The sequence below is a fragment of the Glaciimonas immobilis genome (assembly GCF_011947285.1).
GTDB classification, from domain to species: domain Bacteria; phylum Pseudomonadota; class Gammaproteobacteria; order Burkholderiales; family Burkholderiaceae_D; genus Glaciimonas; species Glaciimonas immobilis.
In genome coordinates, this window is record NZ_JAAOZT010000012.1 from 57,672 (window position 1) to 173,014 (window position 115,343).

General features: G+C 52.1%; 105 protein-coding genes (2 of these 105 cut by a window edge). 17 read left to right on the forward strand and 88 right to left on the reverse strand.

Features of this window, described 5'->3' with window-relative positions; all coding sequences use genetic code 11:
• Positions 1–834: the 5' portion of a histone deacetylase family protein gene (locus HAV38_RS17390; protein ID WP_245182422.1), read on the reverse strand. 123 nt of this gene lie to the left of the window's left edge; the window shows 834 of its 957 coding nt (coding positions 1–834); it begins with the start codon at positions 832–834; its stop codon lies off the left edge, out of view.
• A gap of 326 nt (positions 835–1,160) precedes the next feature.
• On the opposite strand from HAV38_RS17390, the gene phaP reads away from it, so the two are divergent.
• Positions 1,161–1,727, forward strand: coding sequence for a TIGR01841 family phasin (gene phaP / locus HAV38_RS17395; RefSeq protein WP_168056658.1), 567 nt, complete (start codon positions 1,161–1,163; stop codon positions 1,725–1,727).
• A 256-nt stretch (positions 1,728–1,983) separates the two neighbouring features.
• Here phaP and HAV38_RS17400 read toward each other — a convergent pair whose 3' ends face one another.
• The 6 genes from HAV38_RS17400 to HAV38_RS17425 all read right to left on the reverse strand — a co-directional run bounded on the left by HAV38_RS17400 (position 1,984) and on the right by HAV38_RS17425 (position 9,730).
• Positions 1,984–4,770, reverse strand: a complete 2,787-nt coding sequence (locus HAV38_RS17400; protein ID WP_168056659.1) for a DUF349 domain-containing protein — start codon at positions 4,768–4,770, stop codon at positions 1,984–1,986.
• Between the two features lie 245 nt (positions 4,771–5,015).
• Positions 5,016–5,837, reverse strand: a complete 822-nt coding sequence (locus HAV38_RS17405) for a competence/damage-inducible protein A (RefSeq protein ID WP_168056660.1) — start codon at positions 5,835–5,837, stop codon at positions 5,016–5,018.
• A gap of 47 nt (positions 5,838–5,884) precedes the next feature.
• The gene (locus HAV38_RS17410) at positions 5,885–6,802 is read right to left on the reverse strand and encodes an EI24 domain-containing protein (protein WP_168056661.1); all 918 of its coding nucleotides are present in this window, start codon (positions 6,800–6,802) and stop codon (positions 5,885–5,887) included.
• On the reverse strand, positions 6,802–7,788 hold the full coding sequence (locus HAV38_RS17415; RefSeq protein WP_168056662.1) for a sterol desaturase family protein: 987 nt from the start codon (positions 7,786–7,788) through the stop codon (positions 6,802–6,804). Before HAV38_RS17415 ends, HAV38_RS17410 begins: the two co-directional genes overlap by 1 nt.
• Positions 7,785–8,681, reverse strand: a complete 897-nt coding sequence (locus HAV38_RS17420; RefSeq protein ID WP_168056663.1) for a polysaccharide deacetylase family protein — start codon at positions 8,679–8,681, stop codon at positions 7,785–7,787. The genes HAV38_RS17415 and HAV38_RS17420 overlap by 4 nt, the downstream gene beginning before the upstream one ends.
• A complete protein-coding gene (locus HAV38_RS17425) occupies positions 8,681–9,730 on the reverse strand; it encodes a YVTN family beta-propeller repeat protein (RefSeq protein WP_342448182.1) in 1,050 nt (349 codons plus the stop codon). The genes HAV38_RS17420 and HAV38_RS17425 overlap by 1 nt, the downstream gene beginning before the upstream one ends.
• A gap of 209 nt (positions 9,731–9,939) precedes the next feature.
• Between HAV38_RS17425 and HAV38_RS17430 the strand changes: the two genes are divergently transcribed.
• The 3 genes from HAV38_RS17430 to HAV38_RS17440 all read left to right on the forward strand — a co-directional run bounded on the left by HAV38_RS17430 (position 9,940) and on the right by HAV38_RS17440 (position 11,022).
• A complete protein-coding gene (locus HAV38_RS17430; protein ID WP_168056664.1) occupies positions 9,940–10,293 on the forward strand; it encodes an FKBP-type peptidyl-prolyl cis-trans isomerase in 354 nt (117 codons plus the stop codon).
• Between the two features lie 69 nt (positions 10,294–10,362).
• Complete coding sequence (locus HAV38_RS17435) at positions 10,363–10,587, forward strand: hypothetical protein (RefSeq protein ID WP_168056665.1); 225 nt, start codon at positions 10,363–10,365, stop codon at positions 10,585–10,587.
• A gap of 180 nt (positions 10,588–10,767) precedes the next feature.
• On the forward strand, positions 10,768–11,022 hold the full coding sequence (locus tag HAV38_RS17440; protein ID WP_168056666.1) for an acyl-CoA-binding protein: 255 nt from the start codon (positions 10,768–10,770) through the stop codon (positions 11,020–11,022).
• Between the two features lie 209 nt (positions 11,023–11,231).
• Here HAV38_RS17440 and HAV38_RS17445 read toward each other — a convergent pair whose 3' ends face one another.
• Both HAV38_RS17445 and HAV38_RS17450 read right to left on the reverse strand, forming a co-directional pair.
• The gene (locus tag HAV38_RS17445) at positions 11,232–12,227 is read right to left on the reverse strand and encodes a 2-hydroxyacid dehydrogenase (protein ID WP_168056935.1); all 996 of its coding nucleotides are present in this window, start codon (positions 12,225–12,227) and stop codon (positions 11,232–11,234) included.
• Between the two features lie 69 nt (positions 12,228–12,296).
• Positions 12,297–13,718 carry a sodium:proton antiporter gene (locus HAV38_RS17450; RefSeq protein ID WP_168056667.1) on the reverse strand — a complete coding sequence of 474 codons (1,422 nt, stop codon included), beginning with the start codon at positions 13,716–13,718 and terminating at the stop codon, positions 12,297–12,299.
• 321 nt (positions 13,719–14,039) lie between these two features.
• Between HAV38_RS17450 and HAV38_RS17455 the strand changes: the two genes are divergently transcribed.
• From HAV38_RS17455 to HAV38_RS17465, 3 genes are all read left to right on the forward strand, one after another.
• On the forward strand, positions 14,040–14,738 hold the full coding sequence (locus HAV38_RS17455; RefSeq protein ID WP_168056668.1) for a GntR family transcriptional regulator: 699 nt from the start codon (positions 14,040–14,042) through the stop codon (positions 14,736–14,738).
• 32 nt (positions 14,739–14,770) lie between these two features.
• On the forward strand, positions 14,771–15,586 hold the full coding sequence (locus HAV38_RS17460; RefSeq protein WP_168056669.1) for a phytanoyl-CoA dioxygenase family protein: 816 nt from the start codon (positions 14,771–14,773) through the stop codon (positions 15,584–15,586).
• A gap of 136 nt (positions 15,587–15,722) precedes the next feature.
• Complete coding sequence (locus tag HAV38_RS17465) at positions 15,723–16,511, forward strand: SDR family NAD(P)-dependent oxidoreductase (RefSeq protein WP_209216793.1); 789 nt, start codon at positions 15,723–15,725, stop codon at positions 16,509–16,511.
• Between the two features lie 1,010 nt (positions 16,512–17,521).
• Here the strand turns inward: HAV38_RS17465 and HAV38_RS17470 are convergent.
• Positions 17,522–18,646, reverse strand: coding sequence for a zinc-dependent alcohol dehydrogenase family protein (locus HAV38_RS17470; RefSeq protein WP_168056670.1), 1,125 nt, complete (start codon positions 18,644–18,646; stop codon positions 17,522–17,524).
• Between the two features lie 213 nt (positions 18,647–18,859).
• Positions 18,860–19,765, reverse strand: coding sequence for a LysR family transcriptional regulator (locus tag HAV38_RS17475; protein WP_168056671.1), 906 nt, complete (start codon positions 19,763–19,765; stop codon positions 18,860–18,862).
• A gap of 142 nt (positions 19,766–19,907) precedes the next feature.
• Between HAV38_RS17475 and HAV38_RS17480 the strand changes: the two genes are divergently transcribed.
• Positions 19,908–21,290, forward strand: a complete 1,383-nt coding sequence (locus HAV38_RS17480; RefSeq protein WP_168056672.1) for an NAD(P)H-dependent oxidoreductase — start codon at positions 19,908–19,910, stop codon at positions 21,288–21,290.
• Positions 21,291–21,358: 68 nt separating this feature from the next.
• Here HAV38_RS17480 and HAV38_RS17485 read toward each other — a convergent pair whose 3' ends face one another.
• The 38 genes from HAV38_RS17485 to HAV38_RS17670 form a co-directional block, all read right to left on the reverse strand.
• Positions 21,359–23,080: an alkaline phosphatase family protein gene (locus HAV38_RS17485; protein WP_168056673.1), complete on the reverse strand. Its 1,722-nt coding sequence runs from the start codon at positions 23,078–23,080 to the stop codon at positions 21,359–21,361.
• Between the two features lie 77 nt (positions 23,081–23,157).
• Positions 23,158–23,595 (reverse strand): ExbD/TolR family protein, encoded by a 438-nt coding sequence (locus HAV38_RS17490; RefSeq protein WP_184013432.1) that lies wholly within the window; start codon positions 23,593–23,595, stop codon positions 23,158–23,160.
• A gap of 36 nt (positions 23,596–23,631) precedes the next feature.
• Complete coding sequence (locus HAV38_RS17495) at positions 23,632–24,054, reverse strand: ExbD/TolR family protein (protein ID WP_168056674.1); 423 nt, start codon at positions 24,052–24,054, stop codon at positions 23,632–23,634.
• A 2-nt stretch (positions 24,055–24,056) separates the two neighbouring features.
• Entirely contained in the window at positions 24,057–24,962 is a 906-nt protein-coding gene (locus tag HAV38_RS17500; RefSeq protein WP_168056675.1) for a MotA/TolQ/ExbB proton channel family protein, read from the reverse strand.
• Between the two features lie 68 nt (positions 24,963–25,030).
• A complete protein-coding gene (locus tag HAV38_RS17505) occupies positions 25,031–25,696 on the reverse strand; it encodes an energy transducer TonB (RefSeq protein ID WP_168056676.1) in 666 nt (221 codons plus the stop codon).
• A gap of 124 nt (positions 25,697–25,820) precedes the next feature.
• Positions 25,821–28,025, reverse strand: coding sequence for a TonB-dependent receptor (locus tag HAV38_RS17510; protein WP_245182423.1), 2,205 nt, complete (start codon positions 28,023–28,025; stop codon positions 25,821–25,823).
• A gap of 964 nt (positions 28,026–28,989) precedes the next feature.
• Positions 28,990–30,204 carry a CaiB/BaiF CoA transferase family protein gene (locus HAV38_RS17515; protein WP_168056677.1) on the reverse strand — a complete coding sequence of 405 codons (1,215 nt, stop codon included), beginning with the start codon at positions 30,202–30,204 and terminating at the stop codon, positions 28,990–28,992.
• 3 nt (positions 30,205–30,207) lie between these two features.
• Complete coding sequence (locus HAV38_RS17520) at positions 30,208–31,086, reverse strand: cyclase family protein (RefSeq protein WP_209216795.1); 879 nt, start codon at positions 31,084–31,086, stop codon at positions 30,208–30,210.
• Between the two features lie 63 nt (positions 31,087–31,149).
• Positions 31,150–32,250 carry a flavin reductase gene (locus tag HAV38_RS17525; protein ID WP_168056678.1) on the reverse strand — a complete coding sequence of 367 codons (1,101 nt, stop codon included), beginning with the start codon at positions 32,248–32,250 and terminating at the stop codon, positions 31,150–31,152.
• Complete coding sequence (locus tag HAV38_RS17530; RefSeq protein WP_184013438.1) at positions 32,243–33,262, reverse strand: branched-chain amino acid ABC transporter permease; 1,020 nt, start codon at positions 33,260–33,262, stop codon at positions 32,243–32,245. The genes HAV38_RS17525 and HAV38_RS17530 overlap by 8 nt, the downstream gene beginning before the upstream one ends.
• Before the next feature lie 83 nt (positions 33,263–33,345).
• Entirely contained in the window at positions 33,346–34,233 is an 888-nt protein-coding gene (locus HAV38_RS17535) for a branched-chain amino acid ABC transporter permease (protein ID WP_168056680.1), read from the reverse strand.
• 71 nt (positions 34,234–34,304) lie between these two features.
• The gene (locus HAV38_RS17540) at positions 34,305–35,075 is read right to left on the reverse strand and encodes an ABC transporter ATP-binding protein (RefSeq protein ID WP_168056681.1); all 771 of its coding nucleotides are present in this window, start codon (positions 35,073–35,075) and stop codon (positions 34,305–34,307) included.
• Complete coding sequence (locus HAV38_RS17545; RefSeq protein ID WP_168056682.1) at positions 35,068–35,820, reverse strand: ABC transporter ATP-binding protein; 753 nt, start codon at positions 35,818–35,820, stop codon at positions 35,068–35,070. Before HAV38_RS17545 ends, HAV38_RS17540 begins: the two co-directional genes overlap by 8 nt.
• Before the next feature lie 11 nt (positions 35,821–35,831).
• Complete coding sequence (locus tag HAV38_RS17550; protein ID WP_168056683.1) at positions 35,832–37,154, reverse strand: NtaA/DmoA family FMN-dependent monooxygenase; 1,323 nt, start codon at positions 37,152–37,154, stop codon at positions 35,832–35,834.
• Positions 37,155–37,357: 203 nt separating this feature from the next.
• Positions 37,358–37,846, reverse strand: coding sequence for a 2,4'-dihydroxyacetophenone dioxygenase family protein (locus HAV38_RS17555; protein WP_168056684.1), 489 nt, complete (start codon positions 37,844–37,846; stop codon positions 37,358–37,360).
• On the reverse strand, positions 37,846–39,075 hold the full coding sequence (locus HAV38_RS17560; RefSeq protein ID WP_168056685.1) for an ABC transporter substrate-binding protein: 1,230 nt from the start codon (positions 39,073–39,075) through the stop codon (positions 37,846–37,848). Before HAV38_RS17560 ends, HAV38_RS17555 begins: the two co-directional genes overlap by 1 nt.
• A gap of 451 nt (positions 39,076–39,526) precedes the next feature.
• Positions 39,527–40,714 (reverse strand): porin, encoded by a 1,188-nt coding sequence (locus HAV38_RS17565; protein WP_168056686.1) that lies wholly within the window; start codon positions 40,712–40,714, stop codon positions 39,527–39,529.
• A 540-nt stretch (positions 40,715–41,254) separates the two neighbouring features.
• Entirely contained in the window at positions 41,255–41,974 is a 720-nt protein-coding gene (locus tag HAV38_RS17570; RefSeq protein WP_221313838.1) for an ABC transporter ATP-binding protein, read from the reverse strand.
• The gene (locus HAV38_RS17575; protein WP_168056941.1) at positions 41,971–42,711 is read right to left on the reverse strand and encodes an ABC transporter ATP-binding protein; all 741 of its coding nucleotides are present in this window, start codon (positions 42,709–42,711) and stop codon (positions 41,971–41,973) included. Before HAV38_RS17575 ends, HAV38_RS17570 begins: the two co-directional genes overlap by 4 nt.
• Positions 42,711–43,835, reverse strand: a complete 1,125-nt coding sequence (locus HAV38_RS17580; RefSeq protein ID WP_168056687.1) for a branched-chain amino acid ABC transporter permease — start codon at positions 43,833–43,835, stop codon at positions 42,711–42,713. The genes HAV38_RS17575 and HAV38_RS17580 overlap by 1 nt, the downstream gene beginning before the upstream one ends.
• Positions 43,822–44,712, reverse strand: coding sequence for a branched-chain amino acid ABC transporter permease (locus tag HAV38_RS17585; RefSeq protein ID WP_168056688.1), 891 nt, complete (start codon positions 44,710–44,712; stop codon positions 43,822–43,824). The genes HAV38_RS17580 and HAV38_RS17585 overlap by 14 nt, the downstream gene beginning before the upstream one ends.
• 70 nt (positions 44,713–44,782) lie before the next feature.
• Entirely contained in the window at positions 44,783–46,072 is a 1,290-nt protein-coding gene (locus HAV38_RS17590; RefSeq protein WP_168056689.1) for an ABC transporter substrate-binding protein, read from the reverse strand.
• Between the two features lie 83 nt (positions 46,073–46,155).
• The gene (locus tag HAV38_RS17595; RefSeq protein ID WP_168056690.1) at positions 46,156–47,094 is read right to left on the reverse strand and encodes a glutathione S-transferase family protein; all 939 of its coding nucleotides are present in this window, start codon (positions 47,092–47,094) and stop codon (positions 46,156–46,158) included.
• 54 nt (positions 47,095–47,148) lie between these two features.
• Positions 47,149–48,024, reverse strand: coding sequence for an SDR family NAD(P)-dependent oxidoreductase (locus HAV38_RS17600; RefSeq protein WP_168056691.1), 876 nt, complete (start codon positions 48,022–48,024; stop codon positions 47,149–47,151).
• An 81-nt stretch (positions 48,025–48,105) separates the two neighbouring features.
• Entirely contained in the window at positions 48,106–48,828 is a 723-nt protein-coding gene (locus tag HAV38_RS17605; RefSeq protein ID WP_168056692.1) for an ABC transporter ATP-binding protein, read from the reverse strand.
• Positions 48,829–48,835: 7 nt separating this feature from the next.
• Complete coding sequence (locus tag HAV38_RS17610) at positions 48,836–50,689, reverse strand: branched-chain amino acid ABC transporter ATP-binding protein/permease (protein ID WP_245182424.1); 1,854 nt, start codon at positions 50,687–50,689, stop codon at positions 48,836–48,838.
• Entirely contained in the window at positions 50,689–51,609 is a 921-nt protein-coding gene (locus tag HAV38_RS17615; protein ID WP_168056693.1) for a branched-chain amino acid ABC transporter permease, read from the reverse strand. The genes HAV38_RS17610 and HAV38_RS17615 overlap by 1 nt, the downstream gene beginning before the upstream one ends.
• A 39-nt stretch (positions 51,610–51,648) precedes the next feature.
• Positions 51,649–52,851: an ABC transporter substrate-binding protein gene (locus tag HAV38_RS17620; RefSeq protein ID WP_168056694.1), complete on the reverse strand. Its 1,203-nt coding sequence runs from the start codon at positions 52,849–52,851 to the stop codon at positions 51,649–51,651.
• A gap of 154 nt (positions 52,852–53,005) precedes the next feature.
• Positions 53,006–54,673: a flavin-containing monooxygenase gene (locus HAV38_RS17625; RefSeq protein WP_168056695.1), complete on the reverse strand. Its 1,668-nt coding sequence runs from the start codon at positions 54,671–54,673 to the stop codon at positions 53,006–53,008.
• 316 nt (positions 54,674–54,989) lie between these two features.
• A complete protein-coding gene (locus tag HAV38_RS17630; protein WP_168056696.1) occupies positions 54,990–56,021 on the reverse strand; it encodes an amidohydrolase family protein in 1,032 nt (343 codons plus the stop codon).
• 255 nt (positions 56,022–56,276) lie between these two features.
• A complete protein-coding gene (locus HAV38_RS17635) occupies positions 56,277–57,173 on the reverse strand; it encodes a TauD/TfdA dioxygenase family protein (protein ID WP_168056697.1) in 897 nt (298 codons plus the stop codon).
• Positions 57,174–57,401: 228 nt separating this feature from the next.
• Complete coding sequence (locus tag HAV38_RS17640; RefSeq protein WP_168056698.1) at positions 57,402–58,352, reverse strand: cupin domain-containing protein; 951 nt, start codon at positions 58,350–58,352, stop codon at positions 57,402–57,404.
• A gap of 194 nt (positions 58,353–58,546) precedes the next feature.
• Positions 58,547–59,440, reverse strand: coding sequence for a LysR family transcriptional regulator (locus HAV38_RS17645; RefSeq protein WP_168056699.1), 894 nt, complete (start codon positions 59,438–59,440; stop codon positions 58,547–58,549).
• Between the two features lie 27 nt (positions 59,441–59,467).
• Positions 59,468–60,313 (reverse strand): helix-turn-helix domain-containing protein, encoded by an 846-nt coding sequence (locus HAV38_RS17650; protein WP_168056700.1) that lies wholly within the window; start codon positions 60,311–60,313, stop codon positions 59,468–59,470.
• A 101-nt stretch (positions 60,314–60,414) separates the two neighbouring features.
• Complete coding sequence (locus HAV38_RS17655; RefSeq protein ID WP_168056701.1) at positions 60,415–61,941, reverse strand: tripartite tricarboxylate transporter permease; 1,527 nt, start codon at positions 61,939–61,941, stop codon at positions 60,415–60,417.
• Positions 61,942–61,944: 3 nt separating this feature from the next.
• Complete coding sequence (locus HAV38_RS17660; protein ID WP_168056702.1) at positions 61,945–62,415, reverse strand: tripartite tricarboxylate transporter TctB family protein; 471 nt, start codon at positions 62,413–62,415, stop codon at positions 61,945–61,947.
• A gap of 463 nt (positions 62,416–62,878) precedes the next feature.
• The gene (locus HAV38_RS17665; protein WP_168056703.1) at positions 62,879–64,042 is read right to left on the reverse strand and encodes an acyl-CoA dehydrogenase family protein; all 1,164 of its coding nucleotides are present in this window, start codon (positions 64,040–64,042) and stop codon (positions 62,879–62,881) included.
• 203 nt (positions 64,043–64,245) lie between these two features.
• Entirely contained in the window at positions 64,246–65,010 is a 765-nt protein-coding gene (locus HAV38_RS17670; protein WP_168056704.1) for a crotonase/enoyl-CoA hydratase family protein, read from the reverse strand.
• Positions 65,011–65,360: 350 nt separating this feature from the next.
• Here HAV38_RS17670 and HAV38_RS17675 point away from each other — a divergent pair, with 350 nt between their 5' ends.
• On the forward strand, positions 65,361–66,488 hold the full coding sequence (locus HAV38_RS17675; protein WP_168056705.1) for a CaiB/BaiF CoA transferase family protein: 1,128 nt from the start codon (positions 65,361–65,363) through the stop codon (positions 66,486–66,488).
• A 250-nt stretch (positions 66,489–66,738) separates the two neighbouring features.
• Here the strand turns inward: HAV38_RS17675 and HAV38_RS17680 are convergent, their stop codons facing one another.
• The 10 genes from HAV38_RS17680 to HAV38_RS21965 all read right to left on the reverse strand — a co-directional run bounded on the left by HAV38_RS17680 (position 66,739) and on the right by HAV38_RS21965 (position 77,334).
• The gene (locus HAV38_RS17680; RefSeq protein ID WP_168056706.1) at positions 66,739–67,545 is read right to left on the reverse strand and encodes a TetR/AcrR family transcriptional regulator; all 807 of its coding nucleotides are present in this window, start codon (positions 67,543–67,545) and stop codon (positions 66,739–66,741) included.
• Between the two features lie 417 nt (positions 67,546–67,962).
• Positions 67,963–68,364 (reverse strand): Zn-ribbon domain-containing OB-fold protein, encoded by a 402-nt coding sequence (locus HAV38_RS17685; protein ID WP_168056707.1) that lies wholly within the window; start codon positions 68,362–68,364, stop codon positions 67,963–67,965.
• 3 nt (positions 68,365–68,367) lie between these two features.
• The gene (locus tag HAV38_RS17690; protein ID WP_209216800.1) at positions 68,368–69,525 is read right to left on the reverse strand and encodes a thiolase family protein; all 1,158 of its coding nucleotides are present in this window, start codon (positions 69,523–69,525) and stop codon (positions 68,368–68,370) included.
• Positions 69,526–69,529: 4 nt separating this feature from the next.
• Positions 69,530–70,930, reverse strand: coding sequence for a flavin-containing monooxygenase (locus HAV38_RS17695; RefSeq protein WP_168056708.1), 1,401 nt, complete (start codon positions 70,928–70,930; stop codon positions 69,530–69,532).
• On the reverse strand, positions 70,930–71,388 hold the full coding sequence (locus tag HAV38_RS17700; protein ID WP_168056709.1) for a Zn-ribbon domain-containing OB-fold protein: 459 nt from the start codon (positions 71,386–71,388) through the stop codon (positions 70,930–70,932). Before HAV38_RS17700 ends, HAV38_RS17695 begins: the two co-directional genes overlap by 1 nt.
• Before the next feature lie 84 nt (positions 71,389–71,472).
• On the reverse strand, positions 71,473–72,651 hold the full coding sequence (locus HAV38_RS17705) for a thiolase family protein (RefSeq protein WP_168056710.1): 1,179 nt from the start codon (positions 72,649–72,651) through the stop codon (positions 71,473–71,475).
• Positions 72,648–73,799: a thiolase family protein gene (locus HAV38_RS17710; RefSeq protein ID WP_168056711.1), complete on the reverse strand. Its 1,152-nt coding sequence runs from the start codon at positions 73,797–73,799 to the stop codon at positions 72,648–72,650. The genes HAV38_RS17705 and HAV38_RS17710 overlap by 4 nt, the downstream gene beginning before the upstream one ends.
• A gap of 27 nt (positions 73,800–73,826) precedes the next feature.
• Complete coding sequence (locus HAV38_RS17715; RefSeq protein ID WP_168056712.1) at positions 73,827–75,449, reverse strand: class I adenylate-forming enzyme family protein; 1,623 nt, start codon at positions 75,447–75,449, stop codon at positions 73,827–73,829.
• 2 nt (positions 75,450–75,451) lie between these two features.
• Complete coding sequence (locus tag HAV38_RS17720; protein ID WP_168056713.1) at positions 75,452–76,435, reverse strand: Bug family tripartite tricarboxylate transporter substrate binding protein; 984 nt, start codon at positions 76,433–76,435, stop codon at positions 75,452–75,454.
• Between the two features lie 692 nt (positions 76,436–77,127).
• Entirely contained in the window at positions 77,128–77,334 is a 207-nt protein-coding gene (locus tag HAV38_RS21965) for a hypothetical protein (RefSeq protein WP_245182426.1), read from the reverse strand.
• A 10-nt stretch (positions 77,335–77,344) separates the two neighbouring features.
• Between HAV38_RS21965 and HAV38_RS21970 the strand changes: the two genes are divergently transcribed.
• Entirely contained in the window at positions 77,345–77,569 is a 225-nt protein-coding gene (locus HAV38_RS21970) for a CzcE family metal-binding protein (protein ID WP_245182427.1), read from the forward strand.
• 60 nt (positions 77,570–77,629) lie between these two features.
• Here HAV38_RS21970 and HAV38_RS17730 read toward each other — a convergent pair whose 3' ends face one another.
• From HAV38_RS17730 to HAV38_RS17785, 12 genes are all read right to left on the reverse strand, one after another.
• A complete protein-coding gene (locus HAV38_RS17730; RefSeq protein WP_168056714.1) occupies positions 77,630–77,959 on the reverse strand; it encodes a c-type cytochrome in 330 nt (109 codons plus the stop codon).
• Between the two features lie 194 nt (positions 77,960–78,153).
• Positions 78,154–79,845, reverse strand: coding sequence for a PQQ-dependent dehydrogenase, methanol/ethanol family (locus tag HAV38_RS17735; RefSeq protein ID WP_168056945.1), 1,692 nt, complete (start codon positions 79,843–79,845; stop codon positions 78,154–78,156).
• A gap of 153 nt (positions 79,846–79,998) precedes the next feature.
• A complete protein-coding gene (locus HAV38_RS17740) occupies positions 79,999–80,757 on the reverse strand; it encodes an ABC transporter ATP-binding protein (protein ID WP_245182428.1) in 759 nt (252 codons plus the stop codon).
• Complete coding sequence (locus HAV38_RS17745; protein ID WP_168056715.1) at positions 80,754–81,521, reverse strand: ABC transporter ATP-binding protein; 768 nt, start codon at positions 81,519–81,521, stop codon at positions 80,754–80,756. The genes HAV38_RS17740 and HAV38_RS17745 overlap by 4 nt, the downstream gene beginning before the upstream one ends.
• An 85-nt stretch (positions 81,522–81,606) precedes the next feature.
• Complete coding sequence (locus HAV38_RS17750; RefSeq protein WP_245182429.1) at positions 81,607–82,542, reverse strand: branched-chain amino acid ABC transporter permease; 936 nt, start codon at positions 82,540–82,542, stop codon at positions 81,607–81,609.
• 65 nt (positions 82,543–82,607) lie between these two features.
• On the reverse strand, positions 82,608–83,513 hold the full coding sequence (locus HAV38_RS17755) for a branched-chain amino acid ABC transporter permease (RefSeq protein WP_168056717.1): 906 nt from the start codon (positions 83,511–83,513) through the stop codon (positions 82,608–82,610).
• A gap of 48 nt (positions 83,514–83,561) precedes the next feature.
• Positions 83,562–84,827: an ABC transporter substrate-binding protein gene (locus HAV38_RS17760; RefSeq protein ID WP_209216803.1), complete on the reverse strand. Its 1,266-nt coding sequence runs from the start codon at positions 84,825–84,827 to the stop codon at positions 83,562–83,564.
• 383 nt (positions 84,828–85,210) lie between these two features.
• Positions 85,211–86,122, reverse strand: a complete 912-nt coding sequence (locus HAV38_RS17765) for a LysR family transcriptional regulator (RefSeq protein WP_168056718.1) — start codon at positions 86,120–86,122, stop codon at positions 85,211–85,213.
• 8 nt (positions 86,123–86,130) lie between these two features.
• On the reverse strand, positions 86,131–86,697 hold the full coding sequence (locus tag HAV38_RS17770) for a flavin reductase family protein (RefSeq protein WP_168056719.1): 567 nt from the start codon (positions 86,695–86,697) through the stop codon (positions 86,131–86,133).
• Between the two features lie 64 nt (positions 86,698–86,761).
• On the reverse strand, positions 86,762–87,838 hold the full coding sequence (locus tag HAV38_RS17775; RefSeq protein WP_168056720.1) for an LLM class flavin-dependent oxidoreductase: 1,077 nt from the start codon (positions 87,836–87,838) through the stop codon (positions 86,762–86,764).
• Between the two features lie 153 nt (positions 87,839–87,991).
• Positions 87,992–88,768, reverse strand: a complete 777-nt coding sequence (locus HAV38_RS17780) for an IclR family transcriptional regulator (RefSeq protein WP_168056721.1) — start codon at positions 88,766–88,768, stop codon at positions 87,992–87,994.
• Between the two features lie 317 nt (positions 88,769–89,085).
• Positions 89,086–90,363, reverse strand: coding sequence for an ABC transporter substrate-binding protein (locus HAV38_RS17785; protein WP_168056722.1), 1,278 nt, complete (start codon positions 90,361–90,363; stop codon positions 89,086–89,088).
• A 465-nt stretch (positions 90,364–90,828) separates the two neighbouring features.
• Here HAV38_RS17785 and HAV38_RS17790 point away from each other — a divergent pair, with 465 nt between their 5' ends.
• The gene (locus HAV38_RS17790; protein WP_245182430.1) at positions 90,829–91,605 is read left to right on the forward strand and encodes an SDR family NAD(P)-dependent oxidoreductase; all 777 of its coding nucleotides are present in this window, start codon (positions 90,829–90,831) and stop codon (positions 91,603–91,605) included.
• 74 nt (positions 91,606–91,679) lie between these two features.
• Here the strand turns inward: HAV38_RS17790 and HAV38_RS17795 are convergent, their stop codons facing one another.
• The 9 genes from HAV38_RS17795 to HAV38_RS17835 form a co-directional block, all read right to left on the reverse strand.
• Positions 91,680–93,320: a flavin-containing monooxygenase gene (locus tag HAV38_RS17795; RefSeq protein ID WP_168056723.1), complete on the reverse strand. Its 1,641-nt coding sequence runs from the start codon at positions 93,318–93,320 to the stop codon at positions 91,680–91,682.
• Positions 93,321–93,441: 121 nt separating this feature from the next.
• Positions 93,442–94,206, reverse strand: coding sequence for an ABC transporter ATP-binding protein (locus HAV38_RS17800; RefSeq protein WP_168056724.1), 765 nt, complete (start codon positions 94,204–94,206; stop codon positions 93,442–93,444).
• The gene (locus tag HAV38_RS17805) at positions 94,203–94,958 is read right to left on the reverse strand and encodes an ABC transporter ATP-binding protein (RefSeq protein WP_168056725.1); all 756 of its coding nucleotides are present in this window, start codon (positions 94,956–94,958) and stop codon (positions 94,203–94,205) included. The genes HAV38_RS17800 and HAV38_RS17805 overlap by 4 nt, the downstream gene beginning before the upstream one ends.
• Complete coding sequence (locus HAV38_RS17810) at positions 94,949–96,079, reverse strand: branched-chain amino acid ABC transporter permease (protein ID WP_168056726.1); 1,131 nt, start codon at positions 96,077–96,079, stop codon at positions 94,949–94,951. Before HAV38_RS17810 ends, HAV38_RS17805 begins: the two co-directional genes overlap by 10 nt.
• A 4-nt stretch (positions 96,080–96,083) precedes the next feature.
• Positions 96,084–96,950 (reverse strand): branched-chain amino acid ABC transporter permease, encoded by an 867-nt coding sequence (locus HAV38_RS17815; RefSeq protein WP_168056727.1) that lies wholly within the window; start codon positions 96,948–96,950, stop codon positions 96,084–96,086.
• A 1-nt stretch (position 96,951) separates the two neighbouring features.
• Entirely contained in the window at positions 96,952–98,181 is a 1,230-nt protein-coding gene (locus tag HAV38_RS17820; RefSeq protein WP_168056728.1) for an ABC transporter substrate-binding protein, read from the reverse strand.
• 357 nt (positions 98,182–98,538) lie between these two features.
• Positions 98,539–99,270, reverse strand: coding sequence for an SDR family NAD(P)-dependent oxidoreductase (locus tag HAV38_RS17825; protein WP_168056729.1), 732 nt, complete (start codon positions 99,268–99,270; stop codon positions 98,539–98,541).
• A gap of 122 nt (positions 99,271–99,392) precedes the next feature.
• Positions 99,393–101,057: a flavin-containing monooxygenase gene (locus HAV38_RS17830; protein WP_168056730.1), complete on the reverse strand. Its 1,665-nt coding sequence runs from the start codon at positions 101,055–101,057 to the stop codon at positions 99,393–99,395.
• A gap of 12 nt (positions 101,058–101,069) precedes the next feature.
• Positions 101,070–102,047 carry an alpha/beta hydrolase gene (locus HAV38_RS17835; protein ID WP_168056731.1) on the reverse strand — a complete coding sequence of 326 codons (978 nt, stop codon included), beginning with the start codon at positions 102,045–102,047 and terminating at the stop codon, positions 101,070–101,072.
• A 299-nt stretch (positions 102,048–102,346) separates the two neighbouring features.
• Here HAV38_RS17835 and HAV38_RS17840 point away from each other — a divergent pair, with 299 nt between their 5' ends.
• Positions 102,347–103,117 (forward strand): hypothetical protein, encoded by a 771-nt coding sequence (locus HAV38_RS17840; protein ID WP_168056732.1) that lies wholly within the window; start codon positions 102,347–102,349, stop codon positions 103,115–103,117.
• A gap of 51 nt (positions 103,118–103,168) precedes the next feature.
• On the opposite strand, the gene HAV38_RS17845 is transcribed toward HAV38_RS17840, so the two are convergent.
• The 3 genes from HAV38_RS17845 to HAV38_RS17855 form a co-directional block, all read right to left on the reverse strand.
• Entirely contained in the window at positions 103,169–104,305 is a 1,137-nt protein-coding gene (locus HAV38_RS17845) for a nitronate monooxygenase (protein ID WP_168056733.1), read from the reverse strand.
• 105 nt (positions 104,306–104,410) lie between these two features.
• Positions 104,411–105,409, reverse strand: a complete 999-nt coding sequence (locus HAV38_RS17850; protein ID WP_168056734.1) for a Bug family tripartite tricarboxylate transporter substrate binding protein — start codon at positions 105,407–105,409, stop codon at positions 104,411–104,413.
• Positions 105,410–105,907: 498 nt separating this feature from the next.
• The gene (locus HAV38_RS17855) at positions 105,908–106,264 is read right to left on the reverse strand and encodes a CzcE family metal-binding protein (RefSeq protein WP_168056735.1); all 357 of its coding nucleotides are present in this window, start codon (positions 106,262–106,264) and stop codon (positions 105,908–105,910) included.
• Positions 106,265–106,459: 195 nt separating this feature from the next.
• Here HAV38_RS17855 and HAV38_RS17860 point away from each other — a divergent pair, with 195 nt between their 5' ends.
• Positions 106,460–106,939: a MarR family winged helix-turn-helix transcriptional regulator gene (locus tag HAV38_RS17860; RefSeq protein ID WP_245182431.1), complete on the forward strand. Its 480-nt coding sequence runs from the start codon at positions 106,460–106,462 to the stop codon at positions 106,937–106,939.
• A 358-nt stretch (positions 106,940–107,297) separates the two neighbouring features.
• Here the strand turns inward: HAV38_RS17860 and HAV38_RS17865 are convergent, their stop codons facing one another.
• Positions 107,298–108,446 carry an ABC transporter substrate-binding protein gene (locus HAV38_RS17865; protein WP_168056736.1) on the reverse strand — a complete coding sequence of 383 codons (1,149 nt, stop codon included), beginning with the start codon at positions 108,444–108,446 and terminating at the stop codon, positions 107,298–107,300.
• A 578-nt stretch (positions 108,447–109,024) separates the two neighbouring features.
• Positions 109,025–109,189, reverse strand: coding sequence for a hypothetical protein (locus HAV38_RS17870; protein WP_168056737.1), 165 nt, complete (start codon positions 109,187–109,189; stop codon positions 109,025–109,027).
• 219 nt (positions 109,190–109,408) lie between these two features.
• On the opposite strand from HAV38_RS17870, the gene HAV38_RS17875 reads away from it, so the two are divergent.
• The 4 genes from HAV38_RS17875 to HAV38_RS17890 all read left to right on the forward strand — a co-directional run bounded on the left by HAV38_RS17875 (position 109,409) and on the right by HAV38_RS17890 (position 113,318).
• A complete protein-coding gene (locus tag HAV38_RS17875) occupies positions 109,409–110,473 on the forward strand; it encodes a sensor histidine kinase (protein ID WP_168056738.1) in 1,065 nt (354 codons plus the stop codon).
• Entirely contained in the window at positions 110,470–111,870 is a 1,401-nt protein-coding gene (locus tag HAV38_RS17880; RefSeq protein ID WP_245182432.1) for a sigma-54-dependent transcriptional regulator, read from the forward strand. The genes HAV38_RS17875 and HAV38_RS17880 overlap by 4 nt, the downstream gene beginning before the upstream one ends.
• Before the next feature lie 221 nt (positions 111,871–112,091).
• Positions 112,092–112,550, forward strand: a complete 459-nt coding sequence (locus HAV38_RS17885) for a cyclic nucleotide-binding domain-containing protein (protein WP_168056739.1) — start codon at positions 112,092–112,094, stop codon at positions 112,548–112,550.
• 15 nt (positions 112,551–112,565) lie between these two features.
• Positions 112,566–113,318: a sulfite exporter TauE/SafE family protein gene (locus HAV38_RS17890; RefSeq protein ID WP_168056740.1), complete on the forward strand. Its 753-nt coding sequence runs from the start codon at positions 112,566–112,568 to the stop codon at positions 113,316–113,318.
• A gap of 5 nt (positions 113,319–113,323) precedes the next feature.
• Here HAV38_RS17890 and HAV38_RS17895 read toward each other — a convergent pair whose 3' ends face one another.
• The 3 genes from HAV38_RS17895 to HAV38_RS17905 form a co-directional block, all read right to left on the reverse strand.
• A complete protein-coding gene (locus HAV38_RS17895) occupies positions 113,324–114,271 on the reverse strand; it encodes a dimethyl sulfoxide reductase anchor subunit family protein (protein WP_168056741.1) in 948 nt (315 codons plus the stop codon).
• A gap of 167 nt (positions 114,272–114,438) precedes the next feature.
• Positions 114,439–115,170, reverse strand: coding sequence for a 4Fe-4S dicluster domain-containing protein (locus HAV38_RS17900; RefSeq protein WP_168056742.1), 732 nt, complete (start codon positions 115,168–115,170; stop codon positions 114,439–114,441).
• A gap of 98 nt (positions 115,171–115,268) precedes the next feature.
• A protein-coding gene (locus tag HAV38_RS17905) for a molybdopterin oxidoreductase family protein (protein ID WP_168056743.1) crosses the window boundary here: on the reverse strand, positions 115,269–115,343 show its 3' end. Its footprint extends 2,841 nt past the window's final position; 75 of the gene's 2,916 nt are visible here — the last part of the coding sequence; its start codon lies beyond the right edge, outside the window; the stop codon is at positions 115,269–115,271.

Consider the following 115,343-nt stretch of genomic DNA (forward strand, 5'->3'; position numbering starts at 1 on the left):
TTTGCCGTACCCGCCGGCCATGGTGACGGCAACTGGAATGACGCGCTGCGCTGCGGCCGAAAACACCATTTGATCACGCTGCGCCAACCCTTCCATGCTCAGTTTCAAGCGTCCCAACCGATCACCTTCATGGGGATCGGCACCGGCTAGATAAATAATTAACTGCGGCGCGAATCGCGAAAATAATTGATCCAGCGCATCCTGCAAGACGTTCAGGTATTCCGCGTCCTGCGTGCCGTCCCGCAAGCCGACATCGAGGTCGCTACTCTCTTTACTAAATGGATAATTACCTGCACCATGCAAGGAGAGTGTAAAAATCGACTCATCGCGCGCCAGGATGGATGCGGTGCCATTACCTTGATGCACATCCAGATCGACAATGGCAACGCGCTGCACGTGGCGCTCTGCCTGCATCAGACGCGCCGCTATCACCGCGTCATTAAAAACACAAAAACCGCCGCCGTGGTCGGCATATGCATGATGGGTACCGCCAGCCAAATTGACTGCAATTTGATCACTTGAGGTTAACGCAGTTCGGCACGCGGCAATCGTCGCACCTACAGAACGACGTGACCGCTCGACCATTTTGAGCGACCATGGAAAACCAATTTCTTTTTGTGCCGAGAGCGTCAGCGTCCCGCTAGAAACCGCTGCAATATAATCAGGATGATGCGCCAACGCCAACACGCCGTCAGTCGTCGTCGGTGCTTCATGCAAGGTAATCCCTGCGCATAAGTTCTGTACACCCTCATGGACAAGCCGATATTTTTGCATCGGGAAACGATGGCCTTCGGGCAATGGCAAAACAAAATGGTCGCTGTAAAAAGCTTTCACTATTGAAATATAATTAACTCTAAGGCTTTAGTTTATCAGTTCAAGCGGACTGATTCAGGCTTCCCCACAGAGAAGAAAATTTGATCCAATAAGTTTTCTCGTGTTCAATACTATTTTATAGGAATTTTTGAACTTTCGATCTCTTTTGCTGCATCGCACCAATAATCGCTTGACAACAAAAAATAAACAGAATAAGTTAGATTATTGCATCGCACAACGTAGATTTTCTGAGCGGGACACAGTCCAGTTAATCCGCAGTAGCCAACAATGCTTGCAATATTCTTTTGCTGATCACATCAACTTTTAGAATCTCTGGAGAAGCTCTTATGTCTAACATGGAACAATTTTCGTCCGCAGCTAAAGCAAATTTTGAATCAAACCTGGCGCTATTTACCGATTTCACCACTAAGGCATTCAGTGGCGTAGAAAAACTGGTCGAACTCAACGTAACCGCTGCAAAAGCGTCTTTCGAAGATTCAGCCGCCTCAACAAAAAAATTAATGGCAGCCAAAGATTTGCAGGAATTCATGGCACTGAGCTTGACGCTTAGCCAGCCAAATGCTGAGAAGGCACTGGCCTATACTCGCCATGTGGCAAATATCGCATCGTCCACCAAGGCCGAACTGACCAAAACGACCGACGCTCAGCTAGCCGAAGGCAAACGTAAAGTCTTGGAGTTAATTGAACAAGTCACCAAAAGTGCGCCGGCCGGTAGCGAAAGCGCCATCGCTTTCGTCAGTTCAGCCATCGGTAGCGCTACTGCTGGATACGAGCAACTTTCCAAAACTGCCAAGCAAGCCCTTGATACCATGGAAAGCAATGTCAATAGTGCAGTCGATCAATTAGTACAGACAGCATCCAAATCGACGACCTTAGTCAGCGTCAAGAAATAAATCCGCCGCGGCGGAGGTGAACGTAAACAAAATTTGCACTGTTTAAAGTAATCGAAATAAAAGTAAGCGGTTGCGCGGAGAGGCATACCGAACAACCAAAAAATGCGGAGGCCGCCAGATTAAACCCTGGCTCCTCCGCATTTGAAGGTTTACTGATTTTTTCGTCTCAGCACTCTCCTTTATTGCATTGCAAGCGTCTAATACTCCTTCGGTATTCGCCCCAAGGATACTTAGACCCGACACCAACACCCGCTATTCAAATCCGCGTGACTTCACAAGAACTTTTGACTGACATGATCAGTTGCTCAGCCCGCTCACGCGTCACAAAGTCCATCAGCGCTGGCAAACCGCAAACGCGTAATAATTGATCGCTGCTGCTAAGTCCGGCAGTTCCCACTTTCAACGATGCTTGCAATACCTCCACTTGCACTTGCAAACGTTGCCGCGTTAACGCAGTCGGACTATCCACCCCGGTAATAATTTCGGCGCGTAATAACTCTTGCAACAGCGTTTCCCGATTATTTTCCAAAACGGCAAGATAGGTATCAATTGCCTCCCTTTCTGCAATCTTGTGCAAATGGAGAGCGGTATCAAACCGACTGCGCATCGCTTTTTCAAATGGTCCGGGCAAGGCGGGCATCGCTTGCCAGCTCGCCTCCCAACCATCAGGGTTGGTGTCGGCTTCAGCATCGACATCCAGCCCCAGACTGACCTCGACCAACTGGCACAGTGCCAGCTTGTCGCACAATGCGTGCGCCTCAATAATCATGGCGTTTTGACGCGCATCATCAATCAATGCTTGCAGAGCGGCAACCGCGGCATTGTGTCGCGCCTCGAGGCCCGCCTCAACCCCACGTGGCACGGGACCGGTTTTATTCCAGTCTTGCTGAAACTGCCGTAAAAGTAGAGGCAATGCCGCCGGAGTGAGCCCGTCGGATGGCGTGATAGCCGCTTCAAGACTGACACATAGCGCTTCTTTAATCTGCAAATTCTGGCGACGTTCAGCGTCCGCAGTTGACGCAGCTTCTTTTCGCTGCGCAAAAATCATATCGCATGCGGTACGAAAACGCTGCCACAATAACTGTTCATCCTGACGCGACAATGGCAACGCCTTAGCTTGCTCCTGCCAGCGCTGTTGCAAGTCGCGCAAACGCTCGGCAGTGTCGCGCTGGTTCGGCGACAACTCGGAAGCTTCGGTGATCAATTTTTCTCGCAGCGTGATTTCACGTTGCTGTTGCACCGTCAGCGGTGCCAGCAATTGCTGGGTCGCGTTGTTAAAAGCTTTATCGAGCGCCTTTTTTTCGCTGCGATTAATAGTGCCGATATTTCTCCAGGCTTGCTGCTTTTGCTGGCAAAATTGCGCAATGGCTTTCCAGTCAGGCGCTGTTGTGAGAGGGGCTGTTATGTCCGCTGTTATATCCGCTGTTATATCCACTGTTATATCCGCTGTTATATGCGGTTCAGCGGCAGTATTGTCGCCCTTCAAAGTTCCCTGCAACGCTAGCGCGGCGTATTGCTGCACTTCTTCAATTAGCATCAGCGCCTTGATCTGGTTACGCTGGCGCTCTTCAGCAAGCTGCTGAAAGTGTGCGGCAACCGGTACATAAGCGGCCGCGCATGCAGCATCGAAACCGTCCCATAATATTCTGGGTGCCGAACCAGCCGAACTATCGAGTGATTTCCAAAGGGCACGTAAACTCCCAATTTTTTTCACCAGTTCAGTGACTGCCAATTCTTGCGCTGGCAACTCTTGCGCGGCTTTTACCAGCTCTTCACGGGAGACGTTACCGCCCCAACGCGCCCAGCCCTGCAAGCGCCCCAGCTCTCCGCGGGCTTGTACTAATCTCGCGTTGTGTGGCATCGTGATTTTAAATGCTTTAAAGTCCATGGCCCGCAAAGTCTTGTCGCAGTCCATCGCGACCTGCAAAGCGCCCTCTTCCAGCGCGACCTCCAGGCCTTCTAAAGCGGCTAAAAATTGACGCTGCAAAGAAACTTTATCGATAACGGTGACCAGCGCTGCATCGACGTCGGCAACATCAACCGGCGGCTTATCAGCTGCGACAACCTGTGCAGTTGGGGGCGCAGTGCGTGCCTGATTAGCTTCCATACTTGACTGAAGCAATACTGCATATCTCTGTTCTAGCGTTTCATCCACTAACCAATCAGGTAATGCTCGTAGAGTGATCCAGCTGCGCCGCAACGCCTCTGGTTTCAAACTCTCAGGAGTCGATTCCCATTGTGCGAGCAGTGCATGCCGCGCCGTCAGAGCTTGCTGATGTTGTTGCAATATCTCTGCGTGCTGCTGCAAATCTTGAAAGGCTTTGGCAAATTCAGGCGAAAGATGCTTGGGCAAGGATATCGCCTCTGAGCTGGTTTCGTGCTGGTGCATTTCCGCCGCGACTGACGCTACCTGTGAGGCGATATTTTCGACAGTCTGTGCCTGAGGATCGGCGCTGATGTGCTGAATAAGTTGACGCACGCGCGCCGACAATCCTAAAACCGCCCGTTGTAAAGCGGCCTGCGCTGCTAACCGGTCCGCCAATGCAGTGCTGATTAGCTGAAATTCCTGCTGTTGTATTGCCTCAGGCTGTTCAATCAGCTTCCAGGCGCGGTCTAGCTCTGCGACCTGATTAGGCAACAATTGCAATTGCGCAAGCAAGCGCTGCGCCTGCTCCAGACAACTTGCAGCCCGAACCGACGATTGCTGCTGAAGGCGCAGAACATCCAGCCGCGATTGCATCAATTTTGCGACCCGGCGATCCACGTTACGCATCGCTTGCAGCACTGTCTCCAAACCTTCCGCGCTTTGCACCCATTGCGCAGCCTGTAAACGCGCATCGGCAAAATCGGCCTGAAGAATAAATACGACCGCCGACGATTCTTCGGTCAACGCAGTCGCTTGCTGCAACGCTTTTTGACGGGCGCTATCGGTGGCTTGGGCGCTGGCAACGCGATTTTCCGACTGCTGACGTGCTTTTAAGACCACCTCTGACTCTGCAGCGGCAGCCGTGCGATCACCACGCTTAAAAAGAAAACCAAACATAGAATAAGTACCAATTAATTAAGGGCGGACCGATTTAATGACACACAGTCAAAAACCAGACAAAAAAAGCAAAAATACGAGAACAAACAGGCCAGCCAGCCGATCTGTAACCGAAAGCTGAAAATGTCACCGTGAGAGGTAACAGGGTGCACGAAATCAGCGCGTCAGTGTAAATGATAGCGCGCAACTACGTGGACATTTCATGCGATGTTACAAACGCCGTTGCCACCGGGCAGGCTAAAAAATTATGTAACTTTCCGATAGGCGATCTGCAACAAATCCAGCCCCGCCAGCAATTTAATGAATGCCGCGTTACATTGGGTTGGCTCACCTTTAACGCCAAGATCAATATGGCGCGGCGCCTGATCGTCGCCGACATGCGGCAAACTAAACACTTTTACCGTTGGGAACTCAGCCTCAATCGCCTCCATTAAAGGCGTCAGTACCGATTCCATCGCGCCGAAAACAAAAACGGATTGTTCAACTTGCGGATTTTGATGGAATAAATCGGCGTGATAGGTATCTAGCACCCATTCAAACATCGGCCATGCCATCACGGGGAAACCCGGTGCAAAATGATGTATTCCCTGGGGCTCCCCCGGCATTCTGCCCTTATTTTTGAAAGAAAATCCGGGGATCTTGTTATACGGGTTTGGAATAATGTCCGCCCCGACTGGAAACTCGCCCATTTTCAGGCGATGCAAGTTATCGGGCGTTTCGTAGACCGGCGCGACACCCGCCTCACGCGCGGTGTCGGCGACCCGTTCGCGGATTTTATCCCGGGCCTCAGGATGTAGCGCCAGCGGCACATCAAGTGCTGCTGCAGCGCACTGACGGGTATGATCGTCAGGCGTAGCGCCGATTCCACCCGTACAAAATACGATGTCGTTACTGGCAAAGGTCCGTTTGAGGGTCGCGATGATACGCGCTGGTTCATCCCCCAGGTACTCGGCCCAGCTCAGGGTCAGGCCTCGGGCAGTCAACATTTCCAGCATCTTAGGAAAATGTTTGTCGATCCGTTTGCCAGAAAGAATTTCGTCACCGATGATGATTAGTCCGATTGCCATAAGGGTTCTTTACGCTAATTGAAAGTGGGAAATGACCGAAATTAGGATTAACCACGGCCTTTCGTGGCTGAAAAATGCGGGCTGTTGTCGTCCTTGGTCTCGGCGCTGAATTGACTATCAGCGTGCGCGCCAGGGACGATGCCACGTTCAGCAATAATGATGCTGGCTAAGTTGGCGGCGCGATATTTACTCAGCGCTTCCAGGCAATAATATTCAAACCATAAACCGGTAAATACAAATACCAGCACGTATAACCAGATCGACCCTGCTGCCATGAAGGGAAGTACGATCAACCACAGCGCGCCACCTAACCATAATAAAGTCGGTGCCGCACCCAGCATTCCGGTGACTATACCGATAGTCAGTAGCGGCCATCGGTGTATCTTCAAAATTGCCTTCAGTTCGTCTTTGTCGGCATAGGCAGAAAGCGCGTCGTAAGCAATCACGCGGTAAGTCAGCCAACCCCACAATAGCGCGGGGATAACGAACGCCAACGGGGGAATTAACCACAGCGGCAACGTGACCAGCCATAAAATACAAAACAACAAAAACGAGGTGCCGGAGATCCAGATGCTACCAAATAACGAACCGCCTTTGCGTTGCGCCAATTCAGCGTAGTGACGACCGCCAACGTGATGCGCGACGGCCGGTAACGCAATCAAGCCGACAAATATTAGCGCCGTCAGAATCATCAACGGCAATAATAACCAGAGAGCCACCCACGGCACGATGACTGCCTTCAGCGCACCGAGTCCGAGCCAGCTTAAAGCACCTCCTGCGGCATTCAAGCCGGTGCTGCCAACCAGATGACTTTGTAGCCAGTCAACCAACGGCTGTAAGCCTAGCCATAATGCGATCGCCCAAATCGCGACAGATATCAAAAACGGCAAGAACGTCAGCATCAACATGCGAAAATGCATTTGTGACAGCAATGCTCGTCCGAACGCAACAATCACCGGACGCATTAACGACGCGCCTTTCTAACCGATGCGACCATGCGCTTTAATCCCAGCCATTGTTGTTCCCAGAAACTGCTTCCATAATTACGCTCGCTGCCAAATGGCGCTGGCAACTGATCGCGGATACCTGTTCGTTCGAACGTCTTACCAAAAAAAGCAGTGCGAAACAATACGTCCCAAAACGAGAACAGCACACCAAAATTGTGGCCCCCTAAGGTACCTTTTCCCTTACTTTCATGACCGATACCAACGGCATGGTGCCAACGATGATAGCGTGGCGAGACGACTACGGCGTCTCCCAACTTGCCGAAATGGATGCGCACGTTGGCATGCTGCAAACTTTGCAACATGCGCGAGGCGGCGACCAGCAAGACATATTGCGATGGTTCCACGCCAATTGCGATGGCAATAAGCGCCATGAAAATATCCCGGATCAAATCATCTAGCAGGTGATTGCGATCATCCGACCAGAGATTCATGTTTTGCTGACTGTGATGCAAACTGTGCAAGCCCCACAGCCAGCTAAAGCCATGCTGCGCGCGGTGATACCAGTAATCGAAGAAATCGAGCACAACCAGATACACCATAAAGGTAATTAATGGCCTGTCGGTGATGCCGGACCACAAATTCTCCAGATTAAACGGGTGGATGCCTTCGAGATGAAACCATTCTGTTACCTGCGCGACCAAGGGATCAATCAGAAAGAATATCAGTATAGAAAATGCACCCAGTCGCTGAATCACGGTGTATAAAAAGTCGATCCAGCGGGCGCGTCGATCCGTAATAGGGTGCACCGGGATCATGGACTCCAGCGGTCGCAGAATGACAAATAATATAACCAGTTCACACAACCCGATCAGAAACCACTCAACGCCGTCAAACGCGTCTTCAAGGTATTCACTAAAGCCGAAATGAAACATCAACGGTTGCACCGCGACCTGGAACAGCCAGGCTTGCACTACAGAGAACAGAGTGATCAGGTGATCGATCATGATACTGCATGCTTCCTGCCGCTCGCGGTCGGGTTGTCATACGGCCCGGGACTTCGGCCTCTGGCTTTTTCTGCGGCGGCTTTATAGTCGGGGTGATCCCTTAATGTAGCAAAACAAAAACCCTTTTTCTCTAATCCACTGATCAGCGGTTCAAGCACGGCCGGTGCCCAAGGATCTTTACGCGACCAGATCCCAAGATGGGCTATCAAAATATCCCCTGCTTTAACGTTTTGAAGTTCGCGTTCCAGCAACATCTTGTTAGGCCATTTTTCGCTGGGAAGTTCATCACCTGAAAATCCCGCATCAGCCCATGCCACATGCTCGTAACCGCAGGCCTGCCCTGCTGCCAGCGTGCGCGGTGTCAGGTGACCACCGGGAGCACGCCAAAATGGATCAAGATGCGTTCCGGTCAGACTGTGAAAGCGCTGCTCGACACGATTAATCTCATCGCAGTATTGTTGCGGCGTCCAGGCTAGCAATTTACCGGCATTGGCACCAAATTGCGGCTTCATTTCAATTTTTCCGTCCGGCAGGTCGCGCTTGGCATAAACGTGATCGAACGTATGACTTCCAAATGCGTGCCCATCCGCTACCAGTGACTTCCAGAAAGGTGCCCATGAGGGATCGAGCGAATAATCCTCATTGACAGTTTTTTCATTTGCCATGAAAAAGGTGGCTTTGATATGGTGGCGGCGCAGCGTCTCGGCAATAAATTCAGCCTGAGACTGGCTGCCGGTATCAAAGGTCAAATACAGCGTGCCCTTACACGAAGCTGGCGTAACGGTCTTTGGCTGTGCCTGTGCCTGCAGTACAACGCCGGCGCAACTCAACGCCACAAGTACCGCTGCTAACGCCGTGGGCGACCAACGCCGTTTTGTTGTGCGCGAAGTCATCACAGTTCAGACGCCCGGTTAGTGAAGTAAATGCCGTGCGGCGAGCGGCCTACCGGTATGGTTTTTATCACTTTGCGCGTGGCAATGTCCACCACCGATACCTGTTTAACCCAGCGTTGCGTGACCCACATCGTCTTGCCGTCTGCAGTAACCTCCATGCAGTCCGGACCGCCAGGAACATTGATGACGCCGATATTTTCCAACGTATTCAAATCCAGAATATTAATGGTGCCTGCGACCCGATTGGATACAAATACATGGCGCTGATCGCCTTGCGGCCGAAAATTATGCGCACCATCACCAGTCTTGATCTTTTTGATAATTTTTTGTGTGCGCCAATCCACCACCGCTACGTAATCGCTACCCATCACACCAACCAATAGATACTTATTGTCAGGCGTCATATAAATGCCGGCGGGCTGCTTGCCGATTGGCATCACCCACTTAACTGTTTGCGTCGCCAAATCAACCGCTGCAATTTCATCGGTTCCCTGGAGGGTGATGAACGCCAGCGTGCTATCCGCACTAAACGTCATGTGACTTGGCATTTTAGGCAATGGAAGACGTTTGGCTAATTTCAGCGCCTTACCATCGAAGCCATAAATATCAATCCGGTCCAGACGCAAGCCGTTAGCGATAAACCATTTTTGATTCGGTGAAAAGCCAATTTGATACGGATCGGCGATGTCTTTTACCTGACTTTGAATTTTGCCGGTCTTGGGATCCAGAAAGTACAGTTCGTTACCGGTAGCGGCCGCGACAATCAAGGACTTGTTATCGGGCGTCGGCATCAAATGGTGCGGCTCTTTGCCGACCGGAAAGGAGCCGATCTCTTTATAAGTGTTTTCGTCAATCAAACTGATAGTGGCATCGCGCGAATTAAGTATCACCACAACGCTGGGCGCAAGCACTGGCATTGCAGCGGCACTTGCCGCAGGAGCGACAGCAACAGGAGGAGCGGCGGAAGCTATTGTTATATTAACGACAACAATCAATAGACCGCAGACGGTAACGATGGGACCTATAAAACGTCGGGCAAATTCGGACATGGCAACATTCAGATAAGCGAAAGGGATATTTTACCGCGCATGCTGCATGGATGCCGGAGCCATTGATGTAAATAACGATTTAAAGAAAAGTTTGCAAAACCAAATTTTAGTTCAATGCTTTATTGATTATTTCTGCAATACTTCCCTCTGTTAAACCCTTCAATTTGGTTTACACTCCCTCCCATATTAACCAACTCATGAGGAAAGCAATGTCAACTACTACAGTTTCTGGCCTGCAATACGAAGATACGACTATCGGCACAGGCGCAGAAGCCAAAGCTGGCGACCACGTCAGCGTGCATTACACCGGATGGTTGCAAAAAAGCGATGGTAGCGCCGGTACCAAATTTGACTCAAGCAAAGACCGCGGCGATCCGTTTGAATTTCCGCTGGGTGCCGGTCATGTAATTAAAGGCTGGGATGAAGGCGTTCAAGGTATGAAAATCGGCGGTGTCCGCAAGCTGGTCATTCCTGCAGCAATCGGTTACGGCGCGCGCGGTGCTGGCGGCGTAATTCCACCAAACGCTACGTTGATTTTTGAAGTCGAACTGCTCGGCGTATAAAAACCTTTTTAAAGACCTTTTTTAAAGTGCGTTAACCCGTTTTCTTACGCTATAACAGTGATGACATTGATGACAATGCCCAATTCGATACCGCAAATCCTTCCACGCATTGTGTTTAATACCGCTATGTCGATGGGTTTGTTTGGGCTTGGCGGCTGCACTGTGGTTACTGTCGCATCCATGGCAGTTGGCGCTACGGTGGCGGTTGGATCTGCCGCCGTAGGCGTCGCTACTACGGTAGTGAGTGGCACCGTAAAAGCTGGCGGTGCTGTGGTTGGCGCAGTGGTTGACTAATTCGACAGAATTGGTCAACCATGCTTTTTGCAACATCATTTGCCCCCTCTCGGGCAAATAGACGGAATCCGAATGTTTACTCTGGTGACCGCCGTGCTTTTTGCCAATTTTTCCGATTATCATGCACGTTCTGATTAATCGCGCCTGACTCAGGCTGCCCAATTTACTCCCGGAGACCGTATGACTCTGCAAACCGATTTCGATCAGGCGTTAGCCGATTCCAAAAATTTGGATGAACGTCCTGACAATATGATGTTGTTAAAAATGTATGGCATATATAAGCAAGGCAGCTTAGGCGATGCAACCGGAGATCGTCCTGGCATGACTGATTTTGTCGCCCGCGCTAAATGGGATGCCTGGAACGCACTAAAAGGCACACCGCAAGAAACAGCCCAACAACAATATATCGATATTGTAAAAGACCTGCAGGGCTAGGAATTCCGAACAAAACGCTGGGACCGATTGTCATTGTCCCAACAGTAACCATCCAGAAATTAAAAAAGGCCGCCCCACTTCATTGTGGCGCGGCCTTGTTTTATTTTTTTACCCGGCTTCTTTTGCTTATTTTATTTTTTGCCAAATGACATCGTGTCTTTAAACAAGAAGACCTGCACGAACAGTTTGCGCAAAAAGTTACCCCTTAGTTACCTCTTAACCTCCGGATTTAGGAGGTTTGGAGGCAAAGCTCCCGCCGCCGCCGGCAATAACGCAGCTAGCAAATTAGCCGCAGCGCACGCCGCCATGGCCCGCCGTGTTGGTTCTGAGGCACTGGCTATATGCGGCGTCAAAACGACATTCGACAATGTCAAAAAGTCCGGATGCAGCGCCGGTTCATTTTCAAAAACGTCTAAACCTGCGGCAGCAATCTTATGCTCCCGCAACGCTGCGATCAGCGCCACATCGTCGACAATTCCGCCGCGCGCCAGATTGACCAGGGTAGCGCCCGGCTTCATCATCGCCAATTCGGCGGCACCGATAGTGTGATGCGACGCCTTGGAATAAGGCAACACCAAAATCACGTGATCGGCTTGTCTCAACAACTCTTCTTTACTGACCAGCCGTGCATTATTGGCGCGCGCCTCCAGTTCGGGCGATACGCGGGAGCGATTATGATAAAGCACCTGCATATCAAAACCCATCGAACGACGCGCAATTGCCTGTCCGATACGTCCCATTCCAATCACCCCAAGCGTGGCACCGTGCACGTCAGCACCCAAAAAACTATCGAAGCGCCATTTATTCCACTTGCCCGCCCGTAGCCAATGTTCGGACTCTGTGATCCGACGCGCGGTCGCCATTAGTAAAGCCCAGCCAAAATCGGCGGTGGTCTCATTGAGCACGTCAGGCGTATTGGTCACCATTACACCGGCTTTGGTGGCCGCAGCGACATCAATATTGTTGTATCCGACAGCCTGATTACAGACTGCTTTCAGGCGCGGACAGGCGCGCAATACCTCCGCCGAGACCGGCTCGCTACCGGTCGCAATTAGTCCATCTTTGTCCTGCAGTTTTTCGATGAGTTCAGTCGAACTAAAAATATGATCGTCCTGATTAGACTCAACATCAAAGAACTGCTCCAAATGGGTAATAACCTCGGGAAAAATTGCGCGGGCTAGCAGAATTTTCGGCTTATTCGGCATAGTCGGCATAGTCGGTTTAATTACGGTAGTCACTATCGCTATATCCTTTAACCGTTGTCGCGCGAAGCATTATGCTGCGCGGAAGAAAATAAAACTCATTATCGCAAATAACGGCAGCAAAACGACGCAAGCCCATGCCATATAACCAAAGAAAGATGGCATGCGTATACCGCGCTCTTCAGCAATGGCCTTTACCATCAAATTGGGGGCATTACCGATATAGCTATTTGCGCCCATGAATACTGCACCGCAGGAAATGGCTGCCAGCGTGCCTGCCAATTTTCCCATTAATTCGACCGCATCGCCAGACGCCGTATTAAAGAATACGAGGTAAGTCGGCGCATTATCGAGGAATGACGACAGAATGCCGGTGACCCAAAAATACATCATGTTATTTGGTTGCCCGTCGGCGCCGGTCACGGCCTCAACAATGACGCCGAACGGCCCGTGCACGCCGACGCGCAACATCGCAATGACCGGCGCAATCGTGATGAATATCGCCGCAAATAATTTGCCGACTTCCAGCATTGGTTCCCACGTAAAATTATTGCCTTCTCTTGCAATTTTTGGTGTCAACCATAACGATGCCACAATCACCACCAGCAGCAGTCCGTCACGCAATAAATTCTGTAGCTCAACCGGTGTGCCGTAAATATTGTACGTAACGCCCGACTTCCACAAGCCACTCATGAGTACGAGCCCAATCACAACGACGAGCAGGATAAAGTTAAATTTTCCTTCAAACCGTAATGTGGGGTTATCTGGCGTCGGGTCTTGCTGCACAGGCAATTGTTCTTCTTTGTTATGGAAATAATGACGGTCCAGAAAATAGAAAATTATCAGCAGCGCCGCCCACATGAACATTGTCTCTGAGAATATATTCTTAAACGTCCAGCTAAAGTCGACGCCCTTCAAAAATCCCAAAAATAGCGGCGGATCGCCTAGCGGGGTTAACGCACCACCAGCATTGGCGACCAGAAAAATAAAAAATACAATGATATGAACCGCATGCTTGCGATTGTCATTAGCCCGGATCAATGGCCTTATCAGCAACATTGATGCACCCGTTGTTCCCATCAAACTGGCTAAAACGGTGCCAAGCGCCAGTAAACCGGTGTTCAGCGCTGGGGTACCGTGCAAGTTGCCGCGCAAGCAGATCCCGCCTGCAACGACAAACAGGGCAGTCAGCAAGATAATAAATGGTAAATACTCCGCCATAAAAGCGTGCACCACCCCCGCCGCCGCCAAAGGAAGGCCGAACCAGATCGCGCAAGGAATCAAAAATGCGGCGGACCACCCCAACGCGATTTTGCCGAAATGGTGATGCCAGAACGCAGGTATCAATAAGGGCCCCATCGCAATGGAGACCAATAAACCCATGAAGGGAATACCCCACCACACCGATAATTGGGCGCCGTCAAGTTCTGCTGCGTTAGCTATAAGCGGGAGGAAACCAACGAGGGAAATGAGAATTTTTTTAAGCAATTGCATCTTTCAAATCAGGAAAAATTGCACCATTTTAATCGGGTTTAATTTACGTCAGAATTTGTGATGAAAATGATATTACCTTAAATCAATATATTTTATATTTCCAATAGGAAATTATGCTGCAAATGTAGCACGTCTGTTTGAACGACATAAAGAGTTCTTTACTACGGTTGCCACAAATAAGCCTTCATAGCGCACTGCCCCACAGACCCTTCCATTTGTAGCATTTTTGATTTTTAAAAGATTTTTCCGCATCGATTGACAACCGATTTTACGGTATGTATTCTGTATACAGAAATTAAATGAGACGATTAAAAGCCCTGCATGCAGAAACTTGATACCCCAACGCAGCTTATTGAAACCGTTTATAACGCTATCCTTGATGCGATTTGCGACGGCAGACTATTGCCGAACGAGCGCATTACACAAGAAGGCCTTGCCGAAACGCTCGGGGTTTCACGGCAACCTATTTTGCAAGCTTTCCATATGTTAAAGCGCGAAGGCTTCATTACCGATGCAGGGCGCAAGGGGGTCATGGTCACACCGCTCGATCCACAACAGTTGATCGATCTTTACCAGATTCGGGCAGCGCTGGATGGCCTGGCCGCACGCCAGGCTGCAGAGCGGATGAAGACCCAGCATAACCCCGAGCAACAGAAAATCGGTGAAGCGCTGATCATGGCCGGTCGGCAGGCCGCATCGAATGGCGTGGCGGCAAACATGATAGTCGCTGACATTAATTTTCATCAATTTATTTACCAGACTTCAGGAAACCGGATGATCGCCGCAACCGCGTTGATCCATTGGAACCATATTCGACGTGCGATGGGCGCTATTTTACTCAGCGATATTCGTCCATCGGATCGGGTATGGGACGAGCATCAGGCGATTCTCGAGGCCGTGATTACCGGAAATGCAACGCAAGCCGACTTTCTCGCAAGGCGCCATGCAGAGAGTGCCGCAGAGCATCTGGCAAGTGTATTAATGAGTGACGAGTACGCGCCAATACGAAAACAAGCCTGAGACCATTTAAAATAACGATACGGGACACAGCAATGAAACTCTCTGGTCAGCAATTAAAAGATTTCGACGAGCTCGGCTACATCTTCATGCCTGATTGTTTTCCACCAGAAGCGGTGGCATTGCTACAGCGAGAAGCAGCCGTTATTTTCAGCGAACAACGGGAAGAAATTTGGCGCGAAAAAAGCGGCGCACCGCGTACTGCATTCGCCTGCCATCAATACAATAAAGCATTCGCACTTGTAGCTTCGGATTCACGTTTGATTGAGCCGTTACAGCAATTATTTGGCGAGCAGGTCTACATCCATCAGTTCAAGATTAACGCGAAAGCGGCCTTCACCGGGGACGTCTGGCAATGGCATCAGGACTTTCCCACCTGGCACGCCGACGATGGGATGCCGGACGCGCGCGCCATGAACATTGCGATATTTCTGGACGAGGTGATGCCAATTAACGGTCCTTTGATGGTGGTGCCCCGCAGTCATAAATCAGGTGCGCTTAAATCGAATCATGACAAAGGAACGACGTCTTATCCGTTATGGACACTGGATAACGAAACCGTTACCAGATTAGTGGCAGAAAACGGTATCGTCGCCCCGACCGGTAAACCAGGCGGCGTTCTGATGTTCCATGCAAACATGGTACACGGATCGTCCGGCAATATCACACCCTATCCCCGCAGAATCGTTTATCTGACGCTATCGGCAGTGTCCAACGCGATCAAGAACCCAACGCGCCCCGAGTTTATTGCGCATCGCGACTTCACCCCGGTGAGGTCAGAGAACATTGACGCTTTAGTAGATTACGCACGCGCTCAAAACGCGCTGGCTGCCGCAGCAGCCCTTGTATAAATATTGCACTGTATCGGGTTGCGTCGGGCCTTTTACGCTGGCGTGACCGCTGATATAGATAGCCATTGGGTACGCTAGCATTCGGCCCATTATCGGCTCCAAAGAATAAAACCCAAAACAATCAGAGACTACAAAAATGAAACCACAGATGACTGGCAAAGTAGTGCTCGTAACCGGTGCCGGGTCGATTGGCGAGGGGTGGGGTAACGGTAAGGCCGCCGCTGTATTGTATGCACGCGAAGGGGCCAAAATCCTGGCGGTTGACCGCAATTTAGAGGCCGCAGAGGAGACGCGCCGCATTATCGAAAGCGAGGGCGGCGTTTGCTTTACACTCGCCGCCGACGTGGCTAAAACGGCTGACGTAGAGCGCATGGTGCAGGCCTGCATCGACCTCTTCGGGCGCATCGATGTTTTGCATAATAATGTCGGTATTGCCGAGACTGGCGGACCGGTTGAGGCTAGCGAAGAAAGCTGGAACCGCGTCATTGCAGTCAACCAGACCAGTGTGTTTTTAACTTGCAAGCATGTGCTGCCGCATATGGAAAAGCAAAAAAGTGGTGTCATCATCAATATTGCTTCAGTTGCGGCCATCCGCTGGATCGGGTTTCCGTACGCGGCTTACTCGGCAAGCAAGGCGGCGATGATCTCTCTGACCAAGAACGTGGCGATGCAATATGCATCGCTTGGGGTGCGCGCCAACTGCATTTTGCCGGGGTTGATGGATACGCCGATGATACGCGAACCGTTGAAGGCGGCGTATGGTGGGGATATTGAGGTTATGCGGGAGCAGCGGCATCAGCAGTCACCTATGGGGCGAATGGGGGATGCGTGGGATGTTGCGTATGCGGCGCTGTTTTTGGCTTCTGATAATGCGCGGTATATAACGGGGGTGGATTTGGTGGTTGATGGGGGGGTTGACGCTTAAGTGTGTTTGATGGGATACAGAGTCCCGTTAGCTTAGGTCGCCTGTCGCTCACACATTGAGATCGATTTATTCTGTTGAGGGTGACGGGTTATCGCTGGAGTTCGATTGGTTCATAACTGACACGATTCGTGCCCCGAGGATGCTGGTCGGGGGCGGATTCCATTAAGGCCAGCAGAATTTAGTGTGCAACGAGGCAGTATATAAACTGCATCCTAATCTGTTTGAAAGTACACAAATAACCTGGAAAAAAGGAGGCGTCCATATAAAAGTCACTGGCTGTCGGGCCGCCCCCGACCAGCCTCCACGGAGCAACAACCATTTTAGCTACCGATCAACCAAACTAAACCAATCAAACTCTATCCCACTTTTCAAATAAATTTGCGCTCCCAAAAAATCTCCGCTATGGTTTGCTTGTCCCTGAGAAAAAAGGGGAACGGGTTTTGCAGCCTGAAAGAAAGAAATAAAAGCACACAAACGACGTAATGCCGGTTTTTACGTGTGCGTGTCTTAGGGTGCCCTCAATGGGCGGCGGTGGCGGGGAAGCCTTCGGGCTTGCTGGATTTCCTTTATTTCGCCAGTCTGCAAACCCTGTCATTCGTCGCACGCAGACAACACGCAGGAGCTTATTTTCCGCGGACTGGAAGCGATTGGCGAGGTCCTGTCTATTGCCGCGCGTAATGAAGAATCAACGGTGAATGGAACAACCGTTTCCGCCCTAGGAGAAATTATCCGACACCTGACGGTCTAGGCCCAAATGATGCGCGACATGGGCGGCTTGATGACCGATACGGTATCAGTCCACCGAAAAAGGCGCACACCATGATTGAGCCCAACACCACCGCAGTCGCAGTCTAAACCACAGTCGCGCCGCTCAAGGCTCTTGCACAGCAAGGGCCGCCGTTTTCACGGTATTCCTTTCCTATATATCGGTCGCCCGTACCGGGCGCGTGGGTTTGCCCGGCCTGACAGCGTGCGTAAACGTTCCCGTTGCCGCAACGTTTAAAATAATCTTAAAAGACAATCAGATCGCGTAGCCCTTCCCCTGAGGCCAAGCGATCAAACCCGCTATTGATTTCCGATAATTGCAAGCGTTGGCCCATCAGTTTATTGATGGGTAAACGACCGGCTTGATACAGCCCAATATAGCGTGGAATATCGCGCAATGGCACGGCAGAACCGATATAACTACCTTTGACGGTCCGCTCTTCTGTGACCAGACTAACCTGCTGCAGCGGCCAGTGTTGGTCGGGTGCTGGCAAGCCCGCGGTCACTGTCATGCCACCGCGCCGCGTCATGCGATATGCCGACTCCATCGCCTGCACTGAACCCGCCATTTCAAACGCATAATCCACGCCGCCTTTGGTCAACGCCCTGACCTTTTCTACAGCATCCGGATCGCGTGCATTCACGGTCGCGGTCGCACCCAACGATCGGGCAAATTCAAGCTTGCTCTCATGTATGTCGACCGCAATCACTTCGCGTGCGCCCGAGGCTAAAGCGCCGAGCATGGCGCACAAGCCAACGCCGCCCAAACCCAGCACCGCGACCGTCGTACCGGCCTTCACCTGTGCGGTATTGACGACCGCGCCAACCCCGGTTAACACGGCGCAACCGAACAATGCAGCCTCAATCGGATCGATATCGTTGCCAATCTTGACGCAAGAATTGCGCGACACCACCGCGTGATCTGCGAATGCCGATACGCCTATATGATGATGTACCGGTTGATTATGCGCGTGCAAACGGATTGCCTCGGATAACAATTGTCCTTTGGCGTTGGCTTGCGCGCCCGGCTCACACAAAGCGGGTCGTCCTTCAGCGCAGGGCAGGCAATGTCCGCAACTGGGGACGAACACCAACACCACGATGTCCCCTTTTTTAAGGTCGGTAACGCCCGCGCCAACTTCCACCACTTCACCCGAGGCTTCATGCCCCATCGCCATGGGCACCGGGCGCGGACGCACTCCGGTGATGACCGACAAATCGGAATGGCAAAGCCCGGCAGCGCGCATCTTGACCAGCACTTCACCCGGACCGGGTGGATCAAGGTCAAGTTCCTCGATCTTCAGAGGTTGACTTTGGGCAAAGGGTGCAATCGCTCCCATCTCTCGTAATACCGCTGCTTGTATCTTCATAAATAGGTTCCTTTAAAGTAAGGCTATTGCCAGATGCAGGTCGAGGAATCCTCAGACAAGCCAAGTTGTTGGTCAGAAAGCAAGTTGACTCTCACTTGCTGAGAAAGCCAAGCCAAGAATAAAGCCCCGTTCCATATCAATTTCTACATGATAGTCCTGTATTTCCATCGCGGCATCCCCTCTGCAACGATGTAACCATCCAGCGATAAGCCGTTATGAGACATCTCTCCAATAGTCATCGCCTACGGCCCTAATGCGTTCAATAATATAATCCGCTACTACTTTGACCCGCACCAAATCCCGCGTCTCGGCATGGGTAATCAACCAATAGCCGCGGAACAGCTTAATCTCGTCGGGCAAAATCCTCACCAGTTCGGGTTCTTTGCGCGCCATGAAACATGGCAGTGCACCTAATCCGACGCCCCCCATCACCGCGGTCATCTGGCTGATAACATTAGAGATTCTGATGCGCGGAGCTGGCGCGGCGGGTATATGTGACAGATAATCGAGTTCTTTAGTCCACATCAAATCCTCGACGTAACCGACCCATGTGTGCGCAGCCAGGGAAGATTGATTAACAATCGGTGCATGCCGCGCCAAAAGAGAACGTGCAGCGTAGACCCCCAGTTCATAGTCGTTTAGTTTGACGGCGTGCAATCGGCCCGTATCCGGGCGGGTCATGCTGATTGCTATATCGGCCTCACGCTTGGAGAGACTGAACATACGCGGATTTGCGATCAGTTCAATCTCCAGCTGCGGATGCCGGGCCACCAGCCCGGCTAGTTCCGGCGCCAGAAAATAAGTGCCGAACCCCTCCGGCGCACCAACGCGCACAGAACCCGTCAGGCCTAGCGCCACGTCATCCGAGCGTGACCTGATACGGATCGCAAGACTTTCAACCGCCTCAGCATCGGCGATAAGTCGCTCCCCTTCGGCAGTCAGTACATACCCGGACGAGCGGCGGTCAAAGAGTGACACGCCGAGAGCATCTTCCAGTCCCACTATGCGTCGGCTTAGTGTGGAATGATCAATTCCCAACTGGAGAGCTGCGGTCGTCAGCCGTCCGGCACGTACCACTGCCAAGAATCCCTGAAGATCGTTCCAGTCAAATTTTTGCATACGATTTTTTGCACATCCATTGTGTGATATTCGATATTTACGGGGGAAATTTCGAATGCTACTCTTTTTGCCACGCATCCGAACCATCGCGTTGCTGTTTGCCAATAATTGTAGTGTTTAAAATAATATTAGAGGAGTAGACATGTCAACCTTATTTCAACAGTTAAAAGGACTTGCCGAGGCTGGAAAGCCGGTAAGAGTAGGTTTAATCGGTGCCGGGAAGTTCGGCTCAATGTATCTCTCACAAGTGCCGCGCACGCCCGGCGTTCATCTATTGGGAATTGCCGACTTATCCCCGCAACGTGCGCGCCAGTCTCTACAACGGGTGGGCTGGCCAGAACCCATGTACGCGGCTAAAAGCTGGGGTGAGGCGCTGCGTAACGGTAGCACTTTTGTGCAGGATGATGCCGAAGCGCTTATTTCTCAGGATGAACTTGATATCGTCATTGATGCCACTGGCAACCCCGCTGCAGGCATTCGCCATGCATTGCTTTGCTGCAAGCATCGCAAGCATATCGTGATGGTCAATGTGGAGGCCGACGCGTTGGCCGGTCCATTGCTTGCCCGCCGTGCTAAAGAGGCAGGCATTATTTATTCAATGGCGTATGGCGATCAACCGGCATTGATTGCAGAGATGGTTGACTGGGCGCGCACCGCCGGGTTTGATGTCGTGTGCGCTGGTAAAGGCACCAAATATCTCCCGATTTATCACCAATCGACGCCCGACACTGTGTGGGGACATTACGGCTTCACCGATGAGCAAGTTGCAGGCGGCGATTTCAATGCGCAGATGTTTAACTCTTTTCTAGACGGCACCAAATCTTCGTTAGAAATGGCAGCAGTGGCAAACGCCACCGGATTGCGGCCAGGCGCGGATGGACTCGCTTTTCCACCTTGCGGCGTCGACGATTTACCTAATATTTTGCGCCCTGCATCGGCTGGCGGCATCTTGCCGCATTCCGGTACAGTCGAGGTAGTCTCTTCCCTGGAACGCGATGGCCGGCCAGTATTCCGCGATTTACGCTGGGGCGTGTACGTCACCTTCGAAGCACCCTCAGAATACGTACGCGAATGCTTCTCCCAATACGGTTTAAAAACCGATACTAGCGGACGCTTTGCGACAATGTACAAACCGTACCATCTGATCGGCCTTGAACTGGGCATTTCCATCGCCAATATTGCCATACGCGGTGAGCCAACCGGTAGCACGACTGAATTCCACGGTGACGTAGTCGCGACCGCCAAGCGCGATTTGCGCACTGGTGAGCGTCTGGATGGTGAAGGCGGTCATATGGTCTACGGCAAATTAATGTCTGCGGCGGATTCATTGAATAGCGACGCCTTGCCCATCGGACTAGCCCACAACATTGTGTTGCAGCGTCCGATCAGCGCCGGACAGTCCGTGCGCTGGAGTGATGTCGTCGTTGACACTACCAAAGAATCGATTCAGGTACGGCGCGAAATGGAGGCCATATTCCGCAAGGAAATGGGCTTGCAATTGCTTAGCAACGATATAGCTGCCTGAAGATAATGCAGTATTGATCTGCGTATTCAGGAGGCGCGTCCACGTCGTTGAAAAAGCGGCGTGCCTAATCATTGGGTGGAGCGTGTGAAATCAAACAGATTCATCAAATCCCCGAGCGCGGGCCGGTTCAACGGCACGTAGGGATTACGTTGGTCGGTGACGGGATTGGGCAGATTGTCACGACTGCGCTTCGAAAGTGGCGGAAGACCCCAGTTGCGCTCAATAAATTTCAGGATCGACGCATGATCGTAGTAGGTGTGATCGACCTGACCGGGCTTGGAAAAAGGCGAGATAGCGATCAATGGGATACGCGTGCCGTCGCCGAAGAAGTCGATGAATTGCACATAGCCAGAATCGTATCCCCCGCCTCCCTCATCAAAGGTCACCAGGATTGCTGTGCTTTTCCATAACTCCGGATTCGCGCTGACGCGTGCCACCACATCGGCGACTAATTCATCGAAACTTGGCGCCATCGCGTAGCCCGGATGACCCGAAATACTGTCGTATGGCGCAATCACGGAAATCGCTGGAAATGCCTTTGCATTCTTAACATCAACATAAAACTGGTTCAAGTCTTGCAGCTTTTCCTTGTCGGGACCAGTCATCGTGGACGCGAAGAAGGTCGGTGTATCGCACATCGCGCAATATTCTTTGTCCACAGTTTTGCCATCGTTGCGGCCACCGCTATACCATTTCCACGACACCCCGGCCGCGCTGAGCGCGTCGCCTATATGCGGAATCGTTTGAGGCGGCAACAAGAACTTGTCAGGACCGAGCGCTAAAGGCTCACCGCTTGGCGTGAAAGCCGGGTCCATGTTGTTTACCATGTAGTAGGTATCAGGTTCACAATTGCCACCATTAAATGCGGGATACGGTAGCTTGTTCAAAAAGTTGCGAATACCGACTACGCCTGGCTGGCTAAGATCGGCGCATTTCACGTAACTGCCACCACGATAGCCATCTTCCGTGTACCAGTTATTGGTGGATGGCTGCGCATCGGGATTCTCGATCTGCTTCGCAGGCGGAACACCCGGTTTGCCATTCTCTGTGTAGAAAGAAACATCGCCGGTGGCAAGCGCAAAATAATTCACCGTAGTGCCGCCCATCACCGGCTGGTGATAGTTGTCAGCGATTGCATAGTTGTCGGCAAGGTGTTTAAAATACCGCGCGTCACCGGTTGACATGTTATAAAAACCCATTGCAACGCCGCCCTGAAAGGTGCGTCCGGGTGCCAATGGCGGCGTGCGCGGATTGCTCGGTCCGGCACCGGTCGTTTCAGCGACCCAAACCCACAGGTCATTATTACCGCCATCAATCTGCTGCCACATCTGAAAGAAGCGGTGAATCGGGTCGCCGGTGTGCGCACCGTAACTAACGTGTTGCGTAATTTGGAACGGGCCGTTCGGTAGCGCAGCCGGAAAGCGCGCATCGGGAATATCATGGCGCTGGCCGAAGGCACCTGCTGCGTATGGTTGCGGCAATGTCGGATAAATACCGTTGATCGCCGGTGTCGGCGTATATGCCCCGCGGCTCACTCCTAATCTTTGTGCGGCGTCCTGATAATGCGGGCCGGGTGAACCATCCTCTTTCACGATACCTTTAGAAAGCAAGTTCGAAATCGTCTGTCCGCGTGTTGGCTGGTAGACCCCATACAAGTTGTCAAAGGTGCGGTTCTCACCGACGATCACGATGACATGTTCAATCGGGGTCACCGCCCTGACATCGGCTTTCGCGATGTGAGATTGCAACAGCATTAGGGCCGATATCGCGCTTGCGAGAGGCTGCTTCATAACATTACTCTTTCAATCGAAAATAAAAACAGACAGGCATTAGCCTGCCCATTTGTTATGGTGGAAAACAACGTTTACTATTTATCGAGGAACTGCTCGTTACCAACAATACCGATCTTAGTCACGCCCAGGCGTTGTGCCGATGCCATCACGGCAGCAACCGATTTGTACTCCACTAGTTTGTTAGGCCGTACATGTACTTCGTCGACATTTCCCGTCGCGACTACCGCTTGCAGTTTGCTTTCCAATTCAGCCCGGCCTGCTATCGGCGCTCCATTCCAGGTTACCGTCCCGGTTGGACCGATATCAACGTTGTTGACAATCGGTGGTGCGGATTGGACCGGCGGATTACCGGTAGGCATGTTGAGCTTGATCGCATGATTCTGGATGGGAATCGTGATGATCAGCATAATGATGAGGACCAGCATGACGTCAATCAATGGCGTCATGTTCATTTCCATCATCGGTTCCGGATCGTTACTATTACCACCAGATGACCCTATATTCATACCCATAAATTCGTACCTATAGTATCCATATATTGCTCCCTGTTATTGGCGCGGCGGCGGCTCGGTAATAAATCCGATCTTGGCGATACCAGCACGCTGGGCCGTCAAGATTACTTTCCCAATATATTCATATTTTGTTCGCTGATCGCCGCGAATATGCAACTCTGGTTGCGGCACTGCCACGGCGACTTGCTTCAACCTTGCCAACAGTTGCGTGGTGTTCGGCACCAGTTGTTCGTTCCAGAAAATGTCGCCCTGTTTATTCACGGCCAGATTGATATTTTCCGGCTTGGTGACATAAGGTTGATCGGTTTCGCTCGGAAGCTTGACCGGAATCGTGTGCGTAACGACCGGAATTGTTATCAGGAAAATGATCAGTAACACCAACATAACGTCTACCAGCGGCGTCGTGTTAATCGTGCCGATCACTTCGTCTTCATCGGAAGAGCCGAGTGACATGCCCATGATTAACTCACCTTTTTCTTGATGCTGGCAATCTGACCCGCCGAACTCGTCGACATCACACCGCTCAGCAAGACCGCATGCAAGTCAGCGCTGAAAGAGCGAATCTCTTCCATTGCGCTCTTGTTGCGACGCACCAGCCAGTTATAACCCAACACTGCTGGCACCGCGACTGCAAGACCAATAGCGGTCATGATCAACGCCTCGCCGACCGGACCGGCGACTTTATCAATCGATGCCTGACCAGCGACACCGATGGCGGTCAACGCATGGTAAATCCCCCACACGGTCCCGAACAGGCCAACGAAAGGAGCGGTAGAACCAACAGTCGCCAGGAAGGCCAGGCCATCCTGCAAGCGGCTTTGCACCTTCTCGACAGAACGCTGAATCGACATCGTGATCCAGGTATTGAGATCAATTTGTTCCAACAACGCACCGTCGTGATGCTCGGTCGAAGTACTTCCTGTCTGGGCAATAAAGTGATAGGCGCTGGCGGGCTTGAGACCCGCAATCGCTACGCCAACGGTCGGCGCTTTCCAAAAATTATTCTTCGCATCTTTAGCCTGACCCATCAACTTTACCTGCTCGATGAGCTTGGTGATGATGATGTACCAGCTTCCCATCGACATCAGCACTAAAATGATCAGCGTGCCGCGAGCGACAAAATCGCCCCCTTTCCATAGCGCATCCAGCCCATACGGATTGTCAACCGTTTCGGTGACTGCCGCTGCTGGCGGTGGGACCGGGGTCGCGTTGACGTCTGTTGCCGATGCACTGCCAGGTGCACTGGCAGATACTGCAGACGCGGCAGACACCGGTGTCTCGGCAATTGCGCTCGGGGCTGCTACGCTCGCGACGGTGATCAGCAAGGCTGCAATAAAAGCGGATAAACGGTTACTAGCGATGCACATACATACTCCAAATTTTATACAGTAGATTGCCGTTATATTTAACGGATGAGTGGTTGCTAACGATCTGCTTAATCCAGTTTCCAGGCGTACTGGATTCTGGTCCAGGACTGCTCAGGTTTGCCATCGGTCGTTGCCGGCTTAAATTTGCAAAGACTCAAGCCAGCCCGCGCCGCCTTATCAAGGTCTCTGGAACCGCTGGATTTTTCTACTTTGGAATCGACTACAGTGCCATCGATACCAATCAAAAACGCCAGAGTGACAGTGCCTTCTTCTTCATTGCGTAATGAGGTACTGGGATACTCTGGCTTTTCACAACCCTTCGCGCTTACCACGGCGGCGGTATGTAAGGGGGCTGCTGGTGCAATTGCATGGGTTGCAGGGGTTGGAGCAATTGAGGCGGTGGTCGTAGGTAATTCATTGCTTACCGGCTTGACATTGGTAACTGCTGCTATCACGCTCTCCTGCGGTACCTGCTGAACTTTAACCTCTGGTGGAGGTATGAACGGCGGCGGTGGCGCAATTAACTTTGGCGGTGGTGGCACTAGTTTGTCCGGCGGCGGTGGCGGTTTGAATTCTTCGATAATCCTGGTTTCGACCGGTTGCTGTATGACTGCGACAATTTTTCGAGCCAGTCCCGTGACAAGCGCATAAATGAGTAGTGCGTGCAGAAGGACGACAAACGCGATCCCAGTAAAATTTCTGGCCGGCTCTGTATCGCCTTGTTGGAAATCCATGGCTACCTCAAACTTATTAATACAAAAAACAATATCGCTTCGTTGCGTTCGAGTCCACCGGCTTAAAGCCAGCGGACTCGGCGCAAGAAACGTTTTTCAGACAAGCTGTACTACGTTGGCAGAATTAAATTTTGCCGCTGATAGTCAGAAAAATCTGCCGTGGCGCCCCCGTCAACAGGGTGGCGAACGAACCTGTCGGGTCGGATTTGATGAAGCCATTAGTGCCGACCGTACTGTAATACTGCTTGTTCAACAGATTTTCGACATTGAGCTGAATGGAAAAGTCTTTCACGCCAACGAACGATTTCTGTTTATAACCTGCCGACAGATTCATCGTCCAATATGCTGGAACCTGACCGTCGTTCAAATACGTGTAGTAACGTTTGCCGGTGTACTTGGCATTTACACGACTGAACCAATGTTCATTTTCGTATGATAATTCGGTGTTGAACATCGTCTTCGGCGAATCGACCACTTGCTTGCCACCGACCGCAACAACGACACCATTGTCCATGTAGTCCGACTTGTATTTCGAGTTGTTGTAAGTAGCCGAATTGAACCACGACCATTGGGGCGCTAGCTTCCACACTGCAGCCGCTTCTACCCCCATCGTCTCAACCTTGCCGACGTTGACAAAAGTACTCGGACAACCGAGGATCCCCGCGCACGTGGCGACGCTTAGCAAACGGTCGTTAAATTCCGCGTGATAGACGGCAACCGAACCACTTAAATGCTCGCGCTTGAAGCGATAACCCATATCGAGGGTGGTCGAAGTCTCCGGCTTGATCTTGCCGACACTCAGATTAAAAGCAGCTTGCGTTTGCGAGAACGGCCCGGTGACGCCGGGCTGATAGGCGCGCATGTTCTGCGCCAGCGATGTGAACAGCTCGTCATCCCTCGTCAACGCATAATTGAGACCAACCTGCGGCAAGAAGGACTTGGAAGCCGTCAGTGTACCGGCCGCGCGCGTGCCAATCAGAGAGGTAGCATCGATTGTCACTTTTGGCGTCTTGAAACCAAAATTCAAGTGCAAGGTATTTCCCAGCATCGACACTGTATCTTGCAGATACAACTGCGTCGTCGTCGTTGTAAATTTTTGCTTAAACACGGTTGAGGTTGGGTTAGACAAGAAATAGTTGGTGTTGTCCGGACCTGACACCGCATAGAAATTCCGGCTCAGTGTGTGCAGACTACGCTCTGCCCAGAAGCCGCCATTGATGGTGTGACGACCCAGGTCCCAGGTTAAGTCAGTGATTACGCCGTCACGTTCGATTTTGTACTCGGAGGTACGGATCGAAATCGGCACCGTCGCCGAAGACGGCGTGTATGGTGTGTACCAATGGCCTTGGCCTTCGTCCCCATGATGGTAAAGGGTGGTCTTGAGCACGGACGATTCGGTCAATTTTACATCCAATGTCGCACCAGCCAAATCATCCTTGCGCAATCCGCTACCTAGGTAGTAAGCATCATCCAGACTGTTGACTCCGCCGCTGAAGACCCCGCGTGCAGCGTTGAGTGCGCGTTGCCAGTCCGGTGCATAATTATCCCAGTTCGCACCCAGGCGTTTGGTCATGTCGAGCGACATATCCTGATAGTCTGTTTCGCGGCGGTCAGAATGGTTGTAAAACAAGCTCAACTTATTCTCGCCAAACATATGCACTAACTTAGAGTTGAACTGGTCCTGGTCTTGTGAACCAGCGCCTTTCCATTTTTCCGCCCGCTGCCGAGTCACGCTAACGTATGCCTTGGTGCCGGAAGATAGCAGACCGGTGTCGAGGCGTGCAAAGGTGCGGTAGGTGTTATTACTACCAAAGGTTTGCGCAGCGGTGACGCCGAGCTGGTCGCCTGGATCAATCGACACGAACTGCACTGTGCCGCCAAGGTTACTGGTCGAGGCCGTACCGACTGCACCTGCGCCTTGCGACAGTGTTACGCGACCGATGTTCTCAGAGGAGATCGCGCGGCTAATGTGCAGCCCGTTATTATTGCCGTAGCTCATATCGCCGAGTGGCACGCCATCGAGCGTGAAGCCCATCTGGCTCTGGGTGAAACCGCGCACGCTAAACCGCGTTGACCACTCATACGCGCCGAATGGATCGGCCGATTCAAAGTTCACACCAGGCAGCTTTTCCAGTGTTTTTAGCGGACTTGTTCCCGGTAATGCCTTGGCCAGATCGTCGCGCGTAATGTTCTGCACCTGGCGAGTTTGCCCTTGGCCGAAGACCGTAATCACCTCTGGTGGTGGTGTTGCTTCTTGTGCTTGCGCATATACTGCGACCGCTTGCAGTATCAATAAATAGATAGGTTTAAATCGAAATTGATGTGTCACTTTTTATATCTCGTGTTGGTTTTTGTGAGGGTGCAGTTGCATGCAATGGCATGCTGATCATTTTCTTTCTATCGATCACACGTGGTCACCCCGCGATGCAGACGCATGCGTTGTGATTTGTTTAATGAAATCGAGTGGGACGGATTGTAGCGACGGTGTGTTACTGCTGAATGACAGTATCAACGATAGAATTTCATCGCGGAAACGTGTTGTTACGTACCCACAGGAAAGCATCAGCTTTGCCGCAATGACAGGCCCTGTTTGTGTCCATAATTTGAATTTTTGGGAACAACCGATTTGTGCGCTTTCATTCAGTCATGTTGACTTTTAGCGTCTGGGCGCAGTGGCTACTGGAAGCACGCGTAATTAAGAACCAGAAAGCAACACGAACCCAAACCCAGTCCCACCATTTATTCGATTTTTAGCGGCGATGAGATTGAAGGCCGGAAGTTCGCTTAGATAATGGGTCACAAATCGGGGTACGATGCTTCGAAAGCGTGGCGTTATCGTTTAGGTGAAAGTACGGCGCTGTGCTAGCAAATCTGCGAGTTGCCATGGGACTGTGCAGCTAATCCCGTCTTGTGGATGGTAAGGGTTTACTGGTAAAACATAAGTCCCGTTATGACGCGCAAAGTCGCACACAATATCGTTGACACGCGACGCCTAACGGTCGACGATTTAGCTTAATCTCGCAAGTGGTACGGAGTACCATTTGCAAATGATAACTATCAATGCCATTGGTATTTCCACGGTCGTTTTGGTGATGTACGAAGTTACACTCAACCCAGATTGTATAAGATCGCGTGGTGCAATGTGGCTTGCCCGCTAACCTCATCTGTTTTGAGTTCATGCATACCGATATGCTCGGGTACGTATGGGGATACGTCCGACAGTAGGCCATTCTCATAAACCATTGAGTCTGCCAATGGCCCTACGACCACACGGCGGTCGTAGGCATAACGTGTTACGGTGCAGGAGCGCAGACCCCGCCGACCGCCAACATCAAGTGCGCACTCTCGTCGTCGAATTCGCATTCGCGCAGGATTTCAGCGCTATGCTCGCCCAGTCCGGGCGGCAGCCGCGTGATATCTGGCGGCGACGCACTCATACGCAGCGGATTACGTGGAATCAATAAACTACCTTCGGTCGGATGCTCACGCACGCTCCAAAAATCGACGCTTTTCAGATGCGGGTCATCACGTAAGTCTTCGATACTATTGACTGGCGAGAATGGAATATCTTCTGGTGTCAGCAAACGTAACCATTCTGCATTAGTCTTACGTCCAATCTGGCGTTCGATCTCATCCCACACTTCGCGAAAATGCACCTGACGTGAGGCAAATAGCGTGAACCGCGGATCGTCCATGATCTGCGGCTCGCCCGCTAATTCAAAGAACCGCCGCCAATGCGCATCTGAATACGGTAACAACGATAAATAACCATCTAAGGTGCGATAAGGTCGCCGCGCTGCCGCGACGACTGGCGCATAGCCCATGTTTCCGACAGGCGGTTCAAAAATATGCCCCCATTGATGCTCAATCATATTGAACGCGGCCATGGTCTCAAACATCGGGACATCGACCTGCTGGCCTTCGCCTGTGCGCATGCGGTGCATGACCGCCAAAACGATGGCATACGCAGCATGTAATCCACTGATTTTGTCGGCAACAATCGTCGGAATATAACGTGGTTGCCCCGCCACCACTTGCTGCAACATCGCCAGACCGGATGCAGCCTGAATGATGTCATCGTAAGCGGGACGACCGCCATATTCGCCTTCGTCGCCATAACCGGTAACATGGCAATACACCAGACTCGGATGGGTTTTGGCCAGCGTTTCATAATCCAGACCCAGACGTGCTGCGGCGGGAGTACGCATTGAATGTAACAAGACATCGGTCTTGGCAAGCAGACGGTGCAGGATTTTGCGTCCCTCGGGCCGCTTCAGATCAACCACAATACTGCGTTTGCTACGGTTACTTGTCAGAAAAAATGCGCCCATACGCGGCGACCGGCGCGGGCCGATGGAGCGCGTTAAATCGCCCTCGGGAGGCTCAAGCTTAATGACGTCCGCGCCCATATCGCCAAGGTATTGACCCGCCAACGGTCCGAACACCATCGATGCAATTTCAAGCACGCGTATACCGTCGAGCGGCCGTTTTTTTGGAGAATTTTCCATGATCTACAGCACTGCCACAGGCGCAAGAGGACTGCCGGTTGCGCCGACTATCGGCAAGGCACTGGCAACGAACAAAAATTCGAAGCGGCCACTGGCCACTAGCGGATCCAGCATCAAGCCTTCGAGCAATGGCACGCCAAAATCCCGAATTAACAATTGGTGTACCGGAAATACCGCGCCGGTCGCAAACGGCAATACCTCTACCGCAAAATTATCTGCGCCGACGACAGCCACTTCGCGCTCCGCAAGCCAGCGTGCCGCATCAACATCAATGCCCGGCTCGACGTCAAAAGAGACGTTCTTCACGCCTTTTTGCGACTCCAGCCAGCCTGTGCGTAACAACACCGCATCACCACGTTCTATTTGCAATCCGGCCAAAGCTGCCGCCGCTTCAAGGTCCGCACGACTAACCACTTCGCCCGGTACCAATACCCTGCCCCTCACCCGAACCATATCTAGCAGAACGCCACGGGTGACGATCGGCGGCATTTTTTCCACGCCCAACTTACTCGCCCCTGTGGTACTACGAACGGTATGACTGGAAAATCCATTAAACAATTTATCGTCATACCAAGCGTGGCAGAGTGCATCTACATGCGTGCCGATGTGCAGTGGCATGATGACCGAATCTTCAGCAAACTGGAAACCACCGGGGCGGCCTGCGCCCGCCGCATAATCACCGCCATCGCGTCCCATAAAGTGCTGCAAGCCGCAACGATGCGACGGCACAGGCGTCTTGGATGACAGCAGTTGCGCCAAGCGTAAAACTTCTCCCGTTTGTACCAGCGCAGTAGCGCGACGGACCTGATCGGGTCCGATAAAATTTAACGAACCGCGTTCATCATCGGGACCCCAGCGTGACCATGTATTTTCAATCATCATATTCTCTCTTGTTATCCAAACCTGGCGCAATGCGCCGAAATAAATCTTTTAGCACTTACGTCTTTAAGCACGATATCCAAGTCGAACCGATAAGCGCCGCGCCGCATCACTCAAGCGCGCCACCGCCGGATCGTCCTGCGTAAAACTGCTGGCTGCGCCCATCATAGTGAGCGCCAGTACTATCGAGCCGGAGGCATCGAACACCGGTGCGCTGACCGCGCTTACGCCGAGTTCATTGATGTCGATCATGATAGCGTCATCAATGAACCCCAGCTTTCTTTCACGCACCAGGGCCAGGTGCTCCTCGACAGCAATGCGATTACCGAACGGTGCATCGACGATGTGTTGCACTGAAGCGATTTCGGCCTCCAGATAACGCGCGGTCAACTGCGGCGCAGAAAACGCCGCGAACACTTTGCCGGTCGCAGAACCTAATAAGGGCAAAACCATCCCGCAGCGCAGACGGACATCAAGCGGTTGGCGTGCTTCAACCCACCAGATCAAGGTCGGACCCATGTTCCCCCATACGCCGAGGCCAACGGTTTTATCGGTTTCACGATTTAATTCTTCCAGACAAGGACGTGCCAGCTGGACCGCGTTTAACGTCGCCACATTGCCAGAACCCAGGTCAGCATTGGGCGCATGCGGATGGACTACCATATACTTACCCGCACCAAATGCCAGCGGCTTACGGGAGGTACCTAAAATACGCGTGACGCGACCGAGAAACAATAGATGGTCGCCACCGGGATAGGTCGCTTCCGTGCTGCATTCAAGATAAGCCGAGCAGCCATCAATCAGCGGTAAGCCGTCGATACCGGCGGTGACCGGGATACCCTCAAAACGATCAGGGCCGGATTTGGCGAAGCGATTCGAGACATCAACCTGCTCCTCCGATAAAATATTGACGACGAACCGCTTAGCCTTACTATAGACAGGAAAACTGGTGGCGTTAGTACGTACGCTCCAGACGATCAGCGGTGGATCGAGTGATACCGAATTAAAGGAATTAACGGTCATACCAATCGGCGCACCATCATCGTCGAGCGCCGTAATCACGGTGACGCCAGTGACGAAAGCACCGAGGCAGCGGCGCAATTCTATCGGGTCAATCACGGACGGCTGGGCCGGGGTTAAGGCTAAATCGTTCGCAGAATTACTCATGGTGACTGGCATCTTTCAAGGAAGTAAGGGGTTCGGACAACACCCGCCGAAACCCGGCCGGACTAGCCACTGGGAGGGGGTCGGCGGCTGCCAAAGGCACGCTGTTGATCTGAAAACGGTCAGCAACCCAACCGCATAGGCCGCGCCGGAAAGACATCACACAAATGATGAAAATAGCTCCCTCTATCATGGTAACCCACGAGCCAAACCCGGCAAGATAGGTGCTAATGATAACGAGCACAAAAGCACCGACTATGGGACCAAACAATGTACCCACGCCCCCCACCAGAGTCATCAGGATCACATCGCCGGACACCGACCAGTTGACGTCGTTAAGCGTGGCAAGCTGAAACACTAACGCCTTCGTTGCACCAGCCAGGCCAGCCAGCGCTGCGGACAGAACGAACACTAATAACTTGACGCGCTCGACGCGGTAACCGAGTGAAATTGCACGTGGTTCGTTTTCACGGATAGCTTTGAGGACCTGACCAAACGGGGAATGCACGATGCGGTAAATGAGCGCAAAACCACCCACACATATCGCCAGCACTGTGTAATACATCGCAAGCGGGTGATCAAGATTAATCAAGCCGAACAGATGCCCGCGCGGAATCGCCTGTATGCCATCCTCGCCACCAGTGAAGCCGTCGAACTGCAAATAAAAGAAATACAGCATTTGCGCCAGCGCCAATGTCACCATCGCAAAATAAATACCCTGACGCCGAATCGACAACCAGCCGAAGCCGACCCCAAGTGCCGCCGCCGCCAGCGTGCCTGTCAAAATTCCGACTTCGGGCGTAATGCCCCAGTGCTTCATGGTGTAACCGGTGACGTAAGCAGCAGTGCCAAAAAATGACGCATGACCGAAAGAAAGCAATCCGCCGTAGCCAAACAGTAAATTAAACGCCGCAGCAAGTAGCGCGAAGCACAGCGCTTTCATCATGAAGACGGGATATAGCCCAATGAAGGGGGCTATCAGTCCGACTAAAAATAGCACACCAACCAAGACCATAGAAGCATTACGACGACGGTTTTCAGTCAACTCCGAGGGACTGGCTCCCACCTTAGATAGCGTGGATAGCGTGAATAGCTTCATCATGCAGTCCTCCCGAACAAGCCTGCGGGCTTGGCTAACAAGACCAGCGCCATAATCACAAAAATTACCGTACTCGATGCTTGGGGATAAAAGACTTTTGTCAAACCTTCGATCAGACCGAGGGCAAAACCACTGAAAATTGCCCCGCCAATCGAACCCATGCCGCCAATAACCACCACCGCAAACACGACAATGATCGTACTCGATCCCATGCCAGGACTGACCTGATAGATCGGTGCGGCAAGCACCCCGCCCAATGCAGCCAACGCGACGCCAAAGCCGTAAGTCAGCATCATCATGCGAGGAACCCGTACCCCAAAAGCTTGCACCAGCATCGGGTTTTCTGTGGCCGCCCGCAGATAAGAGCCAAGTTTGGTTTTTTCTATCACCAGCCAGGTGGCAGCACATACGACGATTGAAAAGACGAAAACCCAGGCCCGATAAGTTGGCAAATACATGAAGCCAAGCTGATGCCCGCCTTGCAACAGTGCCGGTGTCGAATACGGTAATCCGGCGGCCCCAAATAGTTGACGGAAAGCACCCTCAATCAACAAAGCGGCACCAAACGTCAACAACAGACCATAGACATGATCAAGCTGCTGGATGCGACGCAAAAAAAAGCGCTCTATTAACATCCCCGAAGCGCCTACCAGAAGCGGCGTCAATACCAGCGCCATCCAGTAATTCATTCCCAGAAAATTGAGTAAAAGCCACGCACAGAACGCGCCCATCATGTATTGCGCGCCATGGGCAAAATTGATGATGTTCAGTAAGCCGAAGATAACTGCCAGACCAAGACTGAGCATCGCATAAAAGGCACCGTTAATAGCGCCGATCATCAATTGTCCAAACAAGGCTTGCATTGATATTCCAAAAAGTTCTGTCATAAAGTGCGCTATAAAATTACGTCAAAAAGGTGGTTCAGAAAACTGGCATTCTTGCTATGATCCATACCGCATCAAATGCTCAGATAACTATGAATATTGGCGACGGTGGCCGGATCGGCGACCTCGGCGGCGGCAATGTGATCTACCACTCGACCATCTTCGATGACATAAAAACGCTCCGATACGCTGGCGGCGAAGTTGAAGTTTTGCTCCACCAAAATGATCGTAAAACCCCGTTCCTTCAGTTTATTGATGGCATGACCAATTTGTTCGATGATCACCGGTGCCAAACCTTCGGTTGGTTCGTCAAGCAACAACAAGTCAGCACCCGTGCGCAAGATGCGCGCAATCGCCAGCATCTGTTGTTCGCCGCCGGACAATTTGGTACCGGGACTGGTGCTGCGCTCTGCCAGATTAGGAAATAATTGATGAATCTCAGCCAGCGTCATACCGCCCGCCTTGATGATCGGCGGCAACACCAAATTTTCTTGGACCGTCAAACCGGCAAAGATACCGCGCTCCTCGGGACAATAACCAATGCCCCGACGCGCGATCTGATCAGGCGACGCCGCAATGAGTTCACTACCGGAAAATTTTACTGATCCTTCGCGGCGCGCCAGCAGTCCCATGATTGATCGCAGCGTGCTGGTTTTGCCAGCGCCGTTGCGGCCCAGTAGCGTCACAGTTTCTCCGCGTCGCACGTTTAGGTTAATCCCGTGCAGAGCTTGCGACTCGCCATACCAGCCGCGCAGATTATCGATGACTAATAAATCTGCTGGCGCAGTTGATACCGTACCGGGTTGTATCGGTGACTGAGGTGTCTGGATGACGGCATCAAGCATGAGCGGACCCCATATAAGCGCTGCGTACTTCAGGATTTGCCGCCACTACCGCATACGGCCCTTCGGCCAATATCTTGCCACGTGCCAGCACTGTAATCGTGTCCGACAAATCTGCCACTACCTTTAGATTGTGTTCGACCATCAAGACTGTACGACCAATCGCTACCTTACGAATTAAATTAGCGATGCGTTCGATATCTTCATGTCCAAGGCCAGCCATCGGTTCATCGAGCAACATTACCTCTGGATCAAGCGCCAGCGTGGTGGCCAGTTCCAATGCACGTTTGCGGCCGTATGACAAATCGGCGGCGCGTAAATCGCGCCAACGGGTTAAGCCAACCGCATCCAGTAACTCATCCGCACGTCCGTACAAGTCTGCGAGTGTTTTATCCGAGCGCCAGAAGTGATAACTTAATTGCCGCGGACGTTGCAGTGCGATACGAACGTTGTCACGTAAGCTAAAAGCTGGAAAAGTCGAGGAAATCTGAAAAGAGCGCACCATTCCACTTTGCGCCACCAGCGCGGGATCGCGTCGGGTGATTTCTTCACCCTTGAAAAATATTTTCCCGCCGCTCGCTGGTAAAAAGCGTGTCAACAAATTAAAGACGGTTGATTTGCCCGCACCGTTAGGGCCGATTAGCGCGTGGATAGATCCCTTGCGCACTTTCAGATCGATGCCGCCGACGGCAACAAATCCCCGAAAATCCTTGGTCAGGCCGCGTGTTTCAATGATCGTGTCAGTCATTGGAGTTTCCTTCAAGCCATCAGGTTATCGCGGAAGCTATCGCCTTCATATTCGGTGCGGAACACACCGCGGGCCTGTAAGATCGGCACTACCTGATCAACGAAGTCTTCTACGCTGTCGGGGTTAGTTGTCGGACTTAGATTAAATCCGTAACAACCGGTTTCGCGCCAGGTACGCTCCATTTCATCGGCTACTTGCTCTGGTGTGCCAATGACTTGGGGAATAGCTACCGATAAGGCCCACGTGGATGCAGCCTGCCGTAGCGTCACTGCCTTGCCGTCAGCACCGGTAACGGTAGCCGCCATCAAACCGCGCGACGCTTGCGTTTCCATTTCTGCCAGCGGACGATCTGGATCAAGTTGACTTAAATCCACGCCGAAGACGCCAGACAAACGCGCCAGAATCGCATCGAGCGGAATCCGCTCTGCCAGTTCCTCTGCACGCTGACGCGCTTCAAGTTCTGTACTACGGACGATCGGCTGAAGGCCGAACAATACTTTGCATTCATTACCGTTGCCCTTGCCTTGCGCAGCGGCGGCGGCTGAAGCAGCACTCAGTTGGAGCATGCTTTTTTTCATTCCCGCTACGTGCGACTGGATCGCAAAGATGACTTCGGCGTGCTGCATGGCGAACTGCAGGCCGCGTCCGGACGAACCAGCCTGGAACAGCAGCGGGCGACCGTAAGGCGATGGCAAAGTTGGGCCGACTGCCTTGCAATTCAAAAACTTTCCCTGAAAATCGACGACATTGATTTGTTCCGGATCGGCAAATTTCCCCGTTACAGGGTCCTGCAATATTGCGGCATCGGGCACGCAATCCCACAAGCGATAGCAGATTTCCATAAACTCATCGGCCTGATCGTAGCGTTCGTCATGGCCCAGTGCGCCGAGGCCGTTGGCCTGATGTTCAGCTGCGCTAAAGCCGGAGACGATGTTCCAGCCGACCCGGCCACGGCTCAAATAATTCAACGTCGAAATACGGCGTGTCGCCAGATAAGGCGTCGTGCCAGTGGTCGACAAAGTAACCCCGATGCCAAGATGTTTGGTGGCGGCGGCCATAATGGCGACGAGTGGCATCGGATCGTGGTTAGGCCAGGAGGCGCCGTATTCAACCGATGGCTTCACACTGCTTTTATAGACCGCATGGGTGGCGGGGCTATCTGCAAAAAATACGCCGTCGAAACAACCCCGCTCTAACGTCTGCGCAAGATTCTGCCAATAGGAGAAATCTTGCAAACCATTCAGTTGCCCATCCTTTGGATCAGCCCAACTGAGCAGGGTATGTGTGCTGGCGCTGTGAATCAGCATCTGCATTAAGTGCATTTTTTTAGACATTAGGCCATCCTTAGAGCAAAATTAAAATCGACGCGGGCGTGTTAAGCGAGAAACCTAAGAACTACAGGCGATGCGTATCGAAGTATGGAAATCACAGCGCTTCTTCGACGCGGCGTTGTGTGCCTGACCGGGAATATGAGCGGCGCGCGGATCTACCTGCATCCGCACACCTTGACTTCGGATTAGCTGAACAAATTAATAAATTAACGAATTAACGATTGCAGATAGTCATCGCCCAAGCCGACTTCACGGCAATATTTGGCATACCGGTCAAGACGCAAAAATACATCATCGTAATCGGTGGCGTTACCGGCTTCGTCCAGATACACGAGCGGGCCGTGAACATGAAACAACGCAGTCATCTTGCCCGCTTCGGGATCAATATAGAGCGTATGAATATGCCCCGGAGGCTCGTACACAAAGCTGCCTGCGCGCGCCACCCAATCGTATTCGCGATAACCCCACGCGCCATCGAGCGTCCAGCCGGTTACTGGTGACGCGTGACGGTGACGCTGGATGGTTCCCTGACCTTCAGCTTTCAGAATACTGATCCATCCGCCATTGGAAACATCAAACAGAATGGGGCGTACCTTGCCGAGTTTACCGAGTGGATACCATTTTTCATCATCAATCATCACGTCCGGAGAAAACATTTCCGGGCGAGTAAAAGGCGACTCTGGAATATTAATCATTAAATGTTCCCTGGTTTGACCAGCGGACAACTGCCAGCCGACATTGGACGCCAGGCCTGCTCAGGGCCGAGCTTACGTTTAATCTTGTACAAATCCCACTCACCCTTACTTTCTTCAGGCGACTTAACTTCAAACAAATAGACATCGCTGACTACCCGGCCATCTTCCCGGATACGCGCGTTGGTCAACACGTCGTCGCTGATCGGCAATTGTTTCATGCGCGCAACCACTGCCCGACCTGACCGCTTTGCTTCGACTGCGCCGACAGCGGCGACCGCTTTCAGATAATGTGTGACCGACGAATACGCACCGGCCTGTCCCATATTTGGCGGCACGCCTTTGGTTTGCGGCGTAATACGCTTGGAGAAAGCCCGCGATTTGTCGCTCAAATCCCAATAAAAGGACTCCGTCAACACCAGTCCTTTGGTAACGGGCAAGCCCAGGGCCTTGATGTCCTGCAAATAGATAATTAACGCAGCCATACGTTGACCACCTTTGGTCAGACCAAATTCATTGGCTTGTTTGAGGCAGTTAAGCAAGTCGTTACCCGCCAGCGCCAACGCTACGACCTTGGCACCGGAGGATTGCGCTTGCAACAAGGCCGACGCAAAATCGGTGGTGCCAACCGGTACCGCCACTTCGCCCACTACCTTGCCACCCTTGGCAATCACGACGGCAGCGGTATCGTCACGCAATGCCTTGCCGAATACATAGTCGGCACGGATAAAAAACCAGCTATCTCCATTACCTTTTTCAATCATGCCGTTACCCATACTGGTTGCGAGCATCGCTGTATCGAAGGTCCAGTGGGTCATGTTCGGGGTGCACTCTTTGCCACTGAGTGAGGCCGAACCGACATTATTGGCGAGCATCACTTTGTCGCGTTCGCGTACCAGATTATTAACCGCTAGCGCAATGGCCGAATTGTTAAATTCCATTAAGACATCGACGCCCTGATCCAGCCACTGACGTGCAATCGCGGCACCAATATCGGGCTTGTTTTGATGGTCAGCAGTAATCAGCTCAACGTTCAGGCCGTGCAGGCCGGACATTTCTGCAATCGCCTGTCGGGCGCACGCAATTGAACCGGTGCCACCAAGATAGCTGTATGGACCGGACGCATCTTGCAACATCCCGATACGGATCAACGGTTTCGATTGCGCTTTTGCAATCATAGGTGCCAGTGCAAATGCTGACATGCCGGTCAATATGGTACGACGATTCACCATCTTCAGTCTCCTTGGTTGATCGCTCTGTTTTGTACCCGGCTCCTATGAATCACCGGCATCTAACAGAACAATAACTACTTTATAGAATTGTTATATACCGGATGGTAGCTTATTTTTTATAGGCTAGCAAATTTATTGTTGCACCATGCGCTGACCGCCTAAAAGTGCTCAGGGAAGCATGCCAGCGCCTTTGAAATGTGCGGTGTAATTTTGTGAAGAAGGATTTAAAAACGTTACTTTCAGACAAAGAACCGATGCGTATGGAACTGACTGGCGCTGATGTTTGATTGCTACCCAGGTCCGCAATATGGCAATAACGACGGGGACACGGAACATGACAACAATTAATTGTCGGGGGAAATAACAACGGCGACTGTAGTTGGAAGGACTTGAGTAAAGTCCCCCCACATACAATCGCCGTGCATTACCTCCAATTTACGTCTCAGAACATTTAGAACGAGTGGCGCATACCCAGTGATGCTGCGCGCAAAGTAGAACCGTAAGCGATCTGGCTTCCACCTGTGACTGACGTGATGGTCGATACCAAAGGACCATTTGCGTAGGCATTGTTCTTCGTCTGTCCGTAGTTCGCGTACAAGGTCGTGAACTTTGAGAATGGATACTCATAGGTCAAGCCAAGTGTAGTGCCAGCGCCGTCCGGTGTACCGTTATGCTTATAGTTAATACGGGTGATCGATGGAATGAAAGTTCCGGTACCGACTGGAATCCGTGCACCGACCCAATACGAACGTTCTTTGCTCCATGTAAAGGCTGAAGGCGAAGCAGTAGAACTGCCGACCGTGGCGACCGGGCTTAAATTGGCAAAGTTACTAGGTCCGTTGAACTGATATGCACCAGCAAATACTTTTGCCACAGGAAAAGCGTAAGAGCCTCCGACAATTTGCTCGCTGACCCACTCCGGCTTAGCTGTTGCAATTATGCTATCAGTTGCTTGACGCAAACGTGTTGCCGACAAACTCAGTGACAGTGGGCCGTTATCGTATGTAACACTTGGATTGATTAATTGTCCGGTGCCACGTGTATTTTCATCACCGGCAGCAACCATCAGCTTAAACGTGAAGCCGGATGTTTTATATGTTGACAATAATGAGTTATTGACCCGCGAAGTCGACTGAAAAGTGCCGCTTGAAGGCGTTGCCCCGACGGTCGGATACACCGCATGGTTGGTCGCCGTCGTTGCATTACCCCAGTACAAACCGTATGAAGGATCGATCATCGCAAAAATCACGTCAATCGGTGCATACTGGCGACCGGCTGAGAGCGTCCAGTTACTGCCACTGAGACCGACATAAGCCTGACGACCGAACAAGACACCGCCTTGAGTGCTAGCGCCAGTGTCGACCGCAATGCCAGCCTCCAACACGAAATTGGCGTTTAAACCACCGCCGAGATCTTCAATGCCGCGAAAGCCAATCCGACTAGCCGGACCAACGCCGGAATCTTCACGGAAGGTGTGCGACGATACTGCTTTAGTCGGACCGCCAGGGGTAGTCGTGCCACCGCTTGTACTCACGTTGGTGAGAGCGACATCCAGATTGCCATAAATGGTGACATTGGAGTCGGCATGTGCTACGCCAAAAGGGGCCAGTATGGCGATTGCAGCGATGAGTTTTTTCATTTGATGTCTCCGGTGTTAATGTCGTTTTTTATAATTAAGATAGTTACTTCTTGAACATCTATCATTATTTTATGATTTCATACTCAAGACGGTGTCGCTTGCGTTTACTAGCTAAAGCAGGTAATGCGGATCAAAGTTGGCTGGATGTGTAGTTTTTTAAGCACACTGTCAAGCCAATAGTTTCCTGCATAAAACTTCTTAGAATATTAATATGCCAGTAAGATAGCATCTTATACTGATCAGTATAAAAATAGGTGTAATGTGCGTCAATATTTATTAATCGGCTTGCTGATCGCGGAACTTATGTGTCGATGAGTGAAATTATTTTCAGGCAAAGAGATGATAAAAAATGAACGACCATAAGTCTCTGGCCAGACTCAATAGCGCAACCGGCTAGTGGCACTACACCATCAAGCAAGCCCACACTGCCATTGTTGCAGTCTGGGACTTACCAGTCCTCCTCCAGCTTCGACTTTAGAACCACGTTTTATAAACGCAGTTTTATCCACCCGCTTCCAGACGCGGTTTTATAGCCCCGTTTTAAAGCCCCATATAGGAACGTTGAATATCAGGGTCGCGCAACAGGTCCTCTCCACTCGCCACTTTTAAAATGCGTCCATGCTCAATGATGCAGCCGCGGCGGCAAAGGCGCAGTGCGTTGCCGACGTTCTGCTCAACCAGTAACACCGCAATCCCTTTGGTGGCGACCAGCTGACTAATAATGTCAAAGACCTTCCCCACCATAATCGGTGCGAGTCCGAGCGACGGCTCATCAAGCATCAACAATTTCGGCAACCCCATCATGGCCCGGCCGACAGCACACATCTGGCGCTCGCCCCCAGACAGACGACCGGCAAGCTGCATCCGCCGTTCTGCCAGCAACGGGAACAAACGCATTACCTCATCCAGCGATTCGGCCATTTTGGCGCGTGCTTTGAAATGGTAAGCACCGAGTTGCAGGTTCTCCAGCACAGTCATGAACGGAAACAAGCGACCACCTTCCGGCACCATAACCAGACCGTGTTCGGCAGCCGCATGCGCGGGTAAGCGTGTGATGTCCTGACCGTCAAACATTACGCGCCCCGACTGCGCCTTCAGGTGGCCATTAATGGTCAGCAACAAGGTCGATTTACCCGCGCCATTAGCACCGACCACGGACACGATTTCGCCGCGCCCGACTTCAAAATTCATATCATGTAATACCGGCAATTCGGAATATCCTGAACATAACCCTTCAACCCGCAAAATAGCGTCCATCATTGTTGATCTCCTAAGTACGCTTTAATCACTGCCGGTGCACTTAAAATCTCTTCGGCACTACCCTCCGCAATCATGCGGCCCCGATCCAGCACGACCACCCGATCCGAGAACGTGCGCACTACTTTCAGGTTATGTTCGATAATCAAAAACGTTAGTCCTTTGGCATGCAGGCTTTGGAGTAATTCGATGACATGGCCGATTTCACTTTGGTTCAAGCCAGCCATCACTTCATCCAGCAGAACAATCTCCGGTTCCAGTGCCAGCGCCCGCGCTACCTCTAGCCGCCGCCGTTGACTTAGCGTTAAGTCACCAGCGCGTTGCATAGCATGGTGAATCAGACCCACCTGCTCTAATACAGCCATCGCCTTGTCGCGCGCCGTTGCCAGGCGGGGATGCCGCATAAAGGCACCAATCATCACATTTTCCAAAGCACTCAATGCAATCAGCGGCTTGGCGATCTGAAAGGTACGACCGATTCCGAGTCTGGCCCTGGCATGAGGGGCTAAACGATTAATTGCATGTCCCCGCAGACGTATCTCGCCCTCGCTCGGTGATAGCTGCCCGGATAGCAAATTGAAAAAGGTCGTTTTACCCGCACCATTGGGGCCGATAATACTGATGATTTCACCGCGCTTTACGGACAATGTAATGTTGTCGACCGCACGCAAACCAAGAAATTGCTTGCTAACGCCTTCTACGGAAAGTAGTTCTTCGTTCTCCTGCACCTGGCGCGTCATCACTTTGCCCTCCATTTCGTCTGCAACTTGTGCCAAAGGTCGGAAAATGCCCCGACCAGGCCGCGCTTCATAAACAACGCTGCCAAGACCATTAGAAACCCAAGGATGGCCAGATTAATGCCCGGTAAAGTACCTGCCAGTTCAGCCCGAAGGAAGTTTTCAAAAGGAATAATCAGCGCCGCTCCCAGCAACGGACCCGCAATCGTACCTATGCCGCCGATGAGTGTGAGCAACGCAAATTTGACGCCGACATCGGTCAGCGTAAACAGCGTCGGAGGATCGATATAACGGAGATACATGGCAAACAAAGTCCCGCCAATAGACGTCAACGCTGCGCTCAATGCCATGCCGCGCAGCTTCACCGCCAGTACGTTAATCCCTGCTGCACGCGCCGCGTCTTCATCCTCACGTACCGCCAGCAGGTAATAACCGAGCCGACTGCGGCGCAGCAATACGGTGATCCCAATCACGACTGCCGCAAACACGAACATTAGCAAGCCGTACTGCCAGCGTTCCACAAAAATCATATTGGCAAACCCGGGCTTAAAAGGAATAAGAATGCCACTTGGCCCGTTAGTCAACGAATCGAAATAATTGGCAATCACAAACGCGACTTCATTTAGTGCCATCGTTGCAATGGCAAAAAATGGTCCGCGCAACCGAAAGGTGGGCCATGAAATTAACACCGCAATAATTGCGGCGAAGATCGCGGCAGGAATCATGGTCAGCCAAGGCGAGATATCGAACAGCGTATAAAAGCGCGCTGTGATATAAGCGCCGATGCCAAAGAAGACCCCATGACCGAGCGAAAACTGCCCCGCAAAGCCGCCGATAATGTTCCACGCCGCTGCCAGTCCACCCATCAGATAAGTGAAGGCGATAATGTTGAGCCAGTACGCGTCGTGCACCAGCAACACGAATGGCAACAACGCTAGCGCCATCCCGCCCAAATATTTTAAAAAGACCTGACGACCCGTGGCAATCACAACTTCTCGGACCTGTGAGGACTTCTCGGTCGGCGTAGCCTTTTGCGGTGCCGGAATATTCGGAATAATCGGAATATCCGGGATAATCACCGCCGTCAAAGGAACCGTGTCCAGTGCGCTTGATTTATTGTTGTTCACGAAATCCTACCTCTTCAGCGCCAACCTGACCAAAAAGGCCGGAGGGACGCAAGATCAAAACGATTAAAAAGATGATGAACCAGATAGCACTTTTCAACGCCGGATCAATGTAATATCCGGCAAAAGCTTCAACGATGCCGACGATCAGTCCGCCGAAATAGGCACCCCAAACGCTCCCCAGACCGCCTAGCACGACGACTGCAAAAGCCGCGAGAATAAAGTTACTGCCAACCGTTGGCGTGATCGAATAAATCGGTGTCAGCATGACCCCCGCCAAGCCAGCCAGGCCTGCACCAAGTCCAAATGTCAGCAAAAAGGTACGCTCCACGTTGATACCCATCACGCGCGCTGCACGCTTATCCTGCGTCACCGCACGGATCGACTTACCGGTCATCGAACGCGACAAAAAGAAATGCAAGCCGATTGTAATCAACGTCGTGGCGACAAACGTCAGCAACCGCACCATACTGATTTTAAGATCGCCGACGGTGAGTACGCTCGCACCCACCTGCCCGCCAATACTGGCCGCTTCTCCACGTGTTGCGGCCAACATAATGTTCTGAAACATCATCAATAAGCCGAAGGTGGCAAAAATCTGCATATTAGGTTCGTTGTGCAACGGCTGGATAACCAGACGTTGAATCGCCATCCCAAGCAAACCTACCAGCGGCGCGACGATGAGCGCAGCAAGATAGGGATTAAGACCTAAATAGGTGTACGCGTAATAGCTGCCATACATGCCCAACATCACCAGTTCGCCCTGCGCAAAATTGACGATCCGCACTACACCAAAAATCAGGTTCAAACCAATACTTACCAGACCGTAAATGCCGCCCAGTAAAATTCCGAAGACCAGCACATGTAATATTTGATCCATTGCCTACTTTCCTTTAAGAGGTGCCGCGTAATAAGCGCCACCTCAACCTATCAACGTGTGAACCTATAAATTAAGGACGCGCCAGCGGTAGCAAAGTTGCACCGGATGGCATTGCACTAGGAGGAAAAACCGTCACCATCTTGCCCGCTTGCCATTGCGCAGTAACAGGGAAGGCCCGCTGGTTCTGGGAGTTTTTATCGAGCTTGAAACCATAGCCGGTCGCATAACTGCCGGAAGGCTTGTCCATTACCAAAGCGGCAGCACGCACTTTGGTGACATCCAGACTACCGGCGGCGCGGATTGCATCGAACAGCATTTGCATGCCAACGTACGCTGTCATGCTTTGCGAAGCAATTGGGTCTGACTTATAGCGGGCGCGGTAAGCCGTTAAAAAGCCTTGGGCACCGGGACCGAAACGTTCAGAAATATCGGTACGCGGATAGGTCACCACCAGCACGCCTTGAATCGATGGCACGCCCAACGACTGCACCGTCTCTGGCGTATCGCCCACACCGACCAGCAGGATGGCACCCGGTTTAAAGCCTTGATCGCGCGCTGTACGCAATAGCAAATTACCGTCTGGCACGTAGCCGGTTTGCACCAGCACATCCGGGTTAGCCTGCTTGGCACGTAATATGGTGTCATTCAAATCGATGGAACGCATTGAGTGTGCACCGACGCCGACCACTTTTGCACCCAATGTTTCCAGCAGCTTCTTTTGGGTCGCTGCAATCGATGTACCATAGACGGAATCCTCATGTTCGATCCAAACCTTGACGTCCTTCATATTTTTTTTCAATGCCGGTGCGATCAGATCGCGGATTGTATTTACCGACATCAATGCAAAATCGCCACCGTTTGGACTGATCCGCACGTAGTTGAGCAAGCCGCGCTCCGTAAGATTTTGTGCCAGAGCACCGGTCTCCCAATACAACTTGTTATAACGCGATGCAGCATCACTGGCGGCGTTCGATACTGCGCTGGTGTAGGTACCGATAAACAGATCGACCTTATCGTTTGCCTGCAACTGCTCAACGGTTGCAATACCTTGCTGCGGGTTGGACGCGTCACCGCGCACAATCTCAATCTTGCGACCAAGCAAGCCACCGGCAGCGTTGACCTGATCTACCGCTAGCTCGTAACCTCGGGTAACTTCTACGCCGTACAGCGCCAACGGGCCGCTAAAAGGATTAATCGCGCCAATTTTTATCGGTTCCGCAGCTTGTGCAAACTGTGGCACCAGCATTGCGCCGACCAGCAAGGTGGTCTGGACAATGGGCGTTAATACCTTTATCAAAGCTGGGGTAAATTTACCCACGCTATTGGTCATGCTGCTGGTCATGCTCTTGCGTACGTTCATGCTTGTCTCCTAGAGGGAAAATATCGTTATTTTTTACGATCTTTTGTAACCGTCACCGCGCTGCTACGGTAACGTTAATACTGTTACGTGACCTGATTCAGCACGTAACCAATACGGGGAAAATGCACATGCACCACACCAACGCGGTCATCATGGCGGCGCAAACTAAAGTGCGAACGGGTCGCTGCAACCAAAATGCCTTCGGTCGATTCTGGCCCAAAGCTTTCTGCTGTGATCGTCACGCGACTACCCAACGGAATACCATGCTCATCTTGAAAAATATTGTCGGACAAGTGGCCCTGACCCAACGTTAGAGGCTCGGCGCTGGCAGCGGCGGCGATGGCTTGCGCCGCATCAATCGGGGTCATCTGGCCATGACCCAACAAGGCCATACGTTGCATCCAGCAGATAATCTTTGGTGACTGGTCCAGCATTTCTGCCACTAACGGTGTAAATTGGTGGCTGAACCATAACGAGTGGTAGACCGAAAAATCTGCAATACAAGGCGCTTCACCCAACAAGAAAGGCTGAGTCACCAGCATCCCCGATAAGCGCAAGAGATAGGCTTTACATGCCGCAGCGGCGTCCGCTGCCCTTAGTCGCAGCATTGCACCTTTCATTGCGTCACGATCTTGCGCAAATTGCGCGGCTGCGTCATCTCCCATGCCCGCAAGCATATAGCCGGTGTTTCTGGGCGGGGCAAGGACACTCCAGAACAGCGTGCTGTCGGCCCACTGCGCCAGCGTTTGCGCAAGTCCTTTCGTCCCGCGTGGATAAAGCGTGGGTTCGGGCTGGACCTGTTCGAGCACCTCACAGATCAACGTACTGTCACAATAAATATCTGCGCCAATTTGCATGAACGGGGTTTTTCGATAGCCGCCGGTAAGTGCGACAACGTCTGGCTTGGGCATCGTTCCGGGCACAATTACCGATTTCCACGCGAGCTGTTTATAGCCCAGCACCAGTCGGACTTTTTCTGAAAACGGGGATATCAAAAAATGATGCAGAATCAAATCGGCCATACCTTGCTCCCTTTGAAAACAAACTCTGATAGCTTAAATCGTACGTCGGAGAGATCAGGCGGCAGTCCGGTCGTAACCTGCGCGGGGCACCAGACTGAGCAACATACTGCTGAAGCCCCCATCCACCGTCAACGCATCGCCGTTAATGTAGGCGGCGCGGTCACTGGCGAGAAACATCACGGCTTCGGCCACATCCTCGGGCCGACCAATACGGCCTGCCGGGATCGCTTTGCTGCGTTGTTCCAATACCCCGGGCTGGTCATACATCGCCGCTGAAAGTGGCGTCAAAATCATGCCGGGATGGACTGTATTACTACGAATGCCATGTGGCCCCCATTCCACGGCAAGTTGCTGCGCCAGCATGGTCACGCCTGCTTTGGCAACGCTATAGGCACCACTGAAAGCGGTTGGGTTACTACCAGCGATCGAGGCAATATGTACTAATGCGCCCTTGCCTTTGGCGCGCATCTGGCGGCCAAATATCTGCGAGCACAAAAAGTAGCCCGTCAAATTGACCGACAACAACAGGTTCCACTCCGCAAGGAGTAACGTATCAAGTCCGCCGAGCCGAATGAGTCCGGCGTTGTTAACCAATACATCGCAGGGACCAAAGGTGACCAGTGTTTGCGCTGCGGCGGCTTCGATGCTGACAGGATCGGCTACGTCACAATGGATGGCGATAGCCTGACCGCCCGTTTCTAAAATCTCTCTGACTGTCTCGGCGCTGCCTTCCTCATTGACATCCAGCACCACGACACGCGCGCCCGCTTTGCTAAAAGCCACAGCGATGCTGCGTCCGATGCCACTCCCAGCACCGGTGACGGCGCAGACCTGTTGCGCCAGGCCGAATGGGTCACTATGACCAGAAGCGGTCGGGCCGCTTAAAGTAGTCGAAACCGCACTTGCATTTGCACCTGTAACGTTAGTCATATTCATTTCCTTCTTTGAAGTTGCTTTGAAGTTATTCAGTACACCAGTGACAACCATGCCGCAGCAGGTTCCGATAAAAATCTAATGCATCCCAAGATAAGCTGCGCGCACCTTGGGATCATGCATCAGATCAGCGCCTTTACCGTGCTGTATGATGTCGCCGGTTTCCAGAACGTAAGCGTAATCTGCGATCGCGAGTGCCTGATTCGCCATTTGCTCGACCAGAACAATCGTCAATCCTTCGTCGCGTAATGCGCAAATCGTCGCAAAAATTTCTTGAATCATTAATGGCGCGAGGCCCAGTGATGGTTCATCCAGTAGCAACAATTTAGGCGCGCTCATCAATGCTCTGGTAATGGCCAACATCTGCTGCTCACCGCCGGACAGCGTGCCAGCCGGCTGATGCTGACGCGTACCGAGAATCGGAAAGCGTGCAAACGCATGCAGAATATCGCGCTCAATTCCTGCCGGATCATGACGACGCAAATAGGCGCCCAGCATCAGGTTATCGCGCACGCTCTGATCCGGAAAAATCCCGCGCCCTTCAGGTGACAATGCAATCCCTAAGTCCGTCCTTTTATGGGATGGCAAGCGCGTAATATCGTGGTTGATGCTGCGATCAATAAAGCGGATAGAACCGCTGGTCGGTATCTCCCACCCCGCGATACTTTTCAACAGTGAACTCTTGCCCGCACCATTGGCACCAATGATCGCCACTACCGCGCCCTCGGGCACCTTCAGCGAAATCTTGCGCAGCGCCGAAATCGGGCCGTAAGAAACATCAATCTCGTCCAGTATCAACATGGCATTCTCAGGCCGCAGCCGGAGCCCCCAGATAAGAGGCAATCACGCGTTCATCGGCCCGCACCACTGCTGGCAATCCTTCGGCAATTTTGCTGCCGTGATCGAGAACAATGACGTGATCGGAAATTTTCATAACAAGATCCATGTGATGTTCAACCATAACGACGGTGATCCCAAGCCCTGCGATCATGACGATCAGGTCGCCTAGTTCGACGCATTCCTGCGGATTTAAACCTGCGGCGGGCTCGTCGAGCAAAAGCAGGAGCGGTTCGGTCGCCAGTGCGCGGGCAAGCTCCAGCCGCCGTTGCAGACCGTAGGCGAGACTGCCAGCGGGCCGCTGGGCCAACGCTGTCAGCCCGAAGAACTTCAATACGGAGGCGGTGTACTCCCGGGCCTGATGTTCCTCCGCACGCGAGGAAGGCAGTCCCAGCAAGGCACTGAAAAACCCGTTCTGCATACGGCAATGACGACCAATCAGAATATTTTCCTGCACTGACAGCGCCCCAAATAAGCGCAGATTTTGAAACGTGCGGGCGATACCTTTCCGACAAATCGCATGACTGCTGAGCCGACCAATATCATCGCCAAGGAACGCGATTCTCCCTGCACTGGCAGGTATGACACCACTAAGCATATTAATCATAGTAGTTTTTCCTGCCCCGTTAGGACCGATCAGCGCATGAATTTTTCCTGGGCGCAGTGAAAACGATACGTCTTGTACCGGATGGATGCCGCCGAAAGACTTACCAAGATGTTCAACCTCCAGCAAAGAATGATCTGCGCCGCCGGGACTTATCGCTTCCACCGTTCTCGCCAGTACCGAGCGACCTTTGCTTGCATCCAACTGATTTGCTGGCCCAGCCTCCGGCGCGCTCACCCCGTTGAGCCTCTTCAATAAACCAGCGACACCATCGGGCATGACATACAACGCAAATAACAAAAGTGCGCCGTAACCGAAATGCTGCACAGATGGCCAACGCGCCAGATACGCATCAATCAGCGTCAGCAGTATCGCGCCGATCAATGGTCCGTAGAGCGAACCTGCACCGCCCAATAACACCAGCAGAAGAATAAAAATCGATAAATTAAAGCTGATATAGTCGGAATTAATATACTGACCGTGCTGGGCTACTAGTGCACCGGCAATGCCGCAGCAAATCCCGGCGATGACAAACGCCAGCACTTTGTACCGATACACATTAATGCCCGCACAGGCAGCGGCAATTTCATCCGCCTGGATCGCCAGCCACGCTCTGCCGAAGCGGCCCTTGAGCAGATTGCGCAACAGAAAATAAGTGATGACCCCCATCCCCAGTACCAACCAGACCCAGTGCAGGCCCGACAACGGGGCGCCCGATAAGGTCAGCGGTTTGACACCGTAGATCCCTTGCGCACCGCCAAAGACTTCGGTCCATCCCGCGACCAGTTTCTCCACTACGATGCCAAAAGCTAATGTCACCATCGCCAGATACGGACCCCGCACGCGCAGCGATGGCCAGGCGATCAACGCACCACACAATCCAGAGAGCACCGCCGCGCCGATCAACGCAAAAACAGGACTCCAATCGAAGCGCGTACTTAAAATCGCTGCGCCATAGGCCCCAGCCGCAAACAGTCCAGCCTGTCCGAGCGACTTCTGCCCTGCGTATCCAACCAGTACATTCATGCCAGCAGCGCAAAGAAAATACACGCCCATCATGAACATAAGGCCCAACTGATAATCGTTGCCCGCCAATAAACTCACGCCGACAATTGCGCCAATGATGCACAGGGGGCCTGAAACGCTGCGGCTATTAATGCCAAAGAACCCACCCGGCCCACGCCATTCGGCCATACCCCTCACCCGCTGAGAATCGCGCATCAGACTTTCTCCACCGGACGCTGACCCATCAGGCCATAGGGGCGACAAGCCAGTACCACGATAACAATCAGGAATACCGCCACTTCACGCCACTGGGCCTGCCACAGGTTAACCATCGATTCGATTACCCCAAGTGCGAAACCACCTAACACGCAACCGCGCGGGTTGGATAATCCGCCGATGATGGCTGCGGAAAAACCTTTGAGTGCAATGGCCAGCCCAATGAATAATGAAGCGGAGGTAATAGGTGCGATCAAAAACCCGCCCAGCCCGGCCAATGCTGAACTGAGGACATAAGCGCCAATCATCATTGCTGGCGCATTGATGCCCATTGCTCCGGCCACACGCGGATCATGCGCCACTGCGCGCATCGCCTTACCCATCATGGTGCTACGCATGATCCAATCGAACGTCAGCATGATGCCGATGCTGACGCCGAGGGTCAGTAGTTCCTGCGGACGCACGCCGATACCGAATAGATGTAACACCTGATCGCCCACCGGCGAGGGGACAAATACCTGCGATGGACCCCATAATGCGAGGCCGCCACTGGTCAGAATGATGCCAAAGCCGATGGTACTCATTACCCACGACATCCCCCCCTTGCCGGCAAACGGCCGCACTGCCAACAGATATAGCAATAGGCCGGTGCCACCGACGATGATCATCACGGCAAGAGCCGAGACGACCTGATGCCAGACTACCGGTGGAACGTTGGCTAGCGACGCATTCATCGGTTTTCCGGTGAGAAACCACAGTACTGACAAGCCGATAAAGGCGCCGAAGGAAATAAAATCACCTTGTGCAAAGTTCAGCGTTTTGGTCGTCGTAAAGGTGATGCTAAAGCTCAATGCGAATAACGCATATGCACCACCGACCGCAAGGCCGCTGATAATCGCTTGAATCAATGTGATTAGCATGGCGAGTAAACCTTTCAAAAAATTGCGTTTACGTCGCTTTTACTTTTTATAGTCCACTGTCAACAACGTCTTGATCACCGGATCGGAGTAAGCCACCAATTTTCCGTCGCGCCATTTCACCCAGCGATAGTCGGAGGAGCTAAGCGCCTCCCGATTAATTGCCGAAAATGGTTTGGCATAGGTCTTCATCACGCCGTCGACATTTCCCTGTAAATTCTCAAGCGCATCCCGCACCTTCACGCCCTCTGTACTGTTAGCTTGCTTGATTGCTGCCGCTAGCAACAAGACCGCATCATAGGCATGGCCGGCGATACCAAACGGACTGGTCGGCATTTTGGGTGCAATACGTTCAAACAATTTTTGCTGGCGTGGGGTGCGCTCATCGGTCAGGGTTTGCAAGAAAATCGGACGCATCGCGGTGCTGCCAGCAATCTCATAAAAGGATGGTTGCTGAATGCCCCACGACATCAGTGTGGTCGGCGCATAACTAATTTTTTCCATGCTGCGCATCAGTTGCGCCGACGGTACCGCCTGCGCCCAGACGATCAGCGTATCAACGCCGGCAGCCTTGCATTTGTTCAACTGCGATGTCATGTCCGTATCGGCAACTCCGAATTTCTCACTACAAGCGGGTACGATCTGATGGAGCTGTGCAAGCTCTTCGATATCCTTCAGACCGCCCTGCCCGAAACCCGTGGTCTCGACCATAAAGCCAATTTTTTTACTGCCCGGATTTTTACTGACGTAAGCCAATAGCGCCGCGATGGAATCGCGATCAACCATTGAGACCCGGAACATGTAATTGCTTGCTCCCTTGCTCATCGGAAAAGTAATCGCGGTCGCCGATCCAATGGCACCGATGACCGGAATTTTTTTCTCATTGGCAATGTGTTTCCAGGCCAGCGCGTTACCTGAATTGGTCGGACCGATGACTGCGACGACCTTCTCGGCATCGATCAGTTCTGACATGTTTTGCATTGATTTTTGCGGCTGCGAAAGATCGTCTCTCGTGACCAGACTAAGCTTGCGCCCCAAGACACCGCCGCTGGCGTTGATATCTTCGATTGCGGCTTGAATTCCAAATACTGCGGCCTTTCCGCTCAGCGCCGATGGTGATGCTGAAAGATCGCCGTTGAAACCTAATTTGATATCTTCTGCGCAGGTGTATCCCGACGCAGCGGCCGTCGCAAACAATACTGCCAATACTAGCGCCTGGCGGTGTTTTTTCTGTTTAATTGTCATGATGAGGTCTCCTCGGTTTGAAAGCACCTTTGTCGTAGTTATCTACGTTCTAATGGTGTGATAGGTATTGCCTAACGGTTTCCTGACCGTTGCCCAACAGTTGCCTAATAGTTGCCTAGTAGTTGCTTAATACTTTGATTGATCGAACAGAACTCTAGCTTCGCGCACTCACATTAAATCCTTCATAGCCTTGCGCGGCCACCTCATTGCACTTACGGCGATAGGGCACCACGCCACCAACGTAAGGCATGAAAACCCGCGGCTTACCGGGTACATTGGCACCTACGTACCAGGAGTTGGCAAGCGGAAACAGCGTGGTATCGGCGACCTCGTTGACATGCGCGACCCATAGCGCTTCTGCGACGCTATCGGCCTCGATGGTATGCAGCGCACGTTCGCGCAGCCATGCCAGACAGTCAGCGATCCATTCAACATGCTGCTCGATGGCAAAAATCATATTCGCCAACACTGATGGACTACCCGGGCCGGTGATCGTGAACAAGTTAGGAAATCCAGACATCATCAAACCAAGATAGGTGGTGGGTCCGGCTTCCCATTTTTTGGCTAGCGTCTCGCCCGCGCGACCAACGATATCGATATTCAGTAGTGCGCCTGTCATGGCGTCATAACCAGTGGCGAAGACGATGCTATCAAGCGGATAATGCGCGTCCGCGGTCTGCAAACCAGTGGGTGTAATCGCGGTGATCGGCGCGGCGCACAGGTCAACGAGCGTCACATTGTCGCGGTTATAAGTGCTGTAATAATTGGTATCGATGCAAATCCGTTTGGAACCGATCGGATAACCCTTAGGCGTAAGCAAATCAGCTATTTGCGGATCTTCCACGATAGCGCTAATCTGCCCTCGTACAAATTCTGCAGCGGTATCGTTAGACTTGATATCAAGCATCAGGTCATTGAAGGAGTGCATAAAATTCACCCCACCCGATTGCCAGCGCCGCGTATATTCCGCCTGCTGTTCTTCGGGACTGGCTTCATGCGCCTTACGCACACTTTTTTCGTAGATGGTGCCGGAACTTGTGTTCTCGCGTGCCTGCTGACGCAATCCCGCGTAGTTACTTTTCCAATGCTGCGCAATTGCATCCGTCATGGGGACGTTACGCGCTGGCACGCTAAAGTTTGGCGTGCGCTGAAAAGTCAGCAATTGCCCGGCTTGTTGCGCGATGACCGGAATACATTGAATCCCGGACGAGCCTGTTCCGATCACGCCGACGCGTTGACCACTGAAATCGACTGGTGTATGTGGCCAGTTACCTGTGTGATATATGTTGCCTTCGAAGGCCTCAATGCCAAGAATGTCAGGCATCCGGGTAGAGGACAGGCAACCAGTTGCCATGATGCAGAAGCGGGTAAAAACGTGCTCGCCATGTTCGGTACAGATATCCCAGAGGCCTTGTTCTTCGTTGTAATGCGCGGCACTGATGCCGGTCTGGAAGGTTATATCGCGACGCAAATCGAAGCGATCGGCGACATGGGATGCGTAGGCTAATATTTCCGGCTGGGCAGCAAAGCGCTCGCTCCATTCGTACTCTTGTTGCAGCGCTTCTGAAAATGAGTAGGAATATTGCATGCTTTCGACGTCACAACGCGCGCCGGGATAGCGGTTCCAATACCATACGCCGCCAACGTCATGACCTTTTTCGAAGGCGCGTGTGGTCAGGCCTAACTCCCTTAAGCGATGCAGCATGTACATGCCCGCGAAGCCTGCGCCAACTACTACTGCGTCTAGCACATTGCTTGCTGGATCTTGGGTAGGGGCGGCTGTAGGCAGAACGCTGCTTTCCGTTGCGATGTTATTTGTCATGGCGTCTCCTCTGGCTTGGAGCCGTGGGGGTTATATTTTTTTGTTGGTACGGCTCGAGCGTGTGTATATTTTTTGATTGGATTAAATAATGCCGCGTTATCTGTATTGTTTGGTTGTTTGGTAATTAAAGCGTTGCTGCTCAGCCGGGGCCGGTCAGCCAGTATATTTTTCTTGCCACGGCTGAGCGCACCCGCAGAAAAATTAATAACCGGCAACGCCTGTGACGGGCACGTCAAATGCCAGTTCAACCGACTTTATGGCTGATGTTTGATTCAGTTTTTACTAATGCCATACAAGCGTTAACTGTCATTACACTTTATGACCTCAAGCGATAGAAGCTGGCAGCTGTATCGTGAAATAGGGCCGCTTTCTCGGTGTCTGACGCGCCGGAGGCAATGCGTTTGTAAGCATTCCATAGCACAGGGTAGCTGCACATGCCTTTGTCCACCGGTGAGTTACTCTCGAACATGCAACGGTCTGCACCGAAGTTTTCGATACACGCGTCGATGTATGGACGCCAGGCCTTGGCTAACTCGCCGGATGATGGTGGTAACGGTTCGGTATGGAAAGTGAAGCCGGTGATTGCCATCGCAAGGCCGCCCAACTTGACACGCACGTTGGGACACGTCGCGAGGGTCTTGATCGACGCTAGCCAATGCATAAACACTTCATCGCGCTTGCCAGCATATGGACCAACGCCTAGCGGGCCGCCTACGTGATTGAGAACAATCGGGGTATCTGGAAATGCACGCGCTAACGCTGTAAGTTCATCGATTTGGGTGTGATACAGCCAGGCATCGAACGTCAGATTAAACGCATTCAGACGGGCAAATCCGGCGCGGAATGCGGGTTCTGCCATTAAGTGGTGTTGCGGGGGAGGAAGCAAACTGGCGGAAAACGCATCATGCCGCGCGGAGATGTGACGGATTCCGCGGAACCGACCGCGCCCTGCCTTGACGTGCGCTTCAAGCACAACATCGACTTGATCGCCTAGCATTAAATCAGCGGTGCCGACGATGCCCGCGCATACTCGGGTGCTGACATTGCGCTTGGCACACTCTTCTGCTACGGATGCGACAAATTCAGTCTCGCCCACTGGGCGCAGTGATTCCGGTCCATCGGTGCGATAGCCGTATCCGCATTGCACAAATACCGTCGCCACCACGTTATGGCCTGCGTTGGCATCAGCCAGCATTTCATCCAGAAAATAACCGCCGCCGCGTTCCCATAAATGGTGATGCGGATCCACGATCGGTAGTTCCGGCGCGATAATTTCTTCCTGCAAGCGAAGCAGCCACGCCTGATCAAGTTCGACGTGTTTAAAAACCGGGATGGGCATACTTGACATGGCGTGATCCTTAACAAGATGAAAGGCGGCGGTTCGCCGAACCTGCATCGGCAAACTTATGGCATACGAAAAAATAGACTGAAACCCTGGGGAACCCAACGCCAACATTACGTTGGCACAAGGCATCCAGCAAGAGTAATCACTAATGATGTAACTAACTTATTTAGCTCACTTATTTAGCTCACTTATTTAGCTCGCTTATTTAGCTCACTTATTCGGCTAACTTATTTTGCCAACTTATTTTAGTTTTTTAATTTAAGCCGCGACTACCGCTGCGTCTCCGACTATCGTAGTGCGGTGCATCACCCGACGTTCATCGGCATCGAACTTGGTGACCTGGTGCATGGTGCAGCGGTTATCCCATAGGACGACGTCATCGGTTTCCCAGCGATGCGAATAAACAAACTGCGGCTGACCAGAAAATGCGGTGAGTTCGGCAATCAGATCGCGACCGGCGCCTGGTGCCATGCCTTCAACTTGTTCGTTATAGATCGGACTGATGTAAAGGGACTTGCGACCGGTTACCGGATGGATCCGCACCAATGGTTGCCAGACCGGTGGCATGGCGGCGCGCTCTGCGTCTGTCAATGGCCGTAAAGAATTTTGTTTTTGCAGGAATTCAAAATCATGCAATGCCTTGCGTCCCTGCACCTCGCGCTTTAACGCTTCCGGCAAGGCTTCATAGACGGCATACATATTTGTGAACTGCGTTTCCCCACCGCTACGACTGACTTCAATACCGTGTAGTAAAGAGCCGGTGCAAGGAATCGCGCGATAACTACTATCGGTATGCCAAAATTGGGCCAGCGATACTTGTCGGGAGGTCGGATGGTCAGGCGGCATCAGGACACCGCTTTCATCTACATTCGAAACTCTAAAAATTTCACGTACGCTTTTGGAACGGATGATGTCTTGATGAAATATTTCAGGGTCGCCAAAGTTGCGCGTAAATTCCACATGCTCCTGATCGGTAATATGCTGTTGAGGAAAAACCAGCACAAGATGCTCTGACCAGATGTCCCGCACTTGCTGGAGAGTTTCTTTATCCAGCGGCTGACGCATATCGATACCAAGCACTTCAGCACCGAGAGCCGAGCCTAAAGGGCGCACTGTAAGTTTGCCCTGCGACGTAGTTTGAACGTTAAGCGACATAAAAATATCTCCGGATTAAAATTATTATTGTGGGTCGGCGGCCCCATCAGAGGTCCACCTAAAAGAGTGCATTTGAACGGACGGCATCAACATGCCAACGAGACTAAATGTCTTCGTATCGTCTTGCGCATTGCTCTGCGCGTTATGGTGATCACTACCTTAAACGCCCTGTAAGGATTACCGCAGCAAAGATTTTTCTCTTGCCTGCATCAAGCGCAATGCTACAAATTAGTCTGCGAAAGAAAAGCCCATCGCCCGCGTGTAGTAGTAAATGCCGCCGTCCTGAATAATCAGGAACATGGCGCGTTTATTGCCTTCGTTGTGATGAGAATGCACGGCAACGCCAGGGGTGATGGTAGTAGCCCATTGCGACCATTCTTTGCGCTTGCCATCAACGATTGAGTAACAGCCTTCGCCTTGAATAATCAATGCCATTGCCATCGCATTGTGGCGATGTGGACGCTGCGCTTCACCCGCAGGTAAGGAGTTCATCGCCACGGTCAATGTTGGCAAAACGTTGCGAATAGCTTCTTGCGAAGTCGAAGAGAAAATCAACGCTGATCCGGGAATATCCTTGCCGCGTCCTACCGCATAGAGCAAATCGATCTGGCGCGTAATTTCATCTGCAGGGTAATGCACTACACAGGTCGGTGCATTGCCTTGGGCTGGCGCGCGGAGATTTTCGAAAGCTAATTGCGGCTCATTAGTGACGATCCACAGCACAGCATCCGCCTCGGTAGTGGCCTTATATACATGCACACCGCCGCCTGGCAGTATGAACACGTCGCCAGTACTCCATTCAATATTTTCAGCTTCGCAAGTGGTGCTACCTATGCCACTGATGACATAGACGATAATGCCACTGGCGACAAATTCAGTGCTCAGCGTTTCGCCGGCTTTAATCTTTGCGTAGCGGGCCAGCGATAGCGGCGTGGTGGCAGGCGTCGCGCTTTCAAGCTGCGCCGATACATCGCAAGGAATCAGGCAGGTCGGGGTATCAGGATGTAATGCTTTGAGCGGTTCATTAACAAAGCTTTGATCTGGTACGGCGGGTAGCTTCACGTCAAACGCGTTCCCAGTGTTGTAATAACGCGCAGCGGCTTGCGCTGGGGTAGTCGGCGCTAAAGCAAGCTGGGCTGGCAAATCTGCAATCGTCCGTGGACGGTTCGTATCTGGCAAAATAATCTCCTTAATATCCGGTGTCGTCTAGCCTTCATTAGTAACAGGCCTGGAACGATCTTATCTGTCCTACGTTACGCCGCTCAACTGGCAGGGTCAAACGAGAAATTCTTATCGATACCAATCAGTACGCGGTAGGTAAAGCGTTCTCCGCCCTTCTTAAACATGCGTACGCTTATGTGCACTCTTTCAACTTAATCCGATGTTGGCGGCAACCTGCAAATGTCGGTCACGATGGCCGCGAAATCGGCGATGGCCGGATCGAGGCTATCGACACGGGTAGCGACAAAAAAAGTAATTGACGGGATCGAAGGACTGGCATTCAACGCACACAGCGTACCGGCTTCAAGATCGTCTTTAACTAACTCATGCGGCATCATGCACACGCATACACCACCACGCGCAACGTAAAGCATGGTGGACATACTGTTACAAAAACTGACTGACCCCGGGACTACCGCAGCTTCTGCGAACCAGCTTTGCATTTGTGTAAATAGGCGCGCTTCGCGATTCAACGAAATGATAGGTAAGGCTGCAATATCGCGGGGTGTTGCTATCGCTAACTGCGCGCTGAGAACGGGAGTGCCAACCCACACCACTTTGAGCGCACCAATCGACACCGCGTTAATTTCCCCATCGTGTATCGGGCCGCCGACTACCGCGACATCTATCGCGCCGCGGCTGAGCTTGGATAAGAGACTGGCATTCAGGTCGATATCAAACTCCACCGCTAATCCGGGATAACGCTGCTTCAATGTGTTGATAATCGCGACCAATGAGCGCGCTGCAATTACTTCCCCCAGTCCGATCTTGACTACGCCGGTGGTGATCTCGGGTTTCCCTGCGACCAAACGCAACTGCGACGCGTCAATGACGACCTTTTCCGCATGCACTAACAGTTCGCGACCTTTTAGCGTCAATTGCACCTGGCGTCCAATGCGATCGAACAAGACCACATCCAGTTCCATTTCTAGCTCACGAATCCGTGAAGAAACGCTAGCCTGCGAGGTGTATAGACGATCAGCGGCCGCACTAAAAGTACCGAGTCGTGAAATCCAGCAAAAGGTTTCAAGTTGCTGAATGTTCATCGCATTCCGGTCAATTTTTCCGTGCGGTTAAAGAGCATGCGGCGGCGGGATGGCTTGGCCATACATTCTGATGGACTGAGAACTTTTAAAGAGTAACGTCGGCGTCATGCCGAATACCTGGCGTACCGAATGACTAAAATGGGTGGCGTCTGGATAACCGGTATTGAGCGCCAGATAGATCAAATTATTTGAGTCCAACAAGCGATACAGCAAACTGCGGCCACGCTTCCAGGAACGAAAACTCCGAAACGATATTCCGACCGTCGCGCGGAACAAGTGTAAAAATCTCGACACCGAAAGCCCCGAATCCGCGGCACAGGAAATAGCTGAAGCCTGACCGCAGGGATTTTCTTTGATACGCTCGACAAGCATGGCAATACGCGACTCGAAAGGCGGCGGACGAACCAGCAGCTGACCGAAAAAAAACATATCGAAGTCTTCCGTCTTTGGATCAATAATGTCGCCAAGACGGTTAATTTTTGCGTAGGCGTCAACTATTCGCTGCACTAGTTCGGGATCAGCAACCTTACCGGAGCGGGATTTCAGATACGCGGGAAGATATTCCAACGCAACCGTCTCCGGCTCGATATGCATGACCGCAACCAAACGGTTATCGCATTCAATCCGGTGTGGCGTATAAGGTTGCACCACTGCAAAATCTGTAGTGATCCAATCGCCATTATCGATGCTAATTCGAATCGGCTCCGACAACGATACATACATCAAAATACTACCCATGACGCGGGTAGTGCGCTGTCCAATCAGACCGGAGTAAAAAACCCGGTCAGAATTGATCCAGATATGGCGTTGGCGCGGTGGACGAGTCGGACGAGTTGGCGTCGGCGTTAGTATCAATTCAGAATTATTGAACATTGCAATATGTACTAACTAAAAATAACCTCGAAATAATAACCAGGTACCAACTAAGTACCGTCCAAATATCGCCGACTCAAACCCGCGACAATTTTCTAGCGTTACCCTGCCGCTAACAATCTTAAGGCCTGCCGTCGCCGCAACGCCGCACGCCCGGCAAAGAATAATTGCCCTAATACGACCAACGAGCATATTCCAATAAATGAAGCACTAATCGGACGATCTATAAATACCATCATGTCTCCACGGGAGAGCAAAAGAGCGCGTCGGAAATTTTCTTCAATCATGGGGCCGAGCACATATCCAAGCAATATCGGCGAGACCGGAAAATCGAGTGCCACGAAGAGTGCACCGACTAGTCCGAATACCAATACTTCACCGACACCGAACAGGCTGTTGTTGGTGCTGTACACGCCGACCGCTATAAAAAATAGCGCCGCAGGAAATAAATAACGATACGGGACCTGCAATAATTTTACCCAGACGCCGATCAGTGGAATATTCAGCACCAGAAGCAATACATTACCAACCCAAAAGCTGGCAATCAAACCCCAAAAAAGGTCGGCATGTTCGGTAATTAACTGCGGTCCAGGTTGAATACCTTGAATTAATAACGCACCCAAAATCAGCGCCATTACCGCGTCGCCCGGTATTCCCAAACTCATGGTGGGAATAAAATCAACTTGTGTTTTAGAATGCGATGCTGCTTCGGGGCTAGCCACACCTTCGATCGCGCCATGACCGAAGCGCTCCGGTGTCTTGGAAATTTTACGTTCAAACGCGTAAGCGATAAATGTCGTAATAGTAGGACCGGTGCCTGGCATCGCGCCGAACAATGTACCAATTAACGTGCCCCGTACCATGGGAAAGAAAGCTTGCTTAAGCTCCGCTTTGCTCGGACGCATGTCTCGGAAGCCCAACTTGACGCCGCTACCGACGATTTCCATTCGGTTGACGCTACGCAGAAATTCTGTGACCCCAAACAGGCCTAGCGCCAATGCTACCAATTCGACTTTGTCGGATAGTTCTAACAACCCCATTGTGAAGCGTGGGGTTCCAGTATTAACATCGGTGCCCACCAGCCCGATCAAGAGTCCGACAATCGTCATCGCCACACCTTTCAGCGGCGACCCTTTAGACATCGTTCCGCCGCATAACAAGCCCAGCAGCATAATCGAAAATATTTCTGTGGGGCCGAACTTGAATGCCACACTGACCAATAATGGCGATGCGAAAATCATCACTACAATTCCAAATGATGCGGCAAAAAATGACGCGATCATTGTGATGCCGAGTGCGGTACCGCCCTTACCCTGGCGGGTCAACGGGTAGCCATCGAGACAGGTCACTGCGTGAGGCGGATGGCAAGGCAGATTTAACAGAATTGCGCCGATGGCTCCGCCATATTGCGATCCGTAAAAAATACCGGCCAACATCAAAATTGCGGGGATCGGGTGCAGAGAATAAGTAATCGGGAGCAGCATCGAGATCGCCGACAACGCACCCATTCCAGGCAAAACCCCGATTAAATTACCGATCAAAACGCCAACAAACGACCACATCAGGTTGTGGGGCTGCAAAGCAACACCAAAGCCTGACCAAAGATCCATTAAAGATTGTCCGATCATCGCTTAACCCCACTGGAATAAAGGAAACTGCAGTTTCAGGGCCCACCAAAATACGATGATGCAGATCACTCCCATGCCTAGCGAGAGGAGCAATGCACTTTTCAGTGAATTATTACGGTCGCCCATTGCCGAAATGAAAACGATGGCAATGGTGGCGGGTAGCAAGCCCCCGTACACTCCCAATACCAGGAAAGCCAGGATAGATAAGACAATGCAAATCCAGCCTCGCCATTCCGGAGCAATGTATTTTTCCTCAGCTTCAGGCGTTGCAGCTTTGGCACCGATAGCGATCATTGCGCCAACAAGTACCAATAAGACACCAAGGGTAACCGGGAAAAATCCTGGACCCATGCGATTCAGACTACCGATATTGTAAGTTTTGCCCTGGACCGCCGCGCCCAGGCCTAACAACATCATCAAGCCACCACCGTAATAATCTTTATTATATTTATTGATGAAATTGCGCATCGTCATCCTCCTGTTCCTGCATGAATTATTTTTATAATTTATTGCATATTAAAAACTTACTTCTGCTAGCAGACCTTGTTTTTTGGCAAGTGTGTCCCACAATACTTCAATAATCATGCCAGCAGATACCACGAGTTGTATTTTTTACTAGCGTACCTTTATCGTACTATTGAGTATTATAATTTACTTTTGAGTAAAATTAAGTTTGCGGCGATAAATAGAGTGATTTTTTCATTGGAAGAACGCGGAGAAATGCAAGCGCCAGATACCCGTGACATGACTACCTGGCAAAATACCGGTAGTGAACACGTCGCATTACCAGCACCGGTGCATTACCCTCACGCTCCAAATATGGCTAAAAAATCAAAACGTATCTCAGGTGAAACAAGTGGGATAAAGCACAATCCGTCGCATTACATTCTGTACTAGCAGACCGCTTTCACCGTCGCCATGGTTACCCCATATCCAATTACGCTACGGATCTCTTTACTTTAGGAAGCAACGCATTGCCGATAATTTGTTTCATTACCTCCGCGGTACCGCCACCGATGCGGCACATGCGTGCATCGGCAAATGCGCGTGCAATCGGGTATTCCCACATATAGCCCCAACCGCCAAACAATTGAAGACACTGGTCCATCACGCGCCCCTGTAATTCAGTGGTTACCAGCTTGGCTGCAGCGGCATCGGTCGGGTCGAGTGCCCCTTTGAGATGCAGCTCAAGGCAGCGGTCAACGAACACGCGCTGCGCCACCAGTTCTGCGTGCAGTTCCGCTAACTTGAAACGCGTATTCTGAAAATCACCCAACGTATGCCCAAACATCGTGCGCTCGGTGACGTACTCAATGGTCCATTGCACCGCTGCCTCCGAGCTCGCCACCGCACGGATCGCCTGCACCAGACGCTCCTGCGATAACTGGGTCATCAGTTGAACGAAACCACCGCCTTCTGCGCCCAGTAAGTTGCTCACTGGTACACGCACATCGGCGAAAAAAAGTTCCGACGTATCTTGCGCTTTGCAGCCAAGTTTTTCGAGCTTGCGTCCGCGCGTAAAACCGGCGCGATCAGTTTCGACCAAGATAAGGCTGACGCCCTTACCGCGTGCCAGAGGATCAGTCTTGCATGCTAATACCAACAAATCGGCGCTATGACCGTTAGTAATAAATACCTTCTGTCCATTAATGACATACTCGCTACCATCGCGTATTGCTTGCGTACGCATCGCTTGCACATCGCTACCGCCTGAAGGTTCGCTCATGCCGAGTGCAGCGACCACTTCGCCGGTCGCCATTTTTGGCAACCAATATTTCTTTTGTTCTTCGGTCCCGAAGTCGACCAGATACGGGGCGACAATATCGGAATGTAAATAGAACGTTGGGCCGGTGGCACCTACTCGCGCCATTTCTTCGATCAAGATCGCGCTATGCAAAAAATCACCGCCCATGCCGCCATACTCTTCCGGCACATTGCAGCAAAGCAATCCTAGCTCCCCTGCTTTTAACCATAGCGAACGGGGAACCATGCCTTCTTTTTCCCACTCTGCATGGAACGGCACCACATGCTCGGCGATAAAGCGCCGCACGGTATCGCGAAAGAGTTCGTAGTCGGCGCTGAAAATAGTACGTGGAATCATTGGGTGCCCAAGGTTAGAGGTTGGCAACAAGTAGAACGTCGCAATGTGCAGTCAGAACGGCTGCACTTTTAGTTATCTGGACTTATGGAAAACCGCCCCAGCGAGGCGTGCTTTTCTGGCCATCTCGCGGTCCGATCAATGTGAACTGGTGCGTATGCCCCAGTTTGCCCAACAATCTGTGGCTGCGAGTTAGCGCACAGCTATCAGGTACCGGTCCACTTAGGTGCGCGTTTTTCGGCGAACGCCAATGCACCTTCCCGGGCGTCGTTAGAACGTATTACCGGACCGGTGATGGCTTCCTGAATCGCAAACATTTCGGCAATCGGCCAGTCTCGTTGCTCAATGATTACACGCTTACTGGCGGCCACCGAGAGCGGCGCATTGGCGAGAATAAGGCGGGCTAGCCGCTTCGCTTCAGCGAGTGCCCCCCCTGGCTCTACCAGTGCATTGATTAATCCGTAACGTTCGAGCCGCTCGGCCGATACCATTTCGCCGGTCAGGGCAAGTTCCATCGCGATGCGTTGCGGAATCAGACGCGGCAACCGCAACAGGCCACCCGCCGCCGCAGCAAGACCGCGTTTGGCTTCTGGCAAACCGAATAATGCTGTACGAGAGGCAACTAGCAGATCGCATGCTAAGGCCGACTCAAATCCGCCAGCCAATGCGTAGCCTTCGACCGCAGCAATCAATGGCTTGCGTGGCGGCGTTAGTGCGATACCCAAGATTCCGCGCCCTTCTACTCGCGTGACCTCCCCCCGCGAGAAAGCCTTTAGGTCCATGCCAGAACAAAAATTACCACCCGCCCCCGTGAGGATGGCCAAGTGCAGGTCGCTTCGGCTCTCCATTTCGTCGATCGCTTCGCATACGCCGTAGGACACCGCCCGGTTCACAGCATTCCTTGCCTGTGGTCGATTAATGGTAATAATTACCAGGCCGTCTTCGTGCGCGACCAAGACTTCGTCCGTCATTGCTTTCTATCCTTATCGTTACTTTAGCATTCGTATTTGATGCGGGAGGCCAGCGCGACTATACTAATTGGTATTATAAAGTACGGTCAAGTAAAAATAGTACCAGCGATCCTGAAAGAATTAAAAAACTTAAGAGGGGACAAGAAATTATGTCGTCAAATCCTGCGCTTAAAATTGGGCGTCCGGACATAATTAAATGGGCATATTCATTTATGCTGAGAGCAATAAACTGTCTTCGAAGATAGACTATTGCTCCATAAACTAGCATCACAGATATGTGGCTACCCTTTAGTATTTGTTTTATACTATTAAGTATATAAAAATCTAAACCAGAATAAAAGGACATATTTATGGCAGCTCTTCCATTGGTCGGCATTCGTATCCTTAGTTTAGCCGAGCAATATCCGGGCCCCTTTGCCACCATGTTGCTAGCCGATCTTGGTGCGGATGTTATTTTGGTTGAAAGGCCCGATGGCGGCGATCCTTCCCGTCGCTTCGCAGGATTATTTACGTCTCTTAACCGCAACAAACGCTCAGTGGCGCTTGATCTTAAATCAGAAGCTGGCCGTGCACAGTTTTTGGAACTGGTGGACTCAGCCGATGTGGTTATTGAGGGCTATCGCCCCGGCGTCATGGCACGTTTAAAGCTGGACGCTGACCTATTGCGTGCGCGCAAGCCAGGCTTGATTTACATGTCAATCTCGTCGTTTGGGCAAACTGGCCCGATGGCTGCGGTGGCCGGACACGATCTGAGCATTCAGGCGTCTGCCGGGATGATCAAGGTACCGCTCGGTCAGGAAGCCAACGCCAACCTGCCGGTACTGCCTTTGGCAGATATCTCATCTGCGATGTTTGCTGCACTGGGCGTCGTCACGGCACTATTTGGACGTACCCGCTCCGGACACGGTAGCCAGATCGATGTCTCCATGTTCGACTCGCTGGTCTGCTGGATGACACCATTTTTGGTGCCCGCAATGAATGCGCTGGAGGTAAGACCGCTGCCGCCAGAAGATCCCGGTTATGGATTATTCGCCACCGCCGATGGACGTCAAATCACGCTGAGTATCGCTGGCGAAGATCACATGTGGCGGGCGCTTTGCGACCTGCTGGGATTAAAGCAATATAGCGCGTTGACTGAGCAGCAACGCAATCATCGCGCCAGGGAAATCGATCCATATTTACGCGCTGCAATTGCCAGCTGTCACTTCGATTGGCTATGTCAACATCTGGAAACCGAGCGCATTGCGTTTGGCCCCGTCTGCGACGTTGATCAAGTAGTGGAAGATGCGCAGGTTAAAGCGCGTAATATGGTGGTGGAGTTTGATGGAAAAAGTAAGCGTGAGCGCTTCATACGGCAACCGTTAATCTTTGACGGAAATATAGGGACCATCAGACATTCTGCCCCTGACCTCGGCGAGCATGGTCCGGCGATATTTGAGGCGTTGTCTGCCGAAGAGTTGCCAGACAACGTGCGGTAAATATCGCGTTATCAGCCTCAGTAAATACACCCGGTCGGACACAACCTGTGTCATGACCGGAATGTTAATTTACTTTACTGAAACAGGCATTCCATTGAGACGTCATTCAACCATCATTGTGTGACGATTCGACGTTGGGACTCACGGGATCAGAATGCAAAAACCCACCTTAGACAGCGCTAACGGGTGGGTTAATGTTACCGACACACAATCCTGACAGGCGGAATCTGGTTTAGCCTGCTTACGATGTTTAGGACGCAGGCGCACGAGGTGTACGAGGTGCACCTTTGCGTCGCGTTGGCTTAGCCTGAATCATTGCCAGTACCAGTTTGGATACCTGTTCAGCAGTTTCCTCTGGCTTCAGCCGCCCATGGGGCCGGTACCAGACACATGACCAGCTCACAATACCGCCAACGGCCAAAGATGCAATTCTGACATCGCTCACGGTAAATTCACCAGTGGCAACACCGTCATCAAGCAAGGCGCACAGTTTTCGATCAAATTCGCGCCGCATCTGTTCGATGACATCACTGTCTTTCTTTGCCAAATGCTTTTGTTCACGGGTGTAAATTGCGATGGCTTCCTGATTTTCTAAGACGGCAATAGTGAAGTCGTGCACCATTGAACGGACTTTTTCGGTCGGTGACTGCTCTGATGCGACTACTTGATCAAGTACCTCGAGTGATGCACGAATACCGCGTGAGCAAATTTCTCCCAGCAATTCGTTCTTAGAGGTGAAATGAGAGTAAATAAACGGTTTAGTGACGTTGATTTTTTCGGCTACTGCCTCTAGCGTCGTGTTATTGAAGCCGTTGTGATAGAACAACTCAACCGCCACTGCGATGATACGCTCACGTTTGAGTCTGGAGACCGCGTCGCGGATGTCCTCAACGTCATTTTCTGTGGCACTTTGCGCTTTACGAACAGAGGCGAGCTTGGGAGAAGGTACCCGCAGGACAGCAGGAGCAGCCTTTCCCGATGCAGCCTTCGCTACGGAAGTTGCACGCTTTTTCACGCTGACGGGTTCTTTGCTCGTAGGATCAGGTAATTTTTTCATGTGTCGTATTTTATACATTTTTCAGCATGTTCACCACAGGGTGACGGATACTTGGTGTTGGATATTGCTCTGACTGCTTATTATCGGATGATATTGGGTGGTGGCGCTTGGTTTGATTGGTTCGTTGTTCGATGGTTTTAACGGTTGGTGCTCTGTGGATGCTGGTCGGGGGTGGCCCGACAGCCAGTTACTTTTTTTTGCCTCGCCAAAAATAAGTAACCAAAAAAAAGGCGACCGCAGAGGCGTCGCCCGCCGTTGGCGGGTCCCCGATTATTTCGACTATCAGTCGGGTCGAAATACCAACTCGCTTCGCTCAAACATGGTTTCCGACAATTCCCGACTGACAGCCGAAATAACCGGCAACGCCTATGACGGGGTAGGTCAACGGCCAGTTCAACTTCAACTTCACCCCCCCAATTAATCCGTGATCGGCTCGAAAAGTAGTTCCGGCGCTTCGGCCTCTAACAAGAATCGCCCTTGCACCGACTGACCGATTGTTGGGGTTACGCCGCGCCATAATCCTAGCGCGCGTACTCCCGCATCAAGATCGACCGTGACCAGGGTATAGGGTAAATCTGCTGCAAAGGCAGGATGAAATGCATGATGCGCTACGGTCCAGCTATGTACGCGGCCTGCACCACTGGCTGGTTTCCAGACTACGGTATCGGCATAACAGGCATCGCATAGCAGACGAGGATAGTGACGTGGCTTATCGCAGACGGCACAATGTTGTACTATCAGGCGGCCTTCAGCGGCAGCTTCCCAGTATGGTCGGGATAATTCGGTGGGCTGCGGTAGCGGTTTATTCGGAATAGTCATTTTTTATCCTTTGCGCATCAGCGCTATCGCGCCATCGCCCATATCGCCATAGCCGGTTACCAGACCGACTTCGGCATTCTCCACTTGCGCTCTGCCGCCCTGACCGCGCAACTGACGTACCAGTTCGACAATGTGGTTGAGGCCCCACACGTGTGCTTGCGATAGCAAGCCGCCATGGGTATTGGTAGGCAGCGCGCCGCCAAGTTGCAAGCGCCCGCCTGAGACGAACGGCCCGCCCTCGCCTTTGGCACAAAACCCCATGTCCTCGATCTGACGGATCACCGCATAGGTAAAACAATCGTAGATTTCTGCCACATCAATGTCTGCGTGCGTCACGCCCGCCATGGCAAAGGCACGTGCTGCTGCTTTACCTATGCCAAGACTGGTCATGTCCGGGCGCTGCGTAATGGATCCTGGAGAATCCGGGTGACCCGAGGCCACGCCGGTAATATATACCCGCGGCTGGCGCAGATCACCCGCACGTTCAGCCGCGCTGACAATGACCGCCGCGCCGCCGTCGCTCTCCAAACTACAATCGAGTAACCGGAAAGGGTCCGAGATCATGCGCGAATCACGATGATCCTCAAGCGTGATCGGTTTTTTCATTAGCGCATTTTCATTTAACAATGCATGTTTACGGCAGGCAACTGCTACCTCGCCGAACTGTTCGACGGTGGTGCCATACAACTCCATATGGCGACGTGCCATCGGCGCATACAACTGTGCTGGCGCAATGGCGCCAAAGGGGTATTCAAATTCGGTTACAAAATGGAATTGCGGCATCTGATGGATGCGCGCACCGGCTTTGTTTGAGCCAGCGCTCACGTTACGGCCGAAAGTAATCAACACGTGGTTGCAAATTCCGGCGGCAACCGCAGCCGCCGCGCATTGCAGCGCCATGACGGGACTAGCGCCGCCATGCGGAATGACCGCCGAAAAGCGCAAATCGGGGATACCGAAATTTTCGATGAAATCGTCCGCCGTTCCACTGACTAACCCTACCGGGATAATGCCATCGATATCCTTTGGGGTAAGGCCAGCATCGGCGATAGCTTTTAGCGATGCTTCAATCTGGAGCTCGAAAGCGGATTTTGTGGAGCCACGCACATACGCCGTCTCACCGACACCTGTTACACATGATTTGTCACGCAGGGACATCATCGTCTCATTTCACTGTTATGTTAGCCGCCGCTACATCTGGCTTTGCGGATAGCTTTACGTCTAACTTGACCACGGGAACACGTTGTCTGTACGCAAGCGCCCGTTTGCGTTCCTGCATCAATTGCTTACGATAAAAGGTCGGGTCGAGTTCAAGCGCATAACGCGGACTGGCAGGATAATGACGCTTCAGAAAAGCTCGCTCTTCGGCTATTGCAACGCGCATCCCTGCCTGGTCAGGCAAATCTACGTCGCCGCAAACCAGATCGGCCAGCCATTCTGCCTGATCGTCCATCATGCGGATATTGCCACCGCCAGCGACGTTGAACAGTCCGACAAAGTATAAACCTGGCTGGCTTGGCGAGACCACGCGCAGGAACAGTTCTGGCTTATGCTCTTGGGTCGATGCAGCATTTTCCGTTAAAAATGGCAGGCCGACTGCATAGCCGGTGGCTGCAATGATAGTGTCAAACGACGCGACGCTGCCATCGACAAAACTGACTTCGTTCCCGCGCACGGATGCGATGCCGGGTTTGGCCGTAATCCGGTTCCAGACAAAGTGTGCCATCAAGCTAGGATGACTGGTAGGATGGGTACGCGTCTTCGGGGTCACAAAACCCCATTGTTCCATGCTGCCGTGCACGATGCGGGTAAGTAATTCGCGCATGGTGCGTCGAAAGGCCCATGGCATCCAGCGTTTTTCAATTTTTCCCAGCACGCGGGAGGTTGGCACGCCGAACAACATACGCGGCATGACCAACACTGGCGACCGCGCGGAAATCGTGGTCGATGAAGTTACGACACAAATATCCGATGCGATATCGACCGCGCTGTTGCCCATGCCAACCACCAGCACACGCTTGTTGCGGAAAGGTTCCGGAATCTGGTAACTATTAGAATGCAGATACTCGCCAGTAAAATCGGCGCGCCAATCTGCATGCTTGGGAACGCCCTGGTGTCCACTGGCGACCACTACAGCACTAAACTCTTCGACACTGCCATCGGCTAATCGTACAGTCCAGCTGCCATCCTTGATCCCTGCCGCGTTGGTTTCCGCTACACCTACTACATTAGAGCGAAAACGGATGTGTGGCAGGACGCCGAAATGTTCGGCATAGGCTTGCAGGTAACGGCTGACTTCAAAGTGATCCGGATATAACGGACCGTCTTTAGGGAAGGGGAAATCTTTATAGGCCGTGATGCTGGCCTCTGAATTCAAGTGCAGAGATCGGTAAGCTGGCGAAAGGCCATTGTCATTCTGGTAGACCCACAGGCCCCCAATAAAAGAGCCGAGTTCGTACACGACGACCTCGACTCCGCGCGCCAGCAAATGCTTGGCCGCGCATAAACCGGCAGCCCCAGCACCGATCACCGCTATCCGCTGAGCGGTCCTGGGTACCGGTTGCATTACTCTGCTACCAGCTCAAACCAAAAATCAAGAACGTCACCGGTCCGCACTTCTGCAAAACGAGTGATAACACGGGTTTTCAACGCCATCTGTTTGGCAGCCGCGTCTGGGTTGGTCAGATCGATGCCTTTGAAGAAACCGCCAATTGCTGTGTCAGCGCCATCCAGCAGCACGTAACCAAAAGCATACGGAGGATCTGGCAAGCCTTGAAATGGCTCGTAGACCATGGTGAACGTTTCGATGCAACCGCCCGGACCGACTTCGACCCACTCAGTGGTTGGCTCAAGCGTCTGATCAGAAAACGCGCGTGGTGGGACCAGCACACGGCCAGTTTCACCGCAGCGACGACCATAAATTTTGCCATGATCGCGGATCTGAACGTAGAACCAGCTTGCTGTTTCTCCCAGCGCGTGATTGTAAGTGATGTTCCAGGCCTCGCGGCGTTTAAGCAGTTCCATTTGTAGTCCTTCAGAAGTTTGATTGATTTTTGGCGATCTCAACAGCCTTACGCTGACAGTGATCGCCTTGTCATACTTTGGATCTTATGCCTCGATAACCATGGTTCCGAAGAACTGATGATCACCACCATTGCCACTGGCAACGCCGACTTTAGCGCCTTTTACCTGATGCGCTCCAGCCTTGCCCCACACTTGCAAAGCTACTTCAGCCACGCGAATCATAGCGGTCACTGCAATCGCATTGGTGCACAACGTGCCACCCGAAGGATTTACCGGAATGTCGCCGCCGAGGGTGTAGCGTCCTTCTTTTAACTGCGCGACCGAGGTGCCGACTTCAGCCAAACCCGCTGATTCGATAGAATGAAACTCGGTATTGCTGAACGGTGCATACAGTTCTGCAACATGTATCTGTTTCTGCGGATCAGTGATACCGGCCATTTTGTATGACCGATCAAATGCACGGCGCAAAGCAAAAGCATCCGCATGATCGGCGGTAAAGTCATTACCCATACGGTCACCGATGTAATAGCTCTCTGAGCAATGACCCAGACCGGTGATCCATACTGCATCCAGATTGCGGTCTTTAATGTATTTTTCCGACGCCAGAATCATCGCACCGCCACCGCTGGATTGCGGACAGCAATCCATCAGTTTGATAGGCCAGCTAATCATGCGTGAGGCCATGACGTCTTCGACGGTCAGCGTTTTGCGTAAATGGGCATTCGGATTCAACGAGGCGTGGTAGCGATTCTTAACGACGACCGCTGCCATGTCTTCCTGCGTCATACCGTACTTTTCCGCATAGCGGACCGCCGACATTGCCAACATCGTGATCGTACCCAATGGCAACGGACGCTCATAAATTGGATCCCAGATCTTGTTGAGCACGGTTTGCGAATCGCCGCACTCACCAACCTTGTCGGCACCTGCCGTCATGACGACATCACTGGCACCGGAGGCAATGTGGTAATACGCAGCGGCGACGCTGGAGATACCCGTTGCACCGCCGGTATTGATACGCAGAAAACGCTTGTTACGTGCGCCTACAGCATCGACGCCCAGTCGTTCAGCGTTACCAATGCCGACCATCGCATCTGGCGACAGTGAATATACAATCGCGTCAATGTCGTCAAATTCTAGTTGACTACCTTGCATGGCGAGCGCTACGGCCTCGCGCACCAAATCCGGATAACTGGCATCGTCACGCTTCGGCTTGAATGCCGATTGACCGATGCCGATAATACCTACACGTGGCTGTTTCATTGGGTTCCTCCCAGATTGCTTCCAAATACGACAACGGTCTGGTACATCATGGCCGGACCGCTGGTGGCGTGCGCCAGAGCGGTCGTTACGTTCGCTGCCTGATGTTTTCCAGCCGTACCCATGATTTGATTCGCGGCTTCTGCAATACGCACTAGCCCACCGCAAAATACAGGATTGATTGACGCAACACCGCCTGACAAATTAAGCGTCGGGTGCGCGTGCTCTGCACTGACAACTTCCGCCCATTGTGCGGGTTCAGCAATACCTAATGCCTGATACGCCAACAGTTCCTGATACGGTGTCGCAGCACTGATTTCAGCAACATCAATCTCTTTTATACTAGCGATACCAGCATCTGCAAACGCCTGGCGCGCGGCTTCTTGTAAAGCCGTTGCTGCGGTCAAATCGCGATCGCCCAGAAATGCCGCTTCAGTCGCCCAACCCATGCCACGCATCCATGCCGGATTGGTAATGCCTGCTTTTTTCACATAGTCTTCTGAGGCCAGCACCAATGCAACCGCACCGGTGGTCGGGGTTCTCATCATCGCTTCACGGACAGGCCAACGTACAGCCTTTGAGGCAGCGATTTCTTTTGCGGTTTCGACCGGGCCGGTGGCTTCTGGATAAGCTTTAGCGCCACGATGACGGTTCTGTTCAACCAACTTTGCCGCCAGCTCTGAAGCTTGCGGATGTGCATTAGTCAATGCATTCGCTTGCAATGCGAAAGAAGACAAATCATCCAGTGGCAAACGACGGTGAAAATAAGGATCAGCGCCCAGACGCTCGACTTCTGACAGCGACGACGCCTCTGTCACACCCCAGGACACCACTAACTGGGTTTCAAAGTGCGCCGAAGCGATTCGCAAAACGCCCATCACAAAAGCATGTTCACCGGCAGATGGTGTAGAAAGAATGTCGCGATCTACCCCACCTACCGAGCCAGAAGCGGCCATGATAGAAATTGCACGACCGTCAACCTGGTCATTCGAAGCGACCAAAATGCCGTCGATATCTTCGATAGGAATTCCTGCACTTTTGAGCGCTGCCTGCGCTACCTCGTACAGGATTTCCTCTAGGGAACGGCGCTCCGAAAGAATCGGAACCATGATGGCTGACCCGATAACAGCCGTAGGTCGGTTAAGTGGCATATATACCTCTGGAGTGAAGCGCGACGACTATGCGGCCGAAGCGCGTTTTTGGGACGCGATGGCAGCAAGTGCCAAAGCGCGTTCAAGAGCCAATTGCTTGAGTTGGCGCCGCTGCAACTTACCAGTCGCGGTGAGCGGCAAACTGGCACAGGGTTCGATATGATCGGGCACTTTATACTTGGATAACTCCGCCCCACAATGCCGCAGCAGCGCAGCAGAATCGAAGTCCTCAGAATTTATGGGCACCACAAATGCAAAAATCAGTTCACCGCGGATGGCATCCGGCACACCCACCACGGCCACCTCCTGCACGGATGGATGCTTGCGCATGACAGCTTCCACCTCGGCTGGAGAAACATTAATACCGGCGCGCTTAATCATCTCGCCAACGCGGCCGACAAACACGAAATCGCCATCTGCGTTGAGCAGACCCATATCGCCGGTTCGGTAAAAACCATCGTCGCTGAATGCACTAGCATTTTGCTCTGCACTAGCGCCTGAATAGCCGAGCGTCGTGTAACCGCGTACTTCTGCCAATCCCGGCATACCAGGCAGCGCCTCAACACCAGTGTCCTCATCAATGAAACGGATTTCCTGGCCTGGCAATGGTGGCCCCTGGCAAAGAGAGCGTCGTTGCGCTGACCAGTGGTGCCACGTTACCGCGCAATTTCCGCAAGTTTCGGTCGCTCCATAAATATTACATAACTCGGTCGCACCCAATATTTCGACGGCAAACAGGAACTCATCCGAACTGCCAATGGTGACGCCAGTGCGCATGGTGGCCAGGCGTTCCTTACGATAGTCACGGTGGTAAGCGATTGCGGAAGTCATTGCTGGCAACGTATAGATGGCGGTACAACCCTCGCGCTCAATGATGTCCATTGCAAGAGCGGGATCGAATTTCTCCATCAGCACCAGGGTCGCACCGTGACCGAAGGTTGCCGGCAGCGCATTGGCACCACCAAAAGCCCAAAACAGCGGCGACGATAGCAACACCCGATCATCGCGCGTCAAACCTTCGCGCTCACCGATATTGAAGCCATTTTCAACTACAGCAAACTGACGCAACGGCACGGCCTTAGGCGCGCTGGTTGACCCCGATGTATACAACACCAGAGCATCGTCGTTTGCGTCAGGATCAACACCTGCCGCTAAAGCAGACAAGGGGCTGGCTCCGTCAATAATGGCGTTATACGAAGGAAATTTAGCGGCGCCGTTTTCGTTATCCAGAAGCCAGATACGCTCTGGTACCGGCACGCCTGGCATGCCTTGCAAAGCCACAAAATCCGATTCAAAATCACGGTCGCCAAAGCGCGCTGCGCTGATGAACAGGACCAACTTGGAATCAGCCAGCAAAAAAGCGAGTTCATTTCTGGTAGACCAGGTACTCAGCGGCACCAGGGTTGCTCCCAGCGCACCAGCACCAAGACAAACGTCGAGCCACTCGACGCGATTACTTAACAATACACCGACACGGTCGCCGCGCTGGACGCCTGCGGCCTGAAACGCACCCGCGACCTTGGCCGCGCGCTGCGCCAGATCGGCATATGTAAAGCGCCCTTGTGCGCAGACCAGAGCGCATGCTTCGTTTGAATATGCGGCTTGCTCACGTACCAGATCAATGAGTGTTCGACTAAAAGGAGGTTTCATTATTAATCCAGTTTCGCGCCTGAGAGTTGTACCAATTCTTTCCATTTCACGCGTTCATTCTTGGCGAATGTCATCGTGTCCTGAGGCGTTGCCCACGTTGATCGTGCGCCAGCTTCGAGAAAGCGCTTCTGCAAATCGGGATCGCTGGAAATAGATTTCAATGCAACCGATAACTTGGAGATAATCGGTGCAGGCGTACTTTTAGGCAGTACGAACGCCCCCCATGAAGCCATGACAAAATCGGGAACACCCGCTTCAGCCATGGTGGGCACTTGCATCAGAGTAGGCCAGCGTTGGGCCGACGTCACTGCCAGCGCTCTCACCTTACCCGCCCGAATTAAACCCATGTAACTCGCGATATTGTCGATCGCGAAATCGGTATCGCCTGCAAGCAACGCTGGCATCGACTGCCCTGCGCCACGGAAAGGGATGTGCTGGGCTTCTAACTTGGTCCGGAAACGAAATAATTCGCCCGCCAGATGTGGCGTAGTACCGACCCCGGCTGAACCGTAAGAAACGCCTTTCGGTTGCTTGCGCGCCCACACCAAAAATTCTTGCACTGTTTTAGCCGGATGCTGAGCAGCGACCACAAACACGTTGCAATTTTCCCAGATCGTAGACACGTACTCAAAATCAGCGACGGGATCGTATCCCAGCTTAGTAAACAGGAATTGATTGATCGACAGCGTGCCGACCGTTGCAGATGCAATCGTGTAACCGTCTGGTCGCGCGCTGCGCACAATTTCCATACCGATATTGCCGCCAGCACCAGTCCGATTATCGACAATAAAACTTTGCCCAAGCTTGCCTTGCAGTTTGACACTTAAGAAGCGCGTCAGTACATCGGAAGCACCACCGACGCTGAAAGGCACGATGATACGGACGATAGATTCGGGCCACGCGGTGTTTTGAGCTGGTGCCGCCTTCAATACCATGGAAGCGCTAGCGGCTATCGCCGTCTGAAGCACCGTACGTCTTGAAACCATTATCTTGTCTCCCGTTATCGCCTCATTCAACCCACCAATAAGGTAGCTTTTGTGACGACTGAACGAATGTTACATTATTCTTCGGAATTTTAAAATACTTATTAGAATTATTTTAGTACTGGCCAGTAAAATATTTTTTATTGCAACGGCACCGGGTCACAGAAAATTTTTTTTAAAACACAAATCGACTTCATAAATATAAGTCCGAGTCCTGTAATCAACTCAAAGATTCACCAGAGATCCGATGACTTTTATGCGTCGTAACACAAGCGGTCGCTTTGGAGAAAGAGCAAAAAATTTCACCACCAGACTTTGCTTCGATAACGCAACTTTTTCCGTGAAGACACACGACGGACGTTGGGATGAATAGCGTGCCTTTTTTGGGACTACTGCATCCCGGCAACGATTCATTGGTACTCCTCTTACTGCAGGTCGCGCATCCTTGCAGTAAAAAAGCTTGATTGCAAACGTGCACGCCAATCTGTCCGGCTCTGATATAGATCAACCGCTTTCCAATATGCGCCTTGTAAAATAATTACTGTGCGGGGCGTCATCCCTGCCGTGGCACCCTACGCTGCGGTAAAAATCTTACGGGCCCTTATTGCAATCTTGCCTTTTGATCCTGCCGAACTAATCTGAAAATTATCTTTTACAATGTGAAAGCGTTCTTAATAAGGTCTGTTACCCATTTATTAGGAGTACAAGATGAAACCCAACGTAAAAGCATCTTCAACCCATATGCCCTGCGGCTCTGTCTCTGCATCTGCCTCGCCATGTACACGCAAGCCCAGGGCCCCAAAAGGCTCAGCATCGCTACTTGCTCTGTGCCTATCCACCGGATGCGCTTTATTTTCAGGTTCTGCGCCGGCAGCGTCGCCACCGCAAAGTTTTTTGGGCACTCCCGCTCCGATGCGCTCTGCTAGCCAAACGATCAGTATTTCTCCCACCACAAATTACGTTAATGTAACGTCGGGGCAGATCGTTCGATTCTCTGTCGGAGGCCAGGAATTTGCGTGGAATTTTGATGTTCCCAACAGTGTTTATTTGTTTGATCTAAATCAGGTTGCACCGGCTAACTTGCTCGATCATGCAGTCCGGGTATACGTTGCTCCGAATCCTATATCAATTTTTTGAGTGGGCTATTGCGCAGGCGAACCCTCATCCAAAAGGGTCTCGCCTGGTATGGGCAGCCCCTTACTTTTGTTCACCCGCGACCACGTAAGCAAATAATGCTGCTATTTCTGGTTGTGAAAGTACGCTTTTCCAAGGCGGCATACTGTTTTTGCCATTGCTTACTGATGAAATAAAGCGTGGGCGCTGCTGCGGTGGAAAAGTGCGCAAGTCAAAGAAGCCGCCGCCCTGGTCAATCATTTTGTCGCCGTGGCACACTGCGCAATTAGCGGCATACAGCTTGGCCCCCTGCAAAATTTGCTCTGGCGGAAACGTATTTAAGGCAACATCCTGCGCAACCGCATCGGCAGCGGCAAATACGCTGCCGCCTATCAATGTAATCGAGAGTGCCATGAGCCTCATACGGAACAGGCATTTGGAGGTAATTGTTCTAACATGAACCAAAATATTTTTCCATATAAAGATCACCCATCGCTATTGCTTTACCGCTCTTGAACGCGATGTTTTGGCGATTGCCTGGCGATGGTTAGCGCGATGGTTAGAATAGTCTTGCTCCGCTATCAGTGCAGCAAGACTGTCTTCAATGTTTAGTCGTTCGCTAGCGCGAACGTCCATACCGAACCGCCCTGCGGAATATTTTTTGCAGATGGCCCTACCCAGCGTTTACCTAGTCCACCAAAGCCGGACATTACGGTCACGTATTGCTTGCCATTCATGGACCAGGTGATTGGACTGGCGTTAATACCGGAGCTGGTCTGAAATTGCCAAATCGTCTTGCCCGTATCGGCATCCAGTGCTATAAACTCACCCGAATGTCGCCCGGTAAAAATCAGGCTCCCGGCGGTCGCAAGCATCGAACTCCAATTAGCACTATCGTTCAGCGGAACCTTCCATTTAGCAATGCCGGTCATAGGATCAATGGCCGCCATAAACCCATGCGGCGCGTCAGGTTCGAAAGCAATCTTGACATCTTTGACACCTAGCCAACGCATGCCAGGTTTGTATGGTGCCACGGTGTCAAGCTTGTACGAAGAAGACATATGAAGCGTGTTGGCATACAACAATCCAGTATGAGGATTGAAAGCTGCATGCGCCCAGTTTTTGGTACCAATAATACTCGGCCAGATTTCAGCGGACTCGCCATTGCGCAGACTCTTGGCGATACCGGTTTCGACCGGGCGGCCGGTCTCCATATCGATATGCGAAGCCCAGTTCACCTTCCCGTAAGGATTAGCTGCCAGTAATTTTCCATTGGCGCGATCAAGCACGTAGGCAAAGCCGTTGCGGTCAAGTTGCATCAAAACGTTACGTGGTTTCCCGCCTATTTTTAGGTCGCCCAGAATCATTTCGGAAGTAGCGTCAAAGTCAAACATATCGTTCGGTGTGAATTGATAATGCCACACGATCTCACCGGTTTTAGGACGCATCGCAATGACCGAAGCCGCGTATAAGCTATCGCCACGCCGTGAGTTCGGATTCCAGGGCGCTGCATTGCCAGTCCCCCAGTACACCAGATCCAGCACAGGATCGTAGCTACCCGTAAGCCAGGTACTGGCACCACCAGTTTTATAAGCGTTTTCAACAGTCCAGGTATCACCGCCCTTTTCATCCGGTGCCGCCGTCGTGTAACGACGCCACAATTGTTTTCCGGTTGCCGGATCGTAGCCATCGACAAAACCCCGTACGCCAAAGTCTGCGCCCGAAACCCCGGTCATTAACACGCCGTTCGCTACCAGCGGTGCACCAGTGATCGAATAGCCATCTTTCCAGTCGCTGACTTTAGTCTTCCAAATTTCTTTTCCGGTCTTTTGGTCGAGTGCGACCATATTCGCGTCCAACGTGCCGCGAAACACCATCCCGTTGTACAAGGCCACGCCTTTGTTAGACACGCCGCAGCACACCACCCGCGGGGTATCGGGATCAAAATCTACTGCAGTACGCCATATTTGTTTGCCGCTCAATGCATCAATGGCGACTGTCCACTTGGCATCGCTGACATACATAACCCCATCCATCACCAACGGCTGCGCCTGCTCGCCAGAATCATTTTCCATACTGAGCGCCCATACCGGCACCAGTTTTTTGACGTTCTTTTTATTGATCTGTTTGAGCGTAGAAAAGCGCTGTTGCTCGTACCCCATACCGTAAGTCAATACATTTTCCGGATGCGCGCTATCGGCACTCAGATTCTCTAGCGTCTGCGCATTTAACGGCAACGTCCCAATCGCGCACAACACTGCAAGCAACCCCAATGATCGTACCGTCTTACGACATTTCATTTGACCCGTCATTGTCTCCACCAATCTTTATCAGTATTTTTATGGAAAAACGCTTCTTACTATTTTTATACTCTTTAGTATAATTTTTTTCTTATTAGTATATCAGCGTATTTTAGTAATTCAGCAGATTAGCCGGGCAAGCGCCACTCAACTTTATACTGACAAATAACGGCGCTTGATTTCGTCGTTATTCCGCAACGCCTGCGCCGAATCGCAGTACACAATCCGGCCTTTATCGATCACCGCTACATGCGATGCGACATGCAGACAAAAATGCATATTCTGCTCGGCCAGCAGAATCGTCGTTCCAGCTTTACGCAAGGCCCCGATCTGGACCGCTATTTGCTGCACAATCACCGGTGCCAGACCTTCACTCGGCTCGTCGAGTAGTAACAGGGTCGGGTTACCCATCAGTGCGCGACCAATCACTAGCATTTGCTGTTCGCCGCCGGACAACTGCCCCGCCAGGCGTGTACGCAAAGGGAGCAATAACGGAAAAGCGTGGTAAATCCTGTCCAGCGTCCAGTCTTCGCGGCCCTCATGCCGAAGGGCGGACCCTGCCTTGGCAGCAAGGGTCAGATTATCCTCCACCGAATGCTCGGGAAAAACTTGCCGGTCCTCTGGTACAAAGGCGAGGCCAGCGCGGGCAATCCGGTAAGGGGGGAGACCGTCAATGTCGTTCCCCTCCAGGCTGATTTTTTTTGCGATACTGGGCATGATTCCGGCAATGGCTTTCATCGTGGTGGACTTGCCTGCGCCATTACGCCCCAGAAGCGCCATGCATTGGCCCCGGCCAACTTCAAGGTCAATCCCAAAAAGCACCTGGCTGGCACCATAAAATGCGGTGAGACCGGCAACCGATAAACTGCTGTCGGTGGTATTCACGCTATTTACAATATTGTCGATACTCACGCCTCTGCCTCGCCAAAACCGGTGCCTAAATAGGCGTCAATCACACCCTGATGGTTGCGGATATAATCCGGCGTGCCCTGCGCCAGCAAAGCGCCGTAATACAGGACGCGGATAGTCTGTGCGCGCGCAAATACGATATCCATATCGTGCTCGATAAAAATGATGGTGATATTTTCACGCTGCCATAAATGATGCACTCGCTCCATCATCAGCAAGCGTTCTTCCGGCCCCATACCGGCAGTCGGCTCATCCAGTAACAACAACCGTGGCTCAAGCGCCAGTGCTAACCCGATATCAAGCAGCTTTTGATCGCCGTGCGGCAGATGTCGGGCAAGCGTATAGGCCCGCGATTCCATGCCGAGCATTTCCAGTAGTTCTGCCGTCCGTTGTTTAATGCTGGATGTTGGGCGTGGGGTAGCAAAGGATGTCGCAAGACTCCCCATCTGGCCTTGATGCGCCATCACTGCGGCGGCCAGCGATTCTGCTACCGTCAATGTCGGGAAGATACTTGAGACCTGAAATGCCCGACCAATCCCGCACCGGACAATTGCTTTAGGCGACAGGCGAGTAATGTCTTTACCATCAAAAACGATACTCCCCGCATCCGCCTTCAATTTTCCGCTGATCAAGTTGAATAACGTGGTCTTGCCCGCACCGTTAGGGCCGATAATTGCCGACAGGCTGCCGCGGGTAAAGTGGGCCGAAAAATCGTTGGTCGCCACCACGCCGCCAAAGGCCTTGGTCACATTGGTCATCGTTAGCATGATAGGTTCGTCCCTGTGTGTCCAGACGCGCGGTCAAGGTGCAGAACCGGGGGTGAACAATGCGTCAGATATCGCTGATAAATCATCAAGGAAGTCTCCTTGCGCTGCGTTTATCACGCGCTGCGATCCAGCGCTCCATGATCAAATCCAGCAAGCCTTTACGCAAGAACATCACGTACAACAAAATAATCGTCCCCAACACCAAACCGTAAAATTTTGTGTGCTCAGTGACGAAATGATTGAGCAAAGTAAGCATGGTGGCACCCATCAGCGGACCCAGGAAACTATTTACACCGCCTAGCATGATCATGAAAATGGCTTCTCCGGACATGGTCCAATAACCAAAATTCGGATACGCTGCACTGACGTATAAACTCATCAAAGCCCCAGCAACGCTGGCGAATGCAGCTGCAATAACAAACGCAGCTAATCGATAATTGCGCACATTCATGCCAAGAAATTCGACCCGGGCGGCATTGTCACGGATCATCCTTAGCGCATAACCGAATGGCGATTTGGTGATGTGCCACAAGACGCCTAGCGACAGAATAACGATACCGGTAATGAAGTAATACAACTGGTTTGCGTTGGACAGGTCAATGCCGAGAAACAATGGCTTGGTGAAGCCACCCGTCAAACCCTGATCACCGCCGGTCAATGTTTGCCAGCTCAGGATCGTGCTATAGAACATCATCTGAATTGCCAGCGTCAAAAAAGTAAAATATATTTCTTTGGTTTTGGTGCAGACCAGTCCAACAATCAATGCCAGCAGCGCACTGCCAAACACCGATACCGCTAGCGCAGCAGGCACTGACCATCCACCGTGTTGCATTAGCAGGCCAAAGCCATAAGCACCGGAGGCATAAAACATCGCATGACCGAAAGAAATCAGCCCCGTATAACCAATCAACAGATTGACCGCGGTGGCGAACAATCCGAAAATCGCGATATGGATGATCAGGTCCAGCACCATGCGCGACGCAATCAGGTGCGGAAGTACCGATAATATTGCAAAAGCCACCACTATCCAACTGCAACTCGACCGCAGTAAAGTAGTGGACACAACTGATGTTGGAAGGTCTCTTTTCATGTCTGCGCAGCCTTACCGAATAAGCCATCCGGGCGCAAAACCAGCACTACCGCCATTAACGCGAATACCAGAATATCAGTAAACATAGGGAATCCAACGCTGCCAAAAGAACGACATAAGCCAATCAGAATCGCCGCCACCAGCGCGCCGCCGATTGAGCCCATGCCACCGATGACGGTGACAATAAACGATTCAATCAGAATCGAAAACCCCATCCCCGGCACAAGTGACCGTACCGGTGCCGCAAGCGCCCCGGCCAACCCTGCCAATCCGGCACCGAGTGCAAACACCCCGGCGTAAAGCAAACTGGTATTGATCCCCAGCGCAGCCGTCATTGATGGATTAGCAGCCACTGCGCGAACCTTGCTTCCAAACGCTGTTTTAACAATCAATAACCAGACCGCTAGTGCCACGATAAAGCTGATGCTTATCAAGAAAATGTAAAAAATCGGAATCGGCGCGCCAGCCACCATTATCGGCGCGCGGGCAAAAATAGGCGGCATGTCCATTGATTGAAATTCGGCCCCGAATACTATTTGCACCACATCGTCGAGCACCAAAATCCAGCCATAACACATCAACAATTGCATCAGAAAATTACTTTGATACAGACGTCGAAAAAAAATCCGTTCCAGTAACACCCCAAACAGCGCAACCCCGACCATGCCAGCGAGGATCGCCAGCAGGTAGCTGTTGGTGAGTCCGTACACGTAGAAGGCAAAATACGCCCCCAACATGTACAGCGATCCATGCGTAAAGTTGACCACCTTCAGAACACCGAAGATGAGTGTCAGACCAGAGGCCACGAGGAACAAAAGCATGCCAATGACAAAGGCATTGAAGCCTTGTGTGAGCAGGCAGGAGGCCGACGACACACAGGCGGTTAACGCGACAATATCCACTTAAACCTCTTCAGCAACAAGAAAGAAAATTGCAATCCTTGATCAGGATCAAGCCCAGCCGTTTTCTTTTTTCCATTTAAGTTCAAGGTCGGTGATCAGGTTCCAATCAGCCATCTTTGCATTTTCGATAAAGGGCTGTTTATTCGTAATCAGGCCCCAACCAGTCGCATAATCCACCAGCGTCTGATCGCTTGCGCGCAGCGTTAACATACCTTTGGTACCAAACGGCGATTTGATCTGCATGCCGCGTAATGCATCGGACATTTTTTTGGAGTCGATCGATTTGGTCTGGCGCATTGCCTCGAACATGAAATTTGCACCGGAAGCCGCTTGCCATGACCAATTAGTCGGGGCATCTTTAAATTTTGCGGTGTAGGCGCTCGCCCAAGCTTTATTTTCCTGGGTATTTGGAAAGGCGCTGAGATAACGGGTACCGGAATGCACGCGCTTTGGCATCGACTTGACCTTTGAAATTGTCGTGAAATCTGCTAGCGCCACGGCGAACAATTCGATCTCGTTGAACAAACCGTACAAATTTCCCTGATCGATAAACGACACCAGATCGCCACCGATCAAACAGGTAAATAACGCCTGTGGCTTTTGCGCCAATATCTTGGTAATGAATTCGGTGTAGTCGGGCTGCGACATCTTTGGCCATGCCTCGCCTACGATTTGGGCTGATGGGCTGAAGAGTTTTAAATAACGCGTGAAGAGTGCAGTGGTGTCCCGTCCATAAGCGTAGTCGGGGCCAACAGTCATCCATCTTGTGAAATTATTTTGTTTGGCGACTTCCGCTGCATATTGGCCCGCCACAATCGCATCTTGCGCCCCTTGCCGTGCGGTCCGGAAAGCGTTCGGTATTTTTAATTTAGGATCGGCAGTAAGCAGCGATATTTCAGGGCTGGCGTGTATGCACAGCGTACCCGTACCGCGTACCACCTCATGCACCGCGAAAGCGCCGTTGGACGCATCGCAATCCAGTATGAAATCACATTTGTCGCTGTTGATTAAATCGCGTGTCAGACGGCTGGACTCTTCTGGCTTGCCTTTAGAGTCGCGTATCAGCAACTCGACATGGCGCCCGTTGAAGCCACCAGCGGCATTGAAGGCGTCTACCTCCAGCTGAGCGCCGTTGGTGGAGGAAATACCAAGTTGCGCAATGCGCCCCGACATAATCGTCGGAATGCCTATTTTGATAGTTTGCGCGGTCTGAGCACGCAAGATAGCGGGAAATCCAAGACTGGCACCCGATACCACGCCAACTTTCGCCGCCATGGTCAACACTTGACGCCGCTTGAGTGAGAATTTATTCATTGTCTCCACCTGTTTTATTTATTATAAAAATCGGATGTCATGCGAATAGTCAGCCCTAACAACAACGTTAAAGCGTAACAATATCTGCAAGCTCCGTTAGAAGCGCTTTGATACTTTTCGAAATATAGGAAATAAATTCTTAATTTCGAAAATAGTACACCATATTTTTTGTGAATTTTGTTTATTTTGATACTCGGAAATACTTTGCCGATTAAACGATACTGCGCCGCGTAGTGATACTTGCCCCTTGCAACGCCTGCTAGCGCCACTAAATTCCAACAGAATTTATTCTTCAGCAAAGGCCAGGCGACCTGCCATAAAAGTGCGTGTGGACGGATTGAAAGTAAAGTGCAGAGTGACGTGCCTGGATTATTAGCGCGCCCCTAAGGAGTTGACAACATATCAAAGGTGGTGCAACGTAACGCGACATCCACTATGTTGCGCAGGATCAATTGCTCCTGATCAGTGTTCCACGCAATAACAAACTCCAGCTCCGGCATTTTTAGTTCCGGCATTAACGGCACCAGTTCACCTCTGGCGACATGCGAGCGCACTAAAATCTCAGGCAGTAAGGCAATACCGGCACCGCTGGCAATGATCGCGATCAACGCACTGATATTGTTGCAGGTGCCGATACCGTCACTGTCAACACCTTGGTCGCGCAGCAGATCCATGGTCATCGAGTGACTTGCCGATGGCTTTGATAAGGACCAGATTGCATGTGCTTCGAGTCGCTCACGCAAGGTTCCTGGCGCCAGATTTTTGGCTTGCAATGCGGGTGCCATCATCCAGCACATACGGACCCATCCCAGAGAGGCCGAGCGCATGTCTGCCCCGACCGCTGGCGCAGCAAAAAGTGCGATGTCAAGTTTGCCGGTTTCGAGCCGTTGCCGCATTGAGGTCGTCAAATCGATTTCGATCTGGTATACCACTTTGGGCATTATTTGACGCAACTCGGCAATGAAAGTCGAGAACCAACTGAGCGCCGCGATTTCTCCAGCACCGATCCGCACCGTGCCACTGGCTGCCTCCGGATTATCCAGATCGCCCACGACGCCATCAAGGCGTCGTAGTAAAGGCTCAACCATTTGTACCAGTTCACGTCCTTGAAACGTCAACGCCATCCGCCGTCCCTGACGCCTGAATAGCGTCACGCCAAGCGCAGCTTCCATTTCGCGTACGCGGGCGGAAATCGCGGGAGGCGAGGCGTTCATCTTCAGCGCCGCGGCATTAAACGTACCGAGCCTGGAAATCCAGCACAGCGTTTCAAGATTGATGAGAGTGACGCGCTTCATCTGCTACCTCAGCCCAAGTCGGCCCACATGGCGCTGGCTGCCTGCATCTCTGCACTCATTGGTAGCGGCTGCGCCCTGCAATAACGTCCGGCGTTGAACATCAAGGGCTCTCCATCATGATACGAAAGCTTATGAACGCGACCCACGAAAAGCACATGGTCACCGCCGTCCAGCGTACTTTCGGTTTGACATTCAAAACTTGCCAGTACGCCTTCCAATACTGGTGAACCGCCGAGGCCATCCTCGAATACGAGCCCGCTAAACTTGTTTTCGCTCGGCGTCGCGAAGCGCTGCGATAGATCGGACTGGGCCACGCCTAGTACATTAATCGCAAAATGTCCCGATGCCAAAAATCCTGGCAACGACGACGCATTGCGCTTCACGCTCCACAGCACTAGCGGTGGATCCAGCGATAGAGCGGAAAAAGAATTCGCTGTCAGCCCTTCCAGTTTGCCGTCGGGGGCACGCGTTGTGATGACGGTCACCCCTGTCGGAAAACGTCCCAGCGCATTGCGTAACTGGCGGCCATCATGCTGTCCGTCCAGCTTCACCGTTGTCATATTAGGCATTAACATTCACGTCTCGTTTTATCCGACATTGGCGTCACCATTTTTAGTCTTCCCCTACCTTTTTATACATTTATTGATTCACAAGGGGTAATACTTTTTCCGCCATCAGGATCATGGAATTGCGCGACAGGTCGCGGTCGGTCCAGTCCACGCCCGCATATAGCAACGTGCCGAACTCACCCGTAACTTGTTTCAACGCGTGCAGTTCATCAGCCACCTTGGCGGGCGAGCCATGGATGACCAATTGCTTCATCACGTCTTCCAGAGTGACGCTGTCATCGGACATCTTTGGATCAGTCTTAAAAACGCCTAGCGAGCCGCGGCGCTTGAGCTTGTTGAACAACGAGCGGTAGTAATAATAATAAGGACCATCCGTACCCATTGCGTAAGCTTCTGCCTTAGCATCATCCTCTGCCACAAACACGGTCTTGGCGACACGCCAGTTAGTAGGGTCGGGAGAACGGTCGGCGCGGGTACATCCCTCAACATACTTGGTCCAATGACTTTTGACCCACATTGGTAATAAAAAGTTAGCTGAAATAGGATCCCAACCGCGCGCGGCTGCTTCGGTAATCCCTTGAGAAAATGGAGCGACTGCGGTCACCACTATCGGCGGATATGGACGTTGTAGCGGCAACGGCACTGTACCCATGCCGGTCTCCGCAATATAAGTCCGCTCGGTCGAGATATTCCAATGCGCGCCCTTCAGGTTGTAGGGCGGCTTGGTGGTCCAAAGTTGCAATAGCTGGTCAATCGCCTCAAGAAACAGTCCGGGACGATGCAAATCATAATTACCAAATACTTCTGCGTCCGAAGGTAACGCACCAGGACTAATACCAAGAATAAAACGCCCGCCGAGTAAATGATCAAGCATGGCAATATTGCTGGCAACGGCTGCCGGATGATGATTGGGAAGATTGATGGTGCCAGTACCGAGTTTAATCTGCTTGGTCGCGTCAATCAGAGTTGCCAGAAAAAGCGCGGAGGAAGTAATATTTTCTTCTGGATCGGTAGCGTGCTCGCCAACATAGCCCTCAACGAAACCAAGCGCATCAGCTAGGATAAATGCCTCCCGATCTTCACGCAGGGAGGTTTGCCAGTCTTTACCAATGGGATGCATCGGCATCGTAAAAAAGCCAAGTTTCATCAAATTTCCTTTTAATTTATGTTACGTCTACCGAGCGGGCCAAATTGCACTGTCACCGGCACAGCACCTTCGCAGTAGTGTAAGTAAGTCGATACATAAATAAAAGTCACATGATTGGATCATAACTATTCAACTTTTCTGAACAATTATGCCTTAACCTGCAACGACGCTCAGAGCGGGTGAAGATTTGTAATGACCCAGACTGCGCTCCACTTGTTCGGCGCAGGTGCGGGCCGCTTCAAGCAGCTTGTGTTCATGGGGTTTGGTTGCACGGCGTCCGATAACCGACACGTGGATTGCCGCAGCTACGTCGCCGTTGGCATGGCGAATCGGAATGGCATAGCCGATGACGCCATCGACGGCTTCCTCTTCACTCTTGGCGTAGCCCTGGGTACGAATGCGCTGATATTCAGCTTCAAGAGCATGCACATCGGTGATGGTGTTGGCGGTGAGTTTTTTCAGTGGACCTGCCAAAGCCCGGGAAGCGAGTCGTTCATCGTTAGCGGCGAACAGCTTACCGGTAGCGGTACAATGCAGGGACAAACGTTCGCCCAGACGGATATCCAGCGAGATGCGCTGGGTGCCCATGCAACGGTCTACATAAAACACGCGCTGACCCATGTGCATGCCCAGATAGACATCGTCACCGATGATTTTTGCGAGGTCTTGCAAATGACGTCGCGCAAGAGGCCGAACGTCGAGCGAAGCGACCGTCGAGAGCGCGATGCCAACCACGCGTGGACCGATCGAATAACGTAAGTCTTCGGTCACTGTTAGCACTTCCGCCGCCACCATGGTTTGCAACATATTGTGGACGCTGCTAACGGGCAGTCCCAACGCTTCTTTAATTTCGGTCAGACGCAAGCCTTCTTTGAACCGGACCAGCAGGTCGAGTACATCGAAGGTACGCAGATATCGGTCAGGGCTCATAAAAATACCTCGCTAAATAGGGGCTTCCGATTTTCCAACCAAGAGAATGCTGGGGGGAAGCATAAACCGATGTTAAAATTCAATTTCGAAATTTCGAAATCTAATTATAGCAATATTTCACCAATGCTATACTTCCTTTCAGCCACTTTAGAAATCCCGCTCAGGCCCGCCTTTATTGGATGCGATCCGAGCGGCCTCGGCAGCGCCAGACTGCCCAGCGCTTAACAATCCACTGGGGTCTGGGCATTTGCTTTGGTTTTTGCCGGGGTTCTCGCTTTGAATCTCGCTTTGAATTTCGCTTTGAATCTTGCTTGGTCTTAATTTACAAATTTGTCATAGTCACTATAGCTACCGTAAGCCTTAAAGCGTTTGGCATCGTAGTCATAGCTGTAGGGCCGCAATCCCACCATTCCAAGGTGATTGTTCGTCGTATAGGTAAGCGGGGACGATGCGCCTTTTGTATCGACGGTAAACCCTTTGTCCATCACTTTCACCAGTTCAGCACGCGTTGGTTCCGCGCCAGCCATGTTGATTGCATGGGCGATCAACTCTCCGACGACCCATCCTGCGGCAAAATTAACGTTGTTTTTCAAATCGGTATAGCCGTATTTATCTACCGCCGTATCCATGTCCTTAATGCCTGCAGAGTCATTAATATCTCCCGGCGTAAAGCAACTGACAAAGTAGTAATCTTTACCAGCGACAGGACCGAGTGCGGAATAAATATTGGGGGTGCCTAACTGCGTAATCGAGAAAGTTGGAATCTTTAGTCCGTATTGCTGCATCGTGCGCATAAACAAAATTGTGGGAGTCGGTACGCCATAGACCGTCACAACGTCCGGTTTCATTGCGCTAACGGCCAGCACCTGCGCGGTCACGTCGGCAGCACCAACTGCGACCGGGAAGGCTTTGGAAGAGCCGCCGTATTTTTTGACTTCGGCGTCAATATATTCAGCATACTCTTTGCCCCCGGCAACATCCATATGCACGGTGGCAACCTTGAGGCCCTTCAACTTAAGTTTATCGGCAAAATAGCCTACCCCAACCTGCGCCATTTGCTTGAATCCACAATAACCGTTGTAGAACATTGGGGTAGCTGGCTCAATCGCGGCTCTGGTCACCGCAAAGGTACCGACCACCGGTAACTTGCCACGGCGAATAGTTGGCATTAACGCGACCTGAGCACTGGAATTTCCCATACCGGACATGCCGAGAACCGGTGTCTGCGTATTCAGTTTTTCATAAGCGACCCGGACTAGCGAGGCATCGTAACGGTCATCTTCGACCAGCAAATTAATCTTGCGTCCGCGAATCCCACCCGCGTCGTTGACCTTGCGCATATATGCCTGCACTCCCCTGACCCAAGGCACCTGAGATGCTGCGCCGGTACCGCTCATGTCCATGACGATACCCCAATCAATTCGATCCGTGTAGACGCCGTCGTTGGGTTGATCAAAGGCATGCGCATTGAGCGTCATGCCAGCAAATATCAATCCTGCGCCGAGGGTACGCAGTTTGGCTACCCTTCCGGCGCTAACGCGCGCGTTAAAAAATTGAGGGTTGATACCGCTAGCGCTAGGTTTTACAAAATTCATTTTGTCTCCGAGGTGTGAAATCCATATCGAAATAGTGGCGCTGGCCAGGGACGACAGCGTATTGGTTAGTCCAAAGCCACTATTATTCGAAATACTGAAAATTATTTTTTATTTTCGAAAATCATACTACATATAAATTGTCATTCCACATGATTTAAATCATTTTATTTTTACTGTGTGACGGCAGTGAATTGAGGCAACCACACTATATATGCCAACATAGGAAGCAACGGCATGTGGTGCAAGGAGCTTCCTTGCAACTTGCACAGCAGGTTTGGGTCCCAACAACAACAACATGGGCCCTTTAAGATTATGGGTTCTATGGTAATATTTTCGTAAATAAAAATTATATTTCGAAATCTGGAAATTTACGACATCACCCGAGTACTCATCCAAAAGGGTAACCGCCCTTCACTGCGCAGCAAGACACACCTCGATGTGGCGCACAACCTATAGGAAACAAGCATGGACATTTCTAGCAATATGGCACCACAAGTATTGACCAAACGTTTGGCGCTAGTGACAGGTGCTGGTCAGGGCAATGGTCGCGCCATTGCAATCGGTCTGGCTAAGGCTGGCGCGCGCGTCATCATTACCGATATCAACGCCAGCGGGATCGCCGAGGTGGAAAGCCAGATCCGCGCCGCTGGCGGTGAAGCCTGGGCGCACGTTCTTGACGTCACGTCAGTGGACGCCTGTGAAGCGCTCGCAAAAACAATCAGCGCCGAAATTGGGCAGGTAGATGTGTTGGTCAATAACGCCGGTATCCTGATCCGTGAGGGAATCGATAGTCCACGTGTGCATGCCAATCTCCAGCGCATGATGGATGTGAATCTGAACGGCGCGTTCAACATTACGCATGCGTTGCTGCCGGCATTGCGCGCTACCAAAGGATCGATCATTAATATTGCGTCGATTGCCGCCTTCGCTGGTCAACCTGGCAGTATGGGGTACTCGCCGTCTAAAGGTGCTATCAAACTACTGACGCAGTCTCTGGCGATAGAGTTGGGCAAAGATGGTATTCGGGTAAATGCTATTGCGCCGGGGGTCATTGAAACAGCGATGACGGTAGACACCCGGGGCACGCCAGCAATAATTAATAAGTTTATGCTCCGCACGCCAATGGCACGCGTCGGTCAGGCCGAAGAGCTGGTTGGACCGGTCGTTTTTCTAGCTTCTGACATGGCTAGCTATATTACCGGCGTCACGCTTCCAGTTGATGGCGGTTTCCTGGCCGGATAACTGTCCATGAAGTTCGCCCGCCTGATCTGGCGGGCTTCAACTTACTCTATACATCCACCCTGTCCCTCGCTTCTTTAATCTAAAGCCGGGACCGGGGTCAGAATAAATCCGCGATAATCATCCTCTGCGATATCAGTACATTCTTTACGATAGACACCGATTTTTGCCACATAAGGCATGAATACTCGGGGTTTACCCGGGATGTTTGCACCCAAAAACCATGAATTAGCCAGTGGGAATAGCGTCTTATTGGCTGCTGCATTGACATGCTCAACCCAATGTTGCTCCGCTTCCTCGCCTGCCTCAATGCTGGTCAACTCACGTTGCGCCAGGTAAGAAATGCAATCACCTATCCATTCGACATGCTGCTCGATGCCGACCACCATATTGACCAGTACCGATGGGCTACCGGCCCCGGTGATGATGAACATATTAGGGAAACCCGCGGTCATCAAACCCAGATAGGTACGCGGTCCGGCTGCCCATTTATCAACCAGCGACAAGCCATTGCGGCCGCGGATGTCGATATTCAGCAACGCTCCCGTCAATGCATCGTAACCTGTCGCACACACTAGCGCGTCAAGCGGGTACTCGCTAGCGCCGCAATGCACGCCCGTAGCGCTGACGGCGGTGATCGGCGTCTGCTTTAGATCGACCAACTTGACGTTGGGGCGATTGTAGGTTTCGTAGTAGCCGGTATCGACGCAAATGCGTTTGGTCCCTAGCGGGTGATCGATGGGACACAACATGTCGGCTACTGTGGGGTCTTCGACGGTGCGTCGAATTTTCCCCCGGACAAAATCGGCGATGGTATCGTTGGCGTTCTTGTCGACCATTAAATCGTTAAAAGCATGGACGAAATTGACGCCTCCTTTATCCCAGCGACGCTGATATTCGTGCGTGCGCTGTTCGTCCGTGACCTGCAAAGCGGCCTTGTCTGAAAATTCATACAACGTGCCAACCTGACGCGCACGGCTGCGATGTTCGTGGTATTCACTCTTCCACTGCTGTTGAACCTCGGGCTTAAGCGCCTCGTTCCAGCCCGGAATGGAGAAATTGGCGGTGCGCTGAAATACCACCAGCTTTTCTGCTTGTTTGGCCAGCGCCGGAATAGCCTGAATCCCGGAAGAACCAGTACCAATCACGCCCACGCGCTTGCCGCCAAAATCTACGCCCTCATGCGGCCATGCGCCGGTGTGGTAAATCTCGCCTGAAAAATTTTCCAGACCTGGAATATCCGGCAATCGGGTCGCCGACAAAGACCCACTGGCCATCACGCAGAAGCGTCCGGAGACTGAATTATGAGTATCCGTCACTAATTGCCATCGGGCGGTGCCTTCATCAAAGGTGGCTGTAGCGACGCGGGTATTAAAAGTTATATCGCGTCGCAAATCAAAGCGCTCCGCTACGTGTTTGATGTAACGTAAAATTTCTGGTTGGGCTGCGTATTTCTCGGTCCAGACCCATTCTTGTTCCAACTCGGAAGAAAACGAATAAGAGTATTGCAGGCTTTCAACATCGCAGCGTGCGCCGGGATATCGGTTCCAGTGCCAGACGCCGCCAACATCGTCCGCGGCCTCAAATACTCTGGCGGTCAAGCCCATCGCCCGTACCCGATGTAGCATATGAAGCCCGGCGAAACCGGCCCCGATGATAATTACATCATAGGCGCCAGCGGCTGCGTTGATGGGTTTCAGTGACTGAAAATCTGACATTATTTCTTTCTTTAGGGGAATGAAAATCGCTATACACCAACGCTAGGCCTCAGTTATATCCGGGCAGCATTCATTGCAGTTCAGACGTAATCGCTAGTTACAGAATGAGCGACCCAAAACATTAGGTCCCCAAATACGCTTTGATGACCACTGGATCAGCCTGCACTTCGCGCGGGGTACCTTGCGCAATCTTGCGGCCAAAATCGAGCACCACGATCTTGTCAGAGATATCCATAATGACCGGAATGTCGTGTTCAACGATCAGGAAACTCACACCGAACTCGTCTCGCACGCGCAAGATCAATTCGGTCATCGCGCTTTTTTCCGCGCTACTCATGCCCGCCATCGGCTCGTCGAGCAATACCAGACGCGCCTTTTGCATTAACGCCCGCGCAAACTCTACTTGTTTTTGACGGCCGTAAGGAAGTTCGCCCGGTAGCACGTCGGCGATATCCGGCATGCCTAAAAATTCCAGTACTTCAGTTGCCGCCACCAACGCATTACGCTGTTCCGCACGCGCCTTTCCGCTTCTCACCGCGCCTTGCAGCAAGCCGGATGAACCTTGTCGATACGCGCCGACCAGCAGATTGTCCATTACCGTCAAGCCGCCAAACAATGCCAGATTTTGGAAGGTCCGCGCGACGCCATGGCGTGACACTTCATGCGCGGCCTTGCCGGTAATGTCAGCACCATCAAAGTCCACGCGACCCGCAGTCGGGCGATACATGCCAGTGACACAATTAAATAACGTAGTTTTACCCGCACCGTTGGGGCCGATCAAGGACGTGATCTCTCCCGCATGCGCGGTAAAAGACACGTTATCCAACGCACTTAACCCTTGAAACCGCATTTGTAACGATTCTATATTTAGCAGGACTGCACTCATGCGAGAACCTCATCAGCACGCTGGCTGCCAAGGTAAGATTGGCGCACCAGATCACTGGCGCCGACTTCGGTGGCACTACCGGAAAGCACAATGCGACCTCGCTCCAATACATAAGCGGTGCTGGCAAATTCAAGCGCCAGACGCGCATTTTGTTCTACCACTAGCATGGATGTACCCAGGGTGTCACCGACAATTTTCAATTGCTCGTAAATACTTTCCACTATCAACGGTGCCAACCCCAGCGACAACTCATCAACGAGAAGCAAGCGCGGCCCGGCCACCAGCGCACGGCCTAATGCCAGCATTTGCTGTTCGCCGCCTGACAGCCAACCCGCAGCTTGTCGACGCCTTTCCAGCAAGCGCGGGAATAACTGGTATACCGCTTCCATCCGCTCTTGCACCGCTGCACGGGGCAGTATTGCAGCGCCGACCTGCAGGTTTTCTTCAACGGTCAATTGCTTGAACACCAAGCGTCCTTCCGGTACTTGCGCCATGCCCAGACGCACCAGCCGGTGTGGCGGCAAACCTAAAATCTCTGTGCCGTTAAAATTAACACTACCTGCAGTTACGCCGCCGCCATGCACTGCAAGTAATCCTGTGATGGCACGAATCAATGTGGTCTTGCCAGCGCCGTTTGCACCCAGTAAAGCGACGATTCGCCCCGCTGGCAACTGCAAGCTAACGCCATCGAGTGCTAGTCCTTTTCGGGCATAGGCCACTGATAGGTTTTCTACATTTAACATTATTTCCATACCGCACTCCGCCAGATAGAAAAACGCTTGCGTAACTGCATGCCCAGGCCAGCCATGCCGCCAGGGGCAAAAATCAGCAAAACGACCACCAGTAAGCCAAAAGTCAGATTAACTAATTGTGGTTTGCTATTTAACAGGAACTGGCCGATCGGCCCTGCCGAGGTTCCGGCGTGGGTGGCAAAACCACTGATTACCGCAGGCAATAACAACCAGATCGCCGCACCGGCCACAGAACCGGCCAGAGAACCCATACCACCAATGATGATCATCGCGATGAATTGAATCGCAAAATTGATGCTAAAAAATTCAGCATTTACGTTGGTCATGTAATACGCGTAGACCGCGCCCGCCATCGCAGCGATGGCAGAGCTGAAGGCGAACGCCTTCAGGCGCAAAATACGCACATCGATACCTGCAGCGGTGGCAGCCAGTTCGTGGTCGCGCATTGCCATCAACGCTCGGCCTTCGCGGGAACGCATGGTATTGCGCAAGCATAAATAAACTACGGCAACCAAAGGCAATAAAAAGAAATACCAGCGCATCGACGAGTCGAGCGCAAATGGCCCTACCCGTGCTTCATTAAAAGGTATGCCCACAACATCGAAAAATTTATACTGATACTCAGACAGCAGAAAGACGACGATAAAGTGCAGCGCCAGCGTGGAGAGTACAAAGTACAAACCGCGCACGCGTAGCGAAGGCAAGCCTGCAATAACACCTGCCCCGGCACCCGCAATGGCAGCGGCGACCAGCACTAACGGAAACGGCCAGCCCCATTGCGTACCAGTGACCGCGGCGGCCATCGCGCCAACGGCGTAAAAAGCACCATGGCCGATGGAAATCAAACCAGCGCAACCGGTCAGATAATTCAACGAGAGAGCGCCCAGAATCGCGATCAACGTCAGATTAATCTGGGTCATGCCAATATTCAGCAATTGCAGGTTGGACAGTCGGTAACCAAATATCGCCCGCTGATCCAGTACGACTGGCAAATAGCACAGGACCGCAATGACTGCGATCACGGTAAGGACACGGCGCCAGCCCCAAGGGAAAATCGGTGTTGGTATCAGCGGAACTACCACCGATGTCATCGCTGGCGTGGAAGGTGTAGTAGAGGTCATCGCGTTACACCCGTCCCAGCTCGCGTTGGCCAAACAAGCCCCACGGACGCACCATCAGAATCATCAGCAAGGGCGCATAAATCAAAATGTCGCGCGCTTTGGGTGAGATATAACCCGAGGCCAGCTGTTCAATCAAACCGACCAGCAAACCACCTACAATCGCACCGGGGATACTTTGCAAGCCACCAATAACCACCGCTGGCAGTGCTAATAAGCCGATGGTTTCAAGGTCTACCGTTGCGACTTGTAGCTGACCTAGGAAGACGCCGCCGATTGCTGCCAGCACGCTACCGATAGCCCAGGCAAACGCATTGATACGATTGACATTGATGCCCGATACCAGCGCCGCTTCATGGCTGTCTGCGGTCGCCCGCATTAACAGTCCGGCCGAGGTAAATTTAAAAAATGCACCGACCCCACCCATGCAGGCCCAGCACACTAGTGCTGCAGTCAAATGCAATTCCGAAATACGCACACCACCAATGACAAAACTGCCGGTTGGTAAAGGCGTAGTCAATGCCCGCGCTTGCGGCCCGTAGATCAATTCGATCACGGCGCGCAGGACAATCGCCAACGCAATCGTGATCATGATGACAGGCAACAATGGGCGTCCCGCCAGAGGGCGGATCAGCAACGCATGAATCACCGCACCAAGCAGCGCGGCGGCAACGATGATGAAGACAATGGCGAACGGAAAAGGTAAACCGAGTTGTGAGCTAGCGGTAACGGCAAGATACGCGCCGCATACCACTAGCATCCCTTGGGCAAAATTGAATACGCCAGTGGCCTTGAAAATAACCGCAAAACCAAGCGCTACGAGGCCATAGATACTTCCTAAGGCGAGACCACTGAAAAGGATTTGGGTCAGCATATTATTTGACGTACTTTTGATAGTCGCTATAGTTACCATACGCTTTAAAGCGCTTGGTATCGTAGTCGTAGTTATATGGTCTCAGCAGAACCAGGCCCAGATGATTGTCACTGGTATATTTGAGTGGAGACGACACCCCGTGCGTATCGACTTCAAAGCCTTTAGCGAGCGCGGCGACCAGTCCGGCCCGGGTTGGCTCGGCACCGGCTTTGGCGATAGATTCTGCTGCCAATTGGCCCACCACCCATCCCGCGACATAATTGCCATCATTCTTTAAGTTGCCGTTGCCATATTTATCTGCAAGCATCGCCATTTCCTTGATTGCAGGAGACTCGTCGATATCCGCTGGCGTAAAGCAGCTTACAAAATAATAGTTACTGCCGGTCTTAGGACCGAGCGCTTCATACACGCCTGGTGTACCAAGATAAGTAATGGCAAAAGTCGGAATATTTAGTCCATATTGCTGCATCGCCCGCATCAATAAGATCGCGGTCGTCGGGACGCCGTGAATTGCAACGAAATCCGGTTTCATCTTGATAATTTCCAAGACCTGTGCGGTAGCATCGGCTGCAGCGACTTTTATCTGGATCGATTGCGAGCTGCCACCACGCTGGGATACAGCCTCATCGATATACGCTGCATACTCTTTACCAGAGGCAACGTCGAGATTGACGACGGCAACTTTCGGCGTTTTCAATTTCAATTTATCAGCGAAAAATCCTACCCCAACCTGCGCCATTTCCCGGAACCCACAAAAGGAGCCATAAAACAACGGTGATGCCGGTTCGACCGCAGCTTTAGTGGTGACATAGGTGCCGACGACAGGGACCTTGCCGCGCCGGATCGATGATGCCAAAGCGACCTGGGCGCTAGAGTTACCAACACCGGAAATGCCTAGCACTGGCGTCTGGTTAGCCAGCTTGTCGTAGGCGACCCGATCAAGCGATGCATCGTAGCGCGTATCTTCGGCGAGGACATTGATTTTGCGTCCCTGGATTCCACCGGCGTCATTGATCTTGCGCATGTACGCACGAAAACCTTTGACCCATGGCAGTTGGGCCGCCGAAGCAGGACCACTCATGTCCATCATGACACCCCAATCGATATGGTCTGCGTAGACGCCATCATTTTCCTGAGCAAAAGCATGGGCGCTAAATGCCACAGTCGCCATGCTCAGGCTTAGCACGAACTTGCTAGCAGAGGCGAACGCCCTGCGGTGCGGTGTATTCATTTTGTCTCCAGAAGTGCCGCCTGGCAGCGCGGGGCTACAGGCAAGTCATTTTTTAATTTATCGGGTTTTACGCAACAGCGCCCCAACGGCGTTGTTCTTTCCTTGCCATACTGGCGTACTATCTGCGTCGGCACGCCTTGCGGGGGCGCTGTTGCGTACGTTCCACTTTCTATCAGGGAGGACCATCGACCTCCCTTTTGATAAAACTATAGTTTATTTATCAATCGAATAAAAAACCAAACCAAGTTATTTCGAATAATCGAAATAAAATCTTTAATTTCGAAAATATTATCACGAAAATTTATGCTGGGGATCAAGATTTTTTATTTTCAGTTTCCCGGAGGAAATAGCTTGTCATCACAGCGAGGCACCACCGTCTATAGCGACCTCGGAACCCGTCATGTATAAGCTATCGTCGGATAAAAGAAACAAAACCAGCTTCGCTATTTCTTCTTTGGTGCCGAGACGTTTCATTGGCACTTGCTGCACACGCCGCAGGTTTTCTTCACGGCTGCGCACGTTGAGCATGTCGGTATCGATAGGTCCCGGATGGACTGAGTTGACCCGAATGTTACGGTCTGCTAATTCCAGAGCGGCGGCTTTGGTCATGCCACGAACCGCCCATTTACTCGCTGTGTAAGCAATCGAATTAGGCGCGCTACGCAGCGCAACCGTAGAAGACATATTGACGATCGTTCCGCTGCCGGTTTCTTCAAAGGCGGAAACGACGGCGCGCATGCCAAGAAAAGTACCTAACTGGTTGATGCGCATATGCCTTTCGAATTGGGCGGTATCAGTCTCGGTCAATGGCAATGGCGTGTACACGCCCGCGTTATTGACCAATCCATGGAGCTTACCCATGCCGCGCGCTACCAGCACGGCGGCGTCCCATTGCGCTTCGGAAGTGACGTCGAGAGGCTGAAAAATACAGGCATCGCCCAATTCTTGCGCAAGCTTGTTACCCTCCTCTATCAGTACATCGGCGATGACTACACGAGCGCCTTCTGCTACCAGAAACCGTGCCTGCGCGGTTCCTATCCCGCGCGCACCACCTGAAATTAAAAATACTCTATCGGTAAATCGCGTCATATCTCATCCTTAAGTATTAAACTGCGCGATGCTGCCCTGCTGCATACGCGTGTTGGTGGTTGACAACATGTATCGTCCCTAATCGCACGGACGTTTGGTCATTGATTGCTGCTGATCGACAGCTAGCGTTGCTCCTGATCCGCGTCAAAGGTGAAGCCCCGATACGATGCGGCGACGATCTCCTCACAAATCACGGTGTAATTACCCAGACCGCCTGCATAAGGCAGAAAAACTTGCGGCTTGCCCGGAATATTCGCGCCCATGAACCATGACTTGGTGGTCGGGAACAGGGTTTTTGCGGCCACTTCGTTGACGTGCGCAACCCATTCGTTTTCGGCGCTGAGCAATGCTTCGGCAGTGCTAAAATTTTTCTCTTGCATGGACGCCAGGCAGTCAGCGATCCAGTTCACATGCTGCTCGATAGACACGATGACATTAGTCAAAATCGACGGGCTGCCAGGACCGGTAATAAAAAATAAATTCGGGAAACCAGCCGTCATCAGGCCGAGATAAGTACGCGGTCCATCAGACCATTTATCTTTGAGAGCGATGCCATCTTTACCGCGAATATCGATCCGGTCAAGTGCGCCGGTGATTGCGTCATAACCGGTGGCGAACACAATACTATCCAATGCGTAAGTGGCGGTGCCGGTACGAATCCCTTCTGGCACGATCTCCTCAATTGGCGACGCACGGATATCCACCAGACTGACATGAGACTGGTTATAAGTCTGGTAATAATTGGTATCGACGCAAATGCGTTTGGTGCCTATCGCATGGTCAGTCGGCGCCAGCAGCGCCGCCAGAGCAGGGTCGGCGACAGTGGCGTGAATCTTATTGCGTACGAATTGTGCTGCGCTATCGTTCGAGTCACGATTGGTATAAATATCGTTAAAGGCGTGCGTGTAGTTGGCCCCACCGCGCAACCAACGGCGCTCATATTCCAGTTGGCGTTCAGCATCGGGGACGTCGCTGGCGGCGCGGGTACTGTATTCATACAAAATGCCGGAGCGGGTCTGTCGCGCTTTTTCACGATGCGCAGTGTAATCGTCTTTCCATAATTGCTGTTCTTCATCCTTCAGCGGCCGATTCCATGCAGGAATACTAAAATTGGGTGTCCGTTGAAAAACCACTAATTCGCTGGCCTGTTCCGCAATGACCGGGATGGTTTGAACGCCCGAGGAACCCGTGCCCACGACTCCCACCCGTTGTCCTGTAAAGTCCACCGGCGTGTGCGGCCAATTTCCGGTGTGGTAACACTTACCCTTGAAATTTTCGAGTCCAGGAAGTTCCGGCATTCTGGCCGCAGAGAGGCAACCCGCTGCGGAAATAACATAATGCGCCTTGAACGTTTCACCCTGATCGGTGGTCACTGTCCAACGATGGCTATCAGCACTAGCCGCCACCGCAGCATCGTCGTTGTAGACAGCACTTATGACCTTCGTGTCGAATGCGATATCGCTGCGCAAAGCGAAGCGATCCGCCACATGGTTGATGTAGCGCAGTATCTCGTCTTGCTTGGGATAACGCTCGGTCCATTGCCATTCTTGTTGTAAGGCTTCCGAAAAAGAGTAAGAGTACTGCATGCTTTCGACGTCACAACGAGCACCCGGATAGCGGTTCCAATACCAGGTTCCGCCGACCCCCTTACCCGCCTCGCACACGCGGGTCGTCAAACCAAGCTGACGCAGGCGATACAACATATACAGACCGGCAAAACCGGCACCAATCACGACCACATCAACAACCCTATCCTTGATAGCAGGAACGCTGGCAGAACTAATCATGTGAATCTCTTTCTATTGAGGTGCAATACCCGGAGCGGGTAACGGTGCGTGCAGGGCAGCACCGATACTGGCACCCAGGAAATCAACAACGGTATTACTGGCGGCTAACAGCTTGCCCATTAAGAGCATGCCGTGAATTTGGTCCGACAGGTGCAACGCTGTAACGCGCACGCCATCACTTTCGAGTTTGCGCGCGTAAGCCTGGCCTTCATCACATAAAGGATCGTTGCTCACGGTGACCACTAAGGCGGGAGCGGTACCGGACAAGCTTGCGGCGCGCAACGGCGATGCTCGCCAGTCAAGGCGATCTTTCACGTCGGGTGTGTAATGCTCGATAAAATAATGCATGGTTGCTGCGGTCAGCAGTACGCCGGACGTTACGGTCTGATAGGACTTGCTGTCTGCAACCAGATCTACAGCGGGATAAATCAACGCTTGATACGCCACCGGCGGCGCACTTCCGTCACGCGCCATTAATGCCAGGACGGCGGCGAGGTTACCGCCCGCGCTGTCACCACCGACGCCGATTCGGTCCGGTGCAATGGCAAGCTCCACCGCATTAGCGCTAATCCAACGCAACGCCGTCGCAGCATCATCTAGGGCGGCAGGATAGCGATGCTCGGGTGCCAGCCGGTAATCAACCGCAACTACACACACCCGCGCTGCATTGGCCAAACGTCGGCATAAACGGTCATGACTTTCAATGTCACCAATCACCCAGCCGCCGCCATGCAAAAACAGCAGACAAGGGAGCACTTCGTTGGGCTGACTGGGCAATGGACGATAGACGCGCAAGCGCAGATTTCCACCCTCCCCGGCTATATCGATATCGCACGCTGATGCGACGTCCACGGCAGGCGGTTGCAGGAGGTCCCGATTGGCCGAGTAGGCGGCCCGCGCTTCCTCGGGCGATAACGCTTCGAACGGTTGACGCCCCGCTGCACGTGCTAATGCAATCAGTCGTTCAACTTCAGGGTCAAATGTTGGCATGAATGCTCGCTCTTTAAAAAATAACGTTAAATTAAGGTAGCGCGTGACAGAAATGGCACAACCAGGGTCACCAACACCACCATACCGTATTAACCGCGGTCACTGCGGTTCGCGCTCGGATTTCGCTTAGTCGTTTATCGATTTGTCATTTATCGCTTGTCCATGTACTTAGCGCATAGCGCATAACGGCAGCGATGTTGACGTAACGAATGCCGATAACTATACTTTAAATTCGAAAAATGTTTCGTTAATTCGAAATGCAATTCTCTCAAGCGAGTTTATTCAAAAGAGGTGTTGACTTGATTCACATGCAAACATTGGCGCAAGCTACAGCGGGACGGAGACGGCGCGATACGCCGCAGTTCGTTGGCTTTATCACTGATCTTATCGTTAGCGATGACGATGCCTGGCCACGACCGCAAGCTTATCTGGTTGAACAGACGCCGAACTGGACGCTGCCGACGCATTTCCATACGCAACACCAATTTCAGCTATTTGTCAGCGGCACCGGATCACTGGGCAAGCACGGCGTCAGGAAGCTAGAAGTACATTATGCATCGCCCTACTCCGCCTATGGGCCGTTGCAATCGGGTCCGGATGGCCTCGCTTATCTGACATTGCGCCTTATCAGCGACACGGGCGCATGGTATCTGCCTGAATCACGTCCGCATTTGCCGCTGCGTATTAAAAAACAGCAGCTTCACGCAGCGCCCAGCGCAGAAGCGATGGCCCAGCCATTAATGACGCTGGAGCACGTAGTCGAAGAAGTATTAATACCTTTAACGGAGAGCGGGCTGGCGGCCTGGTTAATACGAATACCACCAGGCCAAAAGGCCGTGACGCCAGCCTGCGCCGACAATAACGGCGGGCGTTTTTATGTCGTTACAGAAGGTGAGCTAAAGATCGGTGACGTCTCCTTGGCGGCACTGGGATCCCTCTATTCCTCGTCAGTAAAAAATTCCAATCAAGCCCTTGATCTGCAAGCGGTTGCAACGGGGGCCGAATTGATCGTCTTGCAATTTCCCGCTAGCGCAATGGTGCCAACCGACACGGCTGAGACTGCCATGTGATCGGCTTTTGATCGGCTTATGCTCGGCTTCTGCTCGGCTTATTAAGTGCGCTTAGTCCTCTGATTCAGCAGGACTAAGTTGGCGCAACCGCTCAATGGCATCAAGATATTCCAATTGCAAGCGGTACATGACGTCGCGTACAGAGCTTTCTTCATTGATCATTCCGACTACTTGCCCGACCGGAAACGAATACAAGTCTTTGCGTTTAGCCCGTACCACACGGGCATGCGCTTCGTTGTACAGGATGCCTTGCAACGGCGTTGGCAAGTAGGCCGGCGCACCGGGTTGCTCCCATGCTTCGGACAACAGACTCTTAATCATCCTGACCGGCTTACCGGTACGCGCGCGGCGACGTACTGCATCTTCGGTGCGGGTCTCGAACAAGACTTCCTTTTCAAACGGATCCAGCTCACTTTCACGGGTGCCGAGCCAGACACTGCCGCACCAGACGCCCTGCGCACCTAAGGCCAACGCCGCAGCGATCTGACTTCCTTTGGCGATGCCGCCCGCAGCCAGCACGGCGACCTCGTCTCCGCAAGCTTCAACAACCTGCGGCACCAGCACCATAGTAGCGATATCACCTGTGTGTCCACCCGCTTCAGTACCTTGTGCGACGATCAACTGGACGCCCGCAGCACGGTGACGCGCAGCGTGTTCGCCCTTGCCGCACATAGCGCCGACCATGACATTGCGCTCACGCAGTTCCACGACGACATCGGGCGGCGGCGAACCTAGCGCGCTCACGACTAACTTCACTTGTGGATGGTTGAGGGCGACACGTAACAGACGACGTGCGCCGTCGGGCGTCATGTTGCCACGACCATTGACGATAGCGGCGTGGATCCGTTCGCGCTCATCGGCGGGTAGCGGCGGCACACCCGCGTCGTCCAGTAACTTATCCATAAAAGCGCGATGTTCATCCGGTATCAACGCCTCCAGATGCTCCGTACTCGCTTCCGATTGCTTGTCATAGCGTGTCGGAATAATGACATCAACGCCATACGGCCGTCCTGCAACATGTTCGTCAATCCAGCACAATTCGGTTTCCAACTGTTCAGGCGAAAAAGTAGATGCGCCAAGCACGCCGAAACCGCCCGCTTTGGTGACTTCCACCACAACGTCTCGACAGTGGGAAAAAGCAAAGATCGGCAGCTCACAGCCGAGTTTGATACAAATAGGGGTGCGCATGGTTTTTCCTGGAAGAGACAGAATTCGGGACGGCTAACACTACCGATCCGGGACGCGCGCGTCGCGGTTGGCATGCGCGTTCATCGCAGTCGGGGGATGGCGTAATTACAAAGCGATGCCTAGCTTTTTAACGAGCGGGGTCCAGCGCGCTACTTCAGCAGCAACAAATGCCTGGGCTTGCGCGGGACTGGTTTTTAATACCGGTTCGATACCTAATTGCAGTAGTTGTGCCTGCAATTTGGGGCGCGCCATGGCGCGACCAATTGCCAGTGATATCGGCTCTATCACGCTCTGCGGGGTGCCTAACGGCGCAGCGAGCAAATTCGCCGTACCCGCCAATAAATCATAGCCAGCCTCACGCGCTGTCGGAATATTCGGGATATTTTTTTCACGCACTTCAGCCATTGAGGTGATGATGCGTAGCTTGCCAGACTTGTGATACGGCAGCAAAGTGCCCGACGTTTCAACCACAAACTGCACCTCGCCAGAGAGCGCGCCGACGATTGCACCAGCACTACCGTTATAGGCGATATCGGCAACGTCAATGCCTGCCATCGATTTAAATAGCTCCGCAGCCAGATGCACGGTGGTACCAAGCCCGGCATGACCGTAGGAAAGCTTATTTGGATGCGCCTTTGCATAGGCTACCAGCCCCTTAAGGTCGGTTACCGGTAGTGATGGATTAACCGCAATCACAAATGGTGCGTTGCTCAGCAAACCGAGCCACTGAAAATCAGTGACGGCATTATAGGGTGGCTTGGCATGCGAAATCGGTGCCGAAATGGCAGTTGATCCGGTTGCCAGCATCAGTTCGCTGCCGTCCTTTGCCGCACGCAGAAATACCAGCGCAACTGTCATCCCACCCGCGCCCGGCTTGTTGTCAATCACGATCGAATTGCCCATCTCTTCTCGCAAAGCACTGCCGAAAATTCGCGCAAAAGTATCGCCCGACCCGCCCGGCGGAAAACCGACGAGGATTTTAATCAGCGCATCGGGAGAGCGCGCCAGCGCCGGACCAACACCTAATAACAAACCAGGAAAAGCTACTGCCGCGCTTTGAATCAGACGACGGCGCTGTAACGATGCGAGCTTAGTATCTGTCATGAATGTTTTACCTATGGCGATGGAAACGTAGTCGCCGTTGCGAGTGATGGGTGATCGGCCGATGCTTAGGAAGGATTTATTCGTATTTTCGAATTTTTATTCTCTATCTCGAAAATAATACCACGTACGCAAAAAAGAGGGGTTTATTTATGCGCCTGCCGTGGCCTCTAAAAAGGGAATGCGCCTACGCATGAAAACAAAGCTGAACATTATTTACGTTCGCAGGTCGGATAGTAAGGTGGGGGTTTTAATGCGCTGACGGAAGTGCAATACGGATGGGAGTAAAACTAAATGCTGGAAGATTCGGAACTGATTAAAACGGTAAGCACGATGAGAGCGAGTAGTTAAATACCCGAAGCGTCAAGCGGACTGATTACTGAATAAGGAGCAGCAATTCATGGATCGCTGCGTCACTTATATATCCACGACACGTGTAAAACAGTTGATGCAGGCGCACCACAGCCGCATCGCCGCGGTGCGTTTGGCATGAGGAGGCCATCAAATCGTGGTAGGGTCTTTGGCTACGTACACTGTTACCGGTTGGCTCAAGGCATTGGCAGGAGCGACACGGTTCAAGTCGAATGAATATACATTGCTGCCAACATCGAAGGTCCATGTGAATGACTTCTCACCTGAAACGAAGTGAATCGTTTGCCCGCTGGTGACATTGACATACTTGGTACCGGGCTGGATATTGATGGTTTGTGTCGCACCGTTAGCTAGCCCCGGATCACCCAAAAAACTGAGTGGTATCGGGCCCGCGACAGCTGACGCGCAAACGAGGGCAAATGTAGATGCGATCAACGCACCACGAAGATTGGTAGCGGTAACGCCGGGGGTTTTGAATTGGGACATAACGTACTCCTTAAGGTTGATGGTGTCGAATCTGATAGCGCCAGTCGCGTGCGACGAAAGTATTCGTTTTCCTGCGTATTGGCTTTATCTTTATGGTATTCCAGCTGACATTCTGGTAATCAATCGACAGAACCAATTATACACTTTTTACTTTGCATGTTAATATTTAATACGAAAACTAAATTAGGGGCAACTATGACCAGTACTGTTGATCAACATGACCGAGATTTAATGCGTCTGACAATGTCCATTGGACAATTAAGTCGCGCCTACAAATGCGCAGCAGATCAAAGTGTTTCCAATTTGGGACTCTCGCAGGCGACGGCGTGGCCGTTGGTAATGATCGGGCGTCTCGGCAACGGCGTCCGCCCCGGAAGCGTAGCCGAATCACTGGGGTTAGACCCAGCGTCGGTGGTTCGCGTAATCGATCATTTGATCGCCGCTAAACTAGTCGAGCGACGTGAAGACCTTACCGACCGCCGTGCGAAATTGCTGTACCTTACCGACGAAGGGAGTTGTCGGGTGCTACAGCTAGAAGCAGCCTTGCTGCCGTTTCGACGCCAACTGTTTGCGCACGTCGATACCGCAGACATCGCTGCTTGCCTCCGCGTATTTGACGGTTTAGCTGGTGCATTGGGAAGTATCACGGAGCGCACGAAAGGGTCCGAGGTTTGAAGTTGCGATGTGCGGTGTGGAGAGGGCCTGCGGGCCAGCCAGTCAACACTGCATCGCAGCATCGGGAGTGACGCTGATCGTTAGCCAGCGCATGGCCCGATACGAGACGATGCGGTAATATTAAATTATGGATGTGAATGGAGTGGCGACGGCGGTGAGCCGTGCTGGTTCGTTCGGTTGGTTCGGTTGGTCGATAGCTAAAATGGTTAGTGCTCCGTGGATGCTGGCCGGGAGTGGCCCCTGACCTACCCGCCATCGGCGCTACCAGGTGTTTTAGACATCAGGCGGGAATTATTGGCATACATGTTTGAATATGCTGGAATAATCAGACGAACGCGATCACTAAAAAATCGCGCCTTTATTTAGGCGCATAGGCGATGTCCTGCGCTTTGATAATCCCTAATGGCAAGGACGTACCGGCCTCACTAGCCACCATCCTCGCAACAGAGTCATCTAACGAACCTGCGGGCGCCTCACCCACATTAATCACTTTACTTTGATAGAGAAATGTATAGATGCTATTCAACTGTTTGTGTACGCGGTCATCGAACACAAATGGCTTCTCGTCTCTGATAGGGCTGCCGCCGGCTGCAACCGGAATGGCACCGTAAATCGAAAACCACGCCATGCGCAACGTAATACCGGTGGTTTGGCCCATGACTATCTCTGCGACTTTTAAGTGGTTTTTCGGATCTAAAATGAAACGTTGCGCTTCCATTTCCATTTTGACCCAAGCTTTCACGACATCGGGGCGCTGGGTCATAAAGTCGTCGCGCATGGCGATATAGCCAGAATCCGGAATATCAAAGGGAAAACCGGTAATGGCATATTTTGCGATGCCCTCTCCCACCAGATTACCAATTCTTGAGGCGGTTGGCTCCCATAGCGCAACAGCGTCAAGCTTCTTGGCCCGCAAATTTGTACTTAACACTTCCAGCGACTGGTTCATTATTGCGTCGGGCTTGATGTGGGTCCTGTCGATCACATTACCTAAAAAGCGGTCCGCGCAACTCCCCTTGGGGGTCGCAATCGTCTTGCCATTCAACCATTTGATAGCTTCTTGCGATGTCTTGAAATCCGGTGCGTCTGCACGCACCATAATCACGTTGCATCGCTGGCCGGGCGAAAAGCCGGTATTGAGAACCAGCTTCACCTTCGCTTGCTGCGTTTTGGTCGTCACCAAAACCGCCGGCACATCGCCCAGATAGCCAATCTGCTGCTTGCCTGCAAGCATTTGATTAACGATGATAGAGCCTTGCAGTCCAGCCTGAAATTCGACCTCACTTCCCGCGGGCAGAAATTTCTTCCAAAGCGCCAGCCCTCGGATGACAGCGGCGGAATAAGAAACCGTATCGTAAGGTTGATATCCGACCACGATATGCACGGGCTCCCCGACTTTGCCGTATTCATGATCACTGGCGGTTGCGGCATGTAATCCCGAGAGCACCAACAGTACAACCAATAGCGTTTTTTGCACTGGCTGTGCCCACCCGTTTTTCGTAGTCATAGCAGTCTCTTTCGTTTATGTATTTTTAGAATAAAATGGCGAATTAGCTTTGCCAGTATTTTGGTCGTTTTTCTCGGCAGTCTTTCCGATAACCTTCATGACGACTACAAGACGTTGTGCGTGAATTACGTTGATTTATTAATAGCTAAACAGCACGGTGATCAGCATATCTTGTGCCAGGCTCTGAGCACGGTTAACAGGTGATCAGCAGCATAAGTAATGTCGCAAGGTTGATGTGGGGTAGAGCGACTCGGTCAGTAGAGTCCCATAGAAGTATGGATTTCTGACTGGTTATGTTTCGTTTTGATTCCTTCCCGCGTTTCATTTCGAAACATCAGGATAGAAACGCCACGTAACTAAATACACCCTCCAAAAAGCAGTCTCGGCGCAGTCCCGACAAGCTTTTACAAATTTGGATTACGTTTAGAGCAATGTAACAAATGATCAGCGCCCTCCCCTCACCGTCCCCGGTTTGCAGATGGTGTATTGGAGTCGTCGGAAGAATACGGCACTAAACTTTTAATAGAGTACGTTTTTGCTGGATGCAAAAATGACAATATGGTAGGCTAAGATTATGCTCAATATGGCGTCTTAAGCGTTGTGCGTGCGCGCGGCAGCAGGCTATCTACAAAGGGCTTGCATGGATAATCCAATGTGCGCCATTCTGTTGGACTAGCAACCGGCGGCCATGTGATCGGCAAATTGATATCCGTCGTTTTCATCATTTCTTCCCAGTTCGCCATAAGAGCGCGCATAGTGAAGAACAACCGGGCAGTAGCGCGGTTGAGATACAACAGCAGTTATAAAGGGGACGACATGGCATCTTTAAAGCGACAGCGGTGTGGGCATTGCAAGCAGATAACAACGGTATTTATCCAACCTGCACATCGTCCGGTCCAGGCTATACATTCCCCTATTATCCTTCATACGCGTAACCGTCATCGTTTCATCATTGCAACCAGATGAACGAATCTTCCCCTGAAGTTCTTGTGTCGCTGCCGACTAATGAATCCGATTTTTTCAGTTTCGCAGAGACTTTGCCCTGGCCCGTCATTGTGATTCGCAGCAACGGCGAAGTGGCAGGATTAACCAAAGATATCGTGGGGCTTAATGTCTCGCCGGGGCTGACTGACCCGGGTTATTTTTCAACTATATTTTCTGCGTATTCCGAGTCATTGCAAGGTCCTATGTGCTGGCAAATTCCGCAAGAAGTGAAGTTAGCCAGAACTGCCGATGACAACATGTTGGTGCACGAGCGCCTGATCTTACGGCGTGCTTCAACCGGTTCTTATTTAATGATAGTGAACGAAACGAAGTTACGGACGTTAGAAGTTGCGGACATACAAACGGCGCGTCTGGCAGCAATAGGCTTCATGGTGGCAGGCGTGTGCCACGAGATGGGCAATCCTCTGGCTGCAATCCGTTCGATGGTGCAAATACTGGGATCGGACCAAGAGAAGAAGCCAGCCTTCTTTGGAAAAGGACTGGCAAACATAGCCGACAATGTCCGACGACTTCTCGACATATCAGATCGTTTACTGAATTTCGGCAGGGTCGGAGACGCGGCCAGAGCCGGATTTTATGTAGATGAGGCGATTGATCAGGCATTCTCGGTGATGCAGCAAAATGGATGGTCCGCACAGCTAAAAATCGAATTTGTGCGTGATCGCACCGCCGTAATTTTTGGTAGTCTGAACCAATTGCAGGAAGTGTTCGTCAATCTATTTGAAAACGCCGCGCGTGCTATGAATGGGGTTGGCATACTCAACGTACAAACTAGAATTCAAAGTAGTAATTTGGTCGTGGTCCTTGTGAGTGATAGCGGCCCCGGAATTCCCGAGGATATCTTACCAAGAGTCTTTGAACCGTTTTTTACCACGAAGACTTTAAACAGAGGGACCGGGCTCGGCCTGGCCATCAGCAGCGAGATTTTGCTTGAACACGGTGGCCGAATTACTGCCGCAAACAATGCGCAAGGCGGTGCCTGCTTTCAGGTCGAACTACCACTTCTGGGGTCAGCGTTGTGAAGCCTTCCAAGATCGCACCTACCGACCACAACGTGCATGCCGAACGCGTGTTGATCGTTGATGATGACCGGGGAATCGTTGAATGTGTAAAGTGGATATTAGAAGCAAAGGGCTATGACTGTGCGGTGACATATACCGGCGCTGATGGAATAGCCATGCTGCAAACCCGTGGATTTGATCTGGTGATTACTGACCTGAAGTTACCAGACATGACCGGCCTGGAAATCATCGAGGCCGTAAAAAATATGGAGTTGGATATGCCCGTCATTCTTATGACGAGCTTTTCATCCGTTGAAAGCGCTATCGAAGCCCTGCGCAAAGGTGCTGTCGATTACATCATAAAACCCTTTCATAATGACGACTTCGGGTTCGCTATAGACCGTGCGATGAACGAGCGGCGCGACCGACGCGAAAATGCAGTCTTAAAGCGGCAGTTACGCAAGGTGTATACCAAGAATCAAATTATCGGCGAGAGCGAAAACGTACGCAAGCTCCAGGCAATGATTCAACGCATCGCACCGACCGACGCCAACGTTCTGATTCAAGGCGAAAGTGGTACCGGCAAAGAGCTGGTAGCGCAGGCACTGCATTACGGAGGACCACGTGCCGAGCGCCCGTTTGTACCCGTTAACTGCGGCGCAATTCCATCAGAATTGCTGGAGTCTGAACTCTTCGGTCATGCGAAAGGGGCATTCACTGGCGCCGTTAGCGCCAATCAGGGCTTGATCCGGCAAGCTAGCGGTGGGACGTTGTTTCTCGACGAGATTTCAGAAATGCCACTGACCGTACAGGTTAAACTTCTGCGGGTAATTCAAGAGCGGCAGGTGCGCCCGGTCGGCTCGACGCAAACCTATGTGACAGACACCCGCTTCGTCGCTGCCAGTAACCGCAATCTTAAGGTAGAGGCGGAAAAAGGTAATTTTCGCGCTGATTTATTTTACCGGCTTAACGTCATTACCATTCAGGTTCCTCCACTGCGCGACAGGGAGAACGATATCGAAATTTTAGCCCGACATTTTTTAGACTATCACAGTAAAAAATTAGGCGGCAGAAGGTATCAGATGAATCAGGAATTTATCAAATTTCTGAATTACTACGAATGGCCGGGAAATATTCGTGAACTTGAAAATCTGATTGAACGGGTTGTGATTCTTGCTGACTCCGATGTACTCACCTCAGTTGATCTGGTTGATATGCTGTCAGCACCATCGTCAGAACAAAAAAATCCGGCACCGGATGTTGGCGTACCTTTGTCTATCGAAGAGTACACCAAAGAAACCATTCTTCTGCATCAGGATACGAATACCGAAGCCGAACTGGCTGCCATTCTTGGAATCGGCAGAAAGGCCTTGTGGATACGCAGACGAGAATGGGGCCTTTTCAAAGAGAATAAATAAGGCTTTCCGGTTGCATGCTATAGATGCGCTGGCGTTACTCATAGCGAATGCAAATACATTGACGTTATTTCAAACGTCTGCCGGAGGTATGTTTTTTGCTTTATTCTATTTAAGGCGTGCGCACTATTACACAATCATTGCGGGAAGCATTACCCTGCTGGTGTTTTGTATGCGCGCTGTTCGACCTTCAATGCCTTGAATTATTCACGGGAGTAACCCCTATGCCCGATGCAATTATCCAGCAAGCTTCTCTGTTGGCAATGTTGACTCAGACCAAATTTTTCTCCGGTCTGTCCGCATCCCAGCTTTCGTTAGTCGCTTCTGTTAGCCAAGTGGAAGAATGGCCTTCCGGACACCCCATCTATAAGATCGGAGAAAATGCCGGTACGCTGTACGTTCTCATTGACGGCATGGTGCGTTTTGCTATTAGCCTTGGCAGCCGCGAGACATCTGCAGGTGACATCCTGCACCGCGGCCAGGTTTTTGGCTGGTCATCGCTTACCCCAACCTCCAACATCCGGCTAGCCACAGCCACCTGCATCACCTCTTGCAAGGCTCTTGCCATTGATGGTGAGGGCCTGTCGTTGATCATGGAGCAGGATCACACCATCGGCTACCGCTTAATGACGCAGGTCACCGCCTTGATAACTGGCACGCTGGTAGCGTTTGCCTGCGGCTAACCGAGCCCTACCCACATGAATTTATGGCTGATCCTGGTTGCGTTCGTCGTCGGTGTGATGATAGGCGCGGTCGGTATCGGCGGATTACTGCTAGTTCCGGCGATTGCTTTTCTGGCCCATCTGCCCGTTCAGACGGCGATGGCGACGGCGCTCCTGAGCTTTATTTTTACAGGGGTTCTGGGGACGTTTCTGTTCCATCAACGCGGCAGTATCGATTGGTATATCGCTAGACCCGTCTGCACAGGTGCGGCAATCTCAGGATTTTTCGGGGCATGGGCTAATTCGCGCATAGATCCGCATACGCTCATTTTTCTGTTGGCAAGCGTGATCGCAGTGGCAGGAGTCAACACCGCGATGCCGCGCTCAATAGAAAGGCCTCCGGTATTTTCAAGCAATCCGGGGCGGCAACAGATTCTCTTATTTTGGATTGGGGCAGTATGCGGCTTTGGCTCCGGGTTGACAGGGGTCGGCGGCCCCGCATTATCGGTGCCAATGTTGCTACTGTTTGGATTTTCTCCGCTCAGTGCGATTGGCGCGAGTCAGGTGATCCAGATCCTGGCGGCAATCTCGGGAACGCTAGGGAACCTCCGCTATGGCACGATCGACTTCCAGCTTGCGGCAGTATTAATTATTGTTGAATTGCTCGGCGTCCATCTGGGTGTGCGCATCGTTCACGCGTTGAACCCACGCACCTTACGCAGCGCTGTTGCCATTTTTTGTGTGTTGGTCAGCGCTGGCCTTATCTTGCGTTCGCTCAATATCGTCTAACGTGCTCAGGAAATAGTTTTGTAATAAAGATTTTGTGGATGGTTCGCTTGCGCAAAAAAGAACCAGCGCTCGGCCAGTAAGCCAGCGTATTGAATCACAAAAATAGTGCAGAACAAGGCCGCCGATACGGTACTCCTACCGAGAACCAGCAATAGCAATAGCAGCGGAAGGATAAAGGTAAACACCAAAAAAAACCATTTGACTGAGCGCAAAATATGCGGGGTCTTGCCATGAAAGAATTCTCGGGTGTTGAATGATCCACCCATAAATCCCTGCGATTTCTGTACGATACGTGGATGGTGTATTCCCAATGCAGTTTGTAACGACGACTTCGGTTTCAGTCTTTTATTCCGAACCAGTGAGGCGGAACGGACTGCCAGCGCGCTTGCTGTCAGCAAGATTGCAGCGGCGGCAAAGGTCCTCGTGAGGTCAGGTTCAACGAACGCGGCCACTGCGGTCGCCAGCGAGCATCCTGACGCGCATCCTAGCAAAAAATAATTCATCAGCGTCAACGGGCTGGCCCATTCTTGCAGGAAGCGGATACATGCGTAAATCATACCAGTGCAAATGAACAGTGCAACACAGACCACGGCAGTAACTGCACCTACCGCTAACGACATGTCCCACTGCGCAAAATGCGCGTAACCATAAACGATTAATAGCGCCATGAAAATCGGTAACACGATGACTTCACGTGACAACCATGAGGTGCGCCACATTGCGGCTGCGCGCCAGGCGCGTTCAGGATGGCCGAGATGGAAAAACGACGCAATCAGTCCCAGGCCACTCAATAGCAATGCAATCAAACTACCCGAGACAAAGAGCGCAACGCTGTTTTCAATGCGAATAAGTTGTAGTCTGCTAGCAAGCTCAACTACGTACAGCGCTAAAAAAAGACCCTGGCCAGCACCAATAAGAGTAGTCAGAAAGATGACGGAAGCAGCGGGATTCATCAGATATACTCCGAAAAACCCGGCCTTTGGGCCGGGAGCGAAAGACATCAACTGCGCAGCAATCGATGCCCTTCAGGTGAAAGAATATTCCACACTACTTTGTGGCTGCACAAGCGAAACATAATTTACCAGACTTGCCGTCATTCACCGGTCTATCAATCACTTTTTTACCAGCTCACAGTATCGTCTAGCGACGGTGACGGGATCGAGGATTTCGGCAACCTCTCGTCGATTCTGATGGGATTATCCACCCGCATGATTTGATCCTCGCGCAGATTCGGCTCGGTCCGGCGGCGCGGCAAATAGTGATTTGATGGCTTGGTGCCCCATTCCGGCATGAGTGCATAGCCGCCGCGCTCTCGTATCGCGACGGACACTGTGGAGTCAGGGTCGTGAATATCGCCGAACAAGCGTGCGCTGGTGGGACATGCCATGACGCAGGCCGGTTGTCGGTCTGCTATTGGTAGTGCCGGATTATCGATCCTGTCTGCGCACAGCGTGCACTTGGTCATTTCCTGCCGTTTTTCATCGAGTTCACGTACGCCGTATGGACAGGCCCACGCGCAATAGCCACAGCCGATACACTTGTCATAGTCAACCAGCACGATACCATCGGACTTGCGTTTGTAGCTTGCTCCGGTAGGACATACCGGGACGCATGGCGGCTCTTCGCAATGCAGGCATGACTTAGGAAAATGGATGGTCTCGGTAGTCGGAAACTCACCTACTTCGAAGGTCTGCACACGGTTGAAGAACGTGCCAGTGGGGTTCTCATCGTAGGGGCGCTCGTCGGCCAGATACCCGGCACTGCCGGAGGTGTTCCAGGATTTGCAGCTTGTCACGCAGGCTTGGCAGCCAACGCAGACGTTCAGGTCTATTACAAGGGCCAACTGGGTCACGATTATTCTCCATCTGATGGTTAAATGGGTCGTCGTAGCAATCTTCGCTGCTTTCGGCGTAGCTGCTGCTACCGTCGATCAACATCGGCGGTATGCGCCTAGTATTTTTTCGGTGGCACGTCCCGTCCGGCGACATACGCCTGCCAGACCCGACGCAGGGTTTTAGTTCCTGG

Bases quoted from the DNA above. Each gene is read 5' to 3' on its own strand.
- HAV38_RS17670 (WP_168056704.1), bottom strand. From the start codon at position 65,010: ATGACGGACGAAGTCTTGGTCGCGCACGAAGACGGCCTGGTAATTATT.
- HAV38_RS17890 (WP_168056740.1), top strand. From the start codon at position 112,566: ATGAATTTATGGCTGATCCTGGTTGCGTTCGTCGTCGGTGTGATGATA.
- HAV38_RS17415 (WP_168056662.1), bottom strand. From the start codon at position 7,788: ATGATCGATCACCTGATCACTCTGTTCTCTGTAGTGCAAGCCTGGCTG.
- HAV38_RS17520 (WP_209216795.1), bottom strand. From the start codon at position 31,086: ATGATGATTGAAAATACATGGTCACGCTGGGGTCCCGATGATGAACGC.
- HAV38_RS17555 (WP_168056684.1), bottom strand. From the start codon at position 37,846: ATGATTAATATTCCAGAGTCGCCTTTTACTCGCCCGGAAATGTTTTCT.
- HAV38_RS17815 (WP_168056727.1), bottom strand. From the start codon at position 96,950: ATGCTGACCCAAATCCTTTTCAGTGGTCTCGCCTTAGGAAGTATCTAT.
- HAV38_RS17610 (WP_245182424.1), bottom strand. From the start codon at position 50,689: ATGCGCGATTCTCAGCGGGTGAGGGGTATGGCCGAATGGCGTGGGCCG.
- HAV38_RS17620 (WP_168056694.1), bottom strand. From the start codon at position 52,851: ATGACAATTAAACAGAAAAAACACCGCCAGGCGCTAGTATTGGCAGTA.
- HAV38_RS17615 (WP_168056693.1), bottom strand. From the start codon at position 51,609: ATGCTAATCACATTGATTCAAGCGATTATCAGCGGCCTTGCGGTCGGT.
- phaP (WP_168056658.1), top strand. From the start codon at position 1,161: ATGTCTAACATGGAACAATTTTCGTCCGCAGCTAAAGCAAATTTTGAA.
- HAV38_RS17805 (WP_168056725.1), bottom strand. From the start codon at position 94,958: ATGGAAATAATGTTAAATGTAGAAAACCTATCAGTGGCCTATGCCCGA.
- HAV38_RS17570 (WP_221313838.1), bottom strand. From the start codon at position 41,974: ATGATGGACGCTATTTTGCGGGTTGAAGGGTTATGTTCAGGATATTCC.
- HAV38_RS17575 (WP_168056941.1), bottom strand. From the start codon at position 42,711: ATGACGCGCCAGGTGCAGGAGAACGAAGAACTACTTTCCGTAGAAGGC.
- HAV38_RS17785 (WP_168056722.1), bottom strand. From the start codon at position 90,363: ATGAATTTTGTAAAACCTAGCGCTAGCGGTATCAACCCTCAATTTTTT.
- HAV38_RS17680 (WP_168056706.1), bottom strand. From the start codon at position 67,545: ATGAAAAAATTACCTGATCCTACGAGCAAAGAACCCGTCAGCGTGAAA.
- HAV38_RS17490 (WP_184013432.1), bottom strand. From the start codon at position 23,595: ATGGGTATGAATATAGGGTCATCTGGTGGTAATAGTAACGATCCGGAA.
- HAV38_RS17400 (WP_168056659.1), bottom strand. From the start codon at position 4,770: ATGTTTGGTTTTCTTTTTAAGCGTGGTGATCGCACGGCTGCCGCTGCA.
- HAV38_RS17500 (WP_168056675.1), bottom strand. From the start codon at position 24,962: ATGTGCATCGCTAGTAACCGTTTATCCGCTTTTATTGCAGCCTTGCTG.
- HAV38_RS17875 (WP_168056738.1), top strand. From the start codon at position 109,409: ATGAACGAATCTTCCCCTGAAGTTCTTGTGTCGCTGCCGACTAATGAA.
- HAV38_RS17505 (WP_168056676.1), bottom strand. From the start codon at position 25,696: ATGGATTTCCAACAAGGCGATACAGAGCCGGCCAGAAATTTTACTGGG.
- HAV38_RS17735 (WP_168056945.1), bottom strand. From the start codon at position 79,845: ATGAAATGTCGTAAGACGGTACGATCATTGGGGTTGCTTGCAGTGTTG.
- HAV38_RS17495 (WP_168056674.1), bottom strand. From the start codon at position 24,054: ATGGGCATGTCACTCGGCTCTTCCGATGAAGACGAAGTGATCGGCACG.
- HAV38_RS17595 (WP_168056690.1), bottom strand. From the start codon at position 47,094: ATGGCCGATTTGATTCTGCATCATTTTTTGATATCCCCGTTTTCAGAA.
- HAV38_RS17600 (WP_168056691.1), bottom strand. From the start codon at position 48,024: ATGACTAACGTTACAGGTGCAAATGCAAGTGCGGTTTCGACTACTTTA.
- HAV38_RS17885 (WP_168056739.1), top strand. From the start codon at position 112,092: ATGCCCGATGCAATTATCCAGCAAGCTTCTCTGTTGGCAATGTTGACT.
- HAV38_RS17845 (WP_168056733.1), bottom strand. From the start codon at position 104,305: ATGCGCACCCCTATTTGTATCAAACTCGGCTGTGAGCTGCCGATCTTT.
- HAV38_RS17715 (WP_168056712.1), bottom strand. From the start codon at position 75,449: ATGAAACCTCCTTTTAGTCGAACACTCATTGATCTGGTACGTGAGCAA.
- HAV38_RS17475 (WP_168056671.1), bottom strand. From the start codon at position 19,765: ATGCAAAAATTTGACTGGAACGATCTTCAGGGATTCTTGGCAGTGGTA.
- HAV38_RS17585 (WP_168056688.1), bottom strand. From the start codon at position 44,712: ATGGATCAAATATTACATGTGCTGGTCTTCGGAATTTTACTGGGCGGC.
- HAV38_RS17765 (WP_168056718.1), bottom strand. From the start codon at position 86,122: ATGAAGCGCGTCACTCTCATCAATCTTGAAACGCTGTGCTGGATTTCC.
- HAV38_RS17760 (WP_209216803.1), bottom strand. From the start codon at position 84,827: ATGAATAAATTCTCACTCAAGCGGCGTCAAGTGTTGACCATGGCGGCG.
- HAV38_RS17565 (WP_168056686.1), bottom strand. From the start codon at position 40,714: ATGAAAAAACTCATCGCTGCAATCGCCATACTGGCCCCTTTTGGCGTA.
- HAV38_RS17825 (WP_168056729.1), bottom strand. From the start codon at position 99,270: ATGACGCGATTTACCGATAGAGTATTTTTAATTTCAGGTGGTGCGCGC.
- HAV38_RS17695 (WP_168056708.1), bottom strand. From the start codon at position 70,930: ATGCAACCGGTACCCAGGACCGCTCAGCGGATAGCGGTGATCGGTGCT.
- HAV38_RS17870 (WP_168056737.1), bottom strand. From the start codon at position 109,189: ATGGCGAACTGGGAAGAAATGATGAAAACGACGGATATCAATTTGCCG.
- HAV38_RS17705 (WP_168056710.1), bottom strand. From the start codon at position 72,651: ATGAAACAGCCACGTGTAGGTATTATCGGCATCGGTCAATCGGCATTC.
- HAV38_RS17550 (WP_168056683.1), bottom strand. From the start codon at position 37,154: ATGTCTAAAAAAATGCACTTAATGCAGATGCTGATTCACAGCGCCAGC.
- HAV38_RS17800 (WP_168056724.1), bottom strand. From the start codon at position 94,206: ATGAGTGCAGTCCTGCTAAATATAGAATCGTTACAAATGCGGTTTCAA.
- HAV38_RS17700 (WP_168056709.1), bottom strand. From the start codon at position 71,388: ATGGAACTGCTTAAACGCCGCGAGGCCTGGAACATCACTTACAATCAC.
- HAV38_RS17685 (WP_168056707.1), bottom strand. From the start codon at position 68,364: ATGACTATTCCGAATAAACCGCTACCGCAGCCCACCGAATTATCCCGA.
- HAV38_RS17775 (WP_168056720.1), bottom strand. From the start codon at position 87,838: ATGAAACTTGGCTTTTTTACGATGCCGATGCATCCCATTGGTAAAGAC.
- HAV38_RS17855 (WP_168056735.1), bottom strand. From the start codon at position 106,264: ATGTCCCAATTCAAAACCCCCGGCGTTACCGCTACCAATCTTCGTGGT.
- HAV38_RS17470 (WP_168056670.1), bottom strand. From the start codon at position 18,646: ATGAAGATACAAGCAGCGGTATTACGAGAGATGGGAGCGATTGCACCC.
- HAV38_RS17425 (WP_342448182.1), bottom strand. From the start codon at position 9,730: ATGTCCGAATTTGCCCGACGTTTTATAGGTCCCATCGTTACCGTCTGC.
- HAV38_RS17485 (WP_168056673.1), bottom strand. From the start codon at position 23,080: ATGAAGCAGCCTCTCGCAAGCGCGATATCGGCCCTAATGCTGTTGCAA.
- HAV38_RS17535 (WP_168056680.1), bottom strand. From the start codon at position 34,233: ATGACAGAACTTTTTGGAATATCAATGCAAGCCTTGTTTGGACAATTG.
- HAV38_RS17635 (WP_168056697.1), bottom strand. From the start codon at position 57,173: ATGTCGCTTAACGTTCAAACTACGTCGCAGGGCAAACTTACAGTGCGC.
- HAV38_RS17690 (WP_209216800.1), bottom strand. From the start codon at position 69,525: ATGATGTCCCTGCGTGACAAATCATGTGTAACAGGTGTCGGTGAGACG.
- HAV38_RS17730 (WP_168056714.1), bottom strand. From the start codon at position 77,959: ATGGCACTCTCGATTACATTGATAGGCGGCAGCGTATTTGCCGCTGCC.
- HAV38_RS17445 (WP_168056935.1), bottom strand. From the start codon at position 12,227: ATGCCGAATAAGCCGAAAATTCTGCTAGCCCGCGCAATTTTTCCCGAG.
- HAV38_RS17860 (WP_245182431.1), top strand. From the start codon at position 106,460: ATGACCAGTACTGTTGATCAACATGACCGAGATTTAATGCGTCTGACA.
- HAV38_RS17650 (WP_168056700.1), bottom strand. From the start codon at position 60,313: ATGTTCAATAATTCTGAATTGATACTAACGCCGACGCCAACTCGTCCG.
- HAV38_RS17645 (WP_168056699.1), bottom strand. From the start codon at position 59,440: ATGAACATTCAGCAACTTGAAACCTTTTGCTGGATTTCACGACTCGGT.
- HAV38_RS17455 (WP_168056668.1), top strand. From the start codon at position 14,040: ATGCAGAAACTTGATACCCCAACGCAGCTTATTGAAACCGTTTATAAC.
- HAV38_RS17710 (WP_168056711.1), bottom strand. From the start codon at position 73,799: ATGCCACTTAACCGACCTACGGCTGTTATCGGGTCAGCCATCATGGTT.
- HAV38_RS17515 (WP_168056677.1), bottom strand. From the start codon at position 30,204: ATGGAAAATTCTCCAAAAAAACGGCCGCTCGACGGTATACGCGTGCTT.
- HAV38_RS17545 (WP_168056682.1), bottom strand. From the start codon at position 35,820: ATGACTGACACGATCATTGAAACACGCGGCCTGACCAAGGATTTTCGG.
- HAV38_RS17540 (WP_168056681.1), bottom strand. From the start codon at position 35,075: ATGCTTGATGCCGTCATCCAGACACCTCAGTCACCGATACAACCCGGT.
- HAV38_RS17850 (WP_168056734.1), bottom strand. From the start codon at position 105,409: ATGACAGATACTAAGCTCGCATCGTTACAGCGCCGTCGTCTGATTCAA.
- HAV38_RS17745 (WP_168056715.1), bottom strand. From the start codon at position 81,521: ATGCTAACGATGACCAATGTGACCAAGGCCTTTGGCGGCGTGGTGGCG.
- HAV38_RS17460 (WP_168056669.1), top strand. From the start codon at position 14,771: ATGAAACTCTCTGGTCAGCAATTAAAAGATTTCGACGAGCTCGGCTAC.
- HAV38_RS17720 (WP_168056713.1), bottom strand. From the start codon at position 76,435: ATGGTTTCAAGACGTACGGTGCTTCAGACGGCGATAGCCGCTAGCGCT.
- HAV38_RS17830 (WP_168056730.1), bottom strand. From the start codon at position 101,057: ATGATTAGTTCTGCCAGCGTTCCTGCTATCAAGGATAGGGTTGTTGAT.
- HAV38_RS17665 (WP_168056703.1), bottom strand. From the start codon at position 64,042: ATGATTCCACGTACTATTTTCAGCGCCGACTACGAACTCTTTCGCGAT.
- HAV38_RS17405 (WP_168056660.1), bottom strand. From the start codon at position 5,837: ATGGCAATCGGACTAATCATCATCGGTGACGAAATTCTTTCTGGCAAA.
- HAV38_RS17625 (WP_168056695.1), bottom strand. From the start codon at position 54,673: ATGACAAATAACATCGCAACGGAAAGCAGCGTTCTGCCTACAGCCGCC.
- HAV38_RS17660 (WP_168056702.1), bottom strand. From the start codon at position 62,415: ATGACGATGCGCAATTTCATCAATAAATATAATAAAGATTATTACGGT.
- HAV38_RS17430 (WP_168056664.1), top strand. From the start codon at position 9,940: ATGTCAACTACTACAGTTTCTGGCCTGCAATACGAAGATACGACTATC.
- HAV38_RS17480 (WP_168056672.1), top strand. From the start codon at position 19,908: ATGTCAACCTTATTTCAACAGTTAAAAGGACTTGCCGAGGCTGGAAAG.
- HAV38_RS17865 (WP_168056736.1), bottom strand. From the start codon at position 108,446: ATGACTACGAAAAACGGGTGGGCACAGCCAGTGCAAAAAACGCTATTG.
- HAV38_RS17410 (WP_168056661.1), bottom strand. From the start codon at position 6,802: ATGCGTCCGGTGATTGTTGCGTTCGGACGAGCATTGCTGTCACAAATG.
- HAV38_RS17465 (WP_209216793.1), top strand. From the start codon at position 15,723: ATGAAACCACAGATGACTGGCAAAGTAGTGCTCGTAACCGGTGCCGGG.
- HAV38_RS17435 (WP_168056665.1), top strand. From the start codon at position 10,363: ATGACAATGCCCAATTCGATACCGCAAATCCTTCCACGCATTGTGTTT.
- HAV38_RS17810 (WP_168056726.1), bottom strand. From the start codon at position 96,079: ATGACCTCTACTACACCTTCCACGCCAGCGATGACATCGGTGGTAGTT.
- HAV38_RS17895 (WP_168056741.1), bottom strand. From the start codon at position 114,271: ATGAATCCCGCTGCTTCCGTCATCTTTCTGACTACTCTTATTGGTGCT.
- HAV38_RS21970 (WP_245182427.1), top strand. From the start codon at position 77,345: ATGCGCTCTGCTAGCCAAACGATCAGTATTTCTCCCACCACAAATTAC.
- HAV38_RS17440 (WP_168056666.1), top strand. From the start codon at position 10,768: ATGACTCTGCAAACCGATTTCGATCAGGCGTTAGCCGATTCCAAAAAT.
- HAV38_RS17820 (WP_168056728.1), bottom strand. From the start codon at position 98,181: ATGAATACACCGCACCGCAGGGCGTTCGCCTCTGCTAGCAAGTTCGTG.
- HAV38_RS17795 (WP_168056723.1), bottom strand. From the start codon at position 93,320: ATGTCAGATTTTCAGTCACTGAAACCCATCAACGCAGCCGCTGGCGCC.
- HAV38_RS17790 (WP_245182430.1), top strand. From the start codon at position 90,829: ATGGACATTTCTAGCAATATGGCACCACAAGTATTGACCAAACGTTTG.
- HAV38_RS17525 (WP_168056678.1), bottom strand. From the start codon at position 32,250: ATGAGTAATTCTGCGAACGATTTAGCCTTAACCCCGGCCCAGCCGTCC.
- HAV38_RS17560 (WP_168056685.1), bottom strand. From the start codon at position 39,075: ATGGTGAATCGTCGTACCATATTGACCGGCATGTCAGCATTTGCACTG.
- HAV38_RS17530 (WP_184013438.1), bottom strand. From the start codon at position 33,262: ATGGTCTTGGTTGGTGTGCTATTTTTAGTCGGACTGATAGCCCCCTTC.
- HAV38_RS17835 (WP_168056731.1), bottom strand. From the start codon at position 102,047: ATGCCAACATTTGACCCTGAAGTTGAACGACTGATTGCATTAGCACGT.
- HAV38_RS17780 (WP_168056721.1), bottom strand. From the start codon at position 88,768: ATGAGCCCTGACCGATATCTGCGTACCTTCGATGTACTCGACCTGCTG.
- HAV38_RS17770 (WP_168056719.1), bottom strand. From the start codon at position 86,697: ATGTTAATGCCTAATATGACAACGGTGAAGCTGGACGGACAGCATGAT.
- HAV38_RS17630 (WP_168056696.1), bottom strand. From the start codon at position 56,021: ATGTCAAGTATGCCCATCCCGGTTTTTAAACACGTCGAACTTGATCAG.
- HAV38_RS17590 (WP_168056689.1), bottom strand. From the start codon at position 46,072: ATGAACGTACGCAAGAGCATGACCAGCAGCATGACCAATAGCGTGGGT.
- HAV38_RS17605 (WP_168056692.1), bottom strand. From the start codon at position 48,828: ATGTTGATACTGGACGAGATTGATGTTTCTTACGGCCCGATTTCGGCG.
- HAV38_RS17450 (WP_168056667.1), bottom strand. From the start codon at position 13,718: ATGCAATTGCTTAAAAAAATTCTCATTTCCCTCGTTGGTTTCCTCCCG.
- HAV38_RS17675 (WP_168056705.1), top strand. From the start codon at position 65,361: ATGGCAGCTCTTCCATTGGTCGGCATTCGTATCCTTAGTTTAGCCGAG.
- HAV38_RS17420 (WP_168056663.1), bottom strand. From the start codon at position 8,681: ATGACTTCGCGCACAACAAAACGGCGTTGGTCGCCCACGGCGTTAGCA.
- HAV38_RS17655 (WP_168056701.1), bottom strand. From the start codon at position 61,941: ATGATCGGACAATCTTTAATGGATCTTTGGTCAGGCTTTGGTGTTGCT.